The 114,125-nt window shown below is 69.0% G+C and carries 105 protein-coding genes and 2 pseudogenes (2 of these 107 only partly in view); 68 read left to right on the top strand and 39 right to left on the bottom strand.

All coding sequences use genetic code 11. From position 1 onward, the window contains the following. Positions 1 to 614: the 3' portion of a zinc-binding dehydrogenase gene (locus tag ACIA5H_RS25300; protein WP_397077678.1), read on the top strand. 397 nt of this gene lie to the left of the window's left edge; 614 of the gene's 1,011 nt are visible here — the last part of the coding sequence; its start codon lies beyond the left edge, outside the window; its stop codon occupies positions 612 to 614. A gap of 564 nt (positions 615 to 1,178) precedes the next feature. Here the strand turns inward: ACIA5H_RS25300 and ACIA5H_RS25295 are convergent. Then, positions 1,179 to 2,075 (bottom strand): helix-turn-helix domain-containing protein, encoded by an 897-nt coding sequence (locus ACIA5H_RS25295; RefSeq protein ID WP_379252811.1) that lies wholly within the window; start codon positions 2,073 to 2,075, stop codon positions 1,179 to 1,181. 254 nt (positions 2,076 to 2,329) lie between these two features. Between ACIA5H_RS25295 and ACIA5H_RS25290 the strand changes: the two genes are divergently transcribed. From ACIA5H_RS25290 to ACIA5H_RS25275, 4 genes are all read left to right on the top strand, one after another. Next, entirely contained in the window at positions 2,330 to 3,163 is an 834-nt protein-coding gene (locus tag ACIA5H_RS25290; RefSeq protein ID WP_355080513.1) for an SAM-dependent methyltransferase, read from the top strand. A gap of 26 nt (positions 3,164 to 3,189) precedes the next feature. Continuing rightward, a complete protein-coding gene (locus ACIA5H_RS25285) occupies positions 3,190 to 3,657 on the top strand; it encodes a hypothetical protein (RefSeq protein ID WP_355080515.1) in 468 nt (155 codons plus the stop codon). Between the two features lie 173 nt (positions 3,658 to 3,830). Further along, complete coding sequence (locus ACIA5H_RS25280; protein WP_356965310.1) at positions 3,831 to 4,751, top strand: SAM-dependent methyltransferase; 921 nt, start codon at positions 3,831 to 3,833, stop codon at positions 4,749 to 4,751. Between the two features lie 15 nt (positions 4,752 to 4,766). Further along, complete coding sequence (locus ACIA5H_RS25275) at positions 4,767 to 5,471, top strand: DUF6081 family protein (RefSeq protein WP_397077674.1); 705 nt, start codon at positions 4,767 to 4,769, stop codon at positions 5,469 to 5,471. A gap of 106 nt (positions 5,472 to 5,577) precedes the next feature. Here ACIA5H_RS25275 and ACIA5H_RS25270 read toward each other — a convergent pair whose 3' ends face one another. Then, entirely contained in the window at positions 5,578 to 5,772 is a 195-nt protein-coding gene (locus ACIA5H_RS25270) for a hypothetical protein (RefSeq protein WP_356965312.1), read from the bottom strand. Positions 5,773 to 6,179: 407 nt separating this feature from the next. Between ACIA5H_RS25270 and ACIA5H_RS25265 the strand changes: the two genes are divergently transcribed. Continuing rightward, on the top strand, positions 6,180 to 6,476 hold the full coding sequence (locus tag ACIA5H_RS25265) for a hypothetical protein (RefSeq protein WP_379252809.1): 297 nt from the start codon (positions 6,180 to 6,182) through the stop codon (positions 6,474 to 6,476). Positions 6,477 to 6,907: 431 nt separating this feature from the next. After that, positions 6,908 to 8,338 (top strand): AIM24 family protein, encoded by a 1,431-nt coding sequence (locus ACIA5H_RS25260; protein ID WP_397077671.1) that lies wholly within the window; start codon positions 6,908 to 6,910, stop codon positions 8,336 to 8,338. Between the two features lie 16 nt (positions 8,339 to 8,354). On the opposite strand, the gene ACIA5H_RS25255 is transcribed toward ACIA5H_RS25260, so the two are convergent. Continuing rightward, the gene (locus ACIA5H_RS25255; RefSeq protein ID WP_397077669.1) at positions 8,355 to 10,106 is read right to left on the bottom strand and encodes a metallophosphoesterase; all 1,752 of its coding nucleotides are present in this window, start codon (positions 10,104 to 10,106) and stop codon (positions 8,355 to 8,357) included. 89 nt (positions 10,107 to 10,195) lie between these two features. After that, positions 10,196 to 10,708 (bottom strand): DUF664 domain-containing protein, encoded by a 513-nt coding sequence (locus ACIA5H_RS25250; protein ID WP_397077667.1) that lies wholly within the window; start codon positions 10,706 to 10,708, stop codon positions 10,196 to 10,198. Between the two features lie 213 nt (positions 10,709 to 10,921). Here ACIA5H_RS25250 and ACIA5H_RS25245 point away from each other — a divergent pair, with 213 nt between their 5' ends. The 7 genes from ACIA5H_RS25245 to ACIA5H_RS25215 all read left to right on the top strand — a co-directional run bounded on the left by ACIA5H_RS25245 (position 10,922) and on the right by ACIA5H_RS25215 (position 17,853). Then, entirely contained in the window at positions 10,922 to 11,266 is a 345-nt protein-coding gene (locus ACIA5H_RS25245; protein WP_364433454.1) for a hypothetical protein, read from the top strand. Positions 11,267 to 11,826: 560 nt separating this feature from the next. Then, the gene (locus tag ACIA5H_RS25240; RefSeq protein ID WP_364433457.1) at positions 11,827 to 12,381 is read left to right on the top strand and encodes a hypothetical protein; all 555 of its coding nucleotides are present in this window, start codon (positions 11,827 to 11,829) and stop codon (positions 12,379 to 12,381) included. Between the two features lie 238 nt (positions 12,382 to 12,619). After that, positions 12,620 to 13,822, top strand: a complete 1,203-nt coding sequence (locus ACIA5H_RS25235) for a transcriptional regulator (protein WP_379252805.1) — start codon at positions 12,620 to 12,622, stop codon at positions 13,820 to 13,822. 106 nt (positions 13,823 to 13,928) lie between these two features. Continuing rightward, complete coding sequence (locus ACIA5H_RS25230; RefSeq protein WP_397077664.1) at positions 13,929 to 15,446, top strand: aldehyde dehydrogenase family protein; 1,518 nt, start codon at positions 13,929 to 13,931, stop codon at positions 15,444 to 15,446. After that, entirely contained in the window at positions 15,446 to 15,847 is a 402-nt protein-coding gene (locus tag ACIA5H_RS25225) for a DUF779 domain-containing protein (RefSeq protein WP_356965322.1), read from the top strand. Before ACIA5H_RS25230 ends, ACIA5H_RS25225 begins: the two co-directional genes overlap by 1 nt. A 144-nt stretch (positions 15,848 to 15,991) precedes the next feature. Then, positions 15,992 to 17,401, top strand: a complete 1,410-nt coding sequence (locus ACIA5H_RS25220; RefSeq protein WP_397077661.1) for an MDR family MFS transporter — start codon at positions 15,992 to 15,994, stop codon at positions 17,399 to 17,401. Positions 17,402 to 17,487: 86 nt separating this feature from the next. Beyond that, positions 17,488 to 17,853: a DUF4345 family protein gene (locus tag ACIA5H_RS25215; RefSeq protein WP_379252802.1), complete on the top strand. Its 366-nt coding sequence runs from the start codon at positions 17,488 to 17,490 to the stop codon at positions 17,851 to 17,853. A gap of 13 nt (positions 17,854 to 17,866) precedes the next feature. Here ACIA5H_RS25215 and ACIA5H_RS25210 read toward each other — a convergent pair whose 3' ends face one another. After that, positions 17,867 to 19,303 (bottom strand): amino acid permease, encoded by a 1,437-nt coding sequence (locus ACIA5H_RS25210; protein WP_379252801.1) that lies wholly within the window; start codon positions 19,301 to 19,303, stop codon positions 17,867 to 17,869. Between the two features lie 208 nt (positions 19,304 to 19,511). On the opposite strand from ACIA5H_RS25210, the gene ACIA5H_RS25205 reads away from it, so the two are divergent. Next, positions 19,512 to 20,696 carry a serine hydrolase domain-containing protein gene (locus ACIA5H_RS25205; RefSeq protein ID WP_397077658.1) on the top strand — a complete coding sequence of 395 codons (1,185 nt, stop codon included), beginning with the start codon at positions 19,512 to 19,514 and terminating at the stop codon, positions 20,694 to 20,696. A gap of 67 nt (positions 20,697 to 20,763) precedes the next feature. Next, the gene (locus ACIA5H_RS25200; protein WP_379252799.1) at positions 20,764 to 21,756 is read left to right on the top strand and encodes an LLM class flavin-dependent oxidoreductase; all 993 of its coding nucleotides are present in this window, start codon (positions 20,764 to 20,766) and stop codon (positions 21,754 to 21,756) included. A 6-nt stretch (positions 21,757 to 21,762) separates the two neighbouring features. Here the strand turns inward: ACIA5H_RS25200 and ACIA5H_RS25195 are convergent, their stop codons facing one another. Continuing rightward, the gene (locus ACIA5H_RS25195) at positions 21,763 to 22,590 is read right to left on the bottom strand and encodes an NADPH-dependent oxidoreductase (protein WP_397077655.1); all 828 of its coding nucleotides are present in this window, start codon (positions 22,588 to 22,590) and stop codon (positions 21,763 to 21,765) included. Between the two features lie 110 nt (positions 22,591 to 22,700). On the opposite strand from ACIA5H_RS25195, the gene ACIA5H_RS25190 reads away from it, so the two are divergent. Then, the gene (locus ACIA5H_RS25190) at positions 22,701 to 23,456 is read left to right on the top strand and encodes a siderophore-interacting protein (RefSeq protein WP_397077653.1); all 756 of its coding nucleotides are present in this window, start codon (positions 22,701 to 22,703) and stop codon (positions 23,454 to 23,456) included. Between the two features lie 4 nt (positions 23,457 to 23,460). Here the strand turns inward: ACIA5H_RS25190 and ACIA5H_RS25185 are convergent, their stop codons facing one another. The 4 genes from ACIA5H_RS25185 to ACIA5H_RS25170 all read right to left on the bottom strand — a co-directional run bounded on the left by ACIA5H_RS25185 (position 23,461) and on the right by ACIA5H_RS25170 (position 27,559). Further along, entirely contained in the window at positions 23,461 to 24,672 is a 1,212-nt protein-coding gene (locus ACIA5H_RS25185; protein WP_397077650.1) for a NupC/NupG family nucleoside CNT transporter, read from the bottom strand. A 151-nt stretch (positions 24,673 to 24,823) separates the two neighbouring features. Then, entirely contained in the window at positions 24,824 to 25,873 is a 1,050-nt protein-coding gene (locus ACIA5H_RS25180; protein WP_379252796.1) for an ABC transporter substrate-binding protein, read from the bottom strand. 2 nt (positions 25,874 to 25,875) lie between these two features. Next, positions 25,876 to 26,763 carry an ABC transporter permease gene (locus ACIA5H_RS25175; RefSeq protein ID WP_356965336.1) on the bottom strand — a complete coding sequence of 296 codons (888 nt, stop codon included), beginning with the start codon at positions 26,761 to 26,763 and terminating at the stop codon, positions 25,876 to 25,878. Next, positions 26,753 to 27,559, bottom strand: coding sequence for an ABC transporter ATP-binding protein (locus tag ACIA5H_RS25170; protein ID WP_355076366.1), 807 nt, complete (start codon positions 27,557 to 27,559; stop codon positions 26,753 to 26,755). Before ACIA5H_RS25170 ends, ACIA5H_RS25175 begins: the two co-directional genes overlap by 11 nt. Before the next feature lie 155 nt (positions 27,560 to 27,714). Between ACIA5H_RS25170 and ACIA5H_RS25165 the strand changes: the two genes are divergently transcribed. From ACIA5H_RS25165 to ACIA5H_RS25135, 7 genes are all read left to right on the top strand, one after another. After that, a complete protein-coding gene (locus tag ACIA5H_RS25165) occupies positions 27,715 to 29,397 on the top strand; it encodes an ATP-binding protein (RefSeq protein WP_397077646.1) in 1,683 nt (560 codons plus the stop codon). Then, positions 29,379 to 30,050 carry a response regulator gene (locus ACIA5H_RS25160; protein WP_379252793.1) on the top strand — a complete coding sequence of 224 codons (672 nt, stop codon included), beginning with the start codon at positions 29,379 to 29,381 and terminating at the stop codon, positions 30,048 to 30,050. The genes ACIA5H_RS25165 and ACIA5H_RS25160 overlap by 19 nt, the downstream gene beginning before the upstream one ends. A gap of 378 nt (positions 30,051 to 30,428) precedes the next feature. Beyond that, a complete protein-coding gene (locus ACIA5H_RS25155) occupies positions 30,429 to 31,481 on the top strand; it encodes a Gfo/Idh/MocA family oxidoreductase (RefSeq protein WP_397077643.1) in 1,053 nt (350 codons plus the stop codon). Positions 31,482 to 31,566: 85 nt separating this feature from the next. Continuing rightward, the gene (locus ACIA5H_RS25150; RefSeq protein WP_397077641.1) at positions 31,567 to 32,457 is read left to right on the top strand and encodes a bile acid:sodium symporter family protein; all 891 of its coding nucleotides are present in this window, start codon (positions 31,567 to 31,569) and stop codon (positions 32,455 to 32,457) included. Positions 32,458 to 32,542: 85 nt separating this feature from the next. Further along, positions 32,543 to 34,255, top strand: a complete 1,713-nt coding sequence (locus tag ACIA5H_RS25145; RefSeq protein WP_397077639.1) for a serine/threonine-protein kinase — start codon at positions 32,543 to 32,545, stop codon at positions 34,253 to 34,255. 152 nt (positions 34,256 to 34,407) lie between these two features. Continuing rightward, a complete protein-coding gene (locus tag ACIA5H_RS25140; RefSeq protein ID WP_379252789.1) occupies positions 34,408 to 35,202 on the top strand; it encodes a M50 family metallopeptidase in 795 nt (264 codons plus the stop codon). A 146-nt stretch (positions 35,203 to 35,348) separates the two neighbouring features. Next, positions 35,349 to 36,272 (top strand): DUF5995 family protein, encoded by a 924-nt coding sequence (locus ACIA5H_RS25135; protein ID WP_397077636.1) that lies wholly within the window; start codon positions 35,349 to 35,351, stop codon positions 36,270 to 36,272. On the opposite strand, the gene ACIA5H_RS25130 is transcribed toward ACIA5H_RS25135, so the two are convergent. Next, positions 36,273 to 36,758 (bottom strand): gluconokinase, encoded by a 486-nt coding sequence (locus ACIA5H_RS25130; RefSeq protein ID WP_397077753.1) that lies wholly within the window; start codon positions 36,756 to 36,758, stop codon positions 36,273 to 36,275. It abuts the gene before it with no gap. A 344-nt stretch (positions 36,759 to 37,102) separates the two neighbouring features. Here ACIA5H_RS25130 and ACIA5H_RS25125 point away from each other — a divergent pair, with 344 nt between their 5' ends. Together ACIA5H_RS25125 and ACIA5H_RS25120 are read left to right on the top strand one after the other, a co-directional pair. After that, positions 37,103 to 38,266, top strand: coding sequence for a PucR family transcriptional regulator (locus tag ACIA5H_RS25125; RefSeq protein ID WP_397077634.1), 1,164 nt, complete (start codon positions 37,103 to 37,105; stop codon positions 38,264 to 38,266). A gap of 112 nt (positions 38,267 to 38,378) precedes the next feature. Then, positions 38,379 to 39,302: an LLM class F420-dependent oxidoreductase gene (locus ACIA5H_RS25120; protein WP_379252786.1), complete on the top strand. Its 924-nt coding sequence runs from the start codon at positions 38,379 to 38,381 to the stop codon at positions 39,300 to 39,302. A gap of 3 nt (positions 39,303 to 39,305) precedes the next feature. On the opposite strand, the gene ACIA5H_RS25115 is transcribed toward ACIA5H_RS25120, so the two are convergent. Next, positions 39,306 to 41,306, bottom strand: a complete 2,001-nt coding sequence (locus tag ACIA5H_RS25115; protein WP_397077751.1) for a CocE/NonD family hydrolase — start codon at positions 41,304 to 41,306, stop codon at positions 39,306 to 39,308. Positions 41,307 to 41,524: 218 nt separating this feature from the next. Here ACIA5H_RS25115 and ACIA5H_RS25110 point away from each other — a divergent pair, with 218 nt between their 5' ends. The 5 genes from ACIA5H_RS25110 (at position 41,525) to ACIA5H_RS25090 (ending at position 45,600) form a co-directional block, all read left to right on the top strand. Further along, on the top strand, positions 41,525 to 42,421 hold the full coding sequence (locus ACIA5H_RS25110) for a dienelactone hydrolase family protein (protein ID WP_397077631.1): 897 nt from the start codon (positions 41,525 to 41,527) through the stop codon (positions 42,419 to 42,421). Positions 42,422 to 42,534: 113 nt separating this feature from the next. Beyond that, positions 42,535 to 43,644: a PQQ-dependent sugar dehydrogenase gene (locus ACIA5H_RS25105; protein ID WP_397077629.1), complete on the top strand. Its 1,110-nt coding sequence runs from the start codon at positions 42,535 to 42,537 to the stop codon at positions 43,642 to 43,644. A gap of 81 nt (positions 43,645 to 43,725) precedes the next feature. Continuing rightward, complete coding sequence (locus ACIA5H_RS25100; protein WP_355076391.1) at positions 43,726 to 44,172, top strand: MarR family transcriptional regulator; 447 nt, start codon at positions 43,726 to 43,728, stop codon at positions 44,170 to 44,172. 2 nt (positions 44,173 to 44,174) lie between these two features. Next, a complete protein-coding gene (locus ACIA5H_RS25095) occupies positions 44,175 to 44,597 on the top strand; it encodes an organic hydroperoxide resistance protein (RefSeq protein ID WP_379252782.1) in 423 nt (140 codons plus the stop codon). A 16-nt stretch (positions 44,598 to 44,613) separates the two neighbouring features. Next, the gene (locus tag ACIA5H_RS25090) at positions 44,614 to 45,600 is read left to right on the top strand and encodes a zinc-binding dehydrogenase (RefSeq protein WP_397077626.1); all 987 of its coding nucleotides are present in this window, start codon (positions 44,614 to 44,616) and stop codon (positions 45,598 to 45,600) included. On the opposite strand, the gene ACIA5H_RS25085 is transcribed toward ACIA5H_RS25090, so the two are convergent. Together ACIA5H_RS25085 and ACIA5H_RS25080 are read right to left on the bottom strand one after the other, a co-directional pair. Next, positions 45,588 to 47,147: a phytoene desaturase family protein gene (locus ACIA5H_RS25085; protein WP_397077624.1), complete on the bottom strand. Its 1,560-nt coding sequence runs from the start codon at positions 47,145 to 47,147 to the stop codon at positions 45,588 to 45,590. The genes ACIA5H_RS25090 and ACIA5H_RS25085 overlap by 13 nt on opposite strands. Before the next feature lie 79 nt (positions 47,148 to 47,226). Continuing rightward, entirely contained in the window at positions 47,227 to 47,862 is a 636-nt protein-coding gene (locus ACIA5H_RS25080; protein WP_397077621.1) for a TetR/AcrR family transcriptional regulator C-terminal domain-containing protein, read from the bottom strand. A gap of 70 nt (positions 47,863 to 47,932) precedes the next feature. Between ACIA5H_RS25080 and ACIA5H_RS25075 the strand changes: the two genes are divergently transcribed. Then, entirely contained in the window at positions 47,933 to 48,892 is a 960-nt protein-coding gene (locus ACIA5H_RS25075) for a zinc-binding alcohol dehydrogenase family protein (protein ID WP_397077619.1), read from the top strand. 198 nt (positions 48,893 to 49,090) lie between these two features. Here the strand turns inward: ACIA5H_RS25075 and ACIA5H_RS25070 are convergent, their stop codons facing one another. Further along, positions 49,091 to 49,672, bottom strand: a complete 582-nt coding sequence (locus ACIA5H_RS25070) for a TetR/AcrR family transcriptional regulator (protein WP_397077616.1) — start codon at positions 49,670 to 49,672, stop codon at positions 49,091 to 49,093. Positions 49,673 to 49,754: 82 nt separating this feature from the next. Between ACIA5H_RS25070 and ACIA5H_RS25065 the strand changes: the two genes are divergently transcribed. After that, on the top strand, positions 49,755 to 51,017 hold the full coding sequence (locus ACIA5H_RS25065) for a YbfB/YjiJ family MFS transporter (protein WP_397077614.1): 1,263 nt from the start codon (positions 49,755 to 49,757) through the stop codon (positions 51,015 to 51,017). Beyond that, positions 50,923 to 51,567, top strand: coding sequence for an alpha/beta fold hydrolase (locus ACIA5H_RS25060; RefSeq protein WP_379252855.1), 645 nt, complete (start codon positions 50,923 to 50,925; stop codon positions 51,565 to 51,567). Before ACIA5H_RS25065 ends, ACIA5H_RS25060 begins: the two co-directional genes overlap by 95 nt. Before the next feature lie 75 nt (positions 51,568 to 51,642). On the opposite strand, the gene ACIA5H_RS25055 is transcribed toward ACIA5H_RS25060, so the two are convergent. After that, complete coding sequence (locus ACIA5H_RS25055; protein WP_397077612.1) at positions 51,643 to 52,470, bottom strand: class I SAM-dependent methyltransferase; 828 nt, start codon at positions 52,468 to 52,470, stop codon at positions 51,643 to 51,645. Positions 52,471 to 52,595: 125 nt separating this feature from the next. Between ACIA5H_RS25055 and ACIA5H_RS25050 the strand changes: the two are divergent. The 5 genes and pseudogenes from ACIA5H_RS25050 to ACIA5H_RS25030 all read left to right on the top strand — a co-directional run. After that, positions 52,596 to 52,967 (top strand): annotated as a pseudogene (locus tag ACIA5H_RS25050) (2-phosphosulfolactate phosphatase); the annotation flags it as partial. A gap of 46 nt (positions 52,968 to 53,013) precedes the next feature. Then, positions 53,014 to 53,448 carry a VOC family protein gene (locus ACIA5H_RS25045; protein WP_397077610.1) on the top strand — a complete coding sequence of 145 codons (435 nt, stop codon included), beginning with the start codon at positions 53,014 to 53,016 and terminating at the stop codon, positions 53,446 to 53,448. Between the two features lie 225 nt (positions 53,449 to 53,673). Beyond that, positions 53,674 to 54,276 carry a hypothetical protein gene (locus ACIA5H_RS25040; RefSeq protein ID WP_355076408.1) on the top strand — a complete coding sequence of 201 codons (603 nt, stop codon included), beginning with the start codon at positions 53,674 to 53,676 and terminating at the stop codon, positions 54,274 to 54,276. 347 nt (positions 54,277 to 54,623) lie between these two features. Beyond that, positions 54,624 to 55,232: a hypothetical protein gene (locus ACIA5H_RS25035; RefSeq protein ID WP_356965359.1), complete on the top strand. Its 609-nt coding sequence runs from the start codon at positions 54,624 to 54,626 to the stop codon at positions 55,230 to 55,232. Positions 55,233 to 55,436: 204 nt separating this feature from the next. Next, on the top strand, positions 55,437 to 55,658 hold the full coding sequence (locus ACIA5H_RS25030) for a hypothetical protein (RefSeq protein ID WP_039804574.1): 222 nt from the start codon (positions 55,437 to 55,439) through the stop codon (positions 55,656 to 55,658). A gap of 130 nt (positions 55,659 to 55,788) precedes the next feature. Here ACIA5H_RS25030 and ACIA5H_RS25025 read toward each other — a convergent pair whose 3' ends face one another. Both ACIA5H_RS25025 and ACIA5H_RS25020 read right to left on the bottom strand, forming a co-directional pair. Further along, entirely contained in the window at positions 55,789 to 56,703 is a 915-nt protein-coding gene (locus ACIA5H_RS25025) for a DNA-binding protein (protein ID WP_397077758.1), read from the bottom strand. Between the two features lie 27 nt (positions 56,704 to 56,730). Continuing rightward, a pseudogene (locus tag ACIA5H_RS25020) lies at positions 56,731 to 56,919 on the bottom strand (helix-turn-helix domain-containing protein); the annotation flags it as partial. Positions 56,920 to 57,422: 503 nt separating this feature from the next. On the opposite strand from ACIA5H_RS25020, the gene ACIA5H_RS25015 reads away from it, so the two are divergent. The 5 genes from ACIA5H_RS25015 (at position 57,423) to ACIA5H_RS24995 (ending at position 60,946) form a co-directional block, all read left to right on the top strand. Further along, complete coding sequence (locus ACIA5H_RS25015; protein WP_397077606.1) at positions 57,423 to 57,767, top strand: hypothetical protein; 345 nt, start codon at positions 57,423 to 57,425, stop codon at positions 57,765 to 57,767. Next, on the top strand, positions 57,764 to 58,078 hold the full coding sequence (locus ACIA5H_RS25010; protein ID WP_397077604.1) for a hypothetical protein: 315 nt from the start codon (positions 57,764 to 57,766) through the stop codon (positions 58,076 to 58,078). Before ACIA5H_RS25015 ends, ACIA5H_RS25010 begins: the two co-directional genes overlap by 4 nt. Before the next feature lie 193 nt (positions 58,079 to 58,271). Further along, positions 58,272 to 58,745, top strand: coding sequence for a hypothetical protein (locus tag ACIA5H_RS25005; RefSeq protein ID WP_397077602.1), 474 nt, complete (start codon positions 58,272 to 58,274; stop codon positions 58,743 to 58,745). A gap of 60 nt (positions 58,746 to 58,805) precedes the next feature. Further along, the gene (locus ACIA5H_RS25000; RefSeq protein ID WP_397077600.1) at positions 58,806 to 59,477 is read left to right on the top strand and encodes an SGNH/GDSL hydrolase family protein; all 672 of its coding nucleotides are present in this window, start codon (positions 58,806 to 58,808) and stop codon (positions 59,475 to 59,477) included. An 80-nt stretch (positions 59,478 to 59,557) separates the two neighbouring features. After that, positions 59,558 to 60,946 carry an MFS transporter gene (locus tag ACIA5H_RS24995; protein WP_397077598.1) on the top strand — a complete coding sequence of 463 codons (1,389 nt, stop codon included), beginning with the start codon at positions 59,558 to 59,560 and terminating at the stop codon, positions 60,944 to 60,946. Positions 60,947 to 61,082: 136 nt separating this feature from the next. Here the strand turns inward: ACIA5H_RS24995 and ACIA5H_RS24990 are convergent, their stop codons facing one another. Continuing rightward, the gene (locus ACIA5H_RS24990) at positions 61,083 to 62,042 is read right to left on the bottom strand and encodes an isochorismatase family protein (RefSeq protein ID WP_397077596.1); all 960 of its coding nucleotides are present in this window, start codon (positions 62,040 to 62,042) and stop codon (positions 61,083 to 61,085) included. A 359-nt stretch (positions 62,043 to 62,401) separates the two neighbouring features. On the opposite strand from ACIA5H_RS24990, the gene ACIA5H_RS24985 reads away from it, so the two are divergent. Next, positions 62,402 to 62,710, top strand: a complete 309-nt coding sequence (locus ACIA5H_RS24985) for a hypothetical protein (protein WP_397077594.1) — start codon at positions 62,402 to 62,404, stop codon at positions 62,708 to 62,710. A 154-nt stretch (positions 62,711 to 62,864) separates the two neighbouring features. Here the strand turns inward: ACIA5H_RS24985 and ACIA5H_RS24980 are convergent, their stop codons facing one another. Together ACIA5H_RS24980 and ACIA5H_RS24975 are read right to left on the bottom strand one after the other, a co-directional pair. Then, positions 62,865 to 63,560: a hypothetical protein gene (locus ACIA5H_RS24980; protein ID WP_364433571.1), complete on the bottom strand. Its 696-nt coding sequence runs from the start codon at positions 63,558 to 63,560 to the stop codon at positions 62,865 to 62,867. Between the two features lie 82 nt (positions 63,561 to 63,642). Continuing rightward, on the bottom strand, positions 63,643 to 64,575 hold the full coding sequence (locus ACIA5H_RS24975) for a PDR/VanB family oxidoreductase (protein ID WP_397077591.1): 933 nt from the start codon (positions 64,573 to 64,575) through the stop codon (positions 63,643 to 63,645). Positions 64,576 to 64,721: 146 nt separating this feature from the next. On the opposite strand from ACIA5H_RS24975, the gene ACIA5H_RS24970 reads away from it, so the two are divergent. The 8 genes from ACIA5H_RS24970 to ACIA5H_RS24935 are packed head-to-tail and all read left to right on the top strand — an operon-like array spanning position 64,722 to position 72,469. Then, positions 64,722 to 65,882, top strand: a complete 1,161-nt coding sequence (locus ACIA5H_RS24970) for an acyl-CoA dehydrogenase family protein (RefSeq protein WP_355076427.1) — start codon at positions 64,722 to 64,724, stop codon at positions 65,880 to 65,882. Positions 65,883 to 65,892: 10 nt separating this feature from the next. After that, a complete protein-coding gene (locus tag ACIA5H_RS24965; RefSeq protein WP_364433580.1) occupies positions 65,893 to 66,417 on the top strand; it encodes a YiiD C-terminal domain-containing protein in 525 nt (174 codons plus the stop codon). Next, positions 66,414 to 67,307 (top strand): alpha/beta fold hydrolase, encoded by an 894-nt coding sequence (locus tag ACIA5H_RS24960; RefSeq protein WP_397077588.1) that lies wholly within the window; start codon positions 66,414 to 66,416, stop codon positions 67,305 to 67,307. The genes ACIA5H_RS24965 and ACIA5H_RS24960 overlap by 4 nt, the downstream gene beginning before the upstream one ends. 9 nt (positions 67,308 to 67,316) lie before the next feature. Beyond that, positions 67,317 to 68,450 carry an ABC transporter ATP-binding protein gene (locus tag ACIA5H_RS24955; protein ID WP_397077586.1) on the top strand — a complete coding sequence of 378 codons (1,134 nt, stop codon included), beginning with the start codon at positions 67,317 to 67,319 and terminating at the stop codon, positions 68,448 to 68,450. Between the two features lie 34 nt (positions 68,451 to 68,484). Beyond that, positions 68,485 to 69,858, top strand: coding sequence for an ABC transporter substrate-binding protein (locus ACIA5H_RS24950; RefSeq protein WP_397077584.1), 1,374 nt, complete (start codon positions 68,485 to 68,487; stop codon positions 69,856 to 69,858). Then, a complete protein-coding gene (locus ACIA5H_RS24945) occupies positions 69,855 to 70,712 on the top strand; it encodes a metallophosphoesterase (RefSeq protein ID WP_397077582.1) in 858 nt (285 codons plus the stop codon). Before ACIA5H_RS24950 ends, ACIA5H_RS24945 begins: the two co-directional genes overlap by 4 nt. Before the next feature lie 4 nt (positions 70,713 to 70,716). Beyond that, positions 70,717 to 71,667 (top strand): carbohydrate ABC transporter permease, encoded by a 951-nt coding sequence (locus ACIA5H_RS24940; RefSeq protein WP_397077580.1) that lies wholly within the window; start codon positions 70,717 to 70,719, stop codon positions 71,665 to 71,667. Further along, entirely contained in the window at positions 71,657 to 72,469 is an 813-nt protein-coding gene (locus tag ACIA5H_RS24935; protein ID WP_397077578.1) for a carbohydrate ABC transporter permease, read from the top strand. Before ACIA5H_RS24940 ends, ACIA5H_RS24935 begins: the two co-directional genes overlap by 11 nt. Positions 72,470 to 72,486: 17 nt before the next feature. Here ACIA5H_RS24935 and ACIA5H_RS24930 read toward each other — a convergent pair whose 3' ends face one another. The 14 genes from ACIA5H_RS24930 to ACIA5H_RS24865 form a co-directional block, all read right to left on the bottom strand. Then, positions 72,487 to 72,963 (bottom strand): DUF3237 domain-containing protein, encoded by a 477-nt coding sequence (locus ACIA5H_RS24930; protein WP_379252755.1) that lies wholly within the window; start codon positions 72,961 to 72,963, stop codon positions 72,487 to 72,489. A 3-nt stretch (positions 72,964 to 72,966) separates the two neighbouring features. Then, positions 72,967 to 73,152 (bottom strand): hypothetical protein, encoded by a 186-nt coding sequence (locus ACIA5H_RS24925; RefSeq protein ID WP_379252754.1) that lies wholly within the window; start codon positions 73,150 to 73,152, stop codon positions 72,967 to 72,969. Between the two features lie 171 nt (positions 73,153 to 73,323). After that, positions 73,324 to 74,700, bottom strand: a complete 1,377-nt coding sequence (locus ACIA5H_RS24920; protein WP_397077575.1) for an acetyl/propionyl/methylcrotonyl-CoA carboxylase subunit alpha — start codon at positions 74,698 to 74,700, stop codon at positions 73,324 to 73,326. Next, on the bottom strand, positions 74,697 to 75,215 hold the full coding sequence (locus ACIA5H_RS24915; RefSeq protein WP_379252752.1) for an acetyl-CoA carboxylase biotin carboxyl carrier protein: 519 nt from the start codon (positions 75,213 to 75,215) through the stop codon (positions 74,697 to 74,699). The genes ACIA5H_RS24920 and ACIA5H_RS24915 overlap by 4 nt, the downstream gene beginning before the upstream one ends. Continuing rightward, positions 75,215 to 76,897: an acetyl-CoA carboxylase, carboxyltransferase subunit beta gene (gene accD / locus ACIA5H_RS24910; protein ID WP_397077572.1), complete on the bottom strand. Its 1,683-nt coding sequence runs from the start codon at positions 76,895 to 76,897 to the stop codon at positions 75,215 to 75,217. Before accD ends, ACIA5H_RS24915 begins: the two co-directional genes overlap by 1 nt. Next, complete coding sequence (locus tag ACIA5H_RS24905; protein WP_397077570.1) at positions 76,894 to 78,462, bottom strand: PfaD family polyunsaturated fatty acid/polyketide biosynthesis protein; 1,569 nt, start codon at positions 78,460 to 78,462, stop codon at positions 76,894 to 76,896. Before ACIA5H_RS24905 ends, accD begins: the two co-directional genes overlap by 4 nt. Continuing rightward, a complete protein-coding gene (locus tag ACIA5H_RS24900) occupies positions 78,459 to 80,510 on the bottom strand; it encodes a beta-hydroxydecanoyl-ACP dehydratase (RefSeq protein ID WP_397077568.1) in 2,052 nt (683 codons plus the stop codon). The genes ACIA5H_RS24905 and ACIA5H_RS24900 overlap by 4 nt, the downstream gene beginning before the upstream one ends. Next, positions 80,507 to 87,067 (bottom strand): SDR family NAD(P)-dependent oxidoreductase, encoded by a 6,561-nt coding sequence (locus tag ACIA5H_RS24895; protein ID WP_397077566.1) that lies wholly within the window; start codon positions 87,065 to 87,067, stop codon positions 80,507 to 80,509. The genes ACIA5H_RS24900 and ACIA5H_RS24895 overlap by 4 nt, the downstream gene beginning before the upstream one ends. Before the next feature lie 28 nt (positions 87,068 to 87,095). Then, positions 87,096 to 87,701: an SGNH/GDSL hydrolase family protein gene (locus ACIA5H_RS24890; RefSeq protein ID WP_397077564.1), complete on the bottom strand. Its 606-nt coding sequence runs from the start codon at positions 87,699 to 87,701 to the stop codon at positions 87,096 to 87,098. Further along, positions 87,698 to 88,957 carry an NAD(P)/FAD-dependent oxidoreductase gene (locus ACIA5H_RS24885; RefSeq protein WP_397077562.1) on the bottom strand — a complete coding sequence of 420 codons (1,260 nt, stop codon included), beginning with the start codon at positions 88,955 to 88,957 and terminating at the stop codon, positions 87,698 to 87,700. The genes ACIA5H_RS24890 and ACIA5H_RS24885 overlap by 4 nt, the downstream gene beginning before the upstream one ends. Before the next feature lie 95 nt (positions 88,958 to 89,052). Then, positions 89,053 to 90,735 (bottom strand): AMP-dependent synthetase/ligase, encoded by a 1,683-nt coding sequence (locus ACIA5H_RS24880; protein WP_397077560.1) that lies wholly within the window; start codon positions 90,733 to 90,735, stop codon positions 89,053 to 89,055. 97 nt (positions 90,736 to 90,832) lie between these two features. After that, positions 90,833 to 91,765, bottom strand: a complete 933-nt coding sequence (locus ACIA5H_RS24875; RefSeq protein WP_379252743.1) for a LysR family transcriptional regulator — start codon at positions 91,763 to 91,765, stop codon at positions 90,833 to 90,835. 244 nt (positions 91,766 to 92,009) lie between these two features. Continuing rightward, positions 92,010 to 93,998, bottom strand: coding sequence for a serine/threonine-protein kinase (locus ACIA5H_RS24870; protein WP_397077558.1), 1,989 nt, complete (start codon positions 93,996 to 93,998; stop codon positions 92,010 to 92,012). Positions 93,999 to 94,250: 252 nt separating this feature from the next. Then, positions 94,251 to 95,495 (bottom strand): PucR family transcriptional regulator, encoded by a 1,245-nt coding sequence (locus ACIA5H_RS24865; protein WP_379252741.1) that lies wholly within the window; start codon positions 95,493 to 95,495, stop codon positions 94,251 to 94,253. A 125-nt stretch (positions 95,496 to 95,620) separates the two neighbouring features. Here ACIA5H_RS24865 and pruA point away from each other — a divergent pair, with 125 nt between their 5' ends. The 6 genes from pruA (at position 95,621) to ACIA5H_RS24835 (ending at position 103,505) form a co-directional block, all read left to right on the top strand. Then, entirely contained in the window at positions 95,621 to 97,258 is a 1,638-nt protein-coding gene (pruA, locus tag ACIA5H_RS24860) for an L-glutamate gamma-semialdehyde dehydrogenase (RefSeq protein WP_397077555.1), read from the top strand. Then, a complete protein-coding gene (locus ACIA5H_RS24855; RefSeq protein WP_397077553.1) occupies positions 97,258 to 98,214 on the top strand; it encodes a proline dehydrogenase family protein in 957 nt (318 codons plus the stop codon). The genes pruA and ACIA5H_RS24855 overlap by 1 nt, the downstream gene beginning before the upstream one ends. Before the next feature lie 163 nt (positions 98,215 to 98,377). Next, a complete protein-coding gene (locus tag ACIA5H_RS24850; protein ID WP_397077551.1) occupies positions 98,378 to 99,823 on the top strand; it encodes an amino acid permease in 1,446 nt (481 codons plus the stop codon). A 116-nt stretch (positions 99,824 to 99,939) separates the two neighbouring features. Then, positions 99,940 to 101,349 carry an amidase gene (locus tag ACIA5H_RS24845; protein ID WP_397077549.1) on the top strand — a complete coding sequence of 470 codons (1,410 nt, stop codon included), beginning with the start codon at positions 99,940 to 99,942 and terminating at the stop codon, positions 101,347 to 101,349. A gap of 297 nt (positions 101,350 to 101,646) precedes the next feature. Continuing rightward, a complete protein-coding gene (locus ACIA5H_RS24840; RefSeq protein ID WP_379252736.1) occupies positions 101,647 to 102,288 on the top strand; it encodes a GntR family transcriptional regulator in 642 nt (213 codons plus the stop codon). Then, positions 102,288 to 103,505: an MFS transporter gene (locus tag ACIA5H_RS24835; protein WP_379252735.1), complete on the top strand. Its 1,218-nt coding sequence runs from the start codon at positions 102,288 to 102,290 to the stop codon at positions 103,503 to 103,505. The genes ACIA5H_RS24840 and ACIA5H_RS24835 overlap by 1 nt, the downstream gene beginning before the upstream one ends. A gap of 25 nt (positions 103,506 to 103,530) precedes the next feature. Here ACIA5H_RS24835 and ACIA5H_RS24830 read toward each other — a convergent pair whose 3' ends face one another. Both ACIA5H_RS24830 and ACIA5H_RS24825 read right to left on the bottom strand, forming a co-directional pair. Beyond that, positions 103,531 to 103,962 carry a nitroreductase/quinone reductase family protein gene (locus ACIA5H_RS24830; protein ID WP_379252734.1) on the bottom strand — a complete coding sequence of 144 codons (432 nt, stop codon included), beginning with the start codon at positions 103,960 to 103,962 and terminating at the stop codon, positions 103,531 to 103,533. 95 nt (positions 103,963 to 104,057) lie between these two features. Beyond that, the gene (locus tag ACIA5H_RS24825) at positions 104,058 to 104,465 is read right to left on the bottom strand and encodes a TIGR03668 family PPOX class F420-dependent oxidoreductase (RefSeq protein WP_355076705.1); all 408 of its coding nucleotides are present in this window, start codon (positions 104,463 to 104,465) and stop codon (positions 104,058 to 104,060) included. A 175-nt stretch (positions 104,466 to 104,640) separates the two neighbouring features. Between ACIA5H_RS24825 and ACIA5H_RS24820 the strand changes: the two genes are divergently transcribed. From ACIA5H_RS24820 to ACIA5H_RS24780, 9 genes are all read left to right on the top strand, one after another. Beyond that, positions 104,641 to 105,057 (top strand): hypothetical protein, encoded by a 417-nt coding sequence (locus ACIA5H_RS24820; protein ID WP_355076474.1) that lies wholly within the window; start codon positions 104,641 to 104,643, stop codon positions 105,055 to 105,057. Between the two features lie 483 nt (positions 105,058 to 105,540). Then, positions 105,541 to 106,923: a sensor histidine kinase gene (locus tag ACIA5H_RS24815; RefSeq protein ID WP_397077545.1), complete on the top strand. Its 1,383-nt coding sequence runs from the start codon at positions 105,541 to 105,543 to the stop codon at positions 106,921 to 106,923. Next, positions 106,920 to 107,336, top strand: a complete 417-nt coding sequence (locus tag ACIA5H_RS24810; RefSeq protein ID WP_379252732.1) for a roadblock/LC7 domain-containing protein — start codon at positions 106,920 to 106,922, stop codon at positions 107,334 to 107,336. The genes ACIA5H_RS24815 and ACIA5H_RS24810 overlap by 4 nt, the downstream gene beginning before the upstream one ends. Next, positions 107,333 to 107,698 (top strand): DUF742 domain-containing protein, encoded by a 366-nt coding sequence (locus ACIA5H_RS24805; protein WP_355076479.1) that lies wholly within the window; start codon positions 107,333 to 107,335, stop codon positions 107,696 to 107,698. The genes ACIA5H_RS24810 and ACIA5H_RS24805 overlap by 4 nt, the downstream gene beginning before the upstream one ends. Continuing rightward, positions 107,679 to 108,323 (top strand): GTP-binding protein, encoded by a 645-nt coding sequence (locus tag ACIA5H_RS24800; RefSeq protein ID WP_397077542.1) that lies wholly within the window; start codon positions 107,679 to 107,681, stop codon positions 108,321 to 108,323. Before ACIA5H_RS24805 ends, ACIA5H_RS24800 begins: the two co-directional genes overlap by 20 nt. Before the next feature lie 61 nt (positions 108,324 to 108,384). Then, on the top strand, positions 108,385 to 109,596 hold the full coding sequence (locus ACIA5H_RS24795) for a cytochrome P450 (protein ID WP_397077541.1): 1,212 nt from the start codon (positions 108,385 to 108,387) through the stop codon (positions 109,594 to 109,596). Next, positions 109,593 to 110,828 carry a cytochrome P450 gene (locus ACIA5H_RS24790; protein WP_397077539.1) on the top strand — a complete coding sequence of 412 codons (1,236 nt, stop codon included), beginning with the start codon at positions 109,593 to 109,595 and terminating at the stop codon, positions 110,826 to 110,828. The genes ACIA5H_RS24795 and ACIA5H_RS24790 overlap by 4 nt, the downstream gene beginning before the upstream one ends. Before the next feature lie 27 nt (positions 110,829 to 110,855). Then, entirely contained in the window at positions 110,856 to 111,698 is an 843-nt protein-coding gene (locus ACIA5H_RS24785) for a helix-turn-helix transcriptional regulator (RefSeq protein ID WP_397077537.1), read from the top strand. A 75-nt stretch (positions 111,699 to 111,773) separates the two neighbouring features. After that, a complete protein-coding gene (locus ACIA5H_RS24780; protein ID WP_397077535.1) occupies positions 111,774 to 112,544 on the top strand; it encodes a glucose 1-dehydrogenase in 771 nt (256 codons plus the stop codon). Positions 112,545 to 112,717: 173 nt separating this feature from the next. Here the strand turns inward: ACIA5H_RS24780 and ACIA5H_RS24775 are convergent, their stop codons facing one another. After that, positions 112,718 to 113,800: a hypothetical protein gene (locus tag ACIA5H_RS24775; protein WP_397077533.1), complete on the bottom strand. Its 1,083-nt coding sequence runs from the start codon at positions 113,798 to 113,800 to the stop codon at positions 112,718 to 112,720. A 24-nt stretch (positions 113,801 to 113,824) separates the two neighbouring features. Then, on the bottom strand, positions 113,825 to 114,125 hold the 3' portion of the coding sequence (locus ACIA5H_RS24770; RefSeq protein WP_397077531.1) for a hypothetical protein. Its footprint extends 179 nt past the window's final position; only the last 301 of its 480 coding nucleotides appear in the window; its start codon lies beyond the right edge, outside the window — the gene reads right to left on this strand; its stop codon occupies positions 113,825 to 113,827.

The following is a 114,125-nucleotide window of genomic DNA, read 5'->3' as shown; positions in this document are numbered from 1 at the left end:
AGGCCTGTTTCATCCCCGACGCGGTATCGACGCCGTGGGCCGCCATCACCCGTACCGGTCAAGTGCGGGCCGCGGAGTCGGCCGGCGTGTGGGGCGTGGGCGGGCTCGGCGCGCACGGGGTGCAGTTGCTCCGGCTGATCGGCGCCGCACCGATCATCGCGGTCGATCCCTTGCCCGCCGCCCGGCAGCGCGCGCTCGAATTCGGGGCGGACCTCGCACTCGATCCGTCCGACCCGGAACTGGCGAAAAAGGTGTACGCCGCCACCTCGGGAGCGGGACTCGATGCCGCGTTCGACTTCGCAGGCTTCGCGCCCGTGCGCGAACAAGCCGTCGGATGTCTCGCCGACGAGGGACGCTTGGTGCTGGTCGGGCTCACCGACAAGCCGATCACGATCACCAACGGCACCATCTTCAGTTTTCGGCAGCAACAGCTGCGCGGGCATTACGGCTCCGAGCCCGACCATGTGCTCGAACTCGTGCGCCTGCGCCGCGCGCATCGGCTCGATTTCGCCAAGTCGGTAAGTGCCGTGCTCCGCCTGTCCGAAGCGGACAAAGCGGTACACGCGTTGGAAAGCAAGGAGGGCAATCCGATCCGGATCGTGCTGACGCCGTGAACTATCGGCAATCCGGACATCGGAGCGGGTCGCGACGGCTCCGCCGGCGACCCCAACTCGCGTTGGGGTCGCCGTGGCCGAACCAGCCAGTGCCCGAGCCGATCCTCAGACCCCGACCTCGACAGGGATACTGCCACACCACGGCGGCCGCGTCGCATCGGTGATCGTCCATCGGTACGTACATGCGCGCGTGCATGTGCATTGGCGCCACCGGTCTCGAAAACCTCGAAAATCGAGGTGAACGCAGGCTGATCGATAACAAATCAGTATCGGATGCAATGCGGCGATATCGAACTGTTACCTTCTGCAGATCGCATTTCACCGAGTTCGCGCCGACGACAACGGATTTCACGTCACGGAGCGAGGATTCGATTCGGAGCCTTCGCTCTCCGCCGCTCCGCGCCGACCGACCGGTTTCCGAACGCACGACGCCATCCCGCCATCGACAGCACGCCGCGGCGACTCCTCGGTCGCCCGCGACCCTTTTGGCAAACTTCCCGCGCCGAGCCGGCGCACACACGTCGAGCACGGATACCGCACTCGGCAACAACGATCGAGTCAGTCCTATTCGCCCGATTGCGGCTCGGTGAGCAGCTCGCGCAGGAAGCGCACGCTCTCGGCCGGGGAAAGCGCCTCCACGCTGATCCGGTTCATGACCGACATGTACAGCTCGACATCGCGCTGCTTGTCGAAATACAGGGAACTGGTGAGCTGCTCGGTGTAGACGATGTCGGGCAGCTCGGGCTCGGGAAACCGGAGGATGCTGAACGGACCGCCCGCGGCGGAGTGCCCACCCGCCGCATACGGCAGCACCTGGATCCGGATGCTGGGACGGTCGGCCATTGCTACCAGATGCTCGATCTGCTCGCGCAGCACCTCCACTCCGCCGACCGGCCTGCGCAGCGCGTTCTCGTCGATGACAGCCCATAGCGTGGGAGCGGCGGCACGGTAGAGGATCTGCTGGCGGCGCATGCGAATGGCGACGCGGCGTTCGGTCTCGTCGGTATTGCCCAGCTGGATCACCGCCCGTGCGTAATCGGCGGTCTGCAGCAGCCCGGGGACGAACTGCGCCTCGTAGGTGCGGATCGTGGTGGCGGCCTGTTCGAGGCCGATGTAGGTCTCGAACCACGCCGGGAGCAGATCGCTGTAGTGCTGCCACCACCCCGGGTCGTTGGCCCGCCGAGCCAGTTCGAAGTACGTTTCGCGTTCAGCGGGGTCGACAACTCCGTAGAGGTTCAGCAGGTCGTGCAGATCGCGTTCCTTGAACCCGGTCCGGCCCAGCTCCAGCCTGCTGATCTTGGCATGCGATCCACGGATCGCGTCGCCGGCCGCCTCCCTGCTGATTCCGCAGCCCTCGCGCAGCTGACGCAACCGGCTGCCGAGCGCGATCCGCAGTACCGTCGGACCACGTTCTGCCGCAGGGAATTCGGCGTTGTCACCACTGTCCTCGTCGTTGGTCATGCATGCCTCCGGCCGATCGGGGGTTAGACCGCGCGGCGTAGTGCCTCCACCATCACAGCTGTCGGAACGTCGGCTGACGATCCTACTCGGCCGCACGCAAACGCCGGCCCGGACGCGAGCGCGCGCCGCGAATCGGATACGCACGAATGGATTCGCAAGAGCGCCAACGCAATATCCGGGCCGGATTCCCCGGCGCGCCGCGACGGCTGTGCGTAGAGTCGCCCCCGACGGTGGCCACGCGGAGGAGGAGCGCCATGACGTCGGCAGAGGGATCGACCCGACTAGCGGGTGTGGACCCGGAGATACCCAGTATCGCGCGGGTGTACGACTATGCCCTCGGCGGGACGGACTGGTTCGAGTCCGACCGGCAGGTGTACCAGCGCTTGAAGAAGGCGGTGCCGCACCAGGACGACGTCGGCGCCGCGAATCGGCGCTGGCTCGAGCGGGTGGTCCGGTACGTCACGCGGTCGGCGGGTGTCGACCAGGTTCTCGATCTGGGCAGCGGGCTGCCCACGCAGAAGAACACCCACGAGGTCGCCCAGGAACTCGGCGCCGAGGTCGCGGTGGTCTACGTGGACAACGACCCGATCTGCGCCGCGCGCGGGCGCAAGCTGCTGGAAGCCAACGAACGCACGCACTTTCTCGACCTGGACCTGACCCGGCCGGACGACGTGCTCGACGACCCCGCGGTCAACGGCTACCTCGATCTGACCCGACCGGTGCTGCTGATGCAGTGCGGCACCTTGCACCACGTCGACGACGATCGGGACCCCGCGGGCATCATGCGGCGGTATATCGATCGCCTCGCCCCTGGGTCCTATGTGATGATCAGCCACTTCTTCGATCCGGCCGCCGAGAGCGAACAACTGCACGCGCTGGCCAGACTGGCCGAACGAGCACTGCACGACGGGGGCCTCGGCACCGGACGCTGGCGCACCCGCGCGGAGATCCAGGCTTTCTTCGACGGATTGGAGATGGTTCCACCGGGATTGGTGGAGCTGCACGAATGGTGGCCCGGCGGCCCAGCGCTGCGCACGCCGTGGCCGGATGAACGTCTCATGCTCGGCGGCGTCGGCCGCAAAACCTGAACCCGTCCCCCACCACGGAGCCCGACATGACATCGAACGACGTGCGGATCACCGATCAGGACATCCAGGACAAGCTGACCGGTGTCCTCGGCTTCACCAGCATCGACCTCGCCACGTCGAAAGCGGGCGTGAACTGGTGCTCGAACGCGTTCTTCGCCGAGCTCAACGGCGATCCGTTCCGCTTGACGCTCGTGCTCGAGTCGGGCGGACGGACGTTGGACTGCTTGCGCGCCAATCCCAGCATCGGAGTCAAGGTCGTCCCCGACGGATTCCTCAACCCGTTCGCACAAGGCCTCGGCACGGCCGTGGTCCGCACCGGCGCGAGCGAGCGGGAGGAGACGTTCCGGACGCTGTTACGGAAGGAGCCACAGATCGAACCGTTCTTGTCCACGCCCATCGAGGCGGTGGAGGTGCACATCGACTGGTGGCGCGTGACGCATGTCCAGGGCGGGTGGCTGCCCGGACGGGTGCTGTACCGGCCCGGCGCGTCCTGAGTCGTCGCCCGCGACCGATGAATACCGACCGGTTCCCATGCCCAGTCGCGCTCGGCAAGACCACCATGGGTTCACGAAAGCAGCACTGGCCGAATGCATCCGCACGGATTGCTCCCCGATTCGGCGGTCCCTAGGCTGGTGAGCCAGGCGACGGAAACTAGAGAGAGGTCTCCATGTCCGATCCCGCTCCCCAGACCGGTGTCCGCGCGCCGGTAGGCGTGGACACGACACGCGCGAGCATCGCCCGCGTCTACGACGCCACCCTCGGTGGCAAGGACAACTACGAAGTAGACCGCTACGTACGCGACCGAGTCGCCGAAGTCGCACCGCGGCAGAGCGACGTGGCCCGCATGAATCGCCGCTGGCTGCACCGCGTCGTGCGCTATCTGGCCGGGACCGTCGGCATCGGCCAATTCCTCGACATCGGCGCCGGTCTGCCCACCGTCGGCAACACACACGAGATCGCGCAACAGCAGAACCCCGCGGCGCGCGTGGTGTACGTCGACAACGATCCGGTGTGCAACATCCACGGCCGCGTACTGCTCGAGCGCAACGAGTTCACCCATTTCGTGCCCGCGGATCTGACCGCCCCGCAAACCCTGCTGGCGAACTCCGAGGTGACCCAGCACCTCGACCTCACCCGACCGCTGGCGCTGATCCTGTGCGGCATCCTGCATCACGTCGACGACGATCTCGATCCGGCGGGGATCATGCGTCAGTACATCGATGCGCTGCCCGCCGGCTCCTACGTCGCGATCACGCATTTCTACGATCCCGCCGACGGCGGCGAGGCGCACGAGATGGCCATCGAGCTGCAACGGCGTTTCACCGAAATGGGCCTGGGCTCCGGGTGGTACCGCACCCGGGAGCAGATCGCCTCGTACTTCGGCGATCTGGAACTGATCGAGCCCGGTCTGGTCGAACTCGACGACTGGTGGCCGATGGGGCCCGCGCTGCGGCCGCGGCTGACGGAGGAACGTCTGCTGCTCGGCGGCGTCGGCTATAAGTCCGGATCGTCGAACGGCGTCGTGACCCCCCTGCGCCGCCGGGCGACCGAGGACGACCTATCGGATCCCCCCGAACGAATCGGCTGAAAGGTAACTGCCGCGATGATATACGACGACCTGAGCGGACCGGCTCTACGCGAAGACCGGTGGCGCTTCCTCGAAGTCCCCCTCGGACCGGACCAGACGTGGCGCTACGCCGACCCGGCCGCCCGCACCGAGGTCGGCGAGGGCGCGGTATCGGTCCGGATCGACGCCTTCACCCGATCCCACGCCGAGGTCCAGATTCTGGACAACCCGAAGCATCTGCTGGTGTCGACCGAAACGTTCGATCTCACCGGCGGACCGCGGACCTTCGCGGTGGAGCTGGCGGCGGAGAACATCGGCGTCACCGGCGAGGACTACCGGGACGGCTTCGCCGCGTTCAACGTCCTCGACATGAGCAGCGCCCAGGTCTTCGACCTCATCGCGACGAGCAGGCACGCGTACGCCATTCACGAGCGGCTGTTCGTGCCGGGCGTCGTCCCCGCGGAAGAGGCGTTCACCCACGTCGTGCACGCGCCCTTGGCAGGGGTCGACATCAAACCCGGCGAGTTCCACCGCTACAGCGTCACCATCGACCGTGCCGCGGGCACCGCAGGCTGGTACGTCGACGACATCCCGGTGTACACCACGCGCGCACCGCGGTTGCCGGAGACCGTGCAGATCGGTTTCGGCATCATCACCCTGCATCCGATCGAAGACGGCCGCAGCACGTCGCTGCGCGGGCAGGGACTGCACGCGTCGTGGCGCGACTTCACCGTGGCGTGACCGGATCCCGGCCTTCGAGCGGAGTTCCCCGAAAAGGAATGGCGCCCAGCCACATTCAGCTGGGCGCCAGGGTCGCCACCGCCTGCCGGGCGGCCGTTGCCGCCGATCAGACGCTCTCCTTGCGCGGCCATTCGACGTTGCGCGGGCGGGCGTACTCGTCCGCCAGGGCGTCCTCCTCGTTCATGTCGTACTCGTAGTCGTATTCGTCCGACTCCGCACGGCGGCGCGGATCCCACACCATCGCCACGGCCGACACGGCCAACAAGGTCACGACAATGGCCGCGATGACTACATAGAGCACGTCTTCCACCCTCCTGAAATAGACCGAACAGCACGCAGCCGTGCCGGATAAGCAACGCGCACAGCTTGTTTCACGCCGCTGGCATAGTAAGCCGGGCTGCCGGAAACCGGACATTCCGACGGCGGTTACCGACCGGTCGCCCCCGGATGCGGGCCGGTCGGCAACTCCTGCCGAATCCGCGGAAACGCCTCCGCGAATCTTCAGCGTCGCTTAGGCTCGTCACCGTCCCGGTGGCTCCGGGACATCCGGCGCGGCACCGCACGCCCAAGCGTGCCGCGATCGCTGGTGGTAGCGGTGGGGTTCACCCGAATAGATGAACCTCGCCGTCCCCCATTTTCTATGAAATCCAAAGGACATTCAGTGGGAATCACCCGCATTGGGCATCCTTCGAGCTACCGTCTTCGGTCATGGACGACATCGAACTGCAGCCACCGACCGTCGCCTCCGCCAAGCAGACCGGCCTGGTCCTGGACATCGCCGCGCTCGACATCCACAACCCGCTCGCCCGGCCGGGCGAGACCACCTATCCCTATGTTCGCTGCACCGACCACCGGGTTCTCCGGCTACCCGAGCCGTTGCACCGGTGGGCCACCGAAACTATCGCCCTCAACCACACCAAGCACGCCACCGGCGCGCTTCCCCTGTTCCCCGGACAGGTCGAGTTCGGCATCCTCGACGGCACCATGTACGCCGAAGTCCTCTGACCAGCCTCGAGCCCGGCAGACCCGGCCGGGCTCTTCCGGGTCACGGGGATTCGCCATAGCAGCCAGGCGGATTCGGCACCTCCGCTCGATCACTACCGCGCGCTGCCCCGTCACGCGATGAAGGCGCGGACACGTTCCCCGTCGCTCGCGCACAGATGGCGATCCGCCCGCACCGTGGCGACCTCGCGCCGGGTCACGTCGACGCGGGCGCCATGCGACGCTGTTGCCACTGTTCGGTCCGGTCGGCGAGCAGTTGCCGGTACCACATCCGACCAGCAAGCCCGGCCCGAGCGAATGGGGCTGCGTGACAAGAAAACGCCTGGTGGCCGCCCATTCCGGGTACGCGTGTGGCGCGGGTTGCGGGCGCACGACACACTGGAGCCCGTGAATCGCATGTCAACCCGACACCGCCGCGGATCGGACGGCCTGCCGTGACCGATCTCGCCCGCGGTGAGAACCGCCCCGCGCCCGGCGACCGGCTGGCGGTCACCGTCACCTGCTCAGCTCCCGTCGACGTATCGGCGCTGTTGCTGAACTCGGCGGGGCGCGTGCGCTCCGACGCCGATTTCGTGTTCTTCAATCAACCGGTCGCCCCGGGCGTCACCTACCGGCACGGCCAGGGCGCGGGCGACGTGGTGGACATCCAGACCGGCGCGCTGCCCAGCGACGTGGACCGCGTCGTGGTCACCGCGAGCCTCGACGGCAGCGGGCCAGCGACTTTCGCCGCCGCGGGCTCGCTGCGCGCGACCATCGCGTCTTCGTCGAGCACACTCGCCTTTCCGATGACGGGCTTGAGCACCGAGACCGCTGTGGTGTGCGTCGAGATCTACCGCCGCGGCGGCGGATGGAAAGTGCGTGCGGTCGGCCAGGGGTACGACAACGGTTTGGCTGGTATCGCAACGGCTTTCGGTGTGAACATCGATGATGAACCGGCCCAGCCGACCTCGTCACCCGCTCCCGCACCGGCATACCGACCTGCGCCGCCCCCGGCACACCAACCTGCGCCACCTCCCGCGTACCAGCCCGCGCCCCCGCCCGCCTATCCACCGCAACCGGCCTATTCCGCGCCGGCCGCCGCGGTGCCGCCACCACCGATGCCCTCACCTCAGCAAGGAGCGCTGCCGATGCAGAGCGAACTGTTCGCCCCCAGCCACGCCGAAGTCACCGGCGCGGGCATCCAGAAGCAGGGCGGCAAGATGATCAAGGTGGCCGTCAACGGCGAGGTCATGGCTCGGGCCGGATCGATGGTCGCCTACCAGGGCGATCTGCAGTTCCAGGCGCTCGGCGCGGGCGGGATCGGCCGGGCGATCCAGCAGCGGTTGACCGGTGAGGGCGTTCCGCTGATGAAGGTGTCCGGGCGCGGCGACCTGTTCGTCGCCAACGGCGCCGCCGACGTGCACACCATTGATTTGGACGGCACCGACGGCCTCACCATCAACGGCGCCAATGTGCTCGCCTTCGATTCCGGCCTGCGCTACGACATCCGGATGGTGCAGGGCGCCGCCGGATTCGCGAGCAACGCCGGGTTGTTCAACTGCGTCTTCACCGGCCGCGGCCGCATCGCCATCACCACGCACGGTACGCCCGTGGTGCTCAACGTCGACCAGCCGACCTACGCCGATCCGCAGGCGGCGGTGGCGTGGTCGTCGAGCCTGCAGACCGGCATCAAACGCAATGATTCGTTCGGGCTGGGCAGGCTGATGGGCCGCAGCACCGGCGAGGGGATGACGCTGTCGTTCTCCGGACGCGGCTTCGTCATCGTGCAGCCGTCGGAGCTGCCGCCGGGCGGTTTCGTCGGAGGCACCGGCGGCGGGCAGGAGGCCGGCCAGAGCGGCGGTGTGCTGGGCGGTCTGTTCGGCTGACCCGCGAGTTCGGCGTTCAAGCCTGGAGCGACACGAGTTCCACGACGGTGATGTCCGACGGTGCGCCGACCCGCACCGGCGGGCCCCACGCCCCGGCCCCCCGGGAGACGTACAGCTGGGTGTCGCCGTACCGTTCCAGCCCGGCGACGGTCGGATTCGCCAGGCCCGCAAGGTAATTGCCCGGCCAGAGCTGGCCGCCGTGGGTGTGGCCGGACAGCTGCAGGTCGACGCCGTGCGCCACCGCGTCCTCGATCAGCACGGGCTGGTGCGCCAGCAGCACGGCGGTGCGCGTGCGGTCGCGGTCGCCGAGCGCCTTGCCGAAGTCCGGGCCCTGTCCGGTTCGCTCGCCCTGCACGTCGTTCACGCCCGCCAGGTCGAATCCGGGCAGCTCGGCGCGAGCGTTCGCGAGCAGATGCATGCCGAGTTCCTGCACATGCTCCACCCACTGCTCGGCGCCGGAGAAGTATTCGTGGTTCCCGGTCACGAAGAACGCACCGTGCCGGGCACGCAGTCCGGCCAGCGGCTCGACGGCCGAGCGGAGGTGTTCGACGCTGCCGTCCACCAGGTCGCCGACGACCGCGACGAGGTCGGGCCGGGTGTCGTTGACGGTGCGCACCACGCGTTCGGCGAAGCCGCGTCCCAGGATCGGGCCGAGATGCACGTCGCTCACCACCGCGATGCGGAACCCGTCCGCTCGGCGCGGCAACTTCGCCAGCGGCACGGCGACCCGCTTCACACCGGGTCCGTCCAGCACGCCATGGGCGCCGATACCGACCGTGGTCGCGGCCGCGGCGACGGCGGCGCCACCCATCACCCGCGCGACGAAGACACGGCGCGGCACCCGGGTCAGCGGGGACTCGGCCGGAGCGGTCGTGCCCCGCGGGGACTCCGGAGCGGAGACGGTTCTCGCCGAGGTGGAACCGCTTTCCGCTGAAGACTCCAGCTCAGACCCGGCCCTCGCCAGCGACTCCGGCCCAGCCCCAGCCCCAGCCCCAACCGACGACTCCAGCCCAGCCCCAGCCCCAACCGACGACTCCAGCCCAGCCCCAACTCCAGCCGACGACTCCGGCGCTGACCCAGCTCCCGCTGACGGCTTCAGCCCAGACTCGGGCCCCGCCAACGACTCCGGCGCCAACTCGGCTCCCGCCGGGACCGCCGCCCCGGACCCCGCCCCCGCCAACGACTCGGGCCCGAGCCCAGCTCCCGCTGGGAACTCCAGCTCAGACCCGGCCCTCGCCAGCGACTCCGGCCCCGCCAACGACTCGGGCCCCAGCCCCGCTCCCGCTGGGAAATCCAGCTCCGACCTTGCCCCCACCAACGACTCCTGCACGGCTCCCGCCGAGGCACCCGGTCCCAACCCGGCTCCCGCGACGGACTCCGACGCGAACCCGGTTTCCGCATGTGTCTTCGGTTCGCGTGGCACCCGGCCTCGATCAGACCAGCGCAGCGCCAAAGCTCGAATCGGCTCGCCGGCCACCAGCGCGAACAGCAGGTATATGAACAACGCGCCCCACAGGTAGCCGGGCCAGGCGATGATCCGGATCAACGCGAACGGAGCGGACGCCAACTCCGCCACCGTCGTGCCCAGCAGCAGCAAGGGTCCTGCCAAAGCAACGGAGGTGCCGACGCGACGCGCGCGGGAAGCCGCTGTGGTCGTGTCCCGCACGAGTCGCCGCCATATATACCAGTGCGCGCCGACCACCGTGAGCACGACGACTCCCACGAGAACGAGCACGGCGACACCGACCAGAACACTCTTCACGACCACGGCGGCACTCTCTGTGAACATTCGGCTTGCGCGGCATCAACTTACGTCACAGCGCGGGCCGCGCAGAGCCGGCGACTTCCCGGTGCCGGTTATCTCCTTCGTTCCAGCACGCCGCGCAGAAACGCCGCTTGGCCCGCATGCTGCAGATCGTCCGAGATCACGCTGACCAGCCGCACACCCAGCGTCACCGGCGGATCCCATCGGGTGTCCACGACGCGGTCCAGATCGCCGTCCACCAGTCCCCGGACGAAGCGCAGCGTCTGTTCGTGCACCGCGTCGTAATACCCCGTGAGCAACTCGGCGGGCGCTCGGACCACCGCGACGTCGGCGGGCTGGTCGCCGTAGCCGGTCGCGCCCTTGTCGATGGGTAGCCCGAAGCGGTCGTACCAGCCATGGGCGGTCCAGACCTGCTCGATACAGGCCACATCCGCGATGTGGTCGTCCTGCACACGAGTCAGATGCCAGATCAACCACGCGATCGAGTTGGCCCCCGCATCGATCCGGTGAGCGAGGATGTCCTCCCCCAGTCCGTCGACCGCTTCGTGCACCACCTCCCTGATCCGCTCGTAAGCGTCGGTCAGCACGTCGGCACTGGTCGCCATCAGTCGACTCCTCTCGAGTGTCCGCTGACCCGACGGTACCCAGCGTGACCGCCCGGCACGAGCGCCGACATGCCTGCCGCGAATTTTCGCACGACCGAACCACATTGAACGTACCGTTATTCAACGGTACGATGCGTGGTGGTGAGATTGGGTCGATGACCTTCCGAATCGGTCACCGACCGGACGATGACGTACCGAAGTGAGGAAGTACCGATGATTCACGACGTCGAGACCGGACGCGCCCGGCGAGCGGTTGTCCGCGTGGCGATGGTCGCCGCGCTCGCACTGACCCCCGTTGCCGCGGCCGCCGTGCCCGCGGTCGCCGCACCCGCCGTGGCGCAGCCGACCGTTACACAGACGGCCCAGGCCGACGAGATCCACGGCGGCTGGCACCGCCACGGCGGGTGGGGCCACGGCGGCTACGGCGGCTGGGGTGGTTACGGCGGATGGGGCGGCTACGGCGGCTACTGGGGTAGCCCGTTCGGCTACTGGGGCAGCCCGTTCGGCGTCTGGCCCGGCATCGCCTGGCTGCTGCCCGGCTCCGGTAGCGCGTTCTGAGCAGGAACGATCCCGCACAGTCGGCCAGGTGATCCCGGCTCCGCGCGGCATCGTGAGCGCGGAACCGGAATCATCTGCCGCCGTGGGCGAGACGGCTGGCGGCCGCAGCGCGGGCGCGATCTCGCCGACCACATCTGGACCCGGTCACCGGCTACGACACCGGACCCGGCTATCGCACTACCGGCGCCGCTGCCACCGCTCACCTGAGTGCAGTGGGGGGCATTGACGCAGCATCCCCGCAGCGTCCAGCGGTCCCTATCGACTGAATCACTCTCGGAACCAGGACTTTTTGCTGAAATCGCCCCACTCGTCTGACCAATTTTGCTGCGCCGCAAGTCAATAGCACATATTCGGCAATCGGCGGCATCGTATCGACGAAACCACCAGTGTCCCCGCATAATTCATGCTCGCATTCGTCGCGAGCGCAGCACGGATTTTTCCACGGAATTCGCAGAACGATTGCTTCGGGAATCCACTGCGGCCAGAATGGTGGGGCCGAGAACCGGCATCTTGGGGATTCGTCGGCACTCGTGGCCGACACGACTAAGTGGGGAAATACGATGAGAGTCAATAGATTCGCCGCAACCGCCCTACTCGCGGTCGGGGCCACCGGAATTGCGACGGGCGTCGCGCACGCCCAGCCCGCGACGCCCGCGCAGGTCAGTGTGCACGGTGTCGAGCAGGGCCTCGGTTTCACCTCGGCTCCCGCCGCCGACGGGACAGGGGTGGTCACCACCCTCGACGCGGGCACCTTCGCGTTGACGGCCGACGCCGCGGCGGTCGAGCTGCGGAGCGAAACGGGACAGGTCGTCGCGACGCTGCCGCTGGCGTTCCAGGCCTCCGGCGCGACCCACGGGCTGGCCCCCGCGATCACCGACGCGGGCCGCACCCTCACGGTGACGCCGGTGGGCTCGCCCGCCACCACCGAGCGCCTCAACCAGTTCGTCGGTGAGGACGAGACGCTCGCCCGCAAGCAGTACAACGCCGGGATCGGCGCCCTCATCGGCGCGGGGATCGGCGCCGTGCTCGGCTTCTTCCTCGGCGGGGTCGGCGCGCTGGTCACCATCCCGATCGGCGCGGGCATCGGTGCGCTGATCGGTTTCTCCACGCCGTAGTCGGCCGGTTCGGTGTGCGGCCGCCGCAGGGCGACCGCACACCGCTCGCCGGTCGAACCGCCGGGATTCCCTGGCGCGTGCGCTCGCGCGCCACTCGCCGAGGGGGACGCGGCGATCCGACCGTCGACGGTTGCCGTCCAGCCCCGTGGACCGCGAGCCAAAACCAAATGCCCGGCCGTGCGCTGGGGCATGATGGGATGGCACGGAGACGATCGGAGCGAGACACAGGATCCGCGAGATGGCACAGCGCAGTTCCCTCTCGCAGCGGCGCGCTGCACTGGAACAAGAGTGGTCCCGATGGATACCGGCCGGGACCCCGCAGGGTGATTCCGCGCTGCGCAGCGAGGTGGCGCAGTCATGGCTACGGTCGCTGCGCACCGTCGATCCGTCCTGCGAGCACGCGCCACTCGCCGACGCCGACGTGACCGCGCGCTGGGCCGCGTCTTCTTTGCGCACACCGGTATCCGAGTTGACCGATCAGTTGCGCGACATCACCGAGGGCGCGGGCTACGTCGCGGCGATCACCGACGAGACCGGAACCATCCTCTGGTCGCACGGTGGTCCGGTGATGCGCCGCCGCGCCGAACAGGTGAACTTCGCGCCGGGCGGTCGCTGGGACGAGGCGCACATGGGCACGAACGCGCTCTCGCTGGCGCTGCGCACCGAACAGCCGCACACGGTGTTCTCCGCCGAGCACTTGGTCGCCGCACTGCACGGCTGGGTCTGCTACTGCGCACCCATCCGTGGCGCGGACGGTCGCCAGCTCGGCGTACTCGACCTGTCCACCACCTGGGACCGCGCCCACCCGCTGGCCATGTCCACCGCCCGCACCCTGGTCACCGCCATCGAGACCAAGCTGCACCACCGGATGGCCGCGCCCGGGGTCCGGCTGACCTGCCTCGGCGCGGCCCGCCTGATCCGGGACGGCGCACCCGTCCGGCTGCGCCCGAGACACCTGGAGCTACTGACGCTGTTGGCGCTCGAGCCCGAGGGCTTCACCCACGAACGCCTGCACTTCGCGGTGTACGGCGACCGGCCGGTCGGCACGAGCACGCTCAAATCGGAGATGTCCTACCTGCGTCGCGCCACCGGCGGCGACATCACCAGCCGCGTCTATCGGCTGGTGAGCCCCCTGTCCTGTGACGCCGTGGACGTGCTCGCGGCGCTCGAAGCGGGCGACACCGCGACGGCGGTCGAGTTGTATCGCGGCCCCTTGCTGCCGGATTCGGACACGCCGGGCATCGTGCAGTGGCGCGAGTACCTGGAAGTCGGTGTGCGCACCGCGGTGCTGTCCAGCGGAAACGTCGAGCACGCGCTGCGCTACGGGGAGCGCGCACCGCACGACATCGAGATCCACGAACACGCGTTGCGCTTGCTTCCCCGGGGCGACGGACGCCGGGCGCTCGCGGTCGCCCGTTTGCACGGCGCGCTGCGCGACTGAGCTCGCGCGCCTCAACGTTTCGTCAACCCTCGCCGGGCATAGTGACCCGCATCACGGCCGATCCGCCGTGTGCACCACGTCCGCAACCAGCGAGGAGTCACCCGCCATGAGCTACGCGAAGCCGGGAACCGAGGGCAGCGTCGTCGAATTCGCCACGCGCTACGACAACTTCATCGGCGGTGAGTGGACCGCGCCGGTCGAAGGCCGCTACTTCGAGAACCCGTCGCCGGTGGACGGCCAGACGTTCTGCGAGGTCGCGCGGTCCTCGGCCGCCGACATCGACCTGGCCCTGGACGCCGCGCATCAGGCGGCCGACGCGTGGGGCGCGACGTCGACGACCGAACGGGCCAACATCCTCAACAAGATCGCCGACCGGATCGAGGACAACCTCGAGGCGCTGGCGGTGGCCGAGACGTGGGAGAACGGCAAACCGGTACGGGAGACGCTGGCCGCCGACCTGCCGCTGGCGGTCGACCACTTCCGCTACTTCGCCGGGGCGGTCCGCGCCCAGGAAGGCGGGATCAGCGAAATCGACGCCGACACCATCGCCTACCACTTCCACGAGCCGCTCGGCGTCGTCGGCCAGATCATCCCCTGGAACTTCCCGATCCTCATGGCCACCTGGAAGCTCGCGCCCGCCCTCGCCGCGGGCAACGCGGTGGTGCTCAAGCCCGCCGAGCAGACCCCGGCCTCGATCCTGAAGGTCGTCGAACTCATCGCCGATCTGCTGCCGCCGGGAGTCCTCAACGTGGTCAACGGCTTCGGCGTCGAAGCGGGCAAGCCGCTGGCGGCCAGCCCGCGCGTGGCCAAGGTCGCCTTCACCGGCGAGACCACCACCGGCAGGCTGATCATGCAGTACGCCAGCGAGAACATCATCCCGGTCACGCTCGAGCTGGGCGGCAAGAGCCCCAACATCTTCCTGCCCGACATCATGGCCGACGACGACGCCTTCCTGGACAAGGCCGTGGAGGGCTTCGTGATGTTCGCGCTCAATCAGGGTGAGGTGTGCACCTGTCCGTCCCGCGCGCTGATCCACTCCTCGATCTACGACGAGTTCATCGCCCGGTGCATCGAACGGACCAAAGCCATCCGCAGCGGCAATCCGCTCGACGAGGCCACCATGATCGGCGCGCAGGCCAGCAACGACCAGTTCGAGAAGATCCTGTCCTACATCGACATCGGCCGCCAAGAAGGCGCCGAAGTGCTCACCGGCGGCGGCCCGCGCAAGGTCGAGGAGTTCCCCGGCGGCTTCTACGTCGAGCCCACGATCTTCTCCGGCCGCAACGACATGCGGATCTTCCAAGAAGAGATCTTCGGACCGGTCGTGTCGGTGACCACGTTCGACTCCGTGGACGAGGCGCTGAAGATCGCCAACGACACCCTCTACGGACTCGGCGCGGGTGTGTGGACCCGGGACATCAACGCCGCCTACCGCTTGGGCCGCCAGATCAAGGCGGGCCGGGTGTGGACCAACTGCTACCACGCCTACCCCGCGCACGCGGCCTTCGGCGGGTACAAGAAGTCCGGCATCGGACGCGAGAACCACCGCATGATGCTCGACCACTACCAGCAGACCAAGAACCTGCTGGTCAGCTACTCGCCGGACAAGCTCGGATTCTTCTGATGCCGCAGCCGGTCCGCCGCGTCGAGTTCACCGGACCCGCGGAAGCGCTGCTGCGCCGACTGATCGAACAGCACGGTCCGGTGATGTTCCATCAGTCCGGCGGCTGCTGCGACGGCAGCGCACCGATGTGCTACCCGCGCGGTGAGTTCCGAGTCGGCGGGTCGGACGTGCTGCTCGGGTATCCGGCGGCGGACACCCCGTTCTGGATGAGCGCCGACCAGTACGACTACTGGCGGCACACCCATCTCACCGTGGACGTGGTGCCCGGCCGAGGTAGCGGGTTCTCTCTCGAAGCGCCCGAAGGCGTGCGCTTCCTGATCCGCTCGCGGCTGCTCACCGACGAGGAACTCGCCGTACTCGAAGCCGAGCCGCCACCCACCGGGGCGGATCTGTCCCACTGAAATCGGAGCACGGGCTGCTCACCGACGCTCCGGTGAGCAGCCCTTCCCGGTTCACAGGGCGGAAAAAAAATTCCATGCGGGAATAGTCGGCAACCGGATACGGTCGTTCGAGGTGGTTAGACAGGCGAACGAGAGGGGCCGCGGGTGGCGACCGAGACCGCGACGGTGTCCGTGGGTTTCCGATCCGAGCGCGGTGCCATCCTCGGCTCGCTGATGCTGGCGACCGCGCTGGTCGCGCTCGACTCGACGGTCATCGCCACGGCGGTGCTCACCATCACCGACAGTCTCGGCGGCTTCGCGCAGTTCCCCTGGTTGTTCTCCATCTATCTGCTGGCGCAGGCGGTGACGGTGCCGATCTACGGCAAACTCGCCGACACCGTGGGCCGTAAACCGGTGATCCTGTTCGGCATCGCGATGTTCGCGTTGGGTTCGCTGCTGTGCGGCGTCGCGACCAGCATGCTCGGACTGATCGTCTTCCGCGCCGTCCAGGGTATCGGCGCGGGAGCGATCCAGCCGATGACGATGACGATTGCGGGCGACTTGTACACGCTGTCCGAGCGTGCCAAGGTCCAGGGCTACCTGGCCAGTGTGTGGGCCATGTCGAGTGTGGCGGGCCCGCTGCTGGGCGGCCTGTTCGCCGAGTACGTCAGCTGGCGCTGGATCTTCCTGATCAACCTTCCGCTCTCCGCGCTCGCCGGATGGATGCTGGTGCGTAATTTCGCCGAGAGCGCGCCCCGGCAGCGGCAGAGCGTCGACTATCTGGGCGCGGCACTGCTGACGTTCGGCGCGGGCGCGTTGATCCTCGGACTGCTCGAAGGCGGGCAAGCCTGGGCGTGGTCGTCTCCGTCGAGCATCGGGATCTTCGCGGGCGGCGCGTTCGTGCTCGTGCTGTTCGGGCTGGTGGAACGCGGAGCGCGGAATCCGATCCTGCCGCTGTGGGTGTTCACCCGGCGCGTCGTGATCGCGAGCAGCTTGGCGTCGGTGCTGGTCGGCGCCGTCGTTCTCGGCGCGACCTCCTATGTCCCCACCTTCACCCAGGGCGTGCTGGGCACCGGGGCGCTGGTCGCGGGTCTGACGGTGGGCGCACTCACGCTGGGGTGGCCGCTGGCCGCGTCCCAAGCGGGAAAGGTGTACCTGCGCTTCGGCTTTCGCACCACTGCCTTGATCGGTAGCGGATTGGCCGCCCTCGGCGCCACCAGCACGTTGTTCATCACGCAGCATTCCACCCTGTGGCAGGTCGCGGCGTCCTGCTTCGTGATCGGCACCGGGATGGGACTGGTCGCCACCCCCACCTTGATCGCCGCGCAGACCAGCGCCGAATGGACCGAGCGGGGTGTGGTCACCTCGGCCAACATGTTCGCACGCTCGATCGGCAGTGCGGTGGGCGTCGCGGTGTTCGGCGCCATAGTGAACTCGCGCGTCGGCCATACCGATCATCCGGAGCCCGCCACACTGGCCTCGGCGGTGCATCTGGTCTTCGTCACGATCGCGGCGATGGCCGTCGTCCTGCTCGTCGCCTCGGCCATGATGCCCCGGCGCGCGGCGAACGCCTGAGGCGAGGCAGCGGGTTTTCGGAAGCGTTCGCCATCGCACCCAGCGCAAGCTGGGCGTTCCAACCGGACGAGATTCTGGAGGTCGCAGTGGCGCAGGCCGTATGTGTGATAGTCGGCGTGTTCTTCCTGGGTATGGGTAGCTACGCGCTCGCCGCGCCCGCCGCTCTGATCCAGCCGTTCGGCATCCGGCTCACCGAACCGAGCGCGCGCTACGAGGTGCGCGCCGTCTACGGCGGCTTCGGACTGGCGATGGCGGCCGTGCTCGCGGTGGCCGCCATCGACCTCGCAGGACTGCGCGGCGGGATCATGGTCGCGATCGGCGCGGCATTGGCGGGCATGGCCCTCGGCCGGGTGCTCTCGGCCGTGCTCGATGAGCGAACCGCGTTCTATCCCACCTGGTTCTATGGCGCTGTGGAGGCGATCGGCGCCGCCGCGCTCTTCCTCGCCGCCTAGCGGAAACCGTCCGTCAGCTGGTGTGCGTGACGTCGGTCGGCGTGCTGGAACTGCCGAGTTTGCGCAGCACGAAGTATCCGGCCGACACCAGCACCGCCCACACCGCGCCGACGACGAGCGCCGTGCGCCCGCTGTCGGTGAACAACAGCAGCACGACCACCAAACCGAGGAACGCCAGCGCGAGCACGGTGGTGTAGGGCGCGGCGGGCAGCCGGTAGTCGCTGGCGGGCAGTTCGCCGCGGGCGACCTTGGCCCGGTAGAGCAGGTGGCAGACCAGGATGACGCCCCAGACGAAGATGATGCCGATGGTCGACACCGAGGTGATGTAGGCGAAGGCCTTGTCCGGGGAAATGACATTGACGATCACGCCGATCACCATCGCCGCCGCCGACACGGAGATCCCCGCATAAGGCACCGCGTTCGCGCTCAGTTTGTTCAGCCGGGCGGGCGCCTCGCCGTGCAGCGACAAGGTGCGCAGCATCCGGCCGGTGGAGTAGATCCCCGAGTTACACGACGACAGCGCCGCGGTGAGCAGCACGAAGTTGACGATGCCCGCCGCGCCCGGGATGCCGATCAGCTCGAAGACCTCCACGAACGGGCTCTTGCCCGCGTGGAAATTGCGCCAGCTGGACACCGACATGATCACAACGAGCGCACCGACATAGAACAGGCCGATCCGGAAGGGGAGCGTGTTGATCGCCTTGCGCAGAGTCTTGCGCGGCTCGCGCGCCTCCCCGGCGGTTACGCCGACCAACTCCACGCCGACGTAGGCGAACAGCACGATCTGCAAAACGAGCAGCGACTGACCGATGCCGTTGGGGAACACGCCCCCGTCGGCCCACAGATTGGTGACGGTGGGGTTCGTCGCGTGCCCGAAGCCGAACAGCAGCACGCCGATGCCGAGCAGGATCATGCCGACGATCGCGGTGACCTTGATGGTGGAGAACCAGAACTCGCCCTCGCCGAACAGCCGCACCGAGATCAGATTCGCGCAGAACATCACCGCGAGCACGACCAGCGCGGTGACCCACGGGGCGATGTCGAACCAGTACTCCACGTACTTGCCCGCCACGGTGATCTCGGCCATGCAGGTGGCCACCCACACCGCCCAGTACGACCAGCCGGTGACGAAGCCGGCGAAGCGGCCGAGGAACTCGTGCGCGTACTCGGCGAAACTCCCCGAGATCGGCCGGTAGGTCAGCAGTTCGCCGAGCGCCCGCATGATCACGAAGATGGCCAGGCCCGCCGCCAGGTAGGCCAGGATCAGGCCGGGCCCGGCCTGCTCGATCGCGCCGCCCGCGCCGTAGAACAGGCCCGTGCCGATCGCGCCGCCGATGGCGATCATCTGAATGGTGCGCGGGCTCAGGCCCCGGGCATAGCCCTCCGAGTCGCCGGTGTCCGCCGGAACCGATGGTCCCGCGTCCTGGAGGTGACGGTCGGAGGCTGTCATACTGCGGTCCTTTCGCTGGGCAGCGATGCGACGATCCGGTCGCCGAACACGCGACGTCGGATCATCGCACGTCCGGTCCGGAGCACGTGGTCACGCTACCGCCCCGCCCGCGCGCGCGTCGTCTCCGGGCCGACCGCGGCGGTCGTGCGCGCTTACCGGACGGGCGTCCGGCATGCCATCATCGGATTCCCCGACGATGGGTTCCGTCATGACCGAATCGCCGTCCCGGCGCACGCGAACGCGCCGCTACGCGCTCCGCACCGCCGTCGTCCTGCTCGCTGTCGTCGCCGTCTTGGTCGGCGCGGCGTTCGCGACGACCGCGGTCCTGCGCATCCCGGCCCCGCCGACGCTGCTGCGACTGCTGACCGACCCGCCCTCGACACAGGGCGAACTGTTCGAGAGCCGCACGGTGGCCGCCTCCCCCACGCCGCGTCCGCTGCCGGTCGCACCGCGGCCGCTGCCCGACCGGGTGCCGTGGAAGGGCTCGCAGATCTCGGTCGCCGACTTCCTCGGCGCCACGCACACCAATTCGTTCCTCGTTCTGCGCGGCGGCGCTCTCACCCACGAGTGGTATCGCGACGGCGTCACGGCCACCACCCGCCAGTCCTCGTGGTCGGTGGCGAAGTCCGTCGTGTCACTGCTGACCGGCCGCGCCATCGCGGCGGGGCGGCTAAACGAGGACGACCGCCTGGTGCGAATCCTGCCCGAGCTGAGCACCGGCGGCCCGTACGACACCGTCACCATCCGCGATTTGCTGGACATGGCCTCCGGCGTCGACGTCGACGAGAACTACAACAAGTACATGCCGCTGACCGGCACCGCCCGGATGTATCTCACCGAGGACCTCGCCGGGTTCGTCCGCGAGCATCAGGGCCTGCGGTTTCCGCCGGGCAGCGCGGGCGAGTACCGCAGCGTGGACACCCAGCTGCTGGGCATGGCGCTGGCGCGGGCCGAGGGCCTGCCGCTGAGTGAACTGCTGGAACGCGACCTGTGGGCTCCGATCGGCGCCGAGGACGCCGCGCTGTGGAATCTCGATCGCGCGGGCGGTCAGGAGAAAGCGTTCTGCTGCCTGAACGCGACGGCCCGCGACTTCGCCAAGATAGGCCAGATCGTCTTGGACGGCGGCCGCGTCGGCGACGCGCAGATCGTGCCGCCGGCCTGGATCGAACGCATCCGCACCCCGGTCCACCGGGTGGGCGACTGGCCCTACGGCGCACAGTGGTGGCACCCGACCGGTGGGGACGGCGCCGATCTCACCGCCGTCGGCGTCTACGGCCAGTACGTCTACGTCGACCCGCCCAGCGGCACCGTCATCGTCAAGCTCAGCGACTACGGCACCACCCAGGACGAGCAGGAGACCATCGAGGTGTTCCGCGCGATCGCTCGCGGCTGAGCCGGTCGGCGAAATACACCGGGGACCCGCGACGTTGGCAGTGGAGATCGCCACTGTGAGGAGACCCATGATCGACGTCCCGCTGTCCGTGCTGGATCTCGCGCCGGTGCAGTCCGGCCGCACCGTCGGCGAGGGGCTCGACGCGACCACCGAATTGGCCCGGCGCACCGAGGCTTTGGGCTACCACCGCTTCTGGGTCGCCGAACATCACAATATGCCCGGCATCGCCAGTTCTGCGCCGAGCGTGCTGCTGGCCCACCTGGCCGCGGCCACCTCGACCATCCGCGTCGGCTCCGGCGGGGTGATGCTGCCCAACCACGCGCCGCTCGTGGTCGCCGAGCAGTTCGGCACCCTGCACGCGCTGCATCCCGGACGGATCGACCTGGGCATCGGACGCGCGCCGGGCACCGACCAGGCGACCGCACGGGCGCTGCGTCGGACCGCGGACGGACTGTCGGCGGAATCGTTCCCCCAGGAACTGGCCGCGTTGCTGGGCTACTTCCGCGGGTCCGACCCCGGCGGCATCGCCGCCACGCCCGGGCGCGGTGAGGAACCGGAGGTCTGGCTGCTCGGCTCCAGCGGCTACAGCGCCCAGGTCGCGGCGCTGCTCGGGGTCCCGTTCGCCTTCGCGCACCACATCGCCCCCGACAACACCGAGCCCGCGCTCGCGCTCTACCGCGAGCACTTCCGGCCTTCGGAGCGCCTGGAGCGCCCGCATGCGATGGTCGCGGTCGCGGCCATCTGCGCGGACACCGACGAGCGCGCCGAAATCCTGGCCGGCCCGCGCGACCTGGCCTTCCTGAACCTGGTGCGCGGCACGCCGCAGGCACTGGCCACGCCGGAGGAAGCGGCCGCGTTCCGTCCGTCGGAACAGGAGCGCGCGTTCATCCGGCAGCGCCGGGCCGGGCAGTTGCTCGGCTCCCCGGAGACGGTGCGCGGTCAGCTCGAGGATCTGCTGCGCCGCACCCAGGCCGACGAGCTGATGATCAACACGCTGGTCTACGACATCGACGACCGCGCCCGATCGTTCGAACTGCTCACCGAGAAGGTCGCGGCCTGAGGCGAGTCAGTGCAAGCGGAAGCCGTGGTTGGCCAGCGATTCCCGCAACCGATGCCTGCCGTTGAGTGCCGCCGCGGAGGCGAGCCGGGCCAGCACACGTTCGGTCCAGGAATGCGAGAGCCGTTGTTCGGCATAGAACTCCGCGATCCGGGTCTCGTACTCGGCCACGTGCACCCGCTGCGCGTCCAAGTCGTAGGTCTCCCGATGCAGGACGGCGTCCTGCGGCAGGCGCGGCTTCACCCGCGCGTCCTCGGCGGGATCCGGGTGACCGACCAGCAAGCCGAAGACGGCGAAGACCTGCGGCGGCAATCCCAGCTCGGCGGCGACTTCCTCCGGCTTGTTGCGCAGCGCGCCGATGTAGACGGTGCCGAGCCCGAGCGATTCCGCCGCCACCACCGCGTTCTGCGCCGCGAGCGCGGCGTCGATGAATCCGACGTAGCTCGATTCCAGGTAGTCCGCACCCTCCAGCGGCGCGCTCCGGTCTTCGGCGAGCTGGCGCAGGCGCGCGAAATCGGCCGTCCAGACCAGCAGCACCGGCGCTTGCACGATGTGGGCCTGATCGCCCGCGAGCGCGGCCAGGCGCGCCTTGCGTTGCGGGTCACGCACCGCGATGACGCTCCAGACCTGCAGATTCGACGAGGTCGGCGCGGACTGCGCCGCGGAGATCAGCAGCCGCAGCGTGGCGTCCGGCACCGGGTCGGACAGGTAGCGGCGCACCGAGCGATGCTCGTGCAGCACCTGCAGGACCTGGTTCCACTGCGCGGGTTCGACCGGTTGCGGGTCGCGGTAGCGCTGTTGCACGGCGTGGGTCGGGGTCGGCACGCACTGCGTCATGGGCATCATCCTTTCGCCAGGACGGCGCGCCGTCAGCGGTTGGCCGCAGCCTGAGCGGAACACAGGTAGGGTAAGTAAGGCAATCCTAATTGCTTATATCGGAGGTTCTCTTGGCACGTCCCCGCACCACCCTCACGGTGCAGCGCACCGAATGGCTCACCCCGCACTTGATCCGGGTGTACCTCGGCGGTCCCGGCTTCGCCGCGTTCCGTCCCAGCGAGTTCACCGACTCGTACGTGAAATTCATCTTCCCGCAGGGCGGGAACGAGGTGCTGCGCACCTACACCGTCCGATCCGTCGACCCCGTCGCCGGAGAGATCGCGGTCGACTTCGTCTACCACGGCGCGGAGGGCATCGCGGGACCGTGGGCTGCCGCGGTCCAGCCCGGCGAGACCATCGATTTCCATGGCCCCAACGGCGCCTACGCCCCGCGCCCGGACGCCGACTGGCATCTGCTGGCCGGTGACGAGGCGGCGCTGCCCGCCATCGCCGCCGCGCTCGAGGCGATGCCCGGCGAGGCGACGGGGCTGGCGTTCGTCGAAGTCGCCGGTCCGGACGACGAACTGCCGGTGAAGAAGCCGGACGGCATCGAGCTGACCTGGCTGCACCGCGGCGCGCGGCCCCCTGGCGAGGTGCTCGCCGAGACCGTTCGCTCCGCGCCGTGGACGCCGGGGCAGGTCCAGGTGTTCATCCACGGCGAAGCCGAAGCGGTCATGAAAGACCTGCGCCGCTACATCCGCAAGGATCGCGGCGTTTCCGCCGAGTGGGCGGCGTCGATCTCCGGGTATTGGCGCCGCGGCCGCACCGAGGAGGGCTTCCGGGAATGGAAGGCCGAACTGCGGGCGGTCGAGGGGGCCAACGGCTGAACCGTCAACTCAGCAGTCCGACGATGGTGGCGGACAGGAAGCTGACCAAGGTGGCGCCGTAGAGCAGGCGAAGCCCGTTGCGGGCGATGACGGTGCCCTGTTTCTCGCTGAGGCTGCGGACCGCGCCGGTGACGATGGCGATGGTGGAGAAGTTCGCGAACGACACCAGATAGGTGGAGACGATCGCGACGGTGTGGTCCGACAGTCCGGCGTGTTGCCGGTTCAGTTCCTGCATGGCGACCACTTCGTTGGACACCAGCTTGGTGCCCATGAACCGGCCCGCGGCCGCCGCCTCGTCCCACGGGATGCCGGTCAACCAGGCCAGCGGGGCGAAGACGTGGCCCATCACGTCCTGGAACGTGGTGCCGTGGAACAGCGCCGCGAAGATTCCGTTGACCATGGCGAGCAAGGCGATGAATCCGATCAGCATGGCCGCGACGGTGAACGCGACCTTGAAGCCGACCAGGATGTATTCGGTGAGCATCTCGAAGAACGATTGCCGCTTACGGCTGTCGGCGATCTCCTCGCCGATCAGCCGGGCATCGTCGGCGGCGCCGACCTTGTAGGGGTTGATCAGCGAGCACACCACGAAGGCGCCCAGCATATTCAGCACGATGGCCGCGATCACGTACTTCGGGTCGATGAGCACCATATAGGCGCCGAGGATGCCCGCCGAGACCGTCGACATCGCCGAGGCCGCCAGGGTGTACATCCGCTGCGGCGGAATGTCGTCGAGCATGGCGCGCAGCGAGATGAACACTTCTGATTGGCCGAGGATCGCGGAGGCGACCGCGTTGAACGATTCGATCCTGCCGAAGCCGCTCACCCAGGCCAGCAGCATGCCGAGGTACTTGATGATCAACGGCAGGACCCGGAGGTGTTGCAGGATGCCGATCAGCGCGGACACGAGCACGATCGGCATCAGCACCGCGAACAGGAACGCGGGCCCGCCGCTGCCGACGGCGGGCAGTTCGCCGAATACGAACGCGGTGCCCTGGGCGGCGTAGCCGAGGATGTGGGCGAAGGCGTCGCTGACCGCGCGGATCACCGTGCCTCCGATCCCGGTCTTCAGCAACAGGAAACCGAGCGCGAGTTGCACGATCAAAAGGACGGCGATCCGCGGCAGCCGAGCGGCGGCGGCGCGGCGGTCGGTACTGGGCAGCCAGGCCAGCAGCAGGAAGCACATCAGCCCGGCGAATCCGATCAGATGATGCACGCGCACCTCGGCTGCCGTGACGTACTTCGGCTTATGGGAGCACTTCTCATGTCGGTTTATGGTGCGGTGTCTTCACAGTTGAGAAGCTCCGTCGGTACACGTGCGGCCGCCCGGGACGATCCCAGGCGGCCGCACATGGTCACCGGCGCCGCTACTGTCGCGGCGCGCGCAGCGCCTCCTCCACGAACTGCGTGGTGTAGGTCTCGGACAGGTCGATCCGATCGCGCACGGGACGCACGTTCTTCGAGTACTTGCCGAGGATCTCCAGGACGTTCTGCGCGCCTTCGGGTTTCATCAACCCGTCGCCGTTGAACATGCCGATGGAATCGCGGATCGACTGGACGTAGAGGTCCTTGCCCGCGCTCGCGTACTGCGGCGGCATCTTCTCGGCGATCTCCTCGGGCGTGTGCGTCCGGATCCACTGCAGCGTCTGCACGAACGCGGCGGCGAGCTTGCGCACGATGTCGGGGTGGGCCTCGATCGTCGCGCAGCTCATGTACAGCGACGTCGCCGGATACAGCCCGCCGAGCGCGGCCCTGGTGCCCGCCTCGGTGCGCAGGTCGACGAGGACGCGCGCATCGCCGGAGTTCACCATCTGCGCCACCGTGGGATCGGTGGTCATGCCCGCGTCGATGCCGTCGTGGTTCATGCCCGCGATGAACGTCTGTCCCGCACCCACTTTCACCCGGGTGTAATCGGCGGTGCTCATCCCGGCCTGGCCGGTGAGCGCCTGGGTGAGGAAGTCGGTCGACGAGCCGAGCGAGGTCACGCCCAGCTTCTTGCCGCGCAGATCGGCGACCGAGGTGATGTCCGCGTCCGCCTTCGACACCAGTTCGACCTCACCGGGCACGTCGGACATCTGCACCACCGAGCGGATGCACTGGTCCTTGGCCTGCAGATCGATGGTGTGGTCGTAGAACCCGACGACGGCCTGCACGTCGCCGGTGAGCAACGCCGTCTCGGCCGTGGCTCCGGACTGCTCGCCGAGCAGTTTCACGTCGATGTCGTTGCGCTCGAAGAAGCCGAGTTGCCGGGTCAGCACGGCGGGCAGATAGATCACCTTCTCCAGCCCGCCCACCATGATGGTGATCTGCGGTCGCCCGTCGGCCATCGGAAGGGTGCGGGAGTCCCGGCATCCGGTGGCCGTCAGCAGTGCCGCGATCACGACGGCGACGAGCGCGAGTTGCTTGCGATGCCTCATGGTCAGATCCCGTGGTTCGAGGTCGCCTGCGAGGGCCGCCATTTCAGCAACCGGTTCTCCGCCATGCCGATCCCCCACTCGGCGATCAGCGCGGCCACGGTGACGATGATCATGCCCGCGTAGATGCCCGCCGAGTCGAAGGTGCCCTGCGCGTTGCTGATCAGCAGACCCAGGCCCTTGCTCGCGCCCGCGTACTCGCCCACCACCGCGCCGATCAGCGCGAAACCGAAGGCAGTGTGCAGGCTGGAGAGGATCCAGGTGGTCGCGCTCGGCAGCACGATCGACACCAGCACTTGCCTGCGGCTCGCGCCCAGGATACGGGCGTTGTCGATCACATTGCCGTCCACTTCTCGCGCACCGGTGAACGCGTTGAAGAACACCGCGAAGAACACCAGCACCACCACGGTCGCGACCTTCGAACTCAGGCCTAGACCGAACCAGATGATGAACAGCGACGCCAGCACGATGCGCGGAACCGCGTTGAGCGCCTTGATGAACGGCGCGAGCACCTCGGCCCAGTACCGGCTGCGGCCGAGCAGCACGCCCAGCACGACGCCGGCCACCGTGCCGATCACGAAACCGAGCACGGCCTCCTGCACGGTGGTGTAGATCTGCAGCCAGATCGAGCCGAATTGCGTCCCCTCGGTAAACCATTCGACCAACCGCGCCCAGATCAGCGACGGCTTCGAGTAGAAGAACGGATCGATCCACACCGTGGCGGTGAGCTCCCACGCGCCCAGCCACAGCGCCACCAGCGCGACGCGTAGGCCCCAAGTCCGGATCCGGGCGCGCCGCGCGGCGGTGCGTACCCGGGCCAGAATCTGTGCCTCGGTCTCGTTCTCCACCGCGGGCTCGTCGACGGCGTCCTGCACCAGCACGTCATGCGACACGGGAGGCTCCCTTCGCCCGAGCGGCCTCGACCTGATCGCGCAGCGTCTCCCAGATCTCCTTGTAGATGTCGCGGAACTCGGCGGTCAGCCGCACGTCCTCGACACTGCGCGGCCGTGTCAGGCCCACGGTGAAGTCTCCGCAGACGGTGGCCGGGCTCGCGGTCATCACGACCACCCGGTCGGCGAGCACGATCGCCTCCTCCAGATCGTGGGTGACGAAGACGACCGCCGCGTTGGTGCCCGCCCAGACGCGCAGCAGCTCGTCCTGCATGAGCTGCCGGGTCTGCACGTCCAGCGCGCTGAACGGCTCGTCCATCAGCAGGATCTCCGGCTCGTTGACCAGTGTCTGTGCCAGCGCCACGCGCTTGCGCATGCCGCCGGACAACTGGTGCGGGTAGTAGCTCTCGAACCCGGCCAGACCGACCTTGCGCACCCATCCGGACGCCTTCGCCCGCGCCTCGGCCTTCGACGCGCCGCGCAGGCGCGGGCCGAGCGCGACGTTGTCCAGCACGCTCTTCCACGGCAGCACCGCGTCCTGCTGGAACATGTAGCCGATGCCTTCGGGGATGCCGTCGACGTCCTTGCCGCGCACGAGCGTCCGCCCGGCCGAGGCCGGTTCCAGCCCGGACACCAGCGACAACGTGGTGGACTTGCCGCATCCGGTGGGGCCGACGACGGCGACGAATTCGCCGGGGCGCACCGTGAGGTTCAGATTGCGCACGGCGGTGTGGATGCCACCGCCGGTGCCGGGGAAACGCTTGGTCGCGTTCCGCAGCTCGATGAGGGATTGCGTCATTGCTTCCTACTTCTGCGAGATCGGGTAGGGCGAACGTACGTGGCCCCGGTCACACGCCGGAGCTTGTGCGCACAACCGCCACAAACGCGGGATATGCGGGTTTTGCGCATTCTGCTCATGCGCGGTGCGCGGTGGTCTGCGCCTATGCTGCGGCCATGGCCACTGAGGGCGCGCGGGCCGTGCGGTTGCGGACCCAGGTTCTGCTGTCGCAGATCCTGGTCGTCGCGCTGACGCTCGGTGTCGCGTTCGCGGTGTTCGGCTATCTCAGTGATCAGCGGCTGCGCGACGCCTACGGTCAGCGTGCGCTCGCCGTCGCGCGCACCGTCGCCGCCGACCCGGTGGTGCGCGCCGAGGTGGCCAGGTACGCGCCGGGCGCGGTCGATCCGGGCGTGCGCCAGGAGCTGGCCACCGGCCCGCTGGAGCGGCTCGCGGTGGACGCGACCCAGCGCAACAACGCCCTGTTCGTGGTGATCACCGATGACGTGGGCATCCGCCTGGCGCATCCGGACGCCGCCCGGCTCGCCGAGCACGTCAGCACCGATCCATCCGAGGCGCTCGCGGGCCGCGAGTCGATCACCGAGGAACGCGGCACGCTCGGCGACTCGGTGCGCGCCAAGGTCCCCGTCACGGCGCCCGGCTCCGATCGTGTGGTCGGCGCGGTCAGCGTCGGCATCGCCACCGACGCGGTGCACGAGCAACTGCTCGGCGACCTGCGCACCGCGGGCGGCCTGGTCGCGGTGGCGCTCGCGGTCGGCATCGCCGGATCGATCCTGCTCGCCCGCCGCTGGCGCGGGCTGACGCTCGGGCTGGAACCCGACGAGCTGGCCGAACTGGTCCGGGGGCAGGCCGCGGTGCTGCACGGCATCGGCGGCGGCGTGCTCGCCGTCGACGCGTCGTGGCGCACGACCTTCGTCAGCGACGAGGCGCGCAGGCTGCTCGGCATCGCGCCGGACATCGGGCGCCCGGTCGACGAGATCGGGCTCACCCCGCGAGTGCTGGAGGTGTTCCGCGACCTCGATCGGCAACCCGCCTCGGCGACGGTCGGTGCGAACGTCGTCATCGTCTCGGCGCGGCGAGTCAGCCGGGACGGCCGTGATCTCGGCGCGGTGCTCACCGTGCGCGACCGCACCGACGTGGAATCGCTGACCAGGCAGCTGGACGCGGTGCAGTCGATGAGCACGGTGCTGCGCGCGCAGCGCCACGAGTTCTCCAACAAGATGCACCTGGTCAGCGGGCTGCTGCACGGCGGGCATGTCGAGGAGGCCGCGCGGTCGGTCGACGAGCTGATCGGGGCGGGTCCGCTCGGTCCGGCGACCCCGGGCATCGATGCCATCCACGACACGTATCTACAGGCCTTCCTGGCCGCCAAGGCCGCGCACGCCAGGGAGAACGGGGTGGAACTCGTGCTCGGGCCCAACACCTGGGTCGAGGGCGATCTCGCCGATCCGGTGGACGTGACCACCGTGCTCGGCAATCTGCTGGACAACGCCATGGAGGCCGTGCGCGCTCGGCAGCGCTCGGTTCGGCAGGTGGAAGTCGAACTGGTGCAGGAGGATTCGACGCTGCACATCACCGTCGCCGACAGCGGCGACGGTGTCGCGCCCGACCTGGTGGACGCGCTGTTCACCGAAGGGATCTCGACCCGCGACGACCTCGGCGTCCCCGGTGGGCGCGGGGTGGGCCTCGCCCTGATCCGCCAGATCGTCCGCACCCACGGCGGCGACGTGCGCCTGTCGAGTCCCGGCGGCGGCGAGCCGCCACTGACCGGCGCGGAGTTCATCGCACGCATCCCCGGGGTGCTCGCGCAGAGCGAGGTGTCATGGCCCCGCCGTCCCTGACCGTCCTGATCGTCGACGACGACTTCCGGGTGGCGAATCTGCACGCCGGGATCGTGCAGGCAATCCCGGGTTTCACGGTGGCGGGCACCGCCAATACCCTCGCCGCCGCGCGGGAACTCGTCGCGGCGCGGCCGATCGACCTGGCGCTGGTGGACGTCTACCTGCCCGACGGATCCGGTATCGATTTCGTCCGCGAGCTGCACTGCGACGCCATGGTGCTCACCGCGTCGACCGAGAGCGAGTCGGTGCGCGCCGCCGTCGCGGCAGGTGCGGTGTCCTACCTCGTCAAGCCCTTCCCGCATACCGAACTCGCCGCCCGGCTCGCCGCCTACGCCCGCTACCGGCGCATTCTCGCCGTGCCGCAGGTCGACAACGCCCGGGTCGCCGCGGCGCTGCACGCACTGCGTCCTTCGGTCACCGCGAGCCCGGCGGCGACCGTGGCCTCCCCCACCAAAGGCGCTGTCCTGCAAGCCATTCTCGATGCGGGCACACCTCTGTCCGCAGGAGAGGTAGCGAGCGCCATCGGCATCTCCAGGGCCACCGCCCAGCGCTATCTCGCCGCACTCGTCGCCGGCGGCGCGGTGCGCATGAGCCTGCGCTACGGCAGCACCGGGCGGCCCGAACAGGAGTACTCCGCCGCGCCGCCGCATTGAGCCGACCGCGCCGGGCGCGGGAAGAACCGGCCCGCGCGCGGCCGGTCCGGCGGGTCGTCCCGGACAGCCCGGAACCTCGCGCGGTATCCACCGGCCACCATCGCCGCACGCGCCAGAACGTCGCAGGTCGACAGCCGGACCATCGGCGGACGACGACATGCTCGACCGGCGCACGACGTGGCACCTACACGGCCAGGCCGACGCGTCTCCGTCTGCCGGACATACGATCCGATCGTCACCGGACCACCGGTTGCGGCAGCACAAGAGCGAACGGTGCGATCCACTTCGGTGGCGCGCCGCTCGAGGTGGCGCTCCTCGGCCGACCAGCGCCTACGTGGTGAAGCCTGATGCGGTTGTCAGCGGCGGTAGCGTCGGGGTATGAGCATCGTCGAGGTCGCCGTTGTCGGCTACGGCCTGGCCGGGTCGGTTTTTCACGCTCCGCTGATCGCCGCGCAACCGCGGATGCGGGTCGCTGCCGTGGTGACCTCCTCGGAGGAGCGTGCCGAGCGGGCGCGCGCCGAACACCCCGGTGTGCGTGTGGTGGCGCACGCAGAGGAGTTGTTCGCCACGCCGGACGGCATCGATCTGGCTGTGATCGCGACACCGAACCACACGCACGCGCCGCTGGCCGGGCAGGCGCTGGAGGCCGGGCTGCCCGTCGTGGTCGACAAGCCGTTCGCGGTAGCGGTGGACGACGCCGAAGATCTGGTCCGGCGCGCGGAGCGGTCCGGCCTCGCGTTGTCGGTCTTCCAGAACCGGCGCTGGGACGGCGACTTCCGGACGGTGCGTGAACTCGTCGAGACCGGAAGGCTGGGCCGGGTGCGGCGTTTCGAGTCCCGGTTCGAACGGTGGCGTCCGGTGCCGAAGGGCGGCTGGCGGGAGGTCGGCACGGACGAGGAGGGCGCGGGCATCCTGCTCGACCTCGGCAGCCACTTGGTGGACCAAGCCGTGACCCTGTTCGGCCCGGTGGCTTCGGTGTACTGCGAGCTGGACCGGCGGCGGGAAGGGATCACCACCGACGACGACGCGTTCGTCGCGCTCACCCACACCGGCGGTGTCCGCTCCCACCTCTGGATGAGCGCCGTCGCCGCGCAACTCGGCCCGCGTTTCCGGGTGCTCGGGTCGGAGGCCGGGTATGTCACCTACGGGCTGGACCCGCAGGAGGAAGCACTCCGATCCGGTCGCCGCCCGGGAAACGATTCCCCTTGGGGCACAGTCGATGCCGAGCGCTGGGGCGTGCTGGGCGCGGAACCGGACTTCGCCCCCGCGCCGACCGTACCCGGCGCGTACCCCGATTTCTACTCCGCCATGGCCGCCGCGCTGCTCGACGGCGCTCCGGTGCCCGTCGACCCGCGCGACGCCGTCACCACCCTGCGCCTACTGACGAAAGCACGCGAGTCGGCAGCGCTGGGTGTGACCGTCACCGCTTGACCGGGGCTGGCCACCTTCGCCGCGACTCGATAACGTCGGTCCCCGGGATCGGCCGGTCCGGGCCGCCCTGTGAGAGGAGACCCGAATGGGTACAACGGTTTTCGCCGTGCTGCTGCCGCTGGCGCTGGCCTTGGTGATGTTCGGGCTCGGATTGACCTTGACGACCGACGATTTCGCGCGCGTGCTGCGGTATCCGAAAGCGGCGGTGATCGCGCTGGCGTGCCAGATGGTCCTGCTGCCCGCGGTGTGCCTCGGCCTGATCCGCCTGTTCGGACTGGAAGGCGCGCTCGCGGCGGGCATGCTGCTGCTCGCGGCGTCGCCGGGCGGAGCGTCGGCCAACCTGTTCAGTCACGTCGCCGGGGGCAACGTGGCGCTGAACATCACACTCACCGCGATCAATTCGGTGCTCGCGGTATTCACCCTGCCCGTGGTGGTGGCGCTGTCCTACGCCTTGTTCCTGGACGGCGAGGGTGCGGTCGGACTGCGGCCGGACAAATTCGCACAGGTCTTCGCCATCGTGCTGGTGCCGGTCGCGATCGGCATGGTGGTGCATCGGCGGTTCCCGGAGTGGTCTCGGCGGATGCGCGGGGCGGTCAAGATCCTGTCCGTCGCGGTCCTCGCGCTGGTGATCGCGGCCGGAGTGAGCTCGAACCTGGACATCCTGACCGAGCACATCGGAGAGCTGTCCGCGATCTGCCTGACCTTCGCCGTGATCAGTCTGGCCGTGGGCTATTTCCTGCCCCGGCTGTTGCGGGTGGAAGCCGATCAGGCGATCGCATCGGCCATGGAGATCGGCGTGCACAACGCGGCGCTCGCGATCGCCGTCGCCGCTTCGGTATTGGACAACGACACCATGGCCGTTCCGGGCGCGGTGTACGGGGTTCTGATGAACATCCCGGCGGCGATCGCCGCGTATCTGCTGGCCAGGCGGGCGCGGCGAGAGCAGCCCGCGCCCGCGCCGAGCATGGCGGGTTAGCCCGGGCAGTTCGCCGCGCGGACATGGGCGGCCCCGGTGGGTAGCCTCTCGGAGGGTCGACGCCACGAAGGGAGCCAGCTGCGCGATGCAACCGCTCGGCACGAACGATCCGGCCCGGATCGGGGACTATCGCCTGCTCGGCGTCCTCGGTGCGGGTGGCATGGGCCGGGTCTACCTCGGCCGGAACCCGGGTGGGCGCACCGTCGCGGTCAAAGTCATCCGCCCGGACATGATCGACGCCGAATTCCGGCAGCGCTTCCGGCGCGAGGTGGCCGCCGCGCGGCGGGTCGGCGGACAGTTCACCGCGCCGGTGCTCGACGCGGACGTCGACGCCGATCCCCCGTGGCTGGCCACCGGTTACGTGGCGGGATTCTCGCTGGCCGACGCGGTCGACCGGTACGGACCGTTCACCGAGAACGCGCTGCTCGTGCTGGCGCACGGGCTGATCGAGGCAGTGACCGCCGTCCACCGGGCCGGTGTGGTGCACCGCGACCTCAAACCGTCCAACGTTCTGCTGGCCCTCGACGGTCCCAAGGTGATCGATTTCGGCATCGCCCGCGCCGTCGACGACAGCAAGCTCACCACGACCGGAAAAGTCATCGGCTCACCGGGATTCATGTGCCCGGAGCAGGTGACCGGCGATCCGGTCGGCCCACCCGCGGACGTCTTCGCGCTGGGCGGCGTCCTGGTGTTCGCGGCGACCGGCCACGGGCCGTTCGGCGTCGGCGAGACGGTGCAGATGCTGTGGCGGGTGGTGTACGAGCAGCCGCAGCTGGATGACGTGCCGGAGCGGCTGCGTCCACTGGTGGCCGCCTGCCTGACCAAGGACGCCGCGGCTCGCCCGACTCCGGACGAGCTGTTCGCCCAGCTCACCGCACTGGGCATCCCCGACCGCGGCGGCTGGCTGCCCGCACCGGTGCTCGAGGAGGTCGGCCGACGCGCGGTCGAGCTATTGGATCTGGACTCCGGCGCATTCGACCGCAGCCAGTTCTCCGCGCCCACGGATCGGGCGCGTACGGCCGACACCGTGGTCCACCCCGCGCCACCTACCTATCCGCGGTACGCGCAGGGCGATCCCGGACGGTCGGCACACGGACCGACGCACTATCCCGGCTCGCCGGAGGCGGCCGCCACGTCCATGGGGCAACGGATTCAACCACCCGCGCAATACGATTCGCCCGGTGGTCCGGTCACCATCCCGGCACCTCGCGCACACAATCCGAACCGCGCCCTGCTGGTCGTGGGAGCCCTCGTGGTCGGCATCGCGGTCGCCGTGGCGGCGTTCGTGGTCGGCGCGCAACTACGGCGCGATACCGCGAACTCGATCGCGCGGACCGCGACGCCGACCGACAGTGATTCTCCGACGTCCACCACCCGAGCCGGCGTCGACGCTCCGACGGCTACCGCCACGCAAGCCGGTGACGGGACGCCGACCAGCGCAGGCCCGTCGGGCACGAGCGTTCCGAACGCACTTGTCGGCGAATGGCAGGGTGTCGCGCGGGACATTCTGGGCAGCTACGACATCGTCGTGCGGATCAATCCTGGGAACGTCGGCGAGCAGGTCGGAGAATCGACCAATACCGGCAGATTCGCGCATCTGCAATGCGGCCGGTCCGAAACGCTCACGTCCGCCACGGCCAACGGTGTGGTGCTGACCGCCAGACTCACCAAAGATCCCGGCGGCTGCAACGATGACGGCGCGACGTCCCGGTTGGAGTTGCGACCTGACGGGACGCTCTCGTACCGAACCCAGGGTGTGGCAGGGGATATGACCGGCACCCTCGATCGCACCGGCTGAACGGCGCGGGCGACGGATTCAGGAGCGACGAGCGGCGCACCGGCCCTCCACGACAGGACGCGGCGAGGCGAGCCGCACGCGCTCGCCTCCGGCGTCCCAGCGTCGAACCCATGCCCCGAGCGCGGTCGTCCGCGGGCGGTTAAGGTGCGGCGGTGGAAAGAGCGGAATTCTTCGAGCGCGGCGCTTCCATCGCCGATCGTCTGACGACGACGCAAGCGCAGCCGCCGTGGTGGCTGGTGGTGGCGGCCGCGGTGGCGGCGCTCGTGCTGGTGGGTTACACCCCGATCTGGCGGTTGACCCGCAATATCGTCACCATCGCGCACGAAGGCGGGCACGCCCTGGTCGCCCTGCTGACCGGCCGCAAGCTCAACAGCATCCGACTGCATTCCGACACTTCGGGGCTCACCGTGTCGAGCGGGAAACCCTACGGCCTCGGGATGATCCTCACCACCATGGCCGGTTACCCCGCACCGCCGCTGCTCGGTCTCGGATTCGCCGCGCTGCTGGGCGCGAGCCGGATCACGCTGATGCTCTGGACCGCCATCGTTCTGCTCGCCGCGCTGCTGATCAAGATCAGGAACGTCTACGGCGCCATCACCGTGCTCGGCCTCGGCGCGGTGGTCTTCGTGGTCTCCTGGTTCGGCACCGACACGCTGCAAGCGGGGTTCGCCTACCTGGGGGCCTGGTTCCTGCTGTTCGCCGGGGCACGGCCGGTGCTGGAGCTGCAACGAAGCCGCTCCCGGCAGCAACGTGCCCGCTATCACGAGGTCGACTCCGACGCCGATCAACTCGCCCGGCTCACCCGGCTGCCCGGCCTGCTGTGGGTTTTCGTGTTCGGCGCGATCGCCGTGGGTTCGTTGTCGCTCGGCGCGTGGCTGCTCGTCTCCGCCATCGCCGAAGTCTGCCTGCCGGGCGCGCCCTCCGGGTCCTGCTTCGCCGCTCACTGATCGCCGCGCTGCGCGGTCCGGTCGGCTCGGTTAGGCTTCGAACTCGCCCTGTGTCAACGCCTTACCTACGGCGATGGCGCATCGCCGATGCGCACCCGCTTCGGCCGTCCGACGCAAGTTCGCGATTCACGACCTCCGGAGCCAGCATGGCGAACCTTCTCGCGCGCACACCGATCAGCACTGCGCGACAACGATTTCCGATACTGGCCATGGCCGTCACCGCGCTGCTCGCCACGATTGCGCTCCACCCGGCCACAGGCCTCGCCGCGACGGCCGACACCGCCTGCGGCACACCGTTGACGCCAGAGGAGACAGCCGCGATCGCGCGGCTGTCCGATACCGAGGCACCGGCTGGTTCCTCGTTGTGGCAGCTGGAGCAGGCCATCGACCGCCACCGGCAGATCACCGAAATCCTGGTCCGCCACCGCGACCTGCGCGGTGTGTTCGCCTTGGGGCTCGACGCGGTCGAGCAGGCCGCCGTCCTGCCGCTCCAGCGCGATCCCGCGTCGTTCGACGACCCCGAATGGGCGCACCGGATCAGTCTCGAACTGCTGTCGCGTTTCCTGCGCGCGTTGCACGCGGAATTCACCGGCGCACCCGCCGAACCGCACTGGGCGCACTACTTCGAGCTGACCCGTCGCTGCGAGTTGCCCCCGGCCCGAGTGGCGATGGCCGGTTACGACGCGCATCTGACCGTCGACCTGTCCTATTCCGTCGCGGCGGTCGGCAGCACCGCCGCCAACACGCGCGACTATTTCCGCATCGTCGACTCGATCGCCCGGCAGGGCGCGCTGATCGTCGACGAGACCAAGGCGTTCTACGGCGGTGACCTGGGACCGCTGTGGCGCTTCTACTTCGTCGGGGAGGGCTTGGACGCGGTGCTCGGCCGAGGCGTGGCGACCGGCCCGTTGCTCCGGCTGGCCGACGCGGGCGCCAACGTCGTCATCTTCGCGAACGGGATCGCCTTGCAGGACCCGGCGGCGGCACCCGCCGTCACCGCCGAGATCGACGCTTTGTGGCGCGGGCTCGATCTCGGTTTCGATCTCCTGTCCGGCCTCGGCGGCCTCTGACTACCTCTTCAGCGCCGCCACGGCGTCCCGGATCACATCCTCGGGCGGTCGTGTCGCGTCGAGGGTGTCGCCGCGCTCGTCGGCCGCGAGCCGCTCCAGCGTGGCCAGCTGGGAATCCAGCAGGCTCGGTGGCATGAAGTGCCCACCGCGGCCCGCCATACGGCGCTCGAGTTCCTGCCGCGGCACGTCCAGATGCAGGAAGAACGCGTGGGGGGCCGAGACGCGAAGCCGGTCGCGATAGATCCGTTTCAGCGCGGAACACGTGACGACGGCCCCCTTCCCTGATCGCCCGGCCATCCAGGCGGCCAAGGCATCGAGCCAGGGTGCGCGGTCGGCATCGTCCAGCGGCGTCCCCGCCGCCATTTTCGCGACGTTCGCGGGCGGGTGGAAATCGTCGCCGTCGGCGTACTCGACCCCCAATATGTCGGCCAAGCGGGTACCGACCGTCGTCTTTCCCGAACCCGACACCCCCATCACGACAATCATCGGCACATCGCGCACTCGAACCTTCTTCCCTGATGGTGACGGATCTTCGTGCGGCATTGTCATCCGCAACAACGTAGCGGCTGATTGCTTCGTCGGCCCGTGCAGTGACGATTCGCGCCGCCGCCGATACATTTCAAGGACCGAGACTGTGCGATGTCACGAACTTCCGTGAATTCGAATTCTGCTTCGTATCACGCCATTTCGTGAAAACGTGCGGACGACTGGATGGGAAGTACCGAATGTTTGCGACGACGCAAGGCACCGGCCTGGTCCGACATCCGAACCGCGACCGCGCGCTCGACCCACGGATGGTCGGCGGCGGAGGCGGTCGCTGAGGGACCGGCATGCCACCCACACGCGGCACCGCCGAGCCCGTTCCGGCCACCGAACACATCGTGCGACACCTGCTCGGCATCATTCCCCGCCGGCACGTCGAACAAGGGAATCTGCTGCGGGAGGAGATCCGCGCCACCGTCGCCCACTGCCTCGACCTGGTCACTTCCCTCGCCCCCGCACAACCGGCCCGCACGGTCGGCATCTTCGCGGCCGCCACCCGGTGGGCCGGTGTCGGAGTGCGCATGGACACCGTCCAGCATCTGGTCCACGAAGGTTTCCGCCTGTATCTCGACGAGTACCTGCGTGATTCGAACACACCGCGGCACAACGACATACGCAGGCTCTTCGACGCCCTTCACGCGGTCACCACGACCGTCTCGCTCGCCTACCTGTCCGTCGCCCCCGCCGACGAGCAGACCGCTCCGCACGCCGTCGCCGCCGCGCTGCTGCGCGGGCACCACCCTGCGAAGGTCTACCGGGAGTACGGCATTCCGGTCGCCGACCGCTACACCGTGCTCGCCGTGGCGGTCGACCGGCCCACCGAGGAGAATCCCGGCCGCCCCGCGGAAGGGCACAGCATCCGGCAACGCATGCAACTCTGCCTCGCGGTGCACTGCGGCAGGCACGTGCCGAGCCTGCTCAGCGCGATCGGCGGAACGATCCTGGTACCGGCGGCGCCGGTCGCCGCGGACCGCCTCACCGACTTGGTCGCCGCGCTGGCCGCGGTGGTGCCCGCGCCGCTCACCGCCGCCGCCACCGCCGCCGAGGCCGAGCGGATTCCCGGCGCCGCCGACCAGGCGCACGAACTGCTCGACATGGTTCGTCGCCTGCAGAGCCCACCCGGCCTGTACCGCTTCGAGGATCTAGCCCTCGAATACCAGCTCACCCGGCCGGGCCCGGGACGCGACCGGCTGGCCGCCCTGCTCGATCCGCTGGAGGGGCATCCGGAGTTGGTCGAAACCCTGCGCGAACACATCCGCAACGACTTCAACCGCAGGCGCACCTCCCGGACGATGTATCTGCACCCGAACACCGTCGACCATCGGCTCAAGCGCATCGGCCGCCTCACCGGCTTGGACACCGCCGTTCCGCACGCGCTCTACCGATTGCGCGCCGCGCTCATCGCACGGACCTATACGCAACCGCCGGGGCCCGAACAGTCCGCGCGATGATCTCTCAGCGACCGCATCACCGGGCCGACCGCGCTCGAGCTGCCGCGCAGCTCGAACGGGGAGCCGCGAACGCCCCGATTCGCCTTCCGGCCGACCGACTAGGGTCGTCGACATGGAACTACGCATCTTCACCGAGCCGCAGCAGGGTGCGAGCTACGACACCCTGCTCACCGTCGCCAAGGCCACCGAGGACCTGGGCTTCGACGCGTTCTTCCGCTCCGACCACTACCTGAGCATGGGCGGCGCCGACGGGCTGCCCGGCCCCACCGACGCCTGGATCACCCTCGCCGGTCTGGCCAGGGAGACCAAGCGGATCCGGCTGGGCACCCTGGTCACCGCCGCCACCTTCCGGCTGCCGGGCCCGCTGGCGATCCAAGTGGCGCAGGTGGACCAGATGTCCGGCGGCCGAGTCGAATTCGGTTTGGGCAGCGGCTGGTTCGCCGAGGAGCACGCCGCGTACGGCATCCCGTTCCCCGCCGACAAATTCGCCCGGCTGGAAGAACAGCTGGCCATCATCACCGGGCTCTGGGCGACCAAACCCGGCGACACCTTCAGCTACGACGGCAAGCACTTCCAGCTCACCGACTCCCCCGCCCTGCCCAAGCCGGTGCAGGACCCGATCCCGGTGGTGATCGGCGGGCAAGGCGCCACCCGCACCCCGCGGCTGGCCGCGCAATACGCCAGCGAGTTCAACATGCCGTTCTCCTCGATCGAGGACAGCACGCGGCAGTTCGACCGGGTGCGCGCCGCCGCCGAGGCATACGGCCGCGCCGCCGACGACCTGGTCTACTCCAACGCGCTGGTGGCCTGCGTGGGCGCGAACGACGCCGAAGTGGCGCGCCGCGCCGAGGCGATCGGCCGCGAGGTGGACGAACTGAAGACCAACGGCTTGGCCGGCTCACCCGCCGAGGTGGTGGACAAGATCGGCCGGTACGCCGAGATCGGCACCAGCCGCATCTACTTGCAGGTGCTGGATCTGAACGATCTCGAGCACCTCGAGCTGATCTCCGCGCAAGTGCAGTCGCAGTTGTCGTAGCGCTCAGTCCAGCGGACGGTTGGTCGGCACCACGACGAAGCTCGGCGCCGACGGGTCGAGCTTCAGGTGCTGCGGCTTCAGCTCGGTGTTGTTGAGCATCGGCCGGAAGGCCAGCGCCTTCGGCGAGTTACCCGCGAAGACGTCGATCCGCAGCCGGTGGCCTGGTTGCAGCACCGCTTGGGTGGGAATCACCGCGATGTCCAGCGCCACCGGCTCACCGGGGACGACCGGCCGCACACTGTCCAAGGTGATCGGATTGAACGGTTCGGTCAGGTCGCCGGTCGGTGTGCGGCTGCTCTTCTGCTCGTCGACGGCGCGCAGCGATGCGGTCAGCTGCCCGGTGGACAGCACCTTCGAGCTCCCGTCGGGCGCGACGTCGTTCATGGTGACGCTCCAGTAGCCGTCGGTGGCGTCGTGCACAGCGTTCAGATGCACGTTCACCGGCCCCGAGATGACGGTGGGCTCGGTCGTCGGTGCGCTGGTGAAGGTCAGCGCGTTGCGCTCGGCGATGCGTGAGTCCTTCGCACACACGTCCAGCACCGCCGCCATCCCGGCCGAGCCCTGCGCGGTATCGCGGGAACACGCCGAGGCGACGCCGGGCGCCACCGTCAGCGTCTGCCGTTCGCCGGGAGCGGTCATCGTCAACGATCCGTCGTACACGGCCTTTCCGGCGGTGCCGCTCGGCTCGGCCGACAGATACACGCGGCGGTGGTTGAGATCTTTCTGCGGGAACTGGCCGAGGGAGATCCAGCCGCCGCCTTGTTCCCACACGGTGATCGGCCCGAAATCGCCCAAGCCGTGGTCGGTATCCTTCAACCACTTGTCGAACCAAATGCGCTGCAACACGTCCAGCCGCGGCGGCGCCCCCGGAATACCGGTTCCCGCACCGGGATTCGCGTGATAGGTGTCGCCGACGACCAATTGTTTCTGTCCCGCGGGCAGCGGAATCGCGTTGTACAGCTTCGTCGCGCTGTTGGCGAAGATGTCGTGCCAGCCGCCGTAGACGAAGGTGGGCACCGTGATACGCTCGGGATGCCCCTCGATGCCGCGCCGGAAATAGCTGTTCTCGTCCAGCGCGTCGGCCAGCGCGGGCGGCACGTGATCGAGCGACGGTGTAAGCAGCGCCTGGGCCAGCAGGTCCACGTTGCTGGCCGGATCGGACATCCGTTCCTGCAGCCACCCCCAGTCGAAGGTGCCCTTCAACATCGACTGCACGTCGGGAATCAGCTTCAGCTGGTTGACCGTGCTGAGCCACATCGGAAGGAACGTCGTCCCCACGCCGCCGCCCGGCGCGACGACGTCGCGCATGAGGTCGCTGCCCGGCTCCACCGGGAAGATCGCCCGCAACGGCGCGGGGGCGTTCTCGGCGGCGCGCAGCTGGTTGATTCCCGAATAAGAGCCGCCGCTCATCCCGACCCGGCCGTTCGACCAAGGCTGGGCCGCCGCCCACTCGATCACCTCGCGGGTGTCGAGCTGTTCCCGCTCGCCGAGGGTGTCCCATGCTCCCTGGGAGAAACCGGTACCTCGCACGTCGGCGACGACCTGCGTGTATCCGGCGCGGATCAGATCGCGATCCAGACCGAGCACCGTCTGCACGGTGCCGCCGTCGACCGCGTGCAGCAGATCGCCGAAACCACTGACCGGCGTGCGTGACAGATTCACGCGATTGACCAGCCGCACGGTCAACGGCTGCAACCCGGGCACCGCGAGCGCCGTGTCGATCAGGTTGGTCATGAGCTTGGTGTACGGGGTGAGGTTGACGATGGTCGGCAGCGGCTGCCGCTCCACCTCGCCCCCCTCCTTCACCGGCCGGTAGACGTTGGCCTTCAACACGACACCGTCGCTCATCCGGATCGGCACATCCCAGTCGATGTGCACGTCGGCATAAGGCTGGGGACCGTCGTGCAACGCCGTCCACCGCACACTGTGGGCATCGACCGACGGCTCCGCGGCCGCGGGCACCGACACGAATCCCACGGTCGCCGTTACCGCGACCATGGCCATCGTCCGGATCGCCCTGATCGTCGTTCGTCTCACGCCATGCCCCGCTGCCATCTCGCTCCCTCGACCGGTGTGCGGACCGACCATCGATCGTCTGATTGGGCGACAACGTAGCAATCTTCCGGCGAATAACGCGGGAGGCGCGGTCGGGCCGGTTTGTCGCGAGCGAACAGACGGTGAATGCCGCGTCGCCACCGACGTTGCGGCTTAGGGTGGGACACATGACGCCGCTGCAGCGCTACATCGCGGAGGAGATCGCGGCCGATCACGCCGACGGGCTGCTCACCCGGCGAGAGGCGGTGCGCAGGCTGGGGCTGCTCGGGCTCGGCGCCACGGCCGCCGCCACCCTGCTGGCCGCCTGCGCGAACTCCGACACCGGTATCACCGATTACTCGCCCTCGCCCACGTCGCCCCCGACGCCACCGGGATCCGCCACCGCTCTTCCGACGAGCGCCGTCACCTTCGCCGGCCCCCGCGGGACGCTGCAAGCCGCGTGGGCGGCGGCGCCGCAACCACGGGGCGGTGTGCTGGTGGTCCACGAGAACAAAGGTCTCACCGACCACATCCGTTCGGTGACAGGGCGTTTCGCAGGGGCTGGATATTCCGCGCTCGCGATCGACCTGCTGTCCGCACGAGGCGGAACCGCGACGTTCGCCGATCCCGCCGAGGCGACCGCCGAGCTGAGCCGGATCCCGCAGGACCAGCTCGTCGCCGACTTGCGCGCCGGACTGGACGAACTGCAGCGGCGGGTCGAGGAAAAGAAGCTCGGCGCCACCGGTTTCTGCTTCGGCGGCGGCCTGACCTGGCTGCTGCTGGCCTCGGGCCCGTCCCAGTTGGCGGCGGCGACACCGTTCTACGGGCCGTTCCCGGACAACGGCGATCTGACCGCGTCGAAAGCCGCCGTGCTCGGCATCTACGCGGCGGCCGACGCCCGCGTGAACGCTTCCCGGGCCGCCGCGGAAGCGGCACTGGCCCGTTCGGGCAACCCGCATCAGATCTTCACCGCCCCCGATGCCGACCACGCCTTCTTCAACGACACCGGTCAGCGGTACAACGCGACGGCCGCCACCGAGGCTTGGCGGCGCGTATTGGACTGGTACGGAACGTATCTCGGCTGATGCGAACCGGATCGGGCCGTTCTCTCGGCGTCCGGAGCCTCTTCACAGGCCCGGATTCCGACCGGCGGTTCCGCTGGTCCGCCCGGCACGCGCACGCTTGCGACAGCAGGCTTGTGGCACCGAGACGGTGCCATACCCGCACGACCATCGCCGCACTCCTACTCGGCGCGGCGCTGACTGCCTGCGGAAACGACAGCTCGACCGAACCGAGGAGCACGCCTCCGGCGACGCGCACCGCCGCGCCGAGCAATCCCGCCGAACGACCCGACCTCGACGCCGCCGAGGAAATCGCCGGGAACCTCGACGTGCCGTGGGGGCTGGCCTTCCTACCCGACGGCGCGGCACTGGTGGCCGAGCGGGACTCCGGACGGATCCTGCGCATCGGTACCGGCGGTGCGCCGCAACAGGTGTATCAGGTGCCGGGCGTGACCGCCCGGGGCGAAGGCGGACTGCTGGGGCTCGCCGTCGCGCCGGACTACGCCGAAAGTCGTTATGTCTATGCCTATTTCACCGCCGATACGGACAACCGGATCGTCCGGTTCCGGCTCGACGGCCCACCGGAGGTGCTGGTGGCCGGGATCGCGAAGGCCGGTAATCACAACGGCGGGCGAATCGCGTTCGGGCCGGACGGCATGCTCTACGCCGGGACCGGCGACGCCGGGCAATCCGGACGATCGCAGGATCCGGCGAGTCTCAGCGGGAAGATCCTCCGCGTGACGCCCGAAGGCCGCCCGGCTCCGGGCAATCCGTATCCCGGCTCGCCGGTCTACAGTCTCGGCCACCGCAACGTGCAGGGTCTGGCATGGGACCGCGACGGGCGGTTGTTCGCGGCGGAATTCGGGCAAGACCGGTTCGACGAGATCAATCTGATCGAGCCCGGCCACAACTACGGCTGGCCCGAGGTCGAGGGGTCGGGCGGCGCCGACCGCGGCTTCACCGATCCGCTGCTGACCTGGACCACCGCGGAAGCCTCACCGTCGGGGATCGCCATCGCCGGGGACACCCTGTACGTCGCCGCGCTGCGCGGCCGTCGGCTGTGGACCGTGCCGCTCGCGGACGGCCGCACCGGTGCACCCCGTGCCGAATTGCGCGACCGGTACGGCCGGTTGCGCACGGTGGCGGTCGCGCCGGACGGAGCGTTGTGGCTCACCACCTCCAACACCGACGGCCGGGGCGAACCGGTCAGCGGTGACGACCGCGCCCTTCGCTTCCCGGCCCGCTGAGCCTCGCCCGCGGCCGTGGTGTGACGAGCACCACGAACACTTATGTTGTGCACAACTGAATTGCTCACTACATTATTGCTCATGACCGATCACCTCACCCTCGACGAGCAGCTCTGCTTCCCGCTCTACGCGGCGTCCCGGGCGATGACCGCGGTCTACCGCCCGAAGCTGGAACGGCTCGGGCTCACCTACCCGCAGTACCTGGTGATGCTCGCGCTGTGGGAGCGCGACGAACGCAGCGTCGGCGACGTCTGCCATGCGCTCGACCTGGATTCCGGCACGCTTTCCCCGCTGCTCAAGCGGCTGGAGGCCGGGGGCCTCGTGGAGCGGCGGCGGTCGGCGTCCGACGAACGCCGCGTCGACATCCGGCTCACCGACCGAGGACGCGCCCTGCGCGCCGAGGCGGGCGACATCCCGGCCCAGATGGGCGAGGCCAGCGGCTTGTCCATGGACGACATCGCCGCATTGCGCGACATCCTGCGCCGACTGACCGATTCGCTGAAATCTCAGCTGAACGAAGGAGAATAGACATGCCGATCCTCTACACCGCCGAGGCCCTGGCCAGCGGCGACGGACGCAACGGCCGCGCACGCACCACCGACGGCAAGCTCGACCTGAATCTGTCGGCTCCCAAGGAAATGGGCGGCGACGGCGAGGGCACCAATCCCGAGCAGCTGTTCGCGGCCGGGTACGCGGCCTGCTTCCATTCGGCGCTGCGTCTGGTCGGCAAGCAGGTGAAGGCGAACATCGACGACTCCGCGGTCGGCGCCAAGGTCGGGATCGGGCCGAACGACGCAGGCGGCTTCGGCCTTGCGGTTACCCTGGAGGTATCGCTCCCCCATCTGTCCAGGGAGGACGCGCAAGCGCTCGCTGACAAAGCACACCAGGTCTGCCCGTATTCCAACGCGACCCGCGGCAACATCGACGTCCAGGTCCTCGTAGCCGAGGACTGATCGAGAAGGAGCGGATATGCGTGCCGTAGTCATCGAACGGTTCGGTGAACCGAAGGATGTACTGACCACCGCCGAACGCCCGGTCCCCGAGCCCGGACCGGGCGAAGTGCGACTCGCGCTGATCCTGTCACCGATCCACAATCACGATCTGGCCATCGTGCGTGGCGTGTACGGCTACCGGCCCGAGCTGCCCGCCATCCCGGGTAGCGAGGCGGTCGCGCGGGTAGACGCGGTGGGTCCCGGCGTCACCGACATGTCGGTCGGACGGCGCGTGACGGTGTCCGGTGCGATCAATGTGTGGGCCGACTACTTCGTGGTCCCGGCCCGCCAGGTCATCCCGTTGCCCGACACGGTCTCCGACGAGACCGCGGCCCAACTGCTGGCCATGCCGTTGAGCGCGCTGATGCTCATCGAGGACCTCGGGATGCGGTCCGGCGAGTGGCTGGCGATCAACGCCGCCAACGGCGCGGTCGGCAGGCTCGTCAACGTCTTCGCCCGGCAGCGCGGTCTGCGCGTGCTGAATCTCGTGCGCGGCCCCGGCTCCGTCGCGGCGCTGCGGGAACTCGGCTACGAGCCGGTGCTCGACACCGAGAGCGAGGGCTGGCGTGACCAGGTGGACGCCGCCACCTCCGGTGCGCCGATCGTCCGGGCCGTCGATCAAGTGGGCGGTCGCGCCGCGGCCGACGAACTGGCGTTGCTCGCGCCCGGCGGTCAGCTGATCTCCTTCGGCGCGCTCTCGGGCAAGCCGCTGACGCTCGATCCGGGCAGTCTCATCTTCGGCCAGGCCGTGGTCAAGGGCTTCTGGGGCTCCAAGCGGATCGAGGAGATCGGCGCGGACCAGCGCGGACGGCTGATCAGCGAACTGATCGATCTCGCCGCTCGCGGTGAGCTGCGGCTGGACATCGAAGCCGCCTACCCGCTCGAGGCCGCGGCGGACGCCGCCGTCGCCACCGAGACGCCGGGCCGCGCCGCCAAGATCGCGCTGCGGGGTCAGCCCGCCTGACCGGCGTTCAGCACGGCCATCGCGGCATTGTGCCCGGGAATGCCGCTGACGCCGCCACCCCGGATGGCGCCCGCACCGCACAGGAACACGTTGCGGTGGCCGGTCGCCACGCCCCACCGGGCGCCGGGGTCGGCCGGGTCGGCGTCCTCGGGGAGGTAGGGGAAGGCCAGGTCCCGGTGGAAGATGTGTCCACCGGGCAGGCCGACCTCACCCTCGAGTTCGATCGGCGTCTTCGCCTCCAGGCAGGGCGCGCCGTTCTCGTCTCTCGCCAAGCAGTCCGCGATCGGTTCGGCGAGCACCGAATCGAGTTGCGCCAAGGTCGCTTTCACGAACTCTTCTTTCGCCGACGCGTGGTCGGCGGCGAAGAGTTTCGCGCGAGCGTGCAGTCCGAACAGGGTGAGCGTGTGTACACCCTGCTCAGCCAGGTCCGGTGCCAGGATCGTCGGATCGGTCAATGTGTGGCAATAGATTTCGGCGGGCGGCGCGGACGGAATGCGGCCGATCGCGGCCTCGCCGTAGGCGCGGTCGAGTTGGGCGTACGACTCGCCGATGTGGAAAGTACCGGCGAATGCTTCCCGTGGCTCGACTTCGGCGTCGCGCAATCGCGGGAGGCGGCGCAGCAGCATATTGATCTTCAACTGCGCACCCTCGGGCTTCGGTGGCAGCGGCTCGCCGAGCAGCCCGGCGAGCGTATACGGCGCGACGTTCGCCAGGACGTGGCGCGCGCCGATCTTCCCTTCTTCGTATCCGACTTCCGCTGTGTCGCCGTCGGTTTCGATGCTCGTCACCGCGCAGTCGGTGACGATCTCCGCGCCCGCTTCGCGCGCGGCCGTGGCCAGTGCGTCGGTGAGCGCGCCCATGCCGCCGATCGGCACGTCCCAGTCGCCGGTGCCGCCGCCGATCACGTGGTACAGGAAGCAGCGATTCTGCCGCAGCGACGGATCGTGCGCATGGGTGAACGTGCCGATCAGCGCATCGGTGAGCACCACGCCGCGCACCGTGTCGTCGGCGAAGGTCGACTCGATCGTCTCACCGAGCGGCCGCTCGAACAGCGCCTCCCAGGTGGCCGCGTCGTCCACGATGTGCCGTAACGCCTCCTTCGACACCAGTGGCATGGTCAGCGTCGGAAAGACCCGCCGGGCCAACTCCCCCGTGGTCGCGTAGAACCGCTGCCATGCGCGGAATTCCGTATCCGAGCCGGTCAGCCGCGTGAAACTCGCCTCCGTCCTGGCCTGCGCCGACGAGACCAGCAGACCGCCCTCCCGTACCGGCGTGTAGGACGAGACCTCCCGCCGCCGCGTCTCGAACCGCAAGCCCAAGTCCGTCACGATCGACCACGGCAACAGGCTCACCAAATACGAGTACCGCGACAACCGCGCGTCGACGCCCGCGAACACCCGCTCCGATACCGCCGCCCCGCCGGTATGCGGCTGCCGTTCGAGCACCAGCACCGACCGCCCGGCCCGAGCCAGATACGCGGCGGCCACCAACCCGTTGTGCCCGCCACCGACGATCACGACATCGTAGGAAGAGCGCGTCGGCGTCATGGATTCTCGATAGCACGAATCGGCGTCGGGCGACAGCGTCCACGCCTACCGCCACGGCGTGGCGATCCGGCCGGGGCCGTCAGCGCAGTCGGGCCGCGAGCCCGTCGAGGACGACGCCGAGTTGCCGTTCGAACCTGCTGTCACCGTCGTCGCGGAGGTGCCCGGCGGCCTTGACCAGTTCGGCGCCTTCACCCAGCCACTCATCACGTTCGGCGAGCGAGTACCGCGCCGGCTCGACGTCGGCCGACTGGCTGCGCTCCTGTTCCTCGATAACGAAGCCGACGACGTACGCGGTGACCAGGTCGAGCGCATCGTCCGCCTCCGCCAGTGCGAACCCAGCCGCGGTCAAGCGCACGAGCCAGGATTCCTTCGCCCGCACCACTTCGGGGTCGGAGAAGCGCGTGCCGCTGAAGATGCGCGCGCCGTCCCGGTGGCGCAGGTATTCCGCGCGCAAGACGCGGGCATAAGCGGCGACGTCGTCGCGCCAGTCGGCGCCGGAAGCGATCGCCGAGAGAGCGTCGGTGACGCGGCGCATCACGAACGTGCTCATCTCGTCGAGCAGTTCCTGCTTGTCGCGGACGTGCCAGTACAGCGCTGGGGCCTTCACCTGGAGCCGGGAAGCGAGCGCGCGGACGGTGAGCGCATCCATGCCCTTCTCGTCGAGCAGCTCGAGTGCCGCCGCCACGATCCGTTCCCGGGTGATGCCCTTTGCCACGGTTGACACCTTAACAAAGTTCAGGAAAGGTGGGTGATGCGGTTTATCTAACTTAGTTAAGGAGCTTGTCATGCGTGCTGCAGTCGTCGACACCGCAGGAGCGACACCGGTCTGCGCGGACTTCCCCGACCCGGAACAGCGGCCGGGCCGGGCGCCGCTGAGACTCGTCGGCGCGGGCCTGCACCACGTCGTCCGCGGGCTGGCATCCGGCCGGCATTACGGCAGTGACCATGCCTACCCCCTCGTGCCGGGCGTCGACGCCGTGGCCCGGACCGACGACGGGCGGCTGGTCTACACGGGCCTCGCCCGGTCGCCGTGGGGAACGATGGCCGAATGGCTGGTCACCCCGTTCGAGGTGGAGCTGCCCGCCGGGGCCGATCCGCTCGCGACCGCCGCCGGCGTGAACCCCGCCTTGTCGGGCTGGATGCCCTTGACCACCCACCGCAAGAAGACAGGCGAACTCGGCACCGTGCTGGTACTCGGGGCCACCGGCATGTCGGGCAGCCTGGCCGTGCGAGCGGCGATGTCTCTCGGCGCGAAACAGGTCATCGCGGCCGGGCGCGATCACGAGGCGCTGGAACGACTGCGAGGCCTCGGCGCCGTCACCGTTCCGCTCGCGGCCGCCACACCCGACGCCGGGGCGGCCACCTTCGCCGCCGTTGTCGCCGAGGCGCAGCCCACGCTGGTGCTCGACTTCGTGTGGGGTCCCGTCGCCGAGGCCACCTTCGCCGCACTGGCGAAGGGCGGCATGGACGACGACGGCACGGCGATCGACTACGTGCAGATCGGCTCGCTCGCCGGAGCCGACGCGGCGTTGCCCGCGGCTCTTTTGCGCAGCAGACGGATCCGGATCAGCGGCAGCGGCGCGGGCTCGGTTTCGAAGGCCGCGATGATCGCCGAGCTGCCCGAGGTCCTCGCCAGGTTCGCCGACGGCACCTTCGACGCGCCGTACACCGACTACCCACTCAGCCGCGTCGCCGAGGCCTGGGCGCATCAAGGGCGCACCCGTGCCGTCGTCGTCCCGGACTGACCCGGCCCCGCTCGAGGAGAGACAAACGGCTACTTCGTCGGCCTCATGACCGCGGCGCGACGAAACCCGTTGCCGTGCCGAAATAGGTCGCGATCCCGACCCGGCACGGCGACATCCCCGCCCCGCCGCATTCGCCGGTTCCCAGGGACGACCGAGTCATACGAGTTCCCGCGATCGGATGCGGGGATCGAAGCCCGGTCAAATGGCCGCGGTGAGCAGGGCCGCCGCGGCCGCGCGAGCATGCCCGCCGACACCGGCCGGGCCGTGCATCGCCGCGACGACGGTCGCGCCCTCCACCAGCATGAGCAGCTGACGGCCCAGCACGGCGGGATCCTCTGCTCCGGCGCGGGCGGCGATGCCGGTGAAGAGATCGAGATAGCGCTGCAGGTGCCGCGCGGTGATGGTCCGCACCTCGTCGTCGTAGTGCTGGGCCGACGCGTTCACCATGGCGCAGCCGCGAAAGGCCGGTTGTGCGTACCACTCGCCGAGCGCGTCGAAGACCGCGGCCAACTGCTCGGCGGGGTCGTCGCCGGCCGACTCCACCGCACTCGCCAGCCACCCACCCACCTTTTCGCTGCGCGACTCCAGCATCGCTCGCACGAGCCCGTCTTTGGTGCCGAAGTGGCGATACAGGGTCTCCTTGGACACCCCGAGCCGCGCGCACAGTTCGGCTACACCGATTCCGTCGAGGCCGCGCTCGTACAGCAGCGGTTCCGCCGCTTCGAGGATGGCGGCGCGGGTGCGCGCCGGGTCTATCGTCGAGCCTTTGGCCACGGGCATACATAGATGGTAACGGCTGGTTCGATCATCTGCTAGCATCCAAGGTCGTACCGATCGGTTCGACCTTGGAAGGCCCGCGTTCATGACCCCGATATGGCAAGCCGCGCGCCTCGCCCTCGGCACCGCGTCGGCATTGGGTTTCGGACGGTTCGCATACGGCTTGCTGTTACCCGCCATGCGAAGCGATCTCGGCTGGAACCTGGCCGATGCCGGAATGCTCAGCACCGCAAACGGACTGGGCTATCTCGTCGGCGCCGTGGCGACACCCGCAGTGGTTCGCCGCCTTGGCACGGCAGCCGCGTTCCGCACCGGGATGACGCTGACCGCAACGGCGTTGACGTCCACCGCCGTCGGCAATGACCATCTCTTCCTGCTCGCGACCAGAGCCGTGGCCGGGGCGGCGGGTGCGGTCGTCTTCATCACCGGCGGCGTCATCGCCTCGCATATCGCCACGCACGCGTCATCCGGCACGCCCATCGCCGTCTACTTCGCGGGCACCGGGGTCGGCATAGTGCTCAGCGGCACAACCGTACCGCTGGCGGGGGATCACTGGCGGATGGCGTGGGTCGGCCTGGGTATCGCCGCAGGCCTTGCGGCCCTGACGAGTTGGACCGCCACCCGCGTCGACTCACCGGCTCCGAAAGTGGCCGGACACGCGCACTTGCGGCCACTGTGGCCGACAGCGCTCGCGTATCTGCTGTTCGCGGGTGGATACATCACCTACATCACTTTCCTGTCCGCCTACCTGGCCGATCGGCACGCCTCGACGCTCGAGGTGATGTCGGCCTGGACCGCGATGGGACTCGCCGTCATCGCGGCACCTGTTCTGTGGAGCCGCCCCATCAGCCGCTGGCCCGGAAGCAGAGCGCTGTGCGTCCTGCTCGCCGTCTTGGGTGCGGGCGCGGCACTGGCGCTGGTCACTCCCGCACCGCCGGTCCTGCTCGCCTCCACCGTCGTCTACGGGGCGACCTTCATGAGTGTCCCCGCGGCGGTCACGGCCTCGGTCAAGAACAACACCGCACCGGTCGATTGGACCGCGACGCTGGCGGCCTTCACGACGGTGTTCGCCGTCGGGCAAACCGCAGGGCCGTGGATCGCCGGGACTCTCGCGGATCACACGTCGACCAACTCCGCACTCGGGTTCACAGCGATCGCATGCGTCGCCGCGTCGGCGAGTGCCGCCATCCCACCCCCTCGCTCCCCCGACCAGAAGGAGAACGACAATGACGACTTTCGTCCTGATCCCCGGCATGTGCCACGGCGGCTGGTGCTTCGAGCAGCTCACCGAGCAGCTGCGTACGCGCGGCCATCGCGTGCTTCCGCTGACCCTCACCGGAGTCGGTGAGCGCGTGCATCTGCGCCACGGCGTGAATCTGGACACTCACATCCAGGACGTCACCGCCGCGCTGGCGGCCGAGAACGTCACCGACGCCGTCCTGGTGGGACACAGCTACGGCGGCATGGTGATCACCGGCGCCGCCGATCGCGCGGCGGCCCGGGTGGGCGCGCTTGTGTACCTCGACGCCGTGGTCCCCGGGCACGGGGACTCTTGCTTCACACTGGTTTCCGACGAAGAGCGGCGGTGGTACCTCGACGTGGTCGACACCGGCGACGCGGTCCGCCCGCTGCCCTTCTTCGATCCGCGAGCCACAGCGCACCCGCTCGCGTCGGTTCTCCAACCACTCACGCTCACCGGGGATCTCGGCCATATCCGGCGCAGGGATTACGTCTACGCGGCCGGATGGGAAACACCCTCACCGTTCACCGCCACCTACCAGCGATTGCGGGACGACGCCGGGTGGACGACTCACGCGCTCGACGGCGGGCACAACCTGATGCGCGACGCTCCCGAAGATCTGCTGCGCATACTGCTCGATGTCGCCGAATCGCACTGACGTCCAAGCGATCCAATAAGTCGGCCTCGGCATTGCGCCATCCCCGGCCGGACCGCCCCCGATCGGTCCTCGACCTCACTCGAGGCGCTGTCCGACACGCAGGACACTCAGATAACGGCGCGATGCCCGGTCGCCCATCCGTGTACGGATGCGCTCGGCGACGGCATCGAGCAGGGGCTCACGGACGTCGCGGGCAAGCCTGCGATACAGCGACGTCGAGCGAAGGAGATCGGCGAAGCCGTCCCCGTCGAACCACTGAACGGTTGGGTACCAACGCACGATCGTCGGGCCGAACAATGCTCCGGGATCCTGCACCAGGCCCCAACCCTCGCCGGTGGCGCGCACGTCATCCTCCAATGGCGGATGACCCCAGCCGGGGTTGCCGGGGCAGAACCGCTCGTGCAGATCGGCGGTCTCGGCGTAGACCTCCGGCTCGCCCGGCCTGCGGACGACGACGTTGCCGAGCAGCGCCATCCAGCCTCCGGGACAGAGCACGTCGTGGGCTCGCTGCCAGCCGATCAACGGGTCCACCCAATGCCACGACGACGCGGCCACGAGGGCGTCGAAGCGTCGGCCACGGTCGTCCCACTCCTCGAACGTCGACGTCTCGACTTCGATGTTGTGCAAACCAGCGATCCGCCGCCGAGCGAATGCGGCCATGTCCGGGCCCGGCTCGATGGCGGTCACCGAGCAGCCGAGCGCTGCCAGCGAGCGCGTCGCCTGACCGGTACCGCAGCCCACCTCCAGCACCGCCGACCTTTCGGTCACGCCGGTGATGTCGCAGAGGTCCGCGAACAGCTCGTCAGGGTATCCCGGCCTGACTCGGTCATAGAGCTGCGGCACCTCGTTGAACACTCGGCCGAGGTCGTGTCGATTCGGGTCCGTCTTCCGATCGTCGGTCACGAACGGACAAGCTACGAGGCTCGCCCACCCATTCGCCACCGGTTTACCGGCAGCCGATGACGCGTTACGTCGTCCCCAACGCGCGCTCACGTCGGTGACCGATCCTTCTCATGCACGATGTGTGAGTGCGTTTCACTTTCACCGGCCTGGCGCAGTTGAGTGCCGTGCCGCGAGTGGCTGTCGTCATCGATGTGATGCGCGCGTTCACCACCGCGGCGTACGCCCTTGCGGGTTCCGCCGACCGGATCGTCTTCGCCGACACCGATTACGCGGCATTGGAACTGAAGGCGCGCCACCCGGATTGGCTCGCTGTGCGTGACGGCGCACCAGCGCCGGGGTTCGATCTGTCGAACTCGCCCCGACAGCTCAGCTCACAGGATCTGCGAGGCCGCACCCTGGTGATGAAGACCACCGCGGGTACCGCGGGCGCGCTGGGCGTCGCCGACGCCGACGTGGTTCTGTGCGCGAGTTTCGTTGTCGCGCAAGCGACCGCGAGACATCTGCGGAAGGCGTGGACAAGGGATACGCCCTTATGGTGGACCGATGGCATCGGTCAAGCAGGTCCAAGTCACCTTCGACTGCGCAGAACCCGAGCGCGTCGCTCGCTTCTGGTGCGAGGTGTTGGGCTACGTTGTGCCGCCGCCACCAGAGGGGTTCGCTACGTGGGAGGATTTCGATCGCTCGCGGCCGCCTCAGCTTCAGGGTTCGTCGTTCGCCTGCGTCGATCCCTCGGGAGTGGGCCCGCGGCTGTACTTCCAGCGCGTTCCCGAAGGGAAGGTCGTCAAGAATCGAGTGCATCTCGATGTGCGGGTCGGCACCGGCCTCGTGGGTGAACAGCGCCTCGCCACACTCGAAGCCGAGTGCGCACGACTTATCGCCTTCGGCGCGATACGCGTGCGGCTACTTTCCGCCGATGACCACAACGAGTCGTGCATCGTGATGCAAGACATCGAGGGCAACGAGTTCTGTCTCGACTGAGGGACGCCATCCCGGTACTACCCACTGAATGCAGAAGGAGCAACATCAGGCGGAGCACTAGTCGCCTCCGGTTTTGCCGCTGTTGGATTTTCCACGCTTCGGCCGCAGGTACCAAGCGCGTTAGCTTTGCTTACGAACGACTTTGGGGGCGGAATTTTGAAACACCACAGGTGGTTCGTTCGATGAGACGATTATGTTGCCGGGGCGGCTGCGGAGGAAGCTGACATGATCGACGGAATGGCCGTTGCCACTCACCTGGCTGTGGCACTGGGGGCAACGGGCGGACGGCCCGTGGACCGATCGGTGGATCAAGGATTGACCGCGCTCACCGGTGTGGTCACGCGCGGGCTCGGACGACGCGCACTAGATGACCTCGACCAGAACCCGCACAGCATGGCAGCACGCCGCCAACTCGCCGCCGAGATCGAACGCGCGGCAGCCGCCGACACGGAATTCGCCCGCGAACTCGCCGCCCTGCAAGCCACGCTCGGCAGGCTGAACGGCGGAACCGTGATCAACACCGCGACCCACGGCAGCCGGATCGTCACCGGCAGCAAAGGCATCACGGCTGGTGGCAGCATTCACAACACCACATACGACATCGCGTCGGATGAGGATCTGTCCCGAGCTCCGGTCTGGACGAAGGCACTGTTGTGGATCGGCTTGGTGTTCGTCGGTATCGGCTTCGTCGGTGGCCTGATCGGCATGTCCCGAGGCGCGTCGGTGTCGGGGCAATTCAACTTGCTGCCGTTCTTCCTCATCGGCGGTGTCCTCATGACCTTCGCCGAGCTCGGCGCGAGAACGTCGACACCTCGACGCCGCCGGTAGGTCGGAAGCAGTTCGCCCGCTCGGTCGCCTTGCGGTGGTACAGCCAGGTCGTCACCCCGACGAGTGAGATCCGCAGGAGAATTCAGAGCTTGTCGGATGTGCGGCGGTTTACTGGAAAACAGCTGGATCAAGACCTCTTCCGCACGTCGGATCAAAACATGCTGCGGTTTATGGGTTTTCGATATCCACCCGCGCGATCATGCCCAACTCCTGGCATGCAGACCGCTACCTCGGGGTCGTACCAGAAATCAGTGAGATGAATTTTTCAGTCGGAATGTGTGAAACAACGCCGGTGGCTCGTTCGATGAGATGGTTATGCTGCCGGGGCGGCTGTGGAGGAGACCGACATGATCGACGGAATGGTCGTTGCCGCATATGTGGCCGCGGCACTGGGGGCGGCGGGCGGACGGGCCGTGGACCGATCACTGGATCAAGGACTGACCGCGCTGACCGGCATGGTCACACGCAGGCTGGGACGGCGCGCGCTCGACGACCTCGACCGAAACCCGACGAGCATGGCAGCACGCCGCCAACTCGCCGACGAGATCGAACGCGCGGCATCCGCCGACGCGGAATTCGCCCGCGAACTCGCCGAACTCCGAGACCAACTGGACAGGATGAACGGCCGGACCATCATCAACACCGCGACCCACGGCAGCCGGATCGTCACCGGCGGGGACGGCATGACCGCTGGAGACGACATCCATAACACCACCTACGATTCCCCGGCCCCAGGGGATCTGTCGGGGGCACCTCTGTGGAGCAGAGTCCTGATCTGGATCGGCACAACTGTCGGAGTGATCGGCTGGGCGATCGCCGGAATCGCGATTGCTCAGCACACACCAGGGCACATGAACGATGCCACAAACGGATTCGTGGTCTTCATGATCGGAGTCGGCATCGCGCTGGTGGGCCAATACGGCGCGAGCACGTCGACACCTCGACGACGGCGGTGACGCCAGCCCATCGCCCCACCTACGAATGATGGACCCGCCCACCTCCTCACCGCGGGCCACGGACGATAGAGCGAATACGTGCGGAGGCCACGACCAACGCTGATGCGGCATTGCGTTCGGCTGTGCTATGTTGGGTCTCGCGGCCGTCGAAGATCAAGTTCCGACAACGCATTCGAGGTGGGGGTAATGAAATCAGTATTTCGCATGGGCATCGTCGCCGTCGCGGTAGGCATCGGCTCCGTCGTGATCGCCGGACCAGCCCAGGCCGACGTCTGGCGTGACGCGGTATGCGGCCACGGGTATCACTACGGCCAGAAAGTCGATATCCACGGCCAGCAGTGGAAGATCGAAGGCGAACGAGGCAACGGCGCAGGATATATCCTGAGCGATAAGTACGGTCGGACAAACCAGGTCGACTGCTCGTAGGCACTCACGACCACGGTCGTCAGTTGAGGCGGCACTTTCGGATTCTCCCGAAAGTGCCGCTTCATCAATGGCAACCTACGAACGGAAAGCGACACGTCGAGAGCACGCGGAGCGCTCCCTGTGCGTAGGTTCAGACTGCATCATTGCTCGACCCGGCGATCTCGTCCATCAGCATCCGCAGGGTCAGGGAATGTTTCTCGGGCGGAAGGGCGTCCATCGCGCTGCGTGCGGTCCGAATTCCTTCGGTTCGATCACCTGCTCTGACCAGCATCAGACCGCGGTGCATCTCCAGATGCGTTGCGAAGCGCGGCAACTCGGCCGGAAGTTCCCTTCGGGCCTGCTCTTGTGCGGCGACCGCCAATTTCTCATCGCCGAGGCGCGCCGCGAGCAGGGACAGGAACACATTCATGCGCCACCACGGAACGGCGTAGTCGGAGGTCTGCTCGTAGGACCCGGACTTGTCGAACACCCGGCGTCCCTCTTCGACAAGGGCGCGCCCCGTCTCGCCATCGCCGCGCAGCACTGCGGCGTGCGCCTTGCCCATGATCGCGTTGAGACGACCCAAGCTCGGCTTGCCCGACAGCGCGAGCGCCTGGTCGGCGAAAAGATCGGCGACTCCTAATGCCGCACCCTCGTAGCCGAGCGCTATGGCCGCCCGCCCACGCACCCACACTCGGGTCTGCTCATCCTCGGAACGGTCCGCTGCCTCGGCGGCCATCCGGTACCAGGTGACCGCCTTGGTGCCGTCCGATCCCGGAAACGTCTTCGCGTACAGCGTCATCAGCCGGGCGGCCGCTCCCCACATCTGCGGACTGTCCAACTGCTGTTGCAGTATCGCCAGGTCGATGGCCAAGCGCCGCTGAATGTCCGCCGCACCGAGTGACATGTAATCGGTACCGTAAGCGCTGAGCTTTTCCTGCCATGCCTCGATACTGGGCCCGGCGTGATCCAGCCGTGCCGAGAAACCGGCTGCCAGCAGATCGGATGCCACTATCGGCGCGATGCTGGTCGCTGCCACCTGAGCCAGGAACTTTCGTCTGTTCATGCCATCGTCCTCGAAAACAGCCAGAGGCACGTCCAGCACCGCCGATAGGTGGCGTAGCCAATACCGGCTGGGCACCGTGTCTCCGTTCTCCCAACGCCTCGAGATGTATTCCCGAGAAATATTCGCCCCCGAATGAGCCGCCAACTCGTCCGCCAGCCGGCCCTGCGACCATCCCCGGGCTTTCCGGAGTTCGCGGATCAACTCGCCCACACCCATAGGCCGATCATCTCCTGGTTCCACATCGCGCGGAAGGATTTACAGCACCTAAGACTCCATCTGCCACTACCGATGCCACTATTACGAGCCAGCGAGTCGCCGCCGCATAGTGACCCCGGGCACAATGCCACTCCCTAGTGCCACTGCACGGGCGCGGCTCGATGCGTGACCCTCGATTCAGCCCCGACACCGGGTGCCGCCGGGTTGATCCGGCCCAGTCGACTGCCCGATGCGCAGTTGGCGGTTCGGCCTCGGCGTCGGGTGCACACCAATCGTTCGAGCGAGGGGAGACGCTTGTGTATGCGCCGGATCGGTTCGGGGATACGCCGTTGGCGGTGTGCCACTTCTACCGCGAAGTGTGTGACTTGCCTGCCGAGGTGGATCCGCCTCATTTAGGGCGCATCGTCCTACGGGTAGGTCGGGTGTGCGGGTTGATGATGCCCGCGTTCATCGGTTCGGAAGTCAAAGCTTGGATGCACCGCGCTGGTCACCGGGGTGGGCCGGTGTTGACGCATCCTCGGTCCCAGCGCTGGACATTTTTGACCGGTCCCGACCTGCCCGAGGACATTCGGTTGTTCGCGGAGATGTCGCGGTTCAGTGTGTCCATTGTGAGCGGTGGAACCATCGCGTTGCCCGGTCCCGGTCAGCGTCCCGGCCTGTTCCGGGCATGGGTGCACTCGCCGTGCGACGCCTACCGGCCCACCGGCCGGATCGTGGTCGAAGCGATACGGGGATGCGCCGCTGAGCACACGCGGCGACGTCAGCGGGTGGGGTGGCACATGCCTGACGACATCAGCGCCGCGAGTCGGGTTCTCGTGCCGGATCGACCACCGCGGCTCTCCCGGTGAGCGGCGATCAGGAGGCCGAGCGCTCCGCCGCCGAACTCGATGTACTCACCGAGGTGATCGGCACGCTGGTGACCTCCACCGCGGATGCGGTACGTGACGGGATGACCGAGGCCGCCCGCGCCCATGTGATGGCGAAGGTGATCTATGTTCTGATCACCAGCGCCCGCACCGCCACAGCGCCCCACACCGGGCGGCTGTATGCCGCCGCGGTGCTCGATCCGATCATCGAGAACACCTCAGCCGCTGACGAGATCACCTTGCTGGATCTGCTGATACCCGCACTCATCGGCCAGCACGTCGGCGGTATCTGAACGGAACTGACCGCCTCTCGTACGCTGCGCTCCTCTCGGGAAGGAGCGCAAACGTCGGGGCATCCAGGGACTCCGCATAAGCGGGTCTCCACATCGGTGTGCCGAAACCGACTCGTCGCCAGCATGGTTCTGGCCGCCGAAGCTTTTCGTCGCACCGAGATCACGTCCGCAATGACTCTCTGAAAGGTCGCCTATGCAGGCTGACGCAGCCCAGCCGCAACACCCCTCGGTATCGCTGTCGGAGTGCGCCGCAGCGGTGTTCCGCGCCAGCGCTCCGAGGCTCATGTCGGTCGCCTGCCCCGAACCTCACTGCCGCGTCAGCGTCCTGGTCGCCGGTGGGATAGTCGATGCCGACGTCGGCTCGCACGAGCACTGTCCTATGGTCGGCGGCCGCGTCATCGGCAACCGGCCGACATCCACCGCGGCCGACGATTCGGCCCACCCGACCCGGGCTACGAACCGCTCGCCGCGACCGCACGAGCCGGACGTCCACCTGATGATCTCGCTGCGGGGGATGCGGTTCGACTTCACCGTATGCCTCTCGGCGGCTTTGGTTTTCGTGCACGAGCACCAGATCCACCGCTACGCCGACGATGTGACCGTCGATCTGCGCGATACCTCTACCTATCCGCGCCTGCCGAACGAGCGCTTGTATCTGCAACCGTGACCGCGCGCCGGTACGGAGACGGCTTGATAAAAGAATACGGTCGACCGTATATTCTCCCGCATGGAGCACAACGTCCTCACCGAGGAGACCGATCCGTTCTGCCTGGACCAGGGGGATGCCGTGGCATTGCTGGCTGAGGCCCCGTGGGGCAGGTATGCCGTTGTCGGCGACAGTCTTTCGGCGGGAACCGGCGATCCCACCCCGGGCTACCGAGATCAGGGCTGGTCGGACCGGGTTGCCGATGTCTTGCGGGCAGTGCGACCGGATCTGGATTACCTCAACGTCTCCGAGATCGGGGCGACAACCGCCCAGACGCTCGAGAAGCAGGCGGCCCGCATGCTCGAGTTCTCCCCTGATTTGCTCCACCTGCCCTGCGGGGCCAATGACATCGCGCGGCGCAGGCCGGACTTCGGCGAGATAGAGCGAACGCTGCGGCAGATGTACGACCTGGCGAAGGGAACCGGCGCCCTGCTGACCACTTTCACGCTCGGCAAGGCGTACGTCGTCCCGGTCTTCCCGGACTGGCCGGAGCGGATCGCGACGGTCAACGAGATCGTGCGGGGGTTGGCGTCGGAATACGGAGCCCTCGTGGTGGACATGTGGGACCACCCGATCAACGACCGCGACAACCTGCTCAGCGCGGACGGTATCCACTTCTCGACCTCGGGTCAGGCTGTCATGGCGGCCGAGGTGGTCAAGAAGCTGGCCGAATCCCTTGGCACCGACAAATGAAGAGGTCTCTCATCGTGGCAAGTAGTCAGCAAGCAGCCGGCCGGCCGGTAGCAGTAGCGGAAGCGGACGCGATTCCGTGGATGACGGTATCGATTCTTCTGACCGCCCTGTTCATGGCGGTTCTCGACTCGTTCATCGTCGTGGTCGCCGACCCCTCGATCGCGGCGGACCTGCACGCGTCCGACGGCGATGTCCAGTGGGTGCTGGCGGGCTATCAGCTGAGTTACGCGGTCTTCATCATCACCGCTACGCGCCTGGCCGACATGTACGGCCGCAAGCGGATCTTCCTTCTCGGGGTGGTCCTGTTCACGCTGTCGTCGGTCGCTTGCGCGCTGTCACCGAACGCGGGCAGCCTGATCGCCGCGCGTGTCATCCAGGGTCTGGGAGCCGCCCTCATGGTTCCCCAGGTGTTCGCGTACGTCACGGTGCTGGTGCCCGCGGCGAGGCGGCACAGCGTCTACGGCGTGCTCGGCATCGTCATGGGCATGGCCACCATCGGCGGACAGGTCATCGGCGGACTGCTGATCGGCGCCAACCTGTTCGACTCCGGCTGGCGCCTGGTGTTCTGGGTGAACGCGCCGATCGGAGTCGTCATGCTCCTGCTCGCCGTGCGATTCGTGCCGGAGACAGGCTCGGCCGCCAACCGCAAGCTGGACATGTCCGGCGTCCTGGTGCTCAGCACGGCACTGTTCCTCTTGGTGCTGCCGCTCATCCAGGGGCAGGAGGCGGGTTGGCCAGGGTGGGTCTGGGCTTGTTTCGCGGGCAGCGCGGTCGCGTTCGGCCTGTTCGTCGCGATCGAGCGGCGCCTGGAACGACGCGGCGGGGATCCGCTGGTACCGCTGACATTGTTCGAACAGCGCTCGTTCTCGCTCGGGATCGTTCTCGTGCTCGCCCTGTATGCGCTGATCTACTCGTATTATCTGGCCTTGTCGGTAACGATGCAGCAAGGCCTCGACATGTCGGCGCTCGGCGCGGGTCTGGTCTACACGCCCGCCGCCATAACGTTTTTCGTGTTCAGCATGGTAGCGAGCCGGATGGTTCCGAAGTATGGACGACGGGTCCTCGAGGTCGGGGCGATCATACTGGCGACCGGTTACCTGGCGACCGGTCTCTTGCTGGTGTCCGGCCCTAGGATCACTCCGCTGCTCGTGATCCCCACCCTGATTCTGCAGAGTGTCGGTGGCGGACTGGTTATTACGCAGGCGCTCAACACGGTGCTGAGCCGTGTCCGGCCCGAGTCGGCCGGTGTCGCGTCAGGGGCCTTGTCCACGGCCCAGCAGTGTGGCGGCGCGTTGGGCGTCGCCGTTATCGGAGCGGTCTACTTCGGCTCGTTCCATCCGGCGGAAGCGGGGAGGGTCGCCGCCGCAGGACACGCTTTTGCCGTCGCGTCCTTCGGGACGTTCGTCATCGCTGTCGTAGCGGGCGTTGTCGTCTTCCTTCTTCCGAAGCGGCCGACGGTCCAGGTCTGAATGCGAGGACACGGTCGGGCTGCGGACGAAGTGGGTCCCGCTTACGTCCGGGCAGATCGGTTGCCCGGACGTAAGCCAGCGAAAACATCGGCGCCGCGACACTGCCGAGCGTATGTCGGCGGGCCATGACAATCCATCAGATCTGGGTCGCGATATCGAGCATGGTGAGCACATCCGAGACCGGACGAACGTCGCCGAATGATCTGTAGATGGTGTGGAGTGCGGCGTTGTGGTCGCGGTCGCGGCGGGCGGCGTTGGCGTCGGCGACCATGATCACTCGGAAGTCGAGGGTGGCGGCGTCGCGTGCCGAGGACTCGCAGCACACGTTGGTGACGGTTCCCGTGATCAGGACGGTATCTATGTGTCGCTGTTCGAGTAGTTGCGGCAGGACGCAACGACCAGGGAAGAAGGCGCTGAACCCGGATTTGTCGACGAACAGGTCATCGTCGTGGGTGGCCAGATCGGGCCACAGTCGAGTGGGTATCGGTCCGGAAGTCCCCGCGTCGCTGTAGGTTTCGGCGATTTTCGGGCCGAAGAACTCGATCGCTCGCTCGGCCGGTTCCCCAGTCGCGGGCACCACCCACGCGACGGTTCCGCCCGCTATCCGCAACGCGTCGGCCAGGCGGTTGATGTTGGGCACGATCGCCCGGCAGTAGGCATTGCCGGAGACGTGGAGCGGCACCATGTCGATCACGGCCAAAGCGGTGCGCTCGGGATCGAGCTCCGGATACGCGAACCGGCGTCCGCGGCGGGATTCGTGGCGAGCGTACTCACGGGCCTCGATATGCCAGTCGTGTGTCGGGAGCGTCGGTGTGGCGTCGCCGTCGTCGCGAATCAGGTCGTACACATACGAACGGTCACCCTTCCGGCTCACCCACACGCCCTCGGGCGGCAGGTCGCCTCGCCCCGCGTCGTCGAACGGGCGGCTGGACACCTCACCCGACTCCGAGCACACCACCCATCCGAAGCCGGGCAATCGCCGGCACCAGATGTCGAGGTCGACACGCTTGTACGACGGGAATCCATGCATCTCCCCCTCGCGGGCGAACTCATAGGTCAACCCGTCTACCCGCCGCACGAACTTCACACCCGACATCACGCCATCCTCGACGAACGACCCGGCCGCCTCAACTGAACAGCGCGGGTTCCGCTTGCACGCACTCACTCTGACGAGCCCGACGAGCACGCGGAACTGCCGCATTAAGTGATGCAGCATTCATAAACACATGAGCCCACCGCCACTCGACGGATCCGATGCGGCCGGAGGACTTCCCCTGCCACCTTATGAACTTGTGCACACCAAATCCGCAGTTGAAGATACCTATTCGGAAGCCGAAGTGACGAGTCCACGGCAAGATATCGCCCGCGGGCAGCGGAAGTCGCTCCGCGATCTCGCGTACAACAGCGCACACTCTAGCTATTATGTGAACCAACATTCTTCAACATAGGAGCGCAATGATGCGTACCCCCCTTCGCCTCGCCGCCGCCTCGGTCGCGGCGGCGACCCTCGTCGTCACCGCGGCCGGTGCGACGGCCGAACCGATCAGCTCCGCCCCGGCGACCGCTGTCGCGGCCGGAACCGGCTCGTCGGCGGTGGATTCCGGGGCGGCAGCGGCCCAATCGGCCGTGTACTTCCTCCAGCGTGGCGACGTCATCGGGATTCTCGTGCTCTTGGTCACCGCGCCCTTGCAGATATTCACCAGTGGCGTCTGCGATCTGGCCACCGGGTCGGCGCTTCCGAGTCCGTGCGCCACACCGAGGTGAACCCCCGGTGGCGTCTGCGCGCCGGTGCGCCGCGGCGAATTCGGGACGCACCCTGATCGGACCCCCACCGAACGGGAAAGACCCCGCCCGGCGGTGCAGCCGGACGGGGTCGGGTGTCCCCCAACGAACGAGACGTCGGGTTCTTCGCCGCTATCTACTTCGCCTGGACGGGAGGCTGGTTGATAGTGGAGAAGTACTGGATGGCGGCGCCGATCGCCACCGGGGCGGTGACCAGGATCTGGCCCGCGATGGTGCCCAGCGCGCCGATCGCGATGATGCCGCCGAGGCAGCCGATGGCCGCCGCCGGGATGAACGCGCCGAACAGACCGACGATCGCCGCCGAGGCGACGGTCGCGCCGGCGATGCCGCCGAGCACGCAGCCCACGGCGCCGCCGCCGATGCCGCCGATCAGGGTGCCGAGGGTGGCGCCCATGGTGATGGTGCTGGTCATGCGGGACCAGGCGGCCTGCTCACGGTCGTATTCGTTCTTCCACGGGGCCTTGTCCTCGAACGGCAGGGCGACCGGCTTGTAGGCCGCGTGCGCCATGTCGAACTGCGGGGTCAGCGTCGCGGTGCGATCGGCGATGTCGGCCACGATCGGGAACTCGAAGTCATCGACCCGGAACTTCAGCGGCATGCCGGTGAGCACGGCGCCGTTGGCGGCCTTGATCTTGAACAGCCCGTCCTCGACGACCATGGAACCGGCATCGGTCGTGACGATGGACTGGGTGTCGGTGGCGTAGGCGGTGAAGTCGACGGCGTCCTCGCTGCCGGGCTGCGCACCGGCCGAGCCGGCGGCGATCCCGACTGCGGCGACCAGACCAGCGGCCACCGCAACGATTTTCCTCATCCTTGGTTCTTTCCTCTCGGTTTCTCACAGGAAGCGGTCGCGACGAGCGCGCCGCACACCCACCGCGGTCGCAGCGGGCAGGTCAGAGGTCGAGGACGAGCGGGCCCGACCTGGCCCGCGAGACGCACAGCATCATGGTGTCGCCGCGCGCCCGTTCCTCGTCGGTGAGCAGCTCGTCCCGATGCTCGATGTCGCCGGACAACACCGCGGTCTCGCAGCTGCCGCAGGTGCCTTCGCGGCACGAGGTGACGATGCCGATTCCGGCGGATTCCAAGACGTCGGCGATGGATTGGTTCGCCCCGATCCGGAAGGTCTTGCCGCTGGCCGCCAAGCGCACCTCGAACGGCTCGTTCGGGGCGAACTCCGACTGCCGCGGCACGAAGCGCTCCACATGCACCGGCACCCCGGCGCGCGCGCCTTCGGCCTCCGCCGCCGCCAGCAGCGGCTCCGGTCCGCAGCAGTACACGGGGGTGTCGGAGAGATCGGCGAAGATCTCGCGCAGCGGCAGCAGGCCGTGCTCGTCCTGCGGCAGCAAGTTCGCCAGCGGATAGCGCTCGGCGATGGCGTCGGCGAACGCCATGTGTCCTCGGGTGCGGCCGCCGTAGTACAGCGACCAGCGAGCACCCGAGGCTTCCGCGGCGGCGACCATGGGCAGGATCGGCGTGATCCCGATGCCTCCGGCGAGGAAGACATAGCTGTCGCCGCTCACGAGTTCGAAGTTGTTGCGCGGCGCGGACACTCGCAGCACCGAGCCGGGTTGCGCGGCGCGGTGCAGATAGGCCGAGCCGCCGCGCCCGTCCGGTTCGTGCAGCACCGCGATGCGCCAGCGCGGCCGGTCGGCCGGGTCGCCGCACAGTGAGTACTGCCGCACGCCCGCCGCGCCGACCGCGACATCGATGTGGGCTCCCGGTGTCCACGACGGCAGTTCGCCGCCGTCGACCGGGGCCAGGTCGAGCGCGAACACGCCCGCGGCCTCGTCGCGGCGGCGCCATACTCGCACCGCTGTGTCAGTCATATCCGTCCCCTAGCCCGGCAACGTCTCCGCGATCACCGTCGCCGAGATGTGCCGCCCACGCACCGGACGAATGGGCAGTCGATTCGTGCAATCGACGTTGACTATCGCCCCCTCGCCCGCACACGCGGCGCGCCGAGACTGACGCCATGACCACTGTGGCGCAATTGGTGGACAAGACCACCCAGTTCATTCGGGACCAGGTCGTTCCGGTGGAACGCGAGGTCGTCGTGGACGGGCGGGTGATGGACGACGCGCTGCGGCTCGAGCTGCAGAAGAAGGCCAAGGAGGCCGGCGTCTTCGGACCGCTGTCGGATCCGCGATACGGCGGCCTCGGCCTCGACACCCGAGCCCAGGCGCAGGTGCTCGAAGCCGCGGGGGCGAGCCTGCTCGGCCCGATCGCGGTGAACGCGTGGGCGCCCGACGACGGCAACATCCACCTGCTCGCGCACGTCGCGAACGAGGAGCAGCAGCAGCGCTACCTCGCGCCGCTGGCCGCGGGCGACGTCCGTTCCGCGATCGCGATGACCGAACCCGCCCCCGGCGCCGGATCCGACCCCGGGATGCTGCGGACCGTTGCCGAGGAGACCGAGTCCGGCTGGGTCATCAACGGCGCCAAGCATTTCACCACGGGCGCGCAGGGGGCGGCGTTCACCATCTGCGTGGCGCGCACGGGTGACGGCCCGACTATGTTCCTGGTCGACCAGGACAACCCCGGATTGCGGGTGGGTCGCCGGATGCCGACGCTCGACCACACCAGCGCGCCCGGCGGCCACTGCGAGGTGACCTTCGACGACTGCGAGGTGCCCGATTCCGCCGTGCTGGGCCAGGTCGGCCAGGGGCTGGCGCTCGCGCAGGTCCGGCTCGCGCCCTCGCGGCTGGTGTTCTGTATGAACTGGCTCGGGCTCGCGGTGCGGGCGCACCAGCTGACCATCGAGCACATCGGCACGCGCACGTCGTTCGGCGTCCCGATCGCCGAGCACGGCATGGCCCAAGGCCTCGTCGCGGACAACGAGATCGACATCGCCGCCGCGCGCGGCGTGATCCGCACCGCCGCCGAGACCATCGACGCGCAGGGGCCGACCTCCTCGCAGGCGCGGCACGAGGCGTCGATCGCCAAGACGTTCGTCTCCGAGGCGGTCTGGCGGGTGCTCGACCGGGCGGTCCAGTTGCACGGCGGGCTCGGTGTCTGCGAAGACCACCTCGTCGCTCGATTCCTGGTCGAGGCCAGGGCTTTCCGCATCTACGAAGGACCCTCGGAGGTCCTGCGCTGGTCCATCGCTCGCCGCGCCCTGCGCACCAAACGCTGAAGGAGACGTCATGACCACGCGTGAGATCGCCGGTTTCGCGGCGGCCTATCCCGAACTCGACTGCGACGCCGTCGATTACGAGTACCTGCGGGCGGTGTCGCAGGAGATGGTTCCGTTCGGCCGCCACGTCGGCACGCTGATCACCGAGATCGGCCCGGAACGCGCCGTCGTCGAGATTCCCGCCGTCGGCTCGGTCCGCAACCACATGGGCACCGTGCACGCCGGGGCGCTGTTCACCGCCGCCGACATCGGCGGAGCGGCCGCGTTCGTCGGCGCGGCGGCCACCCGCCTGCGCACCGTCGAGCGGCTGGTGCTGCGCGGCGGCAGCGCGTCCTACCGCAAACCCGCCGTCGGCCGCATCCGCGCCATCGCGACCGTCGACCAGCGCGAACTCGCCGACGTGCTCGCGGCGACGGCCGCGCAGCGCTTCGAGCTGTCCGGCAAGGCGGCCCTGCTCGATGACGGCGACGTCGTCGTGGCGAAGTTCACCTTCGACTACGTCTGCGACATCACCCTCGCGGAGGACGAGCGATGACCACCGCGGCGCCGCAGAACCGTTCGGAGTTCACCACACTGGAATCGGCCACGGTGCCGACCGGCGACGGTGTCACCTTCACCGTCCGCTTCCTGGAGTCGAAGAAGCCGGGCGCACCGGTCGTGCTGATCCTGCCCGCCATGGCGATGAAGGCGAAGAACTATCTGTTCCTCGCGAAAGAGCTGCATTCGCAGGGGCTTTCGGTGGCGTTGACCGACTTGCGGGCGCACGGCGAGGCCGAGCCCGGACTCGGGCTGCACCGCGACTTCGGCTATCGCGAGATGATCGAGACCGACCTGCCCGCCCTCGTCGGGGCGGTGCGGGCGCGGTTCCCCGAGGCGCCGATCCACTTGTTCGGGCACAGCCTGGGCGGACAGCTCGCGTTGCTGTTCACCGCGGCGGAGCCGGAGCGGATCGCGGGCGTCACCGTCATCGGCACCGGCACGGTCTTCTGGTGGGCCTTCGGCGCGCGCCGCTGGTGGGAGGCGCTGAGCCAGATCCAGTGGATCGGCCTGGTCTCGCGGTGGAAGGGTCACTGGCCCGGTGGTGTGCTCATCCCGGCCCCGATGCCGGGCGGCGTCATGCGTGACTGGTCGATGCACTCGCTGACCAGCTACTACCGCCCCAAGGGCAGCAAGCGCCGGTACAACACCCTGCTGCGGAACCTGACCGCGCCGGTGCTGGCGATCTCGCTGTCCGACGACGTGCTCGGCCCGAAGTCCAACGTCGACTTCCTGGTTTCCCGGATGCCGAACGCCCGGGTGACCCACTGGCACATCGACGAGAACGCCCCGGTGGCCAATCGCGACCACTTCCTGTGGATCAAGGACTCCCCCGCGATCGCGGCCCGGGTGGCGACCTGGATCGTCGCGGGCGAGCTGCCGGGCTGAGGGGCGACGGTGGCACGACTGCGAATCGAAGCGGTGTCGAAGCGATTCGGCGCCGCCAACGCGGTGCGCGAGGTGAGCCTCGACATCGCCGACGGCGAGTTCATGGTGCTGCTCGGCCCGAGCGGCTGCGGCAAATCCACGCTGCTGCGCATGATCGCCGGTCTGGAGGATCCGTCCGACGGGCGAATTCTGCTGGACGACAAGGACATCACCCATCACGCGCCGCAACAGCGGGACTTGGCCATGGTGTTCCAGAGTTACGCGCTCTATCCGCACTTGACCGTCGCCAAGAACATCGGGTTCCCGCTGCGCGCCCGGCGCACACCGCGCGCGAGGATCGCCGAGCGGGTGTCGGAGGTCGCCGGGGTGCTCGGGCTGACCGAGTTGCTGCGCCGCAGGCCGTCCGCGCTGTCGGGCGGGCAGCGGCAACGCGTGGCCCTGGCGCGCGCCATGGTGCGCGATCCCGGAGCGTTCCTGATGGACGAGCCGCTGTCGAACCTGGACGCGAAGCTGCGCAGCGCGACGCGCGCCGAATTGATCGGGCTGCATCAGCGGCTGGGCGCGACGTTCCTGTACGTGACCCATGACCAGGTCGAGGCGATGACCATGGCCGATCGGATCGCGCTGCTCAACGAGGGTCGGGTGGAGCAGGTCGGCACACCGACCGAGCTCTACGACCGTCCGCGTTCCACCTTCGTCGCCGGATTCCTCGGCGCGCCGCCGATGAACCTGTTCCCCGCCGTCGTCACCGAGCGCGACGGCTCGCTGCGCGTGGTGGCCGATGGGATCGATACCGAATTGGCCATCGGCGTCGAGGGTTTCGACGACGACCTGGAAGTGGTCGCGGGCATCCGCCCCGAACAGCTGCGCTTGGATCCGACCGGCGCCGACATCCGCGGCCGGGTGACGATGGTGGAGAACCTCGGCAGCGAGGAACTGATCCACTTCACCACCGGTGATCGCGTCCTGTGCGCCCGAGCGCCGCGGCCCGCGGGCGTCGCGGTCGACGACAACATCGCGCTGCGAGTCGCCCCGGCGCACATCCACCTGTTCCATGCCACCTCCGGGCTGCGCCTGACCTGGCAGGAAACGCGGCAGGACGCCCACGTCGACAGCGCGGGCGAACCCGTCGCCGTCGCCTGAACCCGAACACCCCTACTCGATGAGGAGAAACACCGTGAAACGCACCGCGCCCGTTCTGGGCCTGGTGTTCGCAACCACCGTCGCGCTCAGCGCTTGCGGCGGACTCGGGAGCACCACCACCGACTCGAACGCCGACAGCGCGCGGATCCCGGAACTGAAGCCGGACCAGCAGGTGTCGATCGTGTTCGAGTCCTACAACTACGGACTGGCCGGCGCCTGGACCGACACCTTCAACTCCTTGATCGCCGATTTCCGCAAGAAGTTCCCGAACATCACGGTGACCGCGCAGAAGCCGCAGGGCAACAGCCCGAACCCGGCCACGGACACCATCTCCAGCATCCAGAACCAGATGGTCGCGGGCTCGCCGCCGGACGTCGCCCAGCTCGGTTTCAGCGACCTGGACTTCACCATCCACCAGCTCGGCGCCAAGCCGCTGGACACGTTGGTCGGCAAGCAGGAAGTGCAGCACAACTTCGACGGAGCCCAGCACCCCTTCGCGCCGAAGGCCCGCACACTCGCCGACTGGGACGGTCACACCTACGGCGTGCCGTTCGTGTTCTCCACGCCCGTGCTGTATTACAACGCTTCGCTGTTCGCCGACGCCGGCCTGGATCCCGCGAAGCCGCCCGCCACCTGGCAGCAGGTCGCCGAGGCCGCGACGGCGATCACCGGGAAGACCGGCAAGGGCGGCATTTACGTCGACTGCCTGACCAAGACCGCCAAGGACTGGTGCTTCCAGTCGATGGTGCGCTCCAACGGCGGCCGGGTGATCTCCGAGGACCGCACCAAGCTCACCTTCGCCGACGCTCCCGCGGTCGAGGTCGCCGCGATGAGCCAGCAACTGGTCAACTCCGGCGGCATGCCGAAGCTCAACCAGAAACAGGGCTACGAGGCCTTCGCCCGCGGTGAGATCGGCATGATCCTGGAGACCAGCGCGATCCAGGGCACCTTCGTGACCGGCGCGAAGGACAAGTGGGACCTGCGCTCGGCGCCGATGCCCAGCTTCGCGGGCAAGCCGACCGTGCCGACGAATTCCGGCGCTTCGCTGCACATCCTGTCCAACGACCCGGCCAAGCAGCGCGCCGCGTGGGAGCTGATCAAGTTCCTCACCAGCGAATCCGCCTACACCAAGATCTCGCAGGGCATCGGCTACCTGCCGCTGCGCACCGGCCTGATGGACGACCCGCAGGGGTTGCAGACCTGGTCGAAGGAGAATCCGCTGCTGGGGCCGAACGTCGCCCAGCTGGCGAACATGGAACCGTGGATCTCCATGCCCGGCACCAACTACCTGCAGATCCGCGACGGCATGATGGACGCCGTCGAGGCGATCGTGTTCCAGGGCAAGGAGCCGCAATCCACTCTCACCGCCGCCCGCGATCAGGGCGCCAAACTCCTGCCGACGTCATGAGCGAGGTGACGATCGTCCAGCTGACCGACACCCACATCCGGCCCGCCGGGGAACGGGTGCACGGGATGGTGGACACCTACACCAATCTCACCCACGTGCTGCAGCAGTTGCATGCCTCGCGGCAGCGCATCGACGCGCTGGTGCTCTCGGGCGATCTGACCGACACCGGGTCGCCCGAGGCCTACCGGCGGCTGCGCGGCGCGGTCGAGCCGGTGGCCGAGGAACTCGGCGCGCAGACGGTGTACGTCATGGGCAATCACGACGAGCGCACCGCCTTCGCCACTGAATTGCTCGGGGCCGACCCCGCCGCGCTGGACCCGGACACCACCCACGACCAGGTGGCCGACGTGGCGGGTCTGCGGGTGATCGCGCTGGACAGCACGACGCCGCGACGCCACGACGGACGGCTCGAGGAGCACCAGCTGGACTGGCTGGCCGAGCAACTGCGCGAACCGGCGCCGCGCGGCACGCTGCTGGTGCTGCACCACCCGCCGATCCCCTCGCCGGTCGCGGCCACCGAGTACCTGCGGCTGGAACGGCCGGAGCTGCTGGCCGAGGTGCTGGCCGGTTCGGATGTGCGGTTGATCGTCTGCGGGCACAACCATCTCACCGGGGCGGCGGCGCTGGCGGGCATTCCGGTCTGGATCGGTCCGGCGCTGGCTTACCGGATCGATACGATCGCACCGGCGGGACGTCATCGGGGACTGATCGGCTTCGGCTACAGCCGCATCGATCTGCTCGGTTCGACGATGGTCGCCACGGCGATCGAGGCGACGCCCGCCGAGACCCTCTACGACCGGCCTGAGCAGGACGTGCTCGATCAACTCGCCGCGCTGGCCGCGGAGGCCGGGTAACTCGATGTTCGTCGTCGAATCACCGCTGCCTGCAACGGAAGCGGCCGAAACGGTCAACCCGTCGCATCGCCCCGCCCGGTTCCGCCGGGCGGGGCGGTTCGCCGTGCCGTACCTGTATCTGGCGCCCGCACTGGCGTTGCTGGTCGTGTGGATCTACCGGCCGCTGGTCCAGGCGGTCGAGCTGTCCACGTATTCGTGGAACCTGCTGCCGACCTCACCGATGAAGCCGGTCGGAACCGGCAATTACGAACGGCTGCTGGATCTCCCGGCCTTCTGGGATTCGGTGGGCCGCACCGGGGTGCTGATCGTAGGCATGCTGCCGTTCACGGTGCTGCTCCCGCTGCTCATCGCGCTGGCCAGCCGACGGGTGCACGGCCGGGCGCGGACGGTCTACCACGCGTTCGTCTTCGCGCCGTTCCTCGTCGCGCCCGTCGCGGCGGCGGCGGTGTGGCGCTGGCTGCTGCATCCCGGCAGCGGCTTCGTCGATCAGGTTCTGCGCTCGAATCGCAATTGGGTCTACGACGTGGACACCGCGCACGGGGTGATCATCGTGATCACCGGATGGCAGTTGCTCGGCTTCGCCGTGCTGGTGATCTGGGCCGGTCTGGCGGGTATCAGCGGTGACTACGACGAAGCCGCCCAGGTGGACGGGGCGAGCACCCGGCAGATCCGCCGGTGGATCACCCTGCCCCTGCTGTCGCCCACATTGCTGTTCCTGGTGCTGACCACGGTATTGCTCAGTCCCACTTTGACTTTCCCGCTCATCGACTCCATGACGCAGGGCGGTCCGGCGCAAGCGACCACCAATATCTACTACCTGCTGTGGGACTACGCCTTCCACAGCTTCGACGCCGGACTCAGCGCCGCCGCCGGTGTGCTGCTGTTCGCCGGGTTCGGCGTGATCGCCGGTGTGCTGGTGTGGGTCTCGGAAAAGGTTGCCTTCCATGATGATTGACCGATTGCGCACCGCGGGAAGCCATCTGCTGCTTGCCGTCACCGCGGTGCTGTGCGCGTTCCCGATCTACTGGCTGTTCGCGACCTCGCTGCGGCGGCCGGAGGACGTCACCTCGCTGTCGCCGATCCCCTGGCCGATCTCGTTCGCCAACTATGCCGACGCGGCCGACAAAGTCGACGTGGTGGGCCTGATCGGCAATACCTTCTTCGTCGCGGCGCTCTCGGCGGCGGGGCAACTGCTCATCGCGCTGCTGGCGTCCTACGCGTTCGCGATGTACACCTTCCCGTTCCAGAAGGTGCTGTACCTGGCGTTCGTCGGCACCTGGCTGGTGCCGTTCCAGGTGACGATGCTGCCCAACTACGTCCTGCTGACCAAGCTCGGGCTGATCAACTCCCTGGTCGGCGTGGTGCTGCCGACGTTGTGCTCGGCGCTCGCGGTGCTGCTGCTGCGCCAGCACATGGCGAGCTTCCCGAAGGAGCTGGTGGCGGCGGCGAAGATCGACGGCCGCTCCTCCTGGTCGATCCTGTGGACGGTGGTCGTGCCGAATCTGAGCCCCGCGCTGGCGGCCTTGGGAATCCTGCTTTTCATCAACGCCTGGAACGAGTACTTCTGGCCCGCGGTGGTGCTGCGCCAGTCCAACAGCGTGTTGCAGCTGGGTCTGCGCAGTTTCATGGGCACCGAGGGCGATCAGTGGGGTCCGATGATGGCGGTGGCCAGCCTCGCCTGCCTGCCGGTGCTGCTGATGTACCTGCTGCTGCAACGGCACATCGTCAACGCGTTCGTGCGGTCGGGGTTGAAGTAGGACCCGGGTTTTCGAGGTCAGACGACTTCGAACACCCGGTAGGCGATGCCGCCTTCGACCGGGTATCCCGATCCGACGCACACGATGTCGTTGAGCCACAGATAATCTGGTGCGCCGGTTTCGAAGACCGGTGTGGTGCGGAAGTAGTAGCGGCCGGGGTCGACGAGATGCCGCGTGGCCGGATCCCCGATCCGGCCACGTATCTCCTCCGGCATGATCCAGCGCCCGCCGTAGGTCAGCTGCAGGAGGGCGTCGTCGTCGGTGCGCAGGGTGAGCCGGACATCCAGCGTCATACTTCCGTCCTGCCGGAACGTCGCCCAGTCACCGCCGCCCGGCACCACCGTGCCACGCAGCTTCGGTCCTTCGAACGATCCGCCGTCGGCGCCGAACAGCACCCGCCCGTTCCCGATATTCAGCGGCGGCGCCAGATCCACCACGACGTCGAACAGCAGCCTCGTCTCGATCCGGGCGACATCCTTGACCCGTGCGTCCATGATCTATCTCCCTCCGAACAACTTCTGCCGCACCACGTCGGTGGAGACGCCCGATTGGGCGCACAGCCCGAAAGCCGGTGCCTCCAACACCATCTCGCCGTGCATGAGCCGTACGGCCGCGGCCACATCTTGCCTGCTCTTGGCGACCGCGAGCCGCGTCGCCAGGTCCATCGTCCAACCGCTGTCCACGTCAATAATTTACGGTCGACCGTATTTATTGTCTAGATCGGGCGGGAAAACGAGGGCTCGGCTCGCATCGGAGACGGCGAGGGCCCGGTCCGCATGGACCGGGCCCCGTGCAGCGATCGAAAGTGCGCCGCCATCGGACGCGGGCCGTCACCGCGTCCGATGGCGGCGGCTTCATGAGGCGACGCGCGACACCGTGGTGAGGGTCCCGATGAGGGCGGTGTCGTGATCCGCGGCGCGGAATCGGGGGTGATCGAGGATGTCGTGCAGGAATTCGGTCGTGGTGGCCACGCCCCTGCCACGGATTCTGGTCTCGGCCAGAGCCCGGCGCATCCGCGCGATGGCCGCGGGACGGTCGGGAGCCCACACGATGATCTTGGCGAGCAGCGAATCGTAGTGCGGCGGAATGGCATAGCCGGGGCCGACATGGGTGTCGATCCGGACGAACGGCCCACCGGGCAGCGTGCATTCGGCGAGCGTGCCCGGGGCGGGTGCGAATTCGCGCTCCGGATCCTCGGCGTTGATCCGGCATTCGATGGACACACCGCGCGGCGTGGCGACGTCGGCGGACAACGCCAGCGGCAGCCCGGAGGCGATGCGCAACTGCTCGGCGACGAGGTCGATGCCGGTGACCATCTCGGTGACCGGATGCTCGACCTGTAGCCGGCAGTTGACCTCCATGAAGTAGAAATCGCCCCGCTGATCCAACAGGAATTCGAAGGTTCCCGCCCCGACGTAGCCGACGGCTTCGGCGCCGCGCACGGCCGCTGCCCCGATCCGGGCGACGAGTTCCTCGGACAGCCCCGGTGCGGGCGACTCCTCGACGAGTTTCTGGTGCCGCCGCTGCAAGGAGCAGTCGCGCGCGCCGAGATGCCGCACCGTGCCGTGCCGATCGGCCAGGATCTGGACTTCGATGTGCCGCGCCGAGTCGAGGTAGCGCTCCACGTACAGGCGTCCGTCGCCGAACACGGCGGTGGCGTTGGCTCGGGTCTCCTGCCAGGTCGCGGCGAAGTCCGCCGAGTCACGCACGACCCGCATCCCGCGGCCGCCGCCCCCCGCGACCGCTTTGATGATCACCGGGTAGCCGATGTCGTCGGCGAGGGCGTGCGCCTCGTCCACCGTGTCGAGCGGCTCACGGCTGCCCGGCAGCAGCGGCAGCCCCGCCGCGGCCATCAGTGACCGTGCCGTCGACTTGTCGCCGAGATCGGCCATGATCGCGGCGGGGGTGCCGACGAACACGAACCCCTCCGCCTCGCACACCTCGGCGAAATCCGGGTCCTCGGAGAGGAACCCGTATCCGGGGTGGATGGCGTCTGCGCCGGTGGCCCTGGCGGCCTCGATGATCGCGGGAATGTAGGAGTAGCTGCGCTTCGCGGGCCTGGGACCGATCCGGAACGCCTGGTCGGCCAGCCGGACGGCAGCCGAGTCGGCGTCGGCCGCGGAATACACCGCGACGGTGGAGATTCCGAGTTCGGCGCAGGTGCGGATGACCCGCACGGCGATCTCGCCGCGATTGGCGACGAGCACCTTGCGGATCGGCCGCACGGTCATCGCACCACCTCGAGCACCAGCAGCGGCGCGCCGTGCTCGACCGCTTCCCCGTTCTCCACCAGGAATTCCGCCACCCGCCCCTCCCTGGTCGCGGTCACCGGGATCATCAGCTTCATCGCCTCGACGATGCCGACCTGCTGACCGGCCCGCACCGGGTCGCCCTCGGCGACGAACGGCGACGCGCCGGGTTCGGGCGCGCGATAGAACACGCCGACGGTTTCCGCCGTCAGCGTGAAAGTATCCGCGTCCGGACGAGTGTCCCGCGGCGCGGACTCTGCGGGCGCCGCGGGGACCGGGGCGGCCGCCGTGGGTGCGACGGCGACCGGCCCACTGGTGCCGTTGTGCCCATCCCAGCTGATCCGCAGCACCAGCGGGCCGTTGGCGACGGTCACCGAGGTCGGCGCGGTCTCGGCCCGCACGGACAGCGCGTGCCGCGACAGCACGGTCAGCGCCTGGTCGGCGTCGACCGGATTCAGCGCGCGGCCCGCGGGCTCGGTGGTCACGGACTCGGTCATCACTTCTCCTGATCGTTCGTGGACAGTCCGAAGACACGGAAACGGTGGTGGCGCCGGTCGAGCAGTTGCGCCGCCTGGAGTCGCGCCAGATCGGCCACGGCGTGGCGCAGCGCCTGACGCAGGGCGGCGGCGGCCGCGGCGGGATCGCGGTGTGCGCCGCCCGGCGGCTCGGGCAGTACGCCGTCCGCGACGCCGAGTTCGAGCAAGGAGGTCGAGTCCACCCGCAAGGCGGCGGCGGCGCGGGGTGCGGCGGTAGCGTCCTTCCACAGGATGGAGGCGCACCCTTCCGGGCTGATCACCGAATAGACCGCGTTCTCGCAGACGATCACTCGATCGGCCACCGCCAGTGCGAGCGCTCCCCCGCTGCCGCCCTCGCCGGTGATCACGGTGACCACCGGAACGGGCAGTCCGGCGAGCAGTTTGAGCGATTCCGCGATGGCGACGGCCTGCCCCTGTTCCTCGGCGGTTACACCGGGGTAGGCGCCCGCGGTGTCGACCAGGGTGATCACCGGAATGCCCAGCTTGGCGGCCAGGCGCAGCACGCGGGCCGACTTCCGGTATCCGGCCGGGGTGGGCATGCCGTAGTTGCGCTGCGCCAATTCGGTTGCGGTGTGTCCCTTTTGAGTGCCGATCACCACGACCGGCGCGCCGTCGAGGCGGGCCAGCGCGGTGATCATGGCCGGGCAGTCGGCCGCCAAGCGGTCGCCGTGCAGCTCCACGAATTCGTCGAACGACGCGGCCAAGTAGTCCAGCGTGGTCGGCCTGGCGAGTTCGCGCGCGGCGCGCACACTCTGCCAGGCGTCGCGCGGGGCGAGCTGGGTCGCGTCGGCGCGGACCGGATTCTCGTCGTCGGCGAACGCGACGGGACGCTTGCTGTCGGCGGCCAGCGCGAGCAGGCGGGCCAGCCGGTCCCGCAGGGCCGAGCGGTGGCAGATCATGTCCACCACACCGTGTTCGAGCAGGAATTCGGCGGTCTGGAAGCCCGCGGGCAGCGTCTCGCCGATGGTCTGCTGGATCACCCGCGGTCCGGCGAAGCCGAGGCGAGCGCCGGGTTCGGCGATGATGATGTCGGTGGACGTGGCGTAAGAGGCCGCCACGCCCCCGTAGGTGGGATCGGTGATCACCGAGATGGTCAGCACGCCCTCGTCGTCGAGTTCGCGCAGCGCCTGACTGGTCTTGGCCATCTGCATCAGCGCGAGGATGCCCTCCTGCATGCGGGCGCCGCCGGACGCGGTCACCAGCACCAGCGGCACCCGCGCCGCGAGCGCGGTCTCGGCAGCGCCGGTGACCGCTTCGCCGACGGCCGCGCCGAGACTGCCGCCGAGGAAGCGGAAGTCCATGACCGCCAGCACCAGCGGTGCGCCGCCGATCGTGCCGCGCACGCAACGGATAGCGTCGGGCAGCCCGGTGCGACGGCTCGCCTCGGCGTGCCGCTCGGGATAGGGCCGGGAGTCGGTGAAGCCGAGCGGATCGACCGCGGTGGCGGACGGCTGGATGTGCCGCGCCGATCCCGGGTCGAGCAGCGCCTCGATGCGCTGGTCCGCGGTCAGCATGCCGTGCCCGTCGCAATCCGGGCAGACCCGGCCCGCGCGCTCGTAGCGTTTGGCGTAGAGCATGGCGGCGCAGGATGGGCACACCATCCAGGAGGTCCGGGTGTCCGGACCCGTCTCCAGTGTGGTCATCGTTCCTCCCTCGGTCGGGGTACGAAGCGGGCGCAGTCGGCGGGTAACCGCACGCCCGCGGTGCGCAGCTGGGCGACGCGGGTGAGGTAGGCAGCGCCCAGCATCATCTGGTCGGCGATGTCGGCGACGTGCCGGTTGCGCAGCGCCGCCAGATAACTTCCGGCCGCCCAGTTGTTGAACCCGCCCATCGCGGGCCCGCACCAGATCTGGTAATCGGCGACGCGACCGGCCTCGCCGCGAATGCTCCACCCCGACGACAGCCCCAGATACCACCGGAACACCAGCGCCATCTTGCGTTTCGGGTCCGCGTCCGCGCCGGCCAGCTGGGCCGGATCGCGTTCGGTGAAGTAGCTGACGCAGTCCTCCCACACGGCGTCGAGGGGCCGCTGGAACAGCGTGGCCTCGAGCTCGCGGCGCAGCTCGGCCGGGAACGCGTCGATGCCGTCATAGGCGCGGTAGGTGTCGTAGAGCCGCTGCGCGCGGGTGGCGAACATGGTGCCCCGGCGCAGCACCTGCACCTGGACGCCGAGCTCGAACATGTCCGAGGACGGCGCCATGGCGCAGTCGGCGAAATCCGCCTGAGTGAGCAGCTGTTTGGTGGTGTCGCACTGGGCGGCTTCCACGGTGGCCTGATTCACCGAACCGGTCACCACGTAAGCGGCGCCCAGCGCGAAGGCGGCGGCCGCGGCTGCGGGGGTGCCGATGCCGCCCGCCGCGCCGACGCGGACGGCCGCGGCGGCGGGCACGGTGCGGGCCAGTCGATCCCGTGCCGCGATGAGCTCGGGCAGCAGTACCAGCAGTGGTCTGCGGTCGGTGTGACCGCCGGAGTCGGCTTCGGCCGTGATGTCGTCGGCCATCGGCACATGTTCGGCGAGCCGCGCCTGCTCGGGCGTCAGGTCACCGGCTTCGACCAGTGCGCGCAGCAGCCGTGCGGGAGCCGGACGCAGGAACGGCTCGGCCACCTCCACCCGGGAGACCTTCGCGATCAGGCGGTGGCGCACCTCGACGCGTCCTTGCCGGTCGACGGCCAGCCCTGCCGCCCGGTAACGCACGACCTCACCGGTGAGGTCCATGAACGCCGACGCCTCCACGCAGCGAACCTGGTGCCGCAGGCAGGCGTCGACGATCGCGCGCTCCAAGGCGGGCTCGGAGGGACTGTGGATGAGATTGCACGCGAACGGTTTTCCGACCAGCGTGCGGCTCAGCTCGGCCAGCGCCGCGTCCACCGCGGCGGGTGGAACGCCCGCCGCGCCGTAGGAGGCGAGATATCCCGCCCGCGCCATCGCCGAAACCAGGGCGGGCGAGGCGATGCCGTTCGCCATCGCGCCTGCCGCGTAGGCCGCTCGCACGCCGTGGGCGGCCGCAAATCGCCGATCACCGAGCTGCTCGGGCGGCAGCGGAGCCACCGCCGCGAGCACCTGCGCGTGTGCCGCGGTGCGCTCGTCGGACGTCGCGCCCACCCGGCCGTCGTGGCGCACGATCCAGCACGGGCGCGTCAGGTCGGACAGGACGGCGGTGATGCCGTCGGCGGTGTCGGCGAGGATACCGGCCCGGGACGTGGTCATCGGCGCTCCTCCCGCTCGACGAGTTCGACCGCGAGATCGGTCAGCTCGTAGATGCGCAGCCCCGGCTTCCACAGCGAACCGTCGGCGACGACGGTGACCCCGCGCGGGCCGCGGTGGATCTCCTTGATGTGGGCCTCGAGTTCTACGGTGCCGTCGGTGGGCAGGAACTGCCCGCGGTAGCGCCAGCTGAACGTCCGGCCTGCGGGGATGCGGAAGACCGGATCGCCGATCGTGTCGGCGAATCCGGCGTCGATCATCCACTCTTGGATCGCGTGGATCACCGATTCCACACCGAGCGAGCCAGGGATCACCGGGTCGAGGTGGAAGTGCCGGGCGAAATACCAGTCGGACGGATCGATCTCGCGCAGCGAATGCAGATATCCGGAGTCGTAGCTGCCGCCGCCGTCGACCACCTCGACCCGGTCGATCAGCGCCAGGGTGCGCCTCGAGCACAGGCGGGCGGCCGGGTTCGCGCGGCGGGCGGCGACATCGATGGTGCGCACCCGTGCGCCCCGGTTTTCCGCCAGCCAGCTCGGCGCGGGGCGTCCCGCGTCGAGTCCGGTCTGGTTGGCCAAGGCCTCGTCGCTGAAGTAGCCGAACATGGTCTCGCCGGTGTAGAACGGCTCGCCGTCCACGCTGAGCGTGTAGTCGAAGGTTTGCAGCGACGAACCGGGCAGGATAGTGGTGGACAGCAGCCGAGAGGATTGGCGGATCGTCTTGTCCCGCAAGTCGAGCTGCCGCAGCACGGTGGCGGTGCCGCCCAGGTTGCGCAGACTCAGGGTGGTGCCGGGCTGGGTGAGCGTGGGGCCCGCGTAATAACCCATCAGCAGCGCCGCCTGCAACGAGGTCTCCATGTAGACGAAGTGCGGCATGGAGTCGTTCGCGGTGTCGCCGTAGTACCAGGAGTCGGCGGGTGAGTCGTATTCGGTGGTGTAGGACGCGCCGTCCAGGTTCCCGCGCTTGCCGTCGAAGTCGAGCACCCGGTCGACCAGCAGCAGACCGCCGGTCGGCAGACGGGTCGCCCGCACCCCGGTGTACTCCGCGAATTCCGGTCCCATGGCGATCCCTTGGTCACCCCGAGCGAGGTGGGCCATGTGGAACTCGTTGAGCAGCAGGCTTTCCGAGACCTGGCCGGGGCCGACCCCGCTGCCCGGACGCTCCACCACCGTGACCGTGACGTCGAGCGCGCCTTCCGCGCCCGCGACGCGGACAGTGCCGGTGACGTACGGCCGGGGCACCAAGTCGAGCGCGGTCACCGTCAGCGTGATCGTGCCGGACGCGGCAACCGCGACCGTACCCGCGCATTCGGCGACCAGGGAGCTGCCCGACAGCACCAGCGGCAGGCCCAGATACAGCGCGAACACCTCCGCGACCTGCATCGCCGCCGCGTGCGGTTCGCCCTCGAATCGTGCTTCGACGCTGCCCTTGCCGGAGCCGCCGTACAACTCGATGCCAGTCACCTCGGTGAGCGCGAGCCGGGTCGAACCGCCCAGCCGGGCCGCCGCCACAGTGCCGGGGCGCCGGTACGCGGAGCCGAAGACGCTCAGCTCACCTTCGGCGAGACGGAGCAGGTCCGCTCGATCCAGGCGCGTGCGATCGGTGCGAGCCGGCGGCTTGAAGGCGGACTCGGCGGCGGTGAATGCGCCCCGGACGCCGGACGCCTCTGGTCCTTCGTGGACGTGACCGGCCGCCTCGGCCGTGACCGACGAACGGCGCAGCGCTCGCTGCCACACCGCCCGTTGCATCGCCAGCTGCGCGCTCAACGCCGCCCGGTGCGCGGCGACAATACCGGTGCGGATTTCGGCGAGCGGACCGGCCGCACGCGAGGCGGAGCCGTCGGCATGCGCCGCCCGCGCCTCGGGTTGTGTTCCGGTGACCGCGAGACCGGCGGCCGGGGCCGTCTCCGCGTACCCGGCGAACGGGCTCGCCGGCGTGACCGTGTCGCCGGAGCCCGGCCGAAGCGTCGGCGCCTCGTCGACGGCCTCCCCCGTATCCGCGAGCGCCGTCACCGGATCGAACGGAATCCCGTCGAATTCCAGGGTTGTCATGCCATCCACCGCCTCACCGAGGTCTGGAACTTCTCCGTCAGATCGGGTGTCGTCACCACGGTGACGTCCGAGAAACGTTGCAGTACAGTGCCGTCCGCCGTTGTGGCGGTGGCGTCGATCCGGGCGTCGACACGACCGGCGCGCGGGTTGTCCACGGTGAGCACGAACGGCTCGCTCGCGGGCAGTGGCCGGAAGTAGTCGATCCGCCCGGCGCCGAGCGGCAGACAGGCGCTGCCGAGCAGCCGGTGGCCCAGCACGGGCGGCCCCTGCAAGATCAGGTCGGCCAGGACCGGATCGTGCAGCCGCCCGGCGTAGGCTCCGCCCGCCACGGTGGCGGGGGGCAGTTCGCAGTCGAAGACGATCGCGTCGTCCGAGACCGCCCGGACCCGGCGCAGTCCCTGCAACGCGGGCGCGTGGAACTGGACGGCGTCGCGGTAGATGGTCGCCTCGCCGACAGAACCACCCGGCACCGGCTTGCGCGGTGGCCGATCCGGCGTCTCGGCGAGCACGAGGGTCGCGCGGAAGCGGACGGCATTCTCGCCGCGCACCGTCGCCCGCACAGTGGGCGCGCCCTCTTCCGGCGCGATTTCCAGTTCCAATTCGTGGAGCGGCCGTTCGAAGACGATGCCTTTGAGCACTTCGAAGTCCCGGACGCCGACCACCGTGCGGCCCGGCAGACCGCGTTCGGCGAAGTTGATCATCGCGCCGAGCCCGAAGGTCGCGGGCAGCACGATGTGCTCACCGATCCGGTGCGCCGCGATGATCGGGTCCGCGGTGATCCCGGTGATCGTCCGCCGCGCCCGCACTGTGCCGGCAGCGGACGTGGTGTCCGACAACGACTTCGCGGGTCCGATGAGCACGACCGTGTCCGCGGAGCGCGCCTGGGTGAACTGCTCGGTGAACGCCGCCGCGCCCACCTGCGGGTCGAGCAATTCGACGCCGCGCGTCCGGAAGTGTTCCCGCAGAGCGGGGGTCACCATGCCGCCATCCCACGCGCCCCAGTCGATCGCGGTGACATGGCAATTCGGCCGCTGCGCCCGCAAGCTCACCGCGAATCGGGAGAGCGCCTCGTTCGCTGCCGCGTAATCGGCCTGACCGGCATTGCCGAACAGCCCGGCCACGGAGGTGAACAGCACCAGATGACGCAGTTCGCCGAGCGCGCCGAGCACCGACGCCAGTCCGGCGATCTTGGGATCGAGCACGCGCGCCACCGATTCGGCGGTCTTGTCCGTGATCACGGAGTCGGCCAGCACTCCCGCTCCGTGCACGACGCCGGTGATCGAGTCCCGCCACGGTGCGAGCGCGGCGGCGACCGCCTGCTCGTCCGTGATGTCGACCGCGAGGTACTCGGCGCGGGAACCGAGGGCGGTCAGCGTCTCCCGGATCTCGCGTGTTGCGCGGATTCCGGACACGGCACGCTCGATATCGCGCGGCTTCGCGCCGGAACCGGCCAGCGCGCGTACCGCGGCGGCCTTGAGATCGGCATCGGAAACCTCTGCCGCCCAATCGGGTTCGGCGGCCGGTTCGGAGCGCCCGAGCAGCACGAAGCGCGCCTCGCTGCGCGCGGCCAGCGCCAGCACGCAGGCCGCCGTGACGCCGCGCGCGCCGCCGGTGACCAACAGGACGTCCTCGGCGGTGAGCACGGTGGCATCCTGCTCCGTGCCCGTGCGCACCGGGAGAACGGTGCGCGCGGGCGCGTGCCCGCTCGGCACCGGAGTCCATCGCCGCGCCGTGGTGTCGATGCCGACCTCGAGCGTGTCGCGAGCCGGATCGAACAGCTCGGCGGTGACGAACTCGGCCAGTTGCCGTGCGGAGCAGGCCGGGTCGACGTCGAGCGCCCGGCAGAACAGCTGCGGCTGTTCGGCGGCCAGGGTTTTCACCACACCGCCGATCCCGCCGAGCAGCGCGTGTTCGGGCTGCTCGGTGCCGTGGAAACCGAGTGCGCCGTCCAGCCGCGTCACCGTCACGAAGGCCGCTGGCTCCGATCCGCCGCGCAGCAGCGGCACAGTACGGCCGGCCAGGAGGATGCCGTCGGTCAGGCGGCGTTGCGCCGACGCCCAGTCGGCGGTGCCGCCCAGCAGGACGAGGCAGAGATCGAGCGGCTCGACGTCCAATCCGTCTGCCGAATCCATCTGTCGCACAGTCCAACCGAGCCCGCTCAACGCTGCCGCGAGCGCATCGGATCCGGAGTCCGCTTCGCCGGTCAGGTCGACGAGCGCCGCCCGCGCCCCGTCCCGGTAGGGCGCTACCGCCCGATCCGGCGCGGGCAGCGCGACCAGTTCGACGGCGTGCCGCGACGTTCCCGCCGCGGCCTCAGCTTTTGGGTGGACATCACCTCCCGCCGTCCCGGCGAGTTCCACCACGATCTGATCCAGCGTGCGGAGCGTGCCCAACTGCTCCGGGCCCAGACTCGGTAGATTCGGAAACCGTTCTTGCAACGCGCCGATCACCTGCACTCGTTTGATCGAGTCCACGCCGAGGTCGGCTTCCAGATCCATCGACGGATCCACCATCTCCACCGGATAACCGGTCTTCTCCGCGACCACCTCGCGCAGCGCGCGCCGCAACGCCTCGTCCGTCACCTCAGCGTCGGCCGGGGCGACCGCGCCGTTCGCCGACGATCCGGCGTCCTGCGCGCCGAGCAGCTCGGCGATCTGATCCAGCGTGCGAAGCGTGCCCAACTGCTCCGGACCCAGACTCGGCAACTGCGGAAAGCGTTCCTGCAGAGCGCCGATCACCTGCACCCGCTTGATCGAGTCCACACCCAGATCGGCTTCCAGATCCATCGACGGATCCACCATCTCCACCGGATAACCGGTCTTCTCCGCGACCACCTCACGCAGCGCGCGCCGCAACGCCGCACCCGAGACCTGGTCGTCGGTGACCACGTGAGCGGCGCCGTTCGATGTCGCCGACGGCGCGGCCGGGGTCGGCGCGCCGGTGGCGCCGAGCAGCTCGACGATCTGGTCCAGCGTTCGCACCGTGCCCAACTGCTCGGGGCCGAGGTTCGGCAGTTGCGGGAAACGTTCCTGCAGAGCGCCGATCACCTGCACCCGCTTGATCGAATCCACACCCAGATCGGCTTCCAGATCCATCGACGGATCCACCATCTCCACCGGATAGCCCGTCTTCTCCGCGACCACCTCGCGCAGCGCGCTGCGCAACGTGTCGCCGGTCACCTGGTCGGCGGGAGCAGCGTGCCCGTTCGTCGCCGGAGCCGGCGCCGCGACGGGTTCCGGGGCGGGAGCGCGGTGTTCGTCCACGACCATGGCGGTGGCCAGCGGCCGTCGTACCGGCGCGGGCTCGATCGCCGCGCGCGGGGCGGGCGCGGGGCGCGTGACCTGCGTCGATGACCGCGATACCGGTGCGAAGCCGCTCTCCAGCTCGACCAGCTGGGCGAGCACCTCGCTGGCCCGCGCGTGGCTGTGGCTGATCGCGACACCGTGTTCCTTGACCGCTTCGATGGCGCGGACGGTGGCGGCGTCGACCCTGCCGTCGCCGAGCGCGCCGGCCAGATCGCGGGCCATGTCCAGCTGGCCGTCCAGGAACTGGCGGTGCGTGTGCAGGTGCTGGACGAGCGCGCTCTCCAGCGCGTCCGAACCGGTGTCGGCGGGCTGCGGTGTGGGGTACACGGGTGTCTCCGTTGCTGCGGTGGAAGCGGTGGGCACGGCCCGCTGCTCGGCGGGCTGGTGATCGACCACGCTGTCGACCGGAGCGGGAGCCGCCGCGAGCACGCTGAGCCGGTATTCGGCGTCGAGCGCGGCGGCGTAGGACTTGCGCCGGGTGTCGGGCACGTATTCCGGCGCCGACATCGTCACCGTCATGGCGCGACCGGTGACCGCCGCCTCCGGCTCCGGCGCGGTGTAGCGGTTGATGCCGTGCAGGCCGAACCCGAGCACGGCCAGGCGCACCGCCGCGCGGGTCAGCGCGAGATCGCTATTGCCGATCGGGCCGGAGTCGGTCGCGATGACGACCACGTCGTCGCCGAGGGTGCGCCGCACCAGCGAGGTCAGCACCTGCTTCGGCCCGAACTCCACGAACACGGTGCAGCCCGCGTCGCGCATCGCGGTGAGCGCGGCCACGAATTCGACCGGCTTGCCGAGCTGTTCGGTCAGCACGGCCCGGTTGGCCGCCACGTCGTCGCCGTAGCGGGCGTCCGGCGTGTTGGCGAAGACCGGAGCGTCCGGCGCGCCGATGTGCACCTCGGTGATCGCGGCGGCGAACGCCGTAGTGGCGTGAGCGACATAGGGCGTGTGGAACGCACCGGACACCGGCAGCGCACGGGTCGCCACGCCACGCGCGCCGCAGCGCGCGACGACGGCCGCGATCCCCTCCGCACCGCCGCCGACCACGACCTGGTCGGGCGCGTTGTGATTGCAGATCCAGACGTCCTCGACACCGTCGAGCAGTTCCTCGGCGGTCTGCCGGGACGCACCGAGCGCCACCATGGTGCCCGCCTCGACACCCGGCGCGGGCGTCATGGCCACGCCGCGAGCGCGAGCCAGCGCGAAGAAATCGGCCGTGCTGAGCGCACCCGAGGCCCACAGCGCGGTCAGCTCACCGAAGCTGTGCCCGAGGTACCCGTCGGCGTGGAAGCCGTAGTCCGACAGCGCCGTGAACTGCCCTGCGGACAGCGCGCCGATCGCGGGCTGCGCGAATTCCGTTCGGCGCAAGACGCTTTCCTGCTCCGCCGCCACGTCGTCATCGAACGCGGGCGGCGGGAAGACCACCGACGACAACCGCACCGGCGCGCCCGCGAACGCCTCGTTGGCCGCGTCGAACGCCGCGCCGACCGCGGGATTGTTCACCGCCGCGTCCAGCCCCATGTCGACGTACTGGCTGCCCTGCCCGGCGAACAGCGCGCCCGCCTTGCGATCCGGCAGTGCGGCGGCGCGGAAGTACACGCCCTCGGGGTGCTCCCAGTCGGCGGCGTCGGGGTTGCGGACCAGTTCGTCCACCGCGAGCGAACGCAGATGCGCGGCGTTCTCCTCGTCCACCGAGACGAACCCGATGCGCGCGTGATCCTCCGGGATCTCGCCCCCGTCGGACGGCGCGACGCTGCGCACCGCATCGATCAGTCCGGACACGTCGGGCGCGTGCCACAGGTGCGCGCGGGCGGTGCGGTGCAGCACCGGGTGCGCGGCGCGGTCGGCGTCCGCCTCCTCGAGCACGACGTGGAAGTTGGTGCCGCCGAAGCCGAATGCCGAAGCAGCCGCGCGGCGCACCGGGCGCTGCGGGTCACGGATCCACGGACGCGTGCGGGTGTTCACGTAGTACGGCGCGTCGACGGCGGCGATCTCGGCGTTGGGCGCCGAGACGTTGATGGTGCCGGGCAGCACCTTCTGGTGCAGCGCCAGAGCCAGTTTCATCACGCTGGCGGTGCCCGCGGCGCCCTTGGTGTGCCCGATCTGCGACTTCACGCTGCCGAGGGCGGCGAAGGCCCGCTCCGGCGTCGCGTCGGTCAGCAGCTCCTTCAGCGCGGTGAGCTCGGTCTTGTCGCCGACGGGCGTGCCGGTGGCGTGCGCTTCGATGAGCGCGACATCGGCGGGCGAGATCTCGGCGTCGGCGTAGGCCCGGTCCAGCGCGACGCGCTGGCCGCCCGCGCGCGGGGCGTAGATGCTCTTGGCGCGGCCGTCGCTGGAGGAGCCGAGTCCGCGGATGACGGCGTAGATCCGGTTGCCGTCGCGGCGCGCGTCCTCCAGTCTGCGCAGCGCGAGCATGGTGATGCCCTCGCCGAGCAGCGTGCCGTTGGCGTCGGCGGAGAAGGGACTGATCTGCCCGCTGGACGACAGCGCCCCGACCTTGCTGAAGCACAGGTAGATGAAGATGGTGTTCTCGGTGTCCACGCCGCCGGTGATCATCATGTCCGCGCGGCCGTCCTGCAGTTCGGCGATGGCGGTGCGCAAGGCGGCCAGCGAGGCCGCGCACGCCGCGTCCACGGTGCAGTTGATGCCGCCGAGACCGAGCCGGTTGGCCACCCGGCCCGCGGTGATGTTGGCCAGCAGGCCGGGGAACGAATTCGCCTCCCACGGCGCGAAAGCCGCGACGAACCGATCGGCGATGGCGTCGGCGTCCGCGTCGGACAGACCGACCGAGCGCGCCGCCTCCTTCAGCACCGGCGTGGACAGCCGCGCGGCCAGCGGGTGCATCAGCGGCACCGGGCCGGTGGTGCCGAGGACCACGCCGGTGCGGCCGGCGTCGTACCAGGCGGAGTCCACCGCGCCCGCGTCGCGCAGCAGGTCACGCGCGACGCCGAGGCTGAGCGTCTGCATGGTGCTGGTCACTTCGAGCTGGTTGGGCGGCAGCCCGAATTCCAACGGGTCGAACTCGATGTCGGGCAGGAACGCGCCCCGGCGCGAGTAGGTCTTGTCCGGCGTCGCGGGGTCGGGATCGAAGTAGTCGTCGAGGCTCCAGCGCGACCCGGGGACCTCGGTGGTGCAGTCGACGCCGTCGACGATGTTCTGCCAGTACTCTCGATGATTGTGGGCGTTGGGCAGCAGCCCGGACATCCCGACGATGGCGATCGGGTTGCGCGCCAGGCGTCTGTCGTCTGTCACGGAAATTCCTCTCGAACCGGGTGGATGGTCAGGCGGCCACGGTCGTCGCGGTGCGCGACACGACGAGTTCGGCGACGCTCGCGGCGAACCGGTGGTGGCCCAGCGAACTGGGGTGCAGACCGTCGGCGGTCCACATCTCCGGCCGCTCCCATTCGGGTTGGGTGGCGATGTCCAGCAGCAGCGTGCCGGTGTCGGCGGTGACGTCCGCGAGCACCGCGTTGGCGAAGGCGAACCGCTCGCGCAGCAGCGCGCGGAAGCCGTCGGGCACGGGCAGCCGGGCCGGGATGTCCGGGTAGCTGGCCGTGAACACGGTCGCGCCGCCTGCCCGCAGGCCGCCGAACAGCTCGGCGAGGTTGCGGGCGAAGCGGTCTTCGGCGAAATCGCTCACCAGGTCGTTCACGCCGACCACGACACCGAACAGGCCGGAACGGCCCGAAAGCGCCACGCGCAGTTGACGTTCCAGCACGACGGTGGTCGTCGCGCCGTGCTCGCCGAGATTGCGCACCGCCGCGGGCCGCAGCCCGAGCTGGCCGCCGAGACGCGGAACCCAGCCACGGTAGCCGCCCCCGGGCGCGGTGTCGCCGCGCCCTTCGACGAAGCTGTCACCCAGCGCGGTCAGCACGGGCGCGCTCATGCGGTCACTCCGTCCTTGCTGACGTGCCTGGCCGCCGCCGGGAAGTCCACCTTCTCGTACAGTGCGGCCAACTCCTGCTCGCCGAAGTACTTGTCCGGCGAGTAGATTCCCGCGATCAGCCCGAAGAAGTGCTTGGTGTAGTCCGCGTCCAGCGACGTCGCGCGGAACACCGAGTCGTAGTACGGGGTCAGCGACAGCTCCGATATACTCAGCGTCAGTTCGTAGGTGCTGGCGCTCTGCGCGTCGCGCTCGCGCTGATACTCCGCCAGCGCCTCGTCCATCGGACGCGCACCGGACAGGCCTTCGTCCACGTGGTCGGCGAGCAACTGCGCGTACTTGAACGCGTCGGTGATGCCCCAGCCGGTGAACGGATCCTTGTGGTAGGCGGCGTCGCCGACCAACGCCCACCCGGGGCCGTGCGACGCGCGGCGGTAGTTGTCCGGGTACAGCATCGGGCGGAACTGCTCCACCCGCTTGCCGGTGTCGCGCAGGCGAGCGCCGATCTCCGGGTCGACCTGGTCGACGATCTCCTGCACGCCGGCGTCGGGGTCGGCGCGGAACTCGCGGAACCGGTCCCGCTTGCGCATGACCGCGACCAAGGCCAGATCGTCGTTGGTCGGCCAGGACGCGAACTGCTGCTCGCCGAATCCGGTGCGGTGCTGCATCCCCCAGTCGACGCCCTCGTAGTAGGAGTAGTAGACGAAGCACGCCGCGGGCGAGCCCTCGTACTCCTGTGCGCCGACGGCCCTGGCCACCAGCGAGTTCGAGCCGTCGGCGCCGACCACCAGTGTGGCGCGGAACTCTTGCTCGGCGCCGTCGCCGATCGCCCCGCGGATGCCGGCCACGCGGTCACCGTCGAAGACCAGTCCGGAGACGGTGAAGCCCTGGATCACCTCGACGCCGGAGTTGGCCGCGGCCTCGACCAGGATCCTGTCCAGCACCGTGCGGCGCGGGCAGTAGACGGCGTCGATGCCGTCGGCGGCGGTATCGGCGAAGCCTTTGATGACGATGTCGGTGTAGGAGAAGTTCAGGTGGCGGATCGCCGGAACGCCGGTGGCGACGACCTCGTCCAGCAGGCCCCACGACTTCAGGAAGCCGAGCCCGGCCTGGTGGATGTAGTGGGTCGAGGGGGTGTCGCTGGGGAAACTCGCGCGGTCGACGGCGAGCACCCGGTAGCCCTTCCTGGCCAGCAACATGGCCAGCGGGGCGCCCGCGACCCGGGTTCCGACAACGATGACGTCGTACATGTTTCGCATCACTTTCCGGTAGTCGAATTCCGATTCGAGTCTGTGGCCGTGCCTGGCGCTCGACCACCGCGCCGGGCCCTGATTCATCGGCCGATCGGCCGCGGCTATCGTGCGGGCCGTGGCGCGGAATACAGCAGTTCGATATCCGCCGCGTAGGCTTCGGCGATCGCGGCGCGGCGCAGTTTTCGTGACGAAGTCGACAATCCGTCCTCGACGGTGAAATCTCCCTCCACGATCCGAAATGCCCGAATCGATTCCGCGCGCGAGACGAGCGAATTCGCGTCGTCGACCGCCGATTGCACGGAGGCGGTGAGATCGCCGTCCGGCTCGGTGGCGCGCCAGCGCCGCACCTGCGCCTGATCCAGAGTCACCAGGGCGGTCACGAAATCGCGGCCGTCGCCGAGCACCATGCAGTTGGACACCAGCGGATGCAGCCGGATCCGGTCTTCCAGCGGCGTGGGCGCCACGTTCTTGCCGCCGGAGGTCACCAGGATCTCCTTCTTACGCCCGGTGATCCGCAGGAATCCGTCGTCGTCGAGTGCTCCGAGGTCGCCGGTGTGCAGCCAGCCCTCCGGGTCCACCGGCGACTGGCTCGCCGCCGCGCCCCAGTACCCCGGCGACACGTGCGGTCCGCCGACCAGCACCTCGCCGTCGTCCGCGGCGATGGCCACCGAGGTCCCCGGAATCGGCCTGCCGACCGTGCCGAGCCGGTTGGTCCCGGGGGCGCTCACCGTCACGGCGGTGGCGGCTTCGGTGAGGCCGTAGCAGTTGAGCAGCTCCACGCCGAAGGCCGCGTAGAACCCGACCGTCGAATCGTCCAGCGAGGCGCCGCCGGAGACGACGTAGCGCAGCTCACCGCCGAGCGCTGCCGCCACCGGGTGCGTCGACGGCTCCGGCGTGGCTCGCGCCCGCATCAGGTCGAGACCGCGCTCCACCGCCTCCCGCTCCTCGGTTTCGGTGAGCAGGGTGCGGCAATACTTCCGAATCTTCTCCAAGCCGTAGGGAATCATCGCGAGGAACGTCGGCCGCACGGCGGGCAACGTGGGCACCAGGTCCGGAATGCCGGGCAGCAGATGCGTGCGGCTGCCGCCGAACAGGCAGGCGAACAGGATGGTCTGGCCGAAGACGTGCGACAGCGGCAGGGCCAGCACGGTGGTCCCGTCGAACATGGCACCGGTGCGGCGCACGGTGTTCGACGAGGACACGAACATGTTGCGATGGGTGATCAGGCAGCCCTTCGACACGCCGGTGGTGCCGCTGGTGTAGACGATCATCGCCAGGTCGTCGGGCCGGACCGCGGCGATGCGCGCGGCCAGTCCCGGATCGATCGCGCCGGTGGCCCAGTCCGCGATCTGCTCGAAGACCCAGACCTCGCCCGCCCCGGCCGCGCGCAGCCGCTCGGCGTCCTCGGCGCTCTCGGCGGCGAAATACGCGCTCCCGCTGTCGCTCAGGATGTGCTCGATCTGGCTCGGCGACGAGGTGGGGTAGACCGGCACCACCACCGCGCCAAGGGCCAGCAGCGCGCAATCCAGCAGCACCCAGGCCAGATTCGTGCGGCCGAGCACCGCGACCCGATCACCCGCCGCGACGCCGCGCTCGGCCAGAGCCGAGGCCAGGGCACGGGCCCTGTGGTCCACCTCGGCGCTGGTGAGCCGCGTTCCGTCGGCGTCGCACAGCGAAAGCCGGTCCGGGTGATCGGCAGCCGCGCCGGAAATCACCGAGTACAAACTCGCCGAGTCCGGCAGATCGAAACCATTCTCACCGACCGACACTGCGATGACAGACACTGTGTTCACAATGTCGAATTCTGGTCGGCGGCACGGAATTACCGCGCCGCCGACATCGCGGTTCCTACCGCGCGAATGTCATCACCTATCGACGTGGTCAGGCCGATACCGCACGGGCAATATCGATTTGCGCCGGTTCCGGAGAATCGATGCAATCCAGGAAAAAGCCGACCGCCGGATTCGGCTCGTCCGCACGCCACACCGCGTACAAATCGAGCGTCGGCACCGGATCGAACAGTTTCACCGCGACCGAAGCCGTTCCAGGGCCGCCCATGCCCATCGAAATCGCCCGCGGCAGCGAGGCGAACCCCACCAGCGGGCGCACCGAGACCATGTGCGCCGTCGCACCCGGGTCGTCGGCGGTCTGCGCCACCGCGAGGGAGATCCTGGAATCCGCCGCCGCCCGGAAGATCGAGTCGTACATGGCCGGACACTGTTCCCTGGCGAAGAGCACACATTCCTGGCCCTCGAGTTCGGCGAAGGGAACGCCGGGCCGGTCGGCCCACCGATGCCTGCGCCCGACCACGGCGACCAGTGGCACCCGGTGCAGCAGCCGCCGGTACCGGAAGTCGGTCGTACTGGGATGGCCGTAGACGAGGGCGAGGTCCAGCGACCCGTCGGAGAGCGCCGCCAGCTGCGGGCCGGTGCGCTTCTCCCACAGCGACACCACGATGTCGGGATGTCGCTCCGTCATCCTGGTGAGCGCCTCCGGCAGCACGTGTCTGCTGGCCGGAAGGTTGTATCCGATGTTGAGGGCGCCCGCCCGCCCTTCGGCGGTCGCCTTCGCGGCCTGGGCCGCGCGGTCCATCTGCGCCACGATGAGCCGGGCCTGACTCTCGAACTCCCGGCCCGCCGGGGTCAGCTTGACCTCGTGCGAGTTGCGTGCGACCAGTTGCACGCCGAGCGATTTCTCCAGCTTCTGCAGCTGGGCACTGAGACTGGGCTGCGTGAGATGCAAGCGCTGCGCTGCGCGGCCGAAATGCAGCTCTTCGGCAATCGTGATGAACGAAACCAGATGTCGGAACTCCATGCCGCCGGCTCCTTTTTCCGCGTACCGGAAACGGTAGCGCCACCAAGTAACCGAGGATGAACCGGGATCGGACGAACGACACCGAAACCGTAGCCGATCGGTGAACTGCCGCCGAAGGGACGAGAGGGTGTGCTACTCGCGCCCGTGACCATCCAGCTTCCCCGAAACCCCGCCGGAGGGCAACTCGAAAGACGGAAACTCGGTGTGGCGCAACCGCGCTGCCACCGCGGCGCGGGCCGGGGCACTAGCCGAAATACTGGTGGAACCACGCCGTCAGGTCGGCTTCGCTTTTCGGCCCCGGTTCCGGGTGATCGGCGCGCAGCGTGCAGAAATTCCCGATGACCGCGTACTGCTGATGGATCACCAGCAGACAGCTCGGGCCGAGCGCCGCGTCGGTGTTCGGATAGCAGAAATAACGGCCGAGGACTTTGCCGTCCTGTCGCCAGACATCGTCACCCTGGTCGCCGCGACCGCAGACATGGCCGGAGAACTGCGCGCGGTCGGCCTCGTACAGTGACGTCGCGGACTCCGGGTTCGAGAGGCCGAAGAACTCCGCGGCCGGAAATCCGGCCTTCGTCCCGCAGGCCAGCGCCGCGGCCACCGGACCGGGCGGCGGGTCGGCGTGGCGGCAGTTGGCCGGCCCGAAATCTCCGGCCAGATGGTTCAGCACCGCATGATCGGCCCGCGTGAAATAGTCGGGATCGCGGGCAACGTCGGAGGTGCGGAACCCGAGGCGGTTACGCACGGCGGCATAGTCGCGGTACGGCTGCTCGTCGGGGTTCCAGATGTACACCGCGGCCGCCGAAGCCCGCTCGTCCGTGAGCAGCAGCGCGGGCCGCGGCGCGGCGGGATCGTCCATCTTGCTCTCGAAACACGACTTGCGGCCGACTTCCACGCCGTCGCGCAGCATCGGACCGTCCGGCCCCTGCGGGTCTCCTGGGCAGTTATGTCCGTGCAGCGCGGTCAGCAACGACGAGGTGTAGCCGCGCAGTTGGTCGACGGTGCGAAACCGCAGGAATCGCGCCACGGGGTCGCTCGCCGCCGGATTCGCGGCGCAGAACACGACGGCGACCGTGGGAGCGTCGGGGGTCTCGTGCACACAATTCGCGCGTTTGTAGCCGGAGGGGCCGACCAGCGAGAGCAGTTCGACGTCCGCGCCGTTCGGCGCGCTCGCGTCGGGCACGGCGGTGCCGGGGGTCGGCCGGAACAGCTCCCAGCCCAGGAAGCCGAGCGTGGCGGCGAGCAGCACGACGCCCAGCAGGGCGAGCGCACGCAACAACCGACGGCGGTGCGGCCGCCTCGGGCGGTGACCGCGGTCCGCCGCCTCCGACCGGTCCTCCGGACTACCCGCACCGGCAGGCGCGTCCGCGGTCTCGAGCGACTCCGCCGGGCCCGTAGCCGGGCCCGCTACGACCGCCGCCGCCCCCAGATCACCCGCGGTGCCGTACCGCGCCTGCGGATCTTTGGCCATGCCGCGCGCGACGACGTCGTCCAGCCGGAGGGGCAGGCCGGGACGGTGCGAGTGCGGCTGCGGCGGCGGCTCGAACAGGTGCGCGGAGATGATCTGCGCTTCGGTGTCGCGGGGGTACGGCCGCGAACCGGTCAGGCACTCGTACAGCACGCAGGTCAGGGCATAGATGTCGGCGGCGGGGGTGACCGTGCGAGAGTGGAACCGCTCGGGCGCCATGTAGTGGAACGACCCGATCGCCGAGCCGGTGCCGGTGAGACTTTCCCCGGTCGCCGACTGCGCGATCCCGAAGTCCACGAGATAGGCGAAGCCGTCGGGGGTGAGCAGGATGTTGTCCGGTTTGATGTCGCGGTGCACCAGGCCGTCGGCGTGCGCGGCGTCCAGCGCTGCGGCGATCTGCCGGATGATCGCGACCGCCCGCTCCGGCTCCAGCGACCCCTGCGCCTTCAGCAGCGCGCGCAAGCTGTCGCCGCCGACCAAGCGCATGTCGATGTAGAGCCGGCCGTCGATCTCGCCGTAGTCGTGGATCGGGATGATGTGCGGTTCCTGCAGCCGCGCCGCGACGTGTGATTCGCGCCGGAATCGTTCCCGGAACACCGGGTCGTCGTGCAACCGCTCCGGCAACACCTTCAGCGCGATGACGCGATCCTTGACGGTGTCATAGGCCTCGAACACTTCCCCCATGCCGCCACGACCGATCAGGCGATCCAGGCGATACGGCCCGAATCGCGACCCCACCTCGAGCGTCTGACGTCGCGTCGTCATCTCGTCCTCCATGACGGGGACCCGGACTTCCGGGGGCCATGCCCCGGCTTCCCGCGCTCAACTGTAGAGCCCGGCGAACCCGTTCGGCGGACGTATCGCACAGCGGGCCGGTCAGCGGCCGGAAGCCATCAGCGCAGGTCCCAGCGCGGTGGGGCCTCGCAACGCCGCGAACCGATACCGGTTGCCGCCACGGTTGTGGCGATCATCGCGACGACGGGAACCCGTCGCGGTGGTGGCCACCGGCAGCCGTCGTCAACCGGATGCCTCTGGCTTACGCGGGCGGCGGTGCAGGGCGAGCTGGATCTCCAGCAGCAGGCGGTCGGCGGGGTCGTCGAGATTCATGCCGAGGATGTCCTCGACCCGGCGCAGCCGGTAGCGCAGCGTGTTCGGATGCACGCACAATGCCGCGGCGGCGTCGCGCACGTCGCCGTGTTCGCGCAGATAGGTCTCGACGCTGTCGCGCAGGTTCGCGGAATGCTTGCGGTCGTAGTCGAACAGTGCGCCGAGCCGCGGATCGCGCAGTTCCGCCCGCGCTGCCACCAGATCGAGCACCTCGCCGAGCAGCACCGCGGTGCGCGCCTCGGCGAGGGTGGTCACCCTCGCGGGCGACGTGGCGGTGCGGTCGAGGACCCGATCGACCTCGGCGCGCGCGTCGGCCACCCGGCCGAGATCGGGCACCGGGCAGGCGATCGCGGCCCGCAGCGACAGCGACCCTTTCGCGTCGAAGTGCTCGATCAACTGACGTGTCCAGGCCGTCACCGCCCGCTCGGATCGGTAGCCCGGCAGCAGCACGTAGACGCGGTCACCGATCGCGGTGGTCACCGAGTCACCGCGAAAGGAACTGGCACGCAACCGGAGTACGCCGCCCAACGCGGCCCGGTCGGCGCCGGACGCGTGCTCGCCCGCCGCGAGCGCGAAGCCGATCACCGCGGCCGGACCGGTCGACGGAAGGTGCAGCGCGTTCGCCACCGCCGCGGCGTCGACCGCCGCACCCGCGCCGAACAGCCGGCGGATCAGTAGCGCCTCGGTGGTGGGCGCGTCCAGGCTCCGGGAGATCAGGCGTCCCGCGACGGCCGCCGCGCCGCGCAGGATCTCCGCCGCGTCCGGGTGGAACGGCCGATCCCCCTGCTGCAGCCAGATCGCGCCGAGCACGCGCGGAGCGCGTGCTCGCGCGTCGGTGGGGCGGCGTATCCCGATCGCCAGCCTGCGCTTGATGTTCAACTCGTCGTGGGCGGGCACGTCGACGATCTCGTCTGTGTCGCGCAGTCGATCGAGCACGCCCCACTGCCGCAGTAGGCTCAGGTACTCCGGCGGTCCTTCCCGGCCGAGGATCGATCGCACACGCAACTCGTCGGCGGTCTCGTCGGACGCCGAGTACGCGAGCACATGCGACTGCGGGTCCTCGATCGACACCATCCCGCCCGCGTGGTCCGCGATCATCTGCGCCAGCGCGAACAGGTCGATGTCCGCGGCGACTTCCTCACCATCCCCGCCCACGTTCCCGTCCTTCGGCCAACTCGACAACGCATTTGCCTCATCTTTGTCCAATAGGCTCATTGTCCGGACAGTTTTCCGGTGTTGACTTCCCAGTACCAAAAATTCATCTGACAACTGGAGGTTCCATGGACGCCGTCGTGTCCCCGCCCCCGCCGGTCAACGAGCCGGTGGGCAGCTTCGCGCCGGGCACGGCGGAACGCGAGCGCCTGCGGACGAAGCTGGCCGATCTGGCCGCGACCCCGACGGAGGTCGCCCACGTCATCGGCGGTGTGCATCGGCACGGCTCGGGCGAACGCGTCACGGTGACGCAGCCGCACCGGCACGCCGCCGTGCTCGGCACGCTCACCACGGCCGGGCCCGGCGAGGTTCGCGACGCCATCGCGGCGGCCGCAGCAGCGGCACCGGGGTGGCGTGCGCTGCCGTTCGCCGAGCGCGCCGCGATCTTCCTGCGCGCCGCGGACCTGCTGGCCGGGCCGTGGCGCGAAACCATCGCCGCCGCAACGATGCTGGGCCAGTCGAAGACGGCCTACCAGGCCGAGATCGACACCCCCTGCGAGCTGGTGGACTTCTGGCGGTTCAATGTGCACTTCGCTCAACGGATCCTGGCGGATCAGCCGATCTCGGCGCCCGGAGTGTGGAATCGGATGGACTACCGGCCGCTCGAGGGATTCGTCTACGCGATCACGCCGTTCAACTTCTCCGCCATCGCGGGCAACCTGCCCACCGCACCCGCGCTGATGGGCAACACCGTGGTGTGGAAACCGGCTCTCACCCAATCGGTGGCGGCGTACTGGACGATGAAGCTGCTCGAGGCGGCGGGGCTGCCGCCAGGCGTGATCAACATGGTGCACGGCGCGGGCCCCGAGGTGTCGGAGGTGGCACTGGCCGACCACCGGCTCGCGGGCATCCACTTCACCGGATCCACCGCGACCTTCCGCCACCTCTGGCGCACCGTCGCGGCGCATCTCGACCGCTACGACTCCTACCCGCGCCTGGTCGGCGAGACCGGCGGCAAAGACTTCGTCGTCGCGCACAGCTCCGCCGATCCGGACGTACTGAGTACGGCCCTGATCCGCGGCGCGTTCGACTACCAGGGCCAGAAATGCTCGGCCGCCTCGCGCGCTTTCCTGCCACGATCGGTGTGGGACCGGATGGGCCGCGAGTTCATCGACCGGGTGGCCGGGCTCAGCTACGGCGACGTCACCGATTTCGGTCACTTCGGCGGTGCCCTCATCGATCGGCGGGCCTTCGACAAGAACACCGAAGCCCTCGCGCGCGCCAAGGCGACCCCGAGCCTGACCATCGCCGCGGGCGGCCACGCCGACGACAGCATCGGCTATTTCGTCGAGCCGACCGTCCTGCTCGGCGACGACCCGGCCGACGAGGCGTTCCGCACCGAGTACTTCGGCCCGATCCTGGCCGTGCATGTGTACGACGATTCGGTCCGCGGCTCGTTCGACTCTGTGCTCGACCTGATCGACCGTGGTTCGCCCTACGGCCTGACCGGCTCGGTCATCGCCCGGGATCGCGCGGCGATCGCCACGGCCGCCGACCGGTTGCGCTTCGCGGCGGGCAACTTCTACATCAACGACAAACCCACCGGCGCGGTCGTCGGCCAGCAGCCGTTCGGCGGGTCGCGCGCGTCCGGCACCAACGACAAGGCAGGCTCGGCACAGAACCTGCTGCGCTGGACCTCCGCTCGCACGATCAAGGAAACCTTCGTCCCCGCGACCGACCACCGCTACCCGCACCAGGAGTTGTGATGGCCTTCTCCGGACTGCTGCGGCCCGCCGTGCTGGCGGCCTCCCGCTCCCCGCGCGTGGAGCGCGCGATCACCCGCATCCCGGCCACCAAGAAGGTGGTCGACCGTTTCATCGCGGGCGAGACCGAGGGCGACGCGGTCGCCGCGACCTCGGCGCTGCTCGGCTCCGGCCGCTCGGTCACCATCGACTACCTCGGCGAGGACACCACCGATCTCGACAGCGCCCGCGGCACCGTCGTGCACTACCTGCGGCTGCTGTCGGCGCTGGCGGAACTGCGGGCCGTGAACGATGCTCCGGTGCCGCAGCTGGAAGTGTCGCTCAAGCTTTCCGCGCTGGGCCAGGCGCTCCCGCAGAACGGATACGCCATCGCCCGGGAGCACGCCTACGAGATCTGCACGGCGGCGAAGTCCGCCGGGGTCTGGGTGACCGTCGACGCCGAAGACCACACCACCACCGACGCGACGCTGGCGATCGTGCGCGAGCTGCGTTTGGACTTCCCATGGCTCGGCACGGTCTTGCAGGCCTATCTCAAACGCACCGAGGAGGACTGCCGCACCTTCGCGGGCCCGGGATCGCGGATCCGCTTGTGCAAGGGCGCCTATCGCGAACCCGCGTCGGTCGCCTATCAGAGCCGTTCCGCGGTGGACGAGTCCTACCTGCGGTGCCTGCGGATTCTGCTGGAAGGCAAGGGCTATCCGATGATCGCCACGCACGACCCGGCGCTGATCGATGCCGCGCTGCGCCACGTGCGGGAAAGCGGCCGGAAATCAGGCGATTTCGAGTTCCAGATGCTGCACGGCATCCGCGACACCGAACAGCGGCGCCTGGCCGGAGTGGGCCACACACTGCGCGTCTACGTGCCCTACGGAGACCAGTGGTACGGCTACTTCATGCGCAGGCTGGCCGAGCGCCCCGCCAACATCGCGTTCTTTTTGCGCTCCTTCCGCGACCGCTGAGCGGGAGCGCGGACGGACGAAGCCCACTGAACCGAGTCACCAGCACTGGCACGCTTTTCGCCGCCACTTGCGGCGCCACGCGACCATACTGGCGGAACACACGGTTTCGACCGAGTATGTGCCTTCGGCGCTGGAGAAAACGAACACAGCTTTAAGGAACAGCATGGTCCTCGCTCACCTACGCGCCCAGATGACGCGCCGAAAGCCGCTCGGCGAGGTCGAGGACGAGGCCGCCGCGGCCGACGAGCAGTTGTCGCGGTCGCTCGGCCTGTGGCAGCTCACCGCGATCGGTGTCGGCGGCATCATCGGCGCGGGCATCTTCACGTTGGCGGGCGCGGTGGCGCACTCGGTCACCGGGCCTTCGGTGTTGATCTCGTTCCTCATCGCGGGTGTGGCCAGCGCCGCCGCCGCGCTGTGTTACGCCGAGTTCGCCGGGATGGTGCCCAAGGCCGGGTCCGCCTACACCTACGGATACGTGTCGCTCGGCGAGATCGCGGGCTGGTTCATCGGCTGGGATCTGCTGCTGGAGTACGTCGCGGTCGCGGCGGTGGTGGCCATCGGCGTCTCCGGCTACTTCAAATTCCTGCTGGAACAGGTCGACATCGCAGTGCCTGATTGGATGCTGGGCGCGGCGGGAACGGGTGACGGCCACGTCGTCGACGTGTTCGCCATGCTGTTCTGCCTCGGCACGGCCTGGCTGCTCTCGCGCGGCATCCGCAGCGTCGGCCGGTTCGAGACCGTCGCCGTCGGCATCAAGGTGGCCCTCGTCGTGCTGATCATCGCGCTCGGCGTGTTCCACATCGACAGCTCGAACTACAACCCCTACTTCCCGTTCGGCACGGGCGCGGTGTGGACGGGCGCGGCCACCGTCTTCTTCGCCGTGTTCGGCTACGACGCGATGAGCACCGCCGCCGAGGAGTCCACCGAGGGCAAGAAGCATCTGCCGAAGGCGATCATCTATTCACTTGCCATCGCCATGGTCCTCTACGTTCTGGCAACCCTGGTGCTCACCGGCATGCAGAAGTACACCGAGATCAGCCCGACCAGCGGGTTCTCCACCGCGTTCGAATCGGTCGGGCAGCCGGGCGTCGCGAACATCATCGCGATCGGCGCCATCATCGGCATCGTCACCGTGGTGCTCACCTTCATGCTCGGCGTCACCCGCGTGTGGTTCGCCATGAGCCGCGACGGGCTGCTGCCGGAATGGTTCGCCAAGACCCATCCGGTCCGGAAGGTGCCCACCAGAGTGACCTGGATCGTCGGCATCGGAGCGGCGCTGATGGCCGGTCTGCTGGACATCACCGTGGTGGCCGAACTGACCAATATCGGCATCCTGATGGCCTTCATAGTGGTGTCCGTAGCCGTGATCGTGCTGCGGCGCACCCGCCCCGACGAGCCGCGCGAGTTCCGCCTGCCGTTCATGCCGGTCGTGCCGCTGATCGGCATCGGGTTCTCGGTGTATCTGATCTGGTCGTTACCGTGGGAGACCTGGGCGCGTTTCGTGATCTGGCTGGTCGTCGGCCTGATCGTCTACTTCACCTACTCGCGCACCCATTCCAGGCTCGAGCGGCCCCGGCCCGCCGCGACGGAAGGCCCGGCGACTTCCTGACCGCGCGGGCCGTCGGCGGGTACACCATTGCGGAAAGGTCGCTCGACTGCTTACGGTCGAAACGTCGGCATCGGCGACAGCCGCGACGTCGCGCGGCTCGGAAGGAGCGGTGGCGGATGGACCTGCGCGAGGCCGTGTCGGCGGGTGTGCTCGAACAGCGCGAGTTGCTGGCCCAGGGCGCGCTTTCGGCGGAGCAACTGGTCGAGGCGACGCTCGACGAAATCGATGCCGCGGCGGATCTCGGCGCGTTCACCCATGTCCTGCGGGATGAGGCCAAGGCGGCGGCCGTCGATCGGGATCGCGAGCGCGCGGCGGGCGAGCCGGTCGGCCCGTTGCACGGGGTGCCGGTCGCGGTGAAGGACGAGTTCGATGTCGCCGGCGTGGTGACCACCTTCGGCACCAGGGCGAATGCCACGCCGGCCGTGGCGGACGCCGAAGCCGTGCGCAGGCTGCGCGCGGCCGGGGCGATCATCGTCGGCAAGACCGCGATGCCGGAATTCGGGCAGTGGCCGTTCACCGAGTCCAGCACGTTCGGCGTGACCCGCAATCCGTGGGACCCGAGCCGCTCTCCGGGCGGATCGAGCGGCGGGTCGGCCGCCGCGGTGGCGGCCGGGCTGGTGCCCGTCGCACTCGCAGGCGACGGCGGCGGGTCGATCCGGATCCCGGCGGCATGCTGTGGATTATTCGGTCTCAAGCCGCAACGCGGGCGTGTGCCGATGTCCCCGAACGAGCACCTGTGGTGGGCGTTGGGTGCCGCCGGGCCGCTGACCCGCGGCGTGCTGGACTCCGCCGTCGTCTACGACGTCATCCGCGGCAGCACCCCCACCGACCGATTCCGGGCTCCGGAACCGCCGACCTCGTTCGAGGCGGCGGCGCGCGAACCGGCCCGTCCGTTGCGCATCGGCTACAGCACCAAACCGCACGCCCTGATGGTGAAACTCGATCCGCAGTATGTGCGCGCCGTCCGCGACACCGCGAAATTGCTCACCGAACTGGGCCACACGGTGGCCGAGATCGACCCGCACTATCCCGAATCCATGCACGCGTTCTTCCCGCAGTTCTTCGGCGGCGTGCGCGCGGAACTGGCCGAGATCGATCATCCGGAACTGCTCGAACGCCGCACCAAGCAGACGATGGCAGTCGGCGCCTGGGCGCGCAGGCCGGTCGTCGAATGGGCGATCCGGCGCGGTGAGGCGTTGACGCGCGAGATGGACCGCGTCTTCACCGAATGCGATCTGCTGCTGACTCCCACCATCGCGATCCGCCCGCCGCTGCTCGGCGTGCTCGACGGGGCGAACACGGTACGAGCCCAGATCGCCTCGATTCCGATGGTCGCCTACACCGAGCTGTGGAACGTCACCGGTCACCCCGCCGCCTCGCTGCCCGCGGGCGTAGGCGACGACGGGCTTCCGCTGTCGGTGCAGCTGGTGGGCCCCACGAACGGCGAGACGACGATTCTTCCGGTCGCCGCGCAACTCGAGCAGGCACGCCCGCATCCCCGCCCGGTCGCCCTTTCGCACCGCTAGCCTGCACGGCGTCGCCAGAGCCGGAAGGCCCACCGTTCCCGGCAGCGGCGTCGGCGCGCCCGAATGCGCGAGCCGGTCCGAACGTGACATCCGCCGCACCACCCCGGTCAGTGAGCGGAGCCACCCGTCGCGGGGGCCGCCGCGTCCTGATCGTCCGACCGCGCGTGGGGCGGTCATTGCCCGGGTACGCCATGCCAATACTCGCCACGGACCTTCCGCGATCGCTGCTCGGAAGGGCGCGGCCGGTCGGTCCACCCCTCGCGAACTCCTGGCGAACGCGAGGCTAAGATACAACTTGTGTCTAAGACGTATTCATCCGCTGAGCAGGCCTATCGCGCCGTGAAGGAGCGCATCCTGTCCGGCGCGCTCGCGGGCGGGGAGCTGATCAGCGAGGGTGAGATCGCCGCCGACCTGGGCACCTCCCGCACGCCGGTGCGCGAGGCGTTCCTGCGGCTGGAGACGGAGGGGTGGATGAAGCTGTACCCGAAGCGCGGCGCGCTGGTGGTGCCGATCCCGCCCGACGAGGCCGAGCACGTCGCGCACGCCAGGTACGTGGTGGAGACCGCCGCGGTCCGCAGCGCCGCCGCGAACGACCCCGGCATGCTGGTCGAGGCGTTGCGTTCCTCGATCCGGCGGCAGCGCGAGCTGGCCGCCGCGGGCGATCTCGACGGATTCGCGGTCGCCGACACCGACTTCCATCGCACCTACGTCCTGGCCGGTGGCAATCCGCTGCTGTCGGGTTTCTACGACTCGCTGCGGGAACGCCAGCGCCGGATGAACAGCGTCGCCCTGCACCGCGGCCCGGTCGACATCACCGGGATCATCGAGCAGCACGCGCGGCTGGCCGACCTCGTCGCGTCCTCGGACGTCGACGGGTTCGCCGACGCGCTGGTCGAGCACCTGTCCGGCGTGCACCAACTGGAACTACGAGGCCGGTGATGGCGACACTCACCGTCACCGCGCCCCGCGACCGGGTCGTCTCGAGCCGATGGCCGGGCGTCGCCGCCGCGATGTTCGCGATCGCTTGGGGCGGAAACGAATTCACACCGCTGCTGGTGATGTACAAGAGCGACGGGCTGGCGGCCACGACCGTCGACCTGCTGCTGTTCTATTACGTGCTCGGCATCGTGCCCGCGTTGCTGATCGGCGGCCCGCTGTCGGATCGCCACGGCCGCCGGGCCCTGCTGCGGCCGGCGCCGCTGATCGCCGCGGCAGGTTCACTGCTGCTCGCGTTCGGGTCCGCTTCGGTCCCGCTCCTGTCGGCGGGACGGGTGCTGTGCGGCATCGCGCTCGGGCTGGCGATGGCGGTCGGCGGCAGCTGGCTCAAAGAGCTGGCGCAACCGCCCTACAGTCCGGAGCTTGCCGCGGGCACGGGCGCGCGCCGCTCCGCGATGAGCCTCACCGCGGGCTTCGCCATCGGCGCTTGCTGCGCCGGTGTACTCGCGCAATGGGCGCCGTGGCCGAACACCTTGGCGTATCTGATCAACGTAGGCCTGTGCCTGATCGCCGCCGTGTGGGTCCGGCGTACCCCGGAAACCGTCTCCGGGCGGCGAAATCCGCGGAGCCTCCGCGACGACCTGCGCATTCCCGCGGCGGGGCACCGGCGCTTCCGCACGGTGGCATTGCCTGCCGCGTTGTGGCTGTTCACCTCCGCCGCGGCGGCCTACGCGGTGCTGCCCGCGCTGATGGCGCCTCGGGTCGGCGCGGCGCCGATCGCGTTCTCCGCCATGATCTGTGTCATCACCCTCGGCTGCGGGTTCGCCGTCCAGTCCGTCGCGCGCCGGATCGACCGGCCCGGCACCGCGCGGGCGGCGGCGGCGGCACTGATCGCGGTCACGATCGGGATGGCGCTCGCCGCGACGGCTTCCGGTCTGTTGACCCTGTGGGCGACGGTGGCCGCAGCCGTGGTGCTGGGAGCCGGCTACGGCATCGGTCTGGTGGCCGGGCTGCAGGAGATCGAACGCATCGCCCGCCCGGACGATCTGGCCGGGCTGACGGCCGTGTTCTACTCCGCGAGCTACTTGGGATTCGGCACCCCGGCCCTGCTTTCGTTCCTGCACGACACGTTCGGTCTCGGCTATCCGGCGATGTTCGGTGCAGGCGCTCTCGCGGCGGCCGGATGCCTCGGCCCGGTGCTGCGCGACTATCGCGCCTGACGGTCACCGATCCGCCGCGCCGCTCTCAACTCTTCGGCGTCAACAAGACGAGCGGAATCTCGCGCGTGGTCTTCGTCTGATAGCCGGCGTAGACCGACTGCGCGGAGGTGACCCGGGGCCACAACGCCGCCCGCTCCTCGCTGGTGGCCACCCGAGCCGTCATCGGCACCTTCGGCCCGTTGCGCACCGACACGACGACGTCCGGGTTGTCGCGCAGGTTCAGGAACCACGCCGGGTGGACGGGGTCGCCGCCCCGCGAAGCGACCACGACGTAGGTGTCACCGTCGACGATCGGCGCCGTGAGCATCACCGCGTGCGGCCGGCCCGATTTGCGGCCGGTGGTGGTGAGCTCGAGCGACGGCATGCCGGAGAAGTCGTTGCCCAGTTTCCCGAAGCTGATCTTCAGTAGGACGCGATGCGCCGTATTCATGGCCTTCAGCGCGAAATTCGAGGGCATACGATCCTCACGATCGGCTCGACGGGTGGTTCGGCTCGACGACCCCCGCAACGGGAGATCACGAATCGGACTGTACCCGAATCGGCGCGGCTCGCTCAGCGGGCGGACCACCCCGACCACCGCGCCACATCGATGGCTATGACCGGGCCCGGTGGCGGCTGCTGTTCGTACTGGGAGTAACGCGCGGTCAAGTGACCGATCGCCGCCTGCGCCTCGGCGCCGTCCGCGATGCGGGCCGCACCGTCGGCGCGAGCCCACCACAGCTGGGTCCAGTCGTCGCCGTAGCGGTCGACGAGCACGGCGACCGCGGGGTTGGCCGCGATATTGTCCAGGCGGCGCAGCGCCGTGGTCGTCTTCGGTTTCGCGTCGACGCTGGTGTAGACGACCTCCCCCGCCACCGCGAAGACTATGGGCACCAAATGCGGGCGCAGTTGCGGCGAAACCGTTGCCAACCGTGCGACCGGACTGGTCGCGAATCGTTTGCGCGCCTCCTCGGAACTCAGCCGCACACCCGCCTCCTCGAGCTCGCCGTCCCCGGAAATCGGGGATCGAGTATGTTCCGCCCCCTATGCAACCGGACATTTGCCGTGAAATCACGGCGATCGACTACTACCACGCTACGGTCGAGTCAATGTGTGACCCGTCAAGAGGCTATGTCGTCAGAAGGTGGAGGCGGTTGTGGAAATCGATATCACTGCCCGGCTGAACCTAGCGTTCGAGATGTGGGAGCGTGCGCACGGGCGCCCGCTCGCCGACGATACGGTCGAGACATGGGTGACCGCAGCCGGGTACGACCTGGAACCAGGTCACCTGACGAAAGTTCGACGCGGCCAGGTCGCCACGCTCCCGGAGCAGACCCGCGCCGGGCTGGCCCACGTGTTCGGGCTCGACCCCAACTATTTCGTGTTCGATCCCGGTCCCGACCGGGCCTGCGACGCCGAAGTGATCGCACACCTGGACAATTCGGCCCTGCGCCGCCTCGGACAGGCCGTGAACGGCGTATCGCTGCGCACCCTGCTGTACCTGGAGTCCGTCGCCGAAGTGCTCCGCCAGGCCGACGGACTGCCCCCGTGCGAGCAAACCGCACAACTCTGATCGAACGACAGCGGCTCGGCGACGGCCCCCGGGAAGCCCGGCGGGCCGGCCACACCGCCCCGGCGCCACCGCCACTCGCGGACGCGATCGCATGACGCGTCGATAATCCAAGCTTGCAATATCGCATCGGTAATACGGCCGCACATAGGACGCCCCGGCATACCGATAGTGAATTCTAGGCAAACGTTAATTTCCCCATTTCGCACCGAGCGCGTCGCCGTGTAGCGCTTTTCGGCGCGTCGTCAGCGTAATCCGAGCATCGACACGGCAGCGGAATATCCGCCCGCGCCGCTTTCCCGTGAAATACGCCCGAGTGGCGCCGCACCGCCCACCCCGCTATGCTCGGGCCGCGATATTTCGAAACTGCTTGTCGGTCTGCATATTTGGGGTGCCGAGGCACGCAGAAGGGGGCAGCTGTGCCGTTTCCCGGCGGCAAGCGCGAGTGCGGAAGTACGGAACTTGTCAGAGTTGTTGAATCCGGCGGTGAGTGAGCCCGGCGAAGACGCCGTCCGGCATCCGAAACCGCCGTACACGACATTGTGGGCCTGCGTTGTCGCGACCGCTGCCGTCGTCACGGCGGCGGTGTACTACGCGCCCGCCGAATTCCGGATCCCACTCGCGGCAGGCGCCACCGCCGCCGCCGTCGCCCTGTGCGCCGCCACCACGGCGGCCGTCCACTTCCGTCGCCAGGCCCGGCACGCCCGGCGGGACGCAGGCCGGGCCAGGGACGACCGAGCGCTCGTCGCCAGCGGCGCGGAGGCCGAGGTCACCGCCGCGAGCGCGGCGGTCGCCGAATACGAAGCGCGCGCGAAGAGCAGTGACAGTCGTCGCGCCGCGGCCATGGCGGCCTTCGCGGGCGCGGCGGGCCGCATGCAGGCGATGACCACCAGCATGCTCGCGGAGCTGCGCGAGATGGAGCACCGCCACGGCGACCCCACCGTGCTCGCCGATCTGCTGCAGCTCGATCACCGCACCGCCCAGGCGGGCAGGCTCGCCGACAGCATCGCCGTGCTCAGCGGCGCGCGATCCGGCCGCCGCTGGGCCAAACCCATTGCGATGGAATCGATTCTGCGTGGCGCGATGGGACGTGTGGCGGGCTATCAGCGAGTCCGGTTGCGCGCGATCGCCGACATCGCGGTCTCCGGTCACGCCGCGGAAGGCGTCATGCACGCGCTCGCGGAACTGCTCGACAACGCCTGCAACTTCTCCCCGCCCACCACCGAGGTGCACGTCTACGCCGCCGAGGTTCCGGCGGGCGTGATCATCACCATCGAGGACAGCGGATTGGTCATGAGCGAGTCGGCGTTGCGCCGGGCCGAGGCGGCGGTCTCGGCAGGCACGCCGGATGCCCGCGGGGCCGGAGCCGACCTGTCCTCGCTGACCGGGACCAGGCTCGGCCTCGCCGTGGTGGGCAATCTGGCGCGCAAGCACGGGCTCACCGTCTCCTATCGGCCTTCCGCCATCGGCGGCACCGCCGTGGTCGTGGTGATCCCGCGAGACCTCACCACCCGCGCGGAACGGCCGCAGCCGTCCACCACCACGGGCACGCTGCCCGTCGCGCGGGAGCGGTCTCGCGCGGCCGCGCCGCTCGACCACGAATCCGCCGATCGGGAGGCCGTGCGTCCGTCGCCCGCGCTGGACGCTCCCGCCGTCGCGCCCCGAGCGCTGCCCAAGCGGCGTCGCGGCAGCACGCTGGCCGCTGTCCATCCCGAGGGCATCGGCGCACCGGAGGCCGCCGCACCGAATCCTCCTCCGGCACGACCGGACTCGCTGGGCGCGTTCCAGCGCGCGGTGTCCGGGCCCACGACCGGCAGCGCCACCACCACTCCACCTGCCCCTTCCGTCTCCATGGAGAACGAACGATGACGACCTCCGAGACCGCCCAGCTGAGCTGGCTCTTGGAACAGCTGCTCACCCGCACACCGCGCACCAGGCACGCTCTGCTGCTGTCCAGCGACGGGTTGAAGATCTGCCACACGCCCGAACTCACCGTGGACGGGGCCGACCAGCTCGCCGCCATCTCGGCGGGCATTCAGAGCCTCTCGCACGGCGCGTCGGTGGAATTCGGCGACGGCCGGGCCGGGGTGCGCCAGTCGATGACGGAGTTCTACGGCGGCATCCTGTTCATCGTCGAAGCCGGGCTCGGCGCGCACATCGCGGTCGTCGCCGCAGACGACGCGGACGCCGGGCTGGTCGGCCACAATATGCGGGAGCTGGTGGAACAGCTCGGCGAACACTTGGCGGCCACGCCGCGCTTCCCGGGAGCGGGCGTGTCGTGAGCAGACCAGGCCGCGACGACGACCCCGATCGGCTCTACACGCTGACCGGCGGGCGCAGCAAACCGGACTCCGACACCTTCGATCTGGTCACCCTGGTGGTCAGCGAGTGCGCGCCGACGCCGGGCATGCAGTCCGAGCACGTGGCGATCCTCGACCTGTGCCGAGCTCCGACCGCCGTCGTCGAAATCGCGGCCGAGCTGCGGATTCCGGTCGGCATCGCGACCATCCTGCTGTCGGACCTGCTGCACGCGGGCAAGATCACCGTGCGTCCTCCGCAGGCCGGTCCGTCCGACTCGCCATGGCACTGCCTGCCCGACACCACGACGCTCGAGAAGGTGCTCGTTGGACTCCGCAAGCTCTGATCCGCGTCCCGCCCGCGCGGACGCGCCCCTGCACCGTGCGACCACGCGGGGACTGAAGGTCGTCATCGTCGGCGGTTTCGGCGTCGGCAAGACGACGATGGTCCGCGCGGTCAGCGAGATCCGGCCGCTCGATACCGAGGCGATCATGACCGACGAGGGGCTGGAGATCGACGATCCCAGTGGCGCGCCGGGCAAATCGACGACGACCGTCGCCTTCGACTTCGGGCGCATCACCATCGACGACGAGCACGTGCTGTACCTGTTCGGCGCACCGGGACAACAGCGGTTCCGGTTCCTCTGGGATCGGCTGTTCACCGGCGCGCTCGGCGCGATCGTGCTCGTCGACCCGCACCGGATCGCGGATTCCTGGTACGCGGTCGACCGGCTGGAACACCAGAAGACGCCGTTCGTCGTCGCCTGCAACGACTTCGGCGAAGGCCACCGCCCCGACGAGGTCCGCGACGCGCTCGACCTGGATCGGCACGTGCCGGTGATCGACTGCGACGCCCGCTCCCGCGAGTCCGGCAAGGGCGTCCTCATCACCCTCGTCGAGCACCTCTATTCCCGCGCGCCGTCCCCGGCGGCCCGGCGTCCCTTGTCCCCGACTCCGGAGGCCGCGTCATGACCACGCCCGCGCCGAGTTCCACCGACAGCTGCCCCGTCCGCACCGCACCGCACCGGTCACGTTGAGCGGCCCCCGTTTCCATACCGACCCGCATCAGCTCTATCACGAGATGCGCCGGGAGCACGGACCGGTGGTCGCCGTGGAACTGCCCGGCGGCGTCCCCGCGTGGCTGGTCATCGGCTACCGCGAATTGCATCAGGTGACCAACGATCCCGAGTTGTTCCCCCGCGATGTCGGGCGGTGGAACCAGTGGCCGAACATCCCGCCGGACTGGCCCTTGCTGCCGATGGTCGGGCAGCCGATGCCGTCGATCTATTTCACCGCGGGCGCGGAGCACCGCAGGCACGTGGCGATGGTGGAACCGGCGTTGGAGACGGTCGACACCTTCGAATTGCGCCGCACCTGCGAGGACCTGGCCGACCGCCTGATCGACGCGTTCTGCGGCAGGGGCGAAGCTGAGCTGGTCGCCGATTTCGCCGAACCCCTGCCGGTGCTGGCCCTTGCGCGGATCCTCGGCTTCCCCGACGCGGACGGACCGCGGCTGGCGTGGACGATGAAGACGCTCGCCGACGGCGGGGCCGACGCCCAGGCCGCGCATCAGCAGTTCGCCGAGCACATGGGGCGGTTGCTCGCGACCAAGAAAGTCGCGCGAGGCGCCGATTTGGTGTCCTGGATGCTGGCGCATCCCGGTCCGTTCTCCGACGAGGAATACGTCTTGGACCTGATGGCGATCACCGCCGCCGGATACCTGCCCACGGCCGACTGGATCGGGAACTCGGTGCGGCTGATGCTCACCGACGACCGGTTCGCCGCGGCGCTCGGCGGCGGGCGACACAGTGTGGGCCAGGCGATGAACGAAGTGCTGTGGGAGGACACCCCGACCCAGATCCTCGCCGGACGGTGGGCAGCCCGCGACACGCGGCTCGGCGACAAGGTCATCCGCGCCGGTGACATGCTGCTGCTCGGCCTGGCCGCAGCCAACGCCGATCCCCATGTGCGCCAGCATGTTTCCGACGGCGCCGAGCCGGCGCACTCGGGCAACAGCGCGCACTTCGCGTTCAGCTACGGCGAATACCGCTGCCCGTTTCCCGCGCAGGAGATCGCCGAGGTCGTCGCGCGCACCGGCATCGAGGTGCTGCTCGACCGGCTGCCCGATCTCGATCTCGCGGTGCCCGCCCAAAACCTGGTCCGGCGACCGTCGGCCTTTCTGCGCGGCATGACATCCCTGCCCGTCCGCTTCACACCCGTTCGCGCCGTCGGAGGTACCCCGTGAGCAGAGAATGCCCACACGCAGCAGCCCTTGTCATCGATCCGATGGTCGGCGACCTGGGCGGAGAGACCAGCAGGCTGCGCGCCGCGGGTCCGCTCACCCGGATCGAGTTGCTCGGCGTGCCCGCTTGGACCGTCACCCAGCACGCACTGGCCAGGCAGCTGCTCGTCGACACCAGGCTGGTCAAGGACATCAACGCCTGGTCGCTGTGGCAGTCCGGCGCGGTGACCAGGCAGTGGCCGCTGATCGGCATGGTCGACGCGGGCCGTTCCATGTTCACCGTCGACGGTCCCGAGCACCGCAGGCTGCGGATCAAGACCACCCAGGCGCTGACCAAGCGCAGGCTCGACGCGCTGCGTCCCGCGGTCGAGCGGATGACCGCCGAACTGCTCGACGACCTGGCCGAGGCCGGACGCGACGGCGCGGCGGTCGACCTCAAGACGGTGTTCGCCTACCCGCTGCCGATGCGGGTCATCAGTGAGCTGATGGGCGTGGACCGCGCCGACCATCCGATGCTGCTCGACTGGTACAAAGCGTTCTTCTCGCTGCTGACGCCGCAGGACGAGCGGCTGCGGGTGATCGACGAGTTGGACCTGTATTTCACCGAGTTGGTGCGCAAGAAGACCGCCGACCCGACCGACGACCTGACCAGCGCCTTCATCGTCGGCGGCGACGACGCCGAGCCGTTGACCGAAGAGGAAGTGGTCGGCAACCTGAAGGCGCTGGTGGCCGCCGGGCACGAAACCACGATCGGCCTCATCCTCAACACCGTGCGCGCCCTGCTGGCGCGGCCGGAGCAGTTGAGCGCCGTCCACGCCGGCGACCGCACCTGGGACGCCGCGGTGGAGGAGACCCTGCGCTGGGACAGCCCGGTAACCCATCTGCTGATGCGTTTCGCCACCGAGGACATCGCCGTCGGCGACACCGTCATCGAGAAGGGCGAGGGTGTGGTCATGTCCTACCGTGCGATCGGCCGGGACTTCGCCGTGCACGGCGACGACGCCGACGACTTCGACGTCTCCCGCCCGACGGCCAACCGGCACTTGGCTTTCGGCTACGGCCCGCACATCTGCCCAGGCGCCGCGCTCGCCCGCATGGAAGCGGGCATCGCGCTGCCCGCCCTGTTCGCCCGCTTCCCCGGCCTGCGCTTCGCCGTGCCGGTCGAACAAATCCGCAACCTGCCGGTGCTCACCCAGAACGACCTCGAAGCGTTCCCGGTGTATCTGGGGAACTGATTCGGCGCACGGGTTGTTACCGTGCCCATGGCCAGTGATTCCCCGGCGCCGCACCGGCGCGCGCAGCTGCGCGACTTCCTCCGCACCCGCAGAGCCAGGCTCACGCCGCGCGACGTCGGTCTGCCGACCGTGGGCAAGCGGCGGACGCCCGGCCTGCGGCGGGAGGAGGTCGCGATGCTCGCCGGGGTCGGCGTCTCCTGGTACACGTGGCTGGAGCAGGGACGCGACATCACGGTGTCGGCGGAGGTGCTGGACGCCGTCGGCGCGGCGCTGCGCCTGTCCGGCCCGGAGCGACGGCATCTGTATCTGCTCGCCGGTCTCAATCCGCCGCCGCCGGGCCCGGCGCGTGACGCCGAGGTCACCCCGCAGTTGCGCCGACTGCTCGACGCTTGGGGAGCGCGGCCCGCCGTGCTGCGGGACCGCTACTGGAATCTCCTCGCGGTCAACGACACCGCGCGCACCGTCTTCGGATTCACCGCCGCCGACCACAACTGCCTGGTCTCCTTCTTCCGCAACCCCCGGTATCGCGGCATGCACGTGGCTTGGACCGCGATCGCGCCCGCCGTCGTGGCCGCTTTCCGCGCCGACGCCGCCTACGCTCCCGACGATCCGGAATTCGGCCGGGTGGTCGGCGAACTCAGCGCCGCGAGCCCAGAATTCGCCCGGTTGTGGGCCCGCCACGACGTGGACGCCGCCGTCCAGGCCGTGAAGGCGGTGCGCCATCCCGACGCCGGCGACCTGGTGTTCGACACGACCACCCTCGCGGTGGCCGACCACCCCGGCTGGTTCCTGGTGCTCTACAACCCGCAGCCGGAGAGCGCGGAGCGGGTGGAGGATCTGATGCGCGTCGCGCTCACCGCCCCGGGGTGACCGCAGCCTGGTGGCGCCACACCTAGGTGGACTGGACACTGTTCGCCCGCCAGGACATTCGGCACGCTGATTCCCATGACGCACAACATCTCCCGATTCGGCGGCAAGATCGCACTCGTCACCGGCGGCTCGAGCGGCATGGGGCTGGCCACCGCACGACGGCTGCTCGCCGAAGGCGCACAGGTGGTCATCACCGGCCGGGACAAGGCCAGACTGGACGCGGCGGTCGACGCACTGCGCGGCGGCGACCGGGTGCTCGCGGTCCAGGCCGACGCGGCGCGCTCGGCCGATCTCGACGCGCTCACCGCCGCCGTCCGCGACCGGCACGGCCGATTGGACGTCGTGTTCGCCAACGCGGGCGTCGCGTCCTTCCGGCCGAACGCCGAGATCAGCGAAGACGAGTTCGCGCGCGTCGTGGACATCAACTTCAAGGGCGTGTTCTTCACCGTCCAGAAGGCGCTGCCGCTGCTTTCGGTGCACGCGGCGATCGTCATCAACGCGTCGTGGACCCTGCACCGCGGCCTGCCTGGCGCGTCGCTGTACGCGGCCACCAAGGCGGCCGTGCACAACCTGGCCCGCAGCCTCGCGGCGGAGCTGGGCCCCCGAGGGATCCGGGTGAACTCGGTGAGCCCCGGCTATATCGAGACTCCGATGTTCCACGACAACGTCAGCCCCGACGCGCACACCGCCGTGCTCGCCGAAGTGGCGAGCCGCCGACTCGGCACCGCCGAGGACGTGGCCGACGCCGTGGCATTCCTCGCGTCCGCCGAGGCGTCCTACGTCAACGGGCAGGACCTGATCATCGACGGCGGTTTGGTCGCGGCCGTTTCCCGGGAACTGATCTGACCGGACCGCACCCCGTCACGGGCGGGAACCCGCTCGCGTCGTAGTGATTCGATGATGGCTTTCCGATGAGCCGCCAGAGCAGGCCGAGTTCTGCCGGGGTGCGTGGGTCGGCGTGGCGGTGGTCAGGCGTACCCCGCCAGGTTCGGCGCACGTCGGGCATCGGTCTGCCCACGTTATCGGTCACGAGTTATTCCGCGTGCGCGGTCTTGTCCGTGTCCGGTGCCGCCACGCGCCACGCCCGGCGCGTGACCGGGCGGCTGCCGCACCGCCGCTTGTGGGTGCTGCGCCTGTCCCAACCACAGAAGTCGTTCGACCTCCGACAGACGGCCTTTCTCGTCCAGCTCCTTGAACGCGGCGTTCCTCGCCTCGTCCAGCGCCTTGAACGCCGCTTCGCGTTCCTTCTCGGCTGCTGCCGCGCGTGCCTCGGCCGCTTCGCGCTCCACCGTGGCGGCGTCGGTCGCTTCGCGGGCCGCTTGTTCTGCGGTGTCGGCGGTTTCGCGTTCCTGGTACTGGCTGGGTACCGGGAATTCCTGCGCCACCCGTTCGGCGGCTTCTCGTTCGATGCGTGCCCGCTCGGTTTCCGGCGTCTGGCGTGCCTGCCGGGATCGCTCGGCCTCTACACGGGCTTGCCGGTCGTGTTCCACCTGATGCGGGGCATCCGCCCGGCCACGCGCGGCAGCTTCGCGGAATTGCTGGATCTTCCGGAATTTTTCGGCTCGTTCTTGCGCCCGCACGATCTGGCGAATCTTCGCCAGCCGTTCCCGCGCCCGATCGGCCCGTTGCAGCTCGTACGGCCGGATCAGTTCCAATTGTTGAGATACCAGCGACTGCCCGAGCTGCATCGCGCGAAGTGCATCCGACCTCGAAACTACTTCGTGCTGAAACCTGCCCGGGAACTCCTGGGCTATTTCGCACATGTATTCGAGGACGGAGCGTGGCACCTTTTCCCCAGAAACAGTCTCCCATCGGCTTTGGGTAAGTATTCCTGCCTGAAGTGCCGTGCGTTCAGTCTTCAGTTGCCTGAGCGTTTCTCGCTCGTTGACGCGTCCTGATTTCCGTTCGACACCGTTTGCGCCCCTGCCCTGAGTGCGTGCGGAATCTAGTACGCGGACACTCTTTCCGATTCTGATTGCGAATTGACGGACCCAGCCGAGTTCGCGAGTCTCGCCCCGGATCTGCGCTCGCCCCAGTTCGAAGTACAGGCCCTTTTCATAGTTGGTCAATCGCCGCCGGATGGCATCGTACTCATCGGGCACTGTCGCCCCCCACTTACAGTCGAATCAGGCAGGTCTACCGGCCATTCGAATACTGTATTCAACCCCTTTGGGGCCGAAATTCTCCATGAACAACTCTTCCGCCAGTGATATCAGCTCACAGCCGAGACCACTGTCAGAAAAGTGCACAGCGGGTCCGAAATCGGAATACAAAGGAGCACCGGAGTCCGGGCTATTCGTCCATGTCATCCCAGCATGCCGCCGCACGCAAGCTTCACCCAAAAATCGAATGAATCCATCTGCGACTTCCCGGTTCTCCGGCGAAAAAAATCTTGCGCGGTCGTGGAAGCGACTCTGTGTGGCTTCC

Source organism: Nocardia sp. NPDC051900 (assembly GCF_044452545.1).
Lineage (GTDB): Bacteria > Actinomycetota > Actinomycetes > Mycobacteriales > Mycobacteriaceae > Nocardia > Nocardia sichangensis.
This window is presented reverse-complemented; position numbering and strand designations above follow the sequence as displayed.

Bases quoted from the DNA above. Each gene is read 5' to 3' on its own strand.
- ACIA5H_RS25295 (WP_379252811.1), bottom strand. From the start codon at position 2,075: ATGACCAACGACGAGGACAGTGGTGACAACGCCGAATTCCCTGCGGCA.
- ACIA5H_RS25290 (WP_355080513.1), top strand. From the start codon at position 2,330: ATGACGTCGGCAGAGGGATCGACCCGACTAGCGGGTGTGGACCCGGAG.
- ACIA5H_RS25285 (WP_355080515.1), top strand. From the start codon at position 3,190: ATGACATCGAACGACGTGCGGATCACCGATCAGGACATCCAGGACAAG.
- ACIA5H_RS25280 (WP_356965310.1), top strand. From the start codon at position 3,831: ATGTCCGATCCCGCTCCCCAGACCGGTGTCCGCGCGCCGGTAGGCGTG.
- ACIA5H_RS25275 (WP_397077674.1), top strand. From the start codon at position 4,767: ATGATATACGACGACCTGAGCGGACCGGCTCTACGCGAAGACCGGTGG.
- ACIA5H_RS25265 (WP_379252809.1), top strand. From the start codon at position 6,180: ATGGACGACATCGAACTGCAGCCACCGACCGTCGCCTCCGCCAAGCAG.
- ACIA5H_RS25250 (WP_397077667.1), bottom strand. From the start codon at position 10,708: ATGGCGACCAGTGCCGACGTGCTGACCGACGCTTACGAGCGGATCAGG.
- ACIA5H_RS25245 (WP_364433454.1), top strand. From the start codon at position 10,922: ATGATTCACGACGTCGAGACCGGACGCGCCCGGCGAGCGGTTGTCCGC.
- ACIA5H_RS25240 (WP_364433457.1), top strand. From the start codon at position 11,827: ATGAGAGTCAATAGATTCGCCGCAACCGCCCTACTCGCGGTCGGGGCC.
- ACIA5H_RS25235 (WP_379252805.1), top strand. From the start codon at position 12,620: ATGGCACAGCGCAGTTCCCTCTCGCAGCGGCGCGCTGCACTGGAACAA.
- ACIA5H_RS25230 (WP_397077664.1), top strand. From the start codon at position 13,929: ATGAGCTACGCGAAGCCGGGAACCGAGGGCAGCGTCGTCGAATTCGCC.
- ACIA5H_RS25225 (WP_356965322.1), top strand. From the start codon at position 15,446: ATGCCGCAGCCGGTCCGCCGCGTCGAGTTCACCGGACCCGCGGAAGCG.
- ACIA5H_RS25210 (WP_379252801.1), bottom strand. From the start codon at position 19,303: ATGACAGCCTCCGACCGTCACCTCCAGGACGCGGGACCATCGGTTCCG.
- ACIA5H_RS25205 (WP_397077658.1), top strand. From the start codon at position 19,512: ATGACCGAATCGCCGTCCCGGCGCACGCGAACGCGCCGCTACGCGCTC.
- ACIA5H_RS25200 (WP_379252799.1), top strand. From the start codon at position 20,764: ATGATCGACGTCCCGCTGTCCGTGCTGGATCTCGCGCCGGTGCAGTCC.
- ACIA5H_RS25195 (WP_397077655.1), bottom strand. From the start codon at position 22,590: ATGACGCAGTGCGTGCCGACCCCGACCCACGCCGTGCAACAGCGCTAC.
- ACIA5H_RS25180 (WP_379252796.1), bottom strand. From the start codon at position 25,873: ATGAGGCATCGCAAGCAACTCGCGCTCGTCGCCGTCGTGATCGCGGCA.
- ACIA5H_RS25170 (WP_355076366.1), bottom strand. From the start codon at position 27,559: ATGACGCAATCCCTCATCGAGCTGCGGAACGCGACCAAGCGTTTCCCC.
- ACIA5H_RS25165 (WP_397077646.1), top strand. From the start codon at position 27,715: ATGGCCACTGAGGGCGCGCGGGCCGTGCGGTTGCGGACCCAGGTTCTG.
- ACIA5H_RS25160 (WP_379252793.1), top strand. From the start codon at position 29,379: ATGGCCCCGCCGTCCCTGACCGTCCTGATCGTCGACGACGACTTCCGG.
- ACIA5H_RS25155 (WP_397077643.1), top strand. From the start codon at position 30,429: ATGAGCATCGTCGAGGTCGCCGTTGTCGGCTACGGCCTGGCCGGGTCG.
- ACIA5H_RS25150 (WP_397077641.1), top strand. From the start codon at position 31,567: ATGGGTACAACGGTTTTCGCCGTGCTGCTGCCGCTGGCGCTGGCCTTG.
- ACIA5H_RS25145 (WP_397077639.1), top strand. From the start codon at position 32,543: ATGCAACCGCTCGGCACGAACGATCCGGCCCGGATCGGGGACTATCGC.
- ACIA5H_RS25135 (WP_397077636.1), top strand. From the start codon at position 35,349: ATGGCGAACCTTCTCGCGCGCACACCGATCAGCACTGCGCGACAACGA.
- ACIA5H_RS25130 (WP_397077753.1), bottom strand. From the start codon at position 36,758: ATGATTGTCGTGATGGGGGTGTCGGGTTCGGGAAAGACGACGGTCGGT.
- ACIA5H_RS25125 (WP_397077634.1), top strand. From the start codon at position 37,103: ATGCCACCCACACGCGGCACCGCCGAGCCCGTTCCGGCCACCGAACAC.
- ACIA5H_RS25120 (WP_379252786.1), top strand. From the start codon at position 38,379: ATGGAACTACGCATCTTCACCGAGCCGCAGCAGGGTGCGAGCTACGAC.
- ACIA5H_RS25115 (WP_397077751.1), bottom strand. From the start codon at position 41,306: ATGGCCATGGTCGCGGTAACGGCGACCGTGGGATTCGTGTCGGTGCCC.
- ACIA5H_RS25110 (WP_397077631.1), top strand. From the start codon at position 41,525: ATGACGCCGCTGCAGCGCTACATCGCGGAGGAGATCGCGGCCGATCAC.
- ACIA5H_RS25100 (WP_355076391.1), top strand. From the start codon at position 43,726: ATGACCGATCACCTCACCCTCGACGAGCAGCTCTGCTTCCCGCTCTAC.
- ACIA5H_RS25095 (WP_379252782.1), top strand. From the start codon at position 44,175: ATGCCGATCCTCTACACCGCCGAGGCCCTGGCCAGCGGCGACGGACGC.
- ACIA5H_RS25090 (WP_397077626.1), top strand. From the start codon at position 44,614: ATGCGTGCCGTAGTCATCGAACGGTTCGGTGAACCGAAGGATGTACTG.
- ACIA5H_RS25085 (WP_397077624.1), bottom strand. From the start codon at position 47,147: ATGACGCCGACGCGCTCTTCCTACGATGTCGTGATCGTCGGTGGCGGG.
- ACIA5H_RS25075 (WP_397077619.1), top strand. From the start codon at position 47,933: ATGCGTGCTGCAGTCGTCGACACCGCAGGAGCGACACCGGTCTGCGCG.
- ACIA5H_RS25070 (WP_397077616.1), bottom strand. From the start codon at position 49,672: ATGCCCGTGGCCAAAGGCTCGACGATAGACCCGGCGCGCACCCGCGCC.
- ACIA5H_RS25065 (WP_397077614.1), top strand. From the start codon at position 49,755: ATGACCCCGATATGGCAAGCCGCGCGCCTCGCCCTCGGCACCGCGTCG.
- ACIA5H_RS25060 (WP_379252855.1), top strand. From the start codon at position 50,923: ATGTGCCACGGCGGCTGGTGCTTCGAGCAGCTCACCGAGCAGCTGCGT.
- ACIA5H_RS25045 (WP_397077610.1), top strand. From the start codon at position 53,014: ATGGCATCGGTCAAGCAGGTCCAAGTCACCTTCGACTGCGCAGAACCC.
- ACIA5H_RS25040 (WP_355076408.1), top strand. From the start codon at position 53,674: ATGATCGACGGAATGGCCGTTGCCACTCACCTGGCTGTGGCACTGGGG.
- ACIA5H_RS25035 (WP_356965359.1), top strand. From the start codon at position 54,624: ATGATCGACGGAATGGTCGTTGCCGCATATGTGGCCGCGGCACTGGGG.
- ACIA5H_RS25030 (WP_039804574.1), top strand. From the start codon at position 55,437: ATGGGCATCGTCGCCGTCGCGGTAGGCATCGGCTCCGTCGTGATCGCC.
- ACIA5H_RS25025 (WP_397077758.1), bottom strand. From the start codon at position 56,703: ATGAACAGACGAAAGTTCCTGGCTCAGGTGGCAGCGACCAGCATCGCG.
- ACIA5H_RS25005 (WP_397077602.1), top strand. From the start codon at position 58,272: ATGCAGGCTGACGCAGCCCAGCCGCAACACCCCTCGGTATCGCTGTCG.
- ACIA5H_RS25000 (WP_397077600.1), top strand. From the start codon at position 58,806: ATGGAGCACAACGTCCTCACCGAGGAGACCGATCCGTTCTGCCTGGAC.
- ACIA5H_RS24995 (WP_397077598.1), top strand. From the start codon at position 59,558: ATGACGGTATCGATTCTTCTGACCGCCCTGTTCATGGCGGTTCTCGAC.
- ACIA5H_RS24990 (WP_397077596.1), bottom strand. From the start codon at position 62,042: ATGTCGGGTGTGAAGTTCGTGCGGCGGGTAGACGGGTTGACCTATGAG.
- ACIA5H_RS24985 (WP_397077594.1), top strand. From the start codon at position 62,402: ATGATGCGTACCCCCCTTCGCCTCGCCGCCGCCTCGGTCGCGGCGGCG.
- ACIA5H_RS24980 (WP_364433571.1), bottom strand. From the start codon at position 63,560: ATGAGGAAAATCGTTGCGGTGGCCGCTGGTCTGGTCGCCGCAGTCGGG.
- ACIA5H_RS24975 (WP_397077591.1), bottom strand. From the start codon at position 64,575: ATGACTGACACAGCGGTGCGAGTATGGCGCCGCCGCGACGAGGCCGCG.
- ACIA5H_RS24970 (WP_355076427.1), top strand. From the start codon at position 64,722: ATGACCACTGTGGCGCAATTGGTGGACAAGACCACCCAGTTCATTCGG.
- ACIA5H_RS24965 (WP_364433580.1), top strand. From the start codon at position 65,893: ATGACCACGCGTGAGATCGCCGGTTTCGCGGCGGCCTATCCCGAACTC.
- ACIA5H_RS24960 (WP_397077588.1), top strand. From the start codon at position 66,414: ATGACCACCGCGGCGCCGCAGAACCGTTCGGAGTTCACCACACTGGAA.
- ACIA5H_RS24945 (WP_397077582.1), top strand. From the start codon at position 69,855: ATGAGCGAGGTGACGATCGTCCAGCTGACCGACACCCACATCCGGCCC.
- ACIA5H_RS24940 (WP_397077580.1), top strand. From the start codon at position 70,717: ATGTTCGTCGTCGAATCACCGCTGCCTGCAACGGAAGCGGCCGAAACG.
- ACIA5H_RS24935 (WP_397077578.1), top strand. From the start codon at position 71,657: ATGATGATTGACCGATTGCGCACCGCGGGAAGCCATCTGCTGCTTGCC.
- ACIA5H_RS24930 (WP_379252755.1), bottom strand. From the start codon at position 72,963: ATGGACGCACGGGTCAAGGATGTCGCCCGGATCGAGACGAGGCTGCTG.
- ACIA5H_RS24920 (WP_397077575.1), bottom strand. From the start codon at position 74,700: ATGACCGTGCGGCCGATCCGCAAGGTGCTCGTCGCCAATCGCGGCGAG.
- ACIA5H_RS24915 (WP_379252752.1), bottom strand. From the start codon at position 75,215: ATGACCGAGTCCGTGACCACCGAGCCCGCGGGCCGCGCGCTGAATCCG.
- accD (WP_397077572.1), bottom strand. From the start codon at position 76,897: ATGACCACACTGGAGACGGGTCCGGACACCCGGACCTCCTGGATGGTG.
- ACIA5H_RS24905 (WP_397077570.1), bottom strand. From the start codon at position 78,462: ATGACCACGTCCCGGGCCGGTATCCTCGCCGACACCGCCGACGGCATC.
- ACIA5H_RS24900 (WP_397077568.1), bottom strand. From the start codon at position 80,510: ATGACAACCCTGGAATTCGACGGGATTCCGTTCGATCCGGTGACGGCG.
- ACIA5H_RS24890 (WP_397077564.1), bottom strand. From the start codon at position 87,701: ATGAGCGCGCCCGTGCTGACCGCGCTGGGTGACAGCTTCGTCGAAGGG.
- ACIA5H_RS24885 (WP_397077562.1), bottom strand. From the start codon at position 88,957: ATGCGAAACATGTACGACGTCATCGTTGTCGGAACCCGGGTCGCGGGC.
- ACIA5H_RS24875 (WP_379252743.1), bottom strand. From the start codon at position 91,765: ATGGAGTTCCGACATCTGGTTTCGTTCATCACGATTGCCGAAGAGCTG.
- ACIA5H_RS24870 (WP_397077558.1), bottom strand. From the start codon at position 93,998: ATGACGACGCGACGTCAGACGCTCGAGGTGGGGTCGCGATTCGGGCCG.
- pruA (WP_397077555.1), top strand. From the start codon at position 95,621: ATGGACGCCGTCGTGTCCCCGCCCCCGCCGGTCAACGAGCCGGTGGGC.
- ACIA5H_RS24855 (WP_397077553.1), top strand. From the start codon at position 97,258: ATGGCCTTCTCCGGACTGCTGCGGCCCGCCGTGCTGGCGGCCTCCCGC.
- ACIA5H_RS24850 (WP_397077551.1), top strand. From the start codon at position 98,378: ATGGTCCTCGCTCACCTACGCGCCCAGATGACGCGCCGAAAGCCGCTC.
- ACIA5H_RS24845 (WP_397077549.1), top strand. From the start codon at position 99,940: ATGGACCTGCGCGAGGCCGTGTCGGCGGGTGTGCTCGAACAGCGCGAG.
- ACIA5H_RS24835 (WP_379252735.1), top strand. From the start codon at position 102,288: ATGGCGACACTCACCGTCACCGCGCCCCGCGACCGGGTCGTCTCGAGC.
- ACIA5H_RS24830 (WP_379252734.1), bottom strand. From the start codon at position 103,962: ATGCCCTCGAATTTCGCGCTGAAGGCCATGAATACGGCGCATCGCGTC.
- ACIA5H_RS24810 (WP_379252732.1), top strand. From the start codon at position 106,920: ATGACGACCTCCGAGACCGCCCAGCTGAGCTGGCTCTTGGAACAGCTG.
- ACIA5H_RS24785 (WP_397077537.1), top strand. From the start codon at position 110,856: ATGGCCAGTGATTCCCCGGCGCCGCACCGGCGCGCGCAGCTGCGCGAC.
- ACIA5H_RS24780 (WP_397077535.1), top strand. From the start codon at position 111,774: ATGACGCACAACATCTCCCGATTCGGCGGCAAGATCGCACTCGTCACC.